Below are 115,343 nucleotides of genomic sequence, written 5' to 3' on the forward strand. Positions count from 1 at the left end.
ACCGAACTTGATCCATTTCATCGCGCCAATGAAGTTAGGGAACGGGTAGGCGTCAGGTTCGAAATCGTTGAAGAAATCTTCTGGGATGACTTTTAGACGAACCGCGATGCGTACTTTTTCAGTTGGCTTCACTTCACGAGCGATGCGCTCAACGATTTCAATTTCTTCATAAGAATCTAAGTGAACCGCGTAGCCGTATTCAATCGCTTTACGAATAGCAAGCTCAGGCTTAACCGTACCGTTAAGCGCGATGGTTTTTGGGTCAGCGCCTGCATAGTGAGTCGCTTCAACTTCACCAGGACCAAAACAGTCACCGCCAACGCCTTCTTCGTTACAAATCGCACGAACCGCAAAGTTAGTGTTTGATTTGATAGCAAACATTACGTTGACCGGCTTAGGCCAGTAGTTGCCGAATGCACTTTTAACACGGCGAAGGTTGTTACGCAGTGTATCTTCGCTCAATACAAATAGTGGGCTACCGTATTGCTCGATAAGGTCCGATGCTTTGCAGCCGCCGATCAACAGATCGTCGCCTTCCGTTGTGAGCTCGTCAGTTGGAGTAAGAATATTCTCAAGGCGCTCAGCGTAATTTTGGTTCGCTTTGTGTTCGGCTAGAAGCTGCTGCTGCGTCTCTAAAATAGTGCTCAGTTGCTTTACAGATTCTTCTAAAAGCGCATGATTTTTCATATTCGTTCCTCACGAGGTCGTTTAAATGTCTAGGTGTACTCAATGAGCGCTACTTTATCTTGAGGCTAAAAATTCAACACGTCACTCAGGGTCAATTAATCTTACACCTAACGTTAACGTTATGAATTATTGAGCTTTAATAGAAATTACCATGAGCCAATCATTGCGACGATTTTGAGAGAGACTGAGATTTGTCGATTATTTATGTCACCAACGGCGCGCTTGAAACAGCCTCTGTATGGATAGGGACGCAGGTAACGTGCTGATATTTAGTAATACTGAGTATGAGATGAAGGGTCGTCAAGTCGCAGACGTTGCAAAATTAGGGTGATGAGTCAAATAAGCTGACGCCCAGTGACAGTGTTTTACTGAATAATCAGGATAGATTGTAGCCGTTTTAAGTGAGGCTCTAACCCAATCACTTGAGCCCTAACAAATTAAGTCGAAGAGAGATGAGACGATGTCAGCCTCTTCACTGTACCCAATTTTACGAGGTAATTATCATGTCTTTTGATATCAACAACGCTAAAGGTGTATTCGCGACAGTGGACGCTGCGATTGAAGCAACTCACAAAGCTCAACTTGAGTTTTATGTGAACTCTACTAAAGAAGATCGCGAAGTCATTATTGCTGCCATTCGTGGGGCAGTATTAGCGCGTGCAGAAGACTTCGCTAAAATGGTTCGTGAAGAGACAAAACTTGGCCGTGTCGAAGACAAAATTGCTAAGCACCACCTAACTGCAATGAAAACGCCAGGTACGGAAATACTGGATACGGAAGTATGGTCAGGTGACAACGGTATCTCTCTAGGCGAACGTGCACCGTATGGTGTGATTGGCGCAGTGACGCCTGTGACCAACCCAACGGAAACGATCGTGAACAATGCGATCTCTATGTTAGCTGGTGGTAACGCGGTGACATTTAACGTTCATCCTTCCTCTAAAGTAGTGTCTGCGGTCATGATTGACATGCTTAACAGTGCGATTGTTGAAGCTGGCGGGCCAGAGAACCTCATTACGATGGTGAAAGAGCCAACGCTTGAAACATTAAATGAAATCGCCAATTCACCCCTGATCAACATGCTAGTCGGCACAGGTGGCCCTGGTCTTGTTAAGGCGATTCTGCAATCTGGCAAGAAAGGTATTGGTGCTGGCGCAGGCAACCCACCTGTCATTGTCGATGCCTCTGCTAACTTAGACCTAGCGGCGGCTGGCGTATATGGTGGCGCTTCGTTTGACAACAACTTACTGTGTATTGGTGAGAAACAAGTTTTCGTTGAAGAAGAAGTGGCAGACGCATTTCTTGATAAGCTAGAAGCGGTTGGTGCTTATGTGCTATCAGCAGAAGAAGCGGAGCAGCTAACGGAGCAAATTCTAACGTTGGATGAATTCGAAGGCGCTAAACCTTGTACTGCACATGAAATTGCACGCGTTTGGCATCCGGTTAAGCAACACGTTGGTCAAGACGCGGGTGACATCCTGAAGTCAATTGGGGTTAAGTCTGATACCCGTCTGGCGGTCATGCTAGTAGAAAATGATCACCCATTAGTTCATGTAGAACAAATGATGCCAGTGCTTCCCGTGGTTATCTGTAAAGATATCGATGAAGCGATTGAGCGCGCGGTGGCGGCTGAACGTGGTAACAAGCATTCTTCTTGTATCTACTCGGGCGATATCGAGAACGTAACCAAATTTGGTCGTGCAATTAACACAACGATTTTTGCTCACAATGGTCCAACATTGTCTGGTGTGGGTTACAACGCAGAAGGAACGTCAACATTCACGATTGCTGGCCCAACCGGAGAAGGCATCACTAACGCGCTTTCTTACACGCGTGCGCGTCGTTTTGCGATAGCTCAAGGCGGTCTGCGTATCGTTTAATTGGGTCATTGACTTTCTTTAAAAAGACGCCCTAGGGCGTCTTTTTTTATATCCTAACCACGTATAGCGACCATAAGAATCGTGAAAAATGGATTGGCTATAATTGTTTTAAGATCTCGTTTGCAACGATAGCATTAGCGGCGGTTGTTGGATGAAGCTCATCGAAATACAAATACTCTGTTGTCATTAGACATTCTTCGGTTGGTTGTGAAACCGGAAAGGTAGACAAGGTATAATTACAAGCATCAGAAATATTGGTGAAGCCATAAGCATTAGGGTTATCAGAAACCGTGTTTACGATGCCAATTATGTCGACATGATGAATAATTGAGGCTGGGTATTTATTTTTCAAATCGGAAATATGACGGGAAACCAGTTCATTATAAGTCGTAGATAAGTTTTTAACGGTAAATGGAAGTGCCCATACTTGCCATTTTTTTAACAAGTCCTCCACGCTAGCCGCCATGTTTGCCGTAATAAGATGGTTCTCTGGTGTATCGGCAATATTGGGTGCACCTACTATTACAATATTCGTCACACCAGCAAGGAGTAATTGCTCTACGCTGTTTTTGGTTGACGTCGCTGAGTCAAAAATATATTGATAAGCTTCAACTCTATCAGTGGGAAGTGTTCCTGAATATATGCCATTGGTTATTATCTCTCGAGCATTTCTTATATCATTACCGCCAGTCGACAAAAAGTACAGCGCCGTGCCATCGGCTACCCCGTTTGTGCTTTGAAGGTAAGCATTGATTTGCGTCGGGAGATTGATGTCAGGGGTGAGTGGGGAGCCATCATCGTCCAATGATTTCGCACCAGCAACAGCGAAGTTATTTCCTAAAATATGGCCAGTTAAGTGCAGCGATGGTTTGAGAGGCTCGATGTCATTATCAAGGATCTCACTGGCTACATACTCGGCAATGACCGGACCATTCGAAAACCGTGAACCGTAAGTTTGTCCTTCGGCAGGCCCATCAGCAAAGTCCATAGCATGAAGGTTACCGACATCGGACAGGCTATCTCCGAAAACATAAACATCAGAATAGGTTTCTACCGCGTAAGCATTGAGACCTATTGTTAATAGGCTTGTGGTTATGATGGATCTTATAGATGCTGCTCTTATAAACGTAGCTCTCATAAATATAGTTCTTATAAACATGGCTTTTTCTCGTGTGTCGTTTATTTCTAGTGTGTAATTAAGCGAAAGCAGGCTTTTATAGCGATCTGCTTTGCAGGTTCTCGTACTTTTCACAAAAATATCGCACAAAAAATCTATAGGGACTACAAACAATACAAATAGGTTTATTGTCGTGGCGTCAACTTCTCATTATTAGTGAGTGATAGAATTGTCATTTGCAGTGCGGTCATTATAAATTACAAGTAAGCATGTGTTCTGATATTTACTACAGTAAGTATAATTATTGGTAGGCGGCTAATAAATGTTATTTTTGTATGGCTGTCTTATTATTTTATTTGTTGAATTTCATATAGCTTAGTGTGTATTTATTTACTGTGTGAATGACTTCTGTTTTTCATGTGCAAATTAGTTGACACGTTTGTTCGAGGTGTCCAATAATTTCTATGCTGATTATTAATGGACGCTTAAGGTCATGGATAAACTAAAATAATAACAAGGATGAAGATGATGTCATTGGAAAGCTTAATTGTTAGAAAGCAAAAGAAACGAAAGTTCTATAGTAAAAAGCAAGAACAAAGCAGTTGCATGAATTTCAAAAAAGGGCGTCCCGAGACCGCACACAAAGTGGACAATGGTGACAGTATCACTGCCAGCGAGATGACGCCTTATGGTGATGACCATCAAGTGCTCTAAGAATGTTAACGTGTTTAAGGTGACGGCTTTTCGGTCAGTTCTTTTTTATTTACAGCATAATACGATAGAATTTAGCTTACCCGATAACGCAATGAGACAAGCCCATGCTTAATTATATTGAACCTGTTTTTCGGCCGCCTTCAGAGTGGAAATCACTGATACTGCAAGTGACCAACGGATGCAGTCATAATCAATGTACTTTTTGTGATATGTATACTCAGCCACAGAAAAAATTCAGGCCGAAAAAACTTGAAGAGATAGAACAAGAGCTGCAAGTCATCGCCAATTCGGGTGCGCGGGTTCACCGAGTCTTTCTAGCCGATGGTGACGCCATGACTTTGCCTTTTCATCGTTTACGGTCGATCTGTGCGCTTATTAACCAGTACTTGCCCCATGTTCAGCGTATCTCCAGTTATTGTTTACCACGTAATTTGACCAACAAAACGGCCGAGCAATTGACCGAACTACGTAACTTAGGCCTAAGCCTGATGTACATTGGTTGCGAAAGTGGTGACGATGAAGTACTTGCGAAGATAAAGAAAGGGGAAACGTTTGAATCTTCGTTAGCGGCACTTAACAAAATCAAAGCGGCTGGAATGAAAAGCTCGGTGATGATCCTTAATGGTTTAGGGGGCCCTTTATTGAGCGAACAACATGCGCTTAACTCAGCCAAACTGATGAACGCCGCTCAGCCTGATTACCTTTCAACCTTAGTCGTGTCTTTTCCACTTGGTGAAGAGCGAGTTGCGGCTGGATTTAATGGTGAGTTTCGACCGTTAACACAGCCAGAATTGTTTACCGAGATTCGGTGTTTATTAGACAATCTAGAGTTAGAGAAGACGATTTTTCGATCTGATCACGCGTCAAATTATCTGGTATTAAAAGGCATATTAGGGCGTGATAAAGCGACGTTATTGCAAAAAGTCGACCTCGCCATTCACCAACCCGATAAGATTCCATTGCGGCAGGAATGGCAACGAGGTTTGTAAATTCGAGGGTAGGTTACTCGTTCACTTTTTGATTTTACACAGCCCGCTTATAGCGGGCTGTGTTGTAGTATCGTGCATGATTTTCAATTAACTGATTGATTAGAATGACTTTATAGTGTTATTTATAGAATCTGCCTAAATAATTAGACAAGATGATTTTGTAAAATTGACACTGTGAAAATTCCGTTGTGAAATTTTTGTTAAAAACGCGCTATTCTGTTTAACAAGCAATGACAAGGACCAAACCGACAAGCGTTTACGGGATTTGCTTACGTTGTTATCCATTAGCTTTGAAGGAATAGACTATGAATATGCAGACATTCGATAAAACTGAACAACACAACGCACTTAATTTTATCGCAGAAGCCGTGTTTGCCGTGGAAATGGTCAAATCCGATGAGCTGACGCAAAAGCAAGAGAAAGCAAAGCAACTGCTGGATACTTTGTTCCCGTTAGACAATGGCTCTCACGAAGACGTTGTAAGCTACGAAATTGACTATCGACATGTACAAGCTTATTTCAAAAATGGACAGCACAGTGGTTTGAAACATGCCAAAGGTTTTGTGGCGTATACGGGTGACAAATGTTCGCCGGACTCCATTCTACTTCGTGATGAAAGTGGTACTCACGTTGAAGTGACACTGGGTCGCCGCAAGGGAACAGGATGTCTTGAGCTGGTCGCTATTGATGATATTCAACTTGAAACTTGCACGACGTTTGGACAAGTGGAAACGCACACTGGGACTGGGCTCCGCCATTGGGTAAGCTTAGTTAAGGGAGATGAAAAATGTCGCCCGAAAGCGAGCAATGAAGACAAAGAATACACGGCAAAAAATGGCGATGACTATACATTAGGGTTTGCGTTTGCCTTTTAATCTAACCGAGTAATATTGTTAAGTCGTCTATCACATCGTTAAAATGAGCCAGAGAATTATTTTCTTTGGCTCATTTTTTATGGGGGCTACACATAGGTAATTATTCGATTGAGTTAGGCTAGCACCGAGTACATTACTTCTCGTTAAATAGATAAATAGATAAATAGATAAATAGACAAAATAAGCCACATGTTAAGTTTTTTCCGTTAAGACATTAAATGTGGCAGTTGGTGAGTGAAAAACAACCTCACTATTGATGCTTTGTTATGTTTCTATTTCACTGTCTCTATTTAACTAATTGATTTTAATGTATTTAAAATAACACTTGGTCATCACTATGCTACTTGCCAAAACGTTTAAATTTCATTCTATTTTAAAAGTGGGGGATCAAAAGTAGCCAGTATGGTTACTGCTAACTTTGATGAAGCCGAAATGTATAGCGGATTCAGTACATCGACACACCCGGTCATCTTCATGTATTCTCGCACTTCATATGAACACCGCACTTGCCCCTCTTATTGATAGGCCATCACACAGGAACTTATGACGTGACCGAATATGTAATCATTGATATACCTTTTGAATCGCGATATCGGTGTTGGTTCTGTGGCGAGCCAAGCAATGGAACCTTGCGGTGCCTTCTAGCCTCGTATGCTCCTCAAAGAGAAGGAATTGAGCTGCCAGTTTGTACCGAGTGTGCTTCTTTTGCTGATAAAAAAACGTCGAAGACTATTTGGCCACTTCGTTTACACATTAAAAACCGTCTTCTTAATCGGTATGCCAAACATCTGGGTATTGGTGTGACTTGGACTAAGGAAGAATTAGAGCAATCGCAGCTGGAAGGGGCGATTTTTGAAGGTTTTAGGGCAAGCGCTTGGAAAATGTATGAAATTGCTCGAGGGCGGGTCGATTTTCAAGGGTGGCCTTTAATGGTTGATGGTGTAGCCGTTGAATCATTTGATGATACTTTCTATTTTGAATTTCTTGGTACGAGATTTCTGAGCGTCACGTCAGCAATGGAATTTTATGTGAAGTCTGAAGGACTAGATGAGTTATTACTGTCAGGGCTGCTCTGTGCTCTTGGCAAAGAGCAATTTGAACACTGCCTAAGAATCGCCCGGGTAAACCCTAACCCAAGCAGAGCCGTTCGAAGTCGATTACTGGATGAGGTTGAACAGCAGATCAAGGAACGCAACGCGATGACCAGCCTATCCAATTCGACGATCAATGCGATTGATGTACAGGCAATCAAACCGGTTCAAGTGAACCAGCTCAATGTTGAACCGGAAGCCATCGCATGGGCGATGAATAAAGGGATCGCGACGCTTGCAGTATTAATGCAATTCGAAGACCGTTTTTTCGAAGAACATGAACATCTCGGTGGGCCTAGAGCATTTCAGCTCTACAATGGGATTCAATGGTATTTGGAAGCTCGTGAAGATCATGAGTGGGGAAGTAAAGATCCCAATGAACCACTTTGGTTGCAATTAAAAAGACGCGTCGCGTTTTAGTCGCGTGACGCTCTAATTCTAGTCGCTTGATGATTTAACGAGCGGTCGGTTTCTATAGGTAACAAAAACGACATTATGTTCGCCTCTGCAATAATATTACGGGTGACGCTGTCACTTAATGCTTTGTTGGATATACCCGTTTAATTATCATCGAACAAAACCGTTCGATTGGAAATGTGGGTTTTTCATGCAGTTTTTAGCAATGTGAATGTTAAGGTTTGATCATTTTTAGGTGGTTCACGAATACCAAGCCTTAGGATATGACAATACAGATTGATTAATTTCAAAAGCGTTTCTAGACCAAAGCTATCCTTAATCAGCAACAAAAACATTCAATAATCCGTCATTCCTTTGCAGAAAGGAATCTACCGACAGCGCGTTGTGAGCTTATTTGGGTGTCCTTTATTTCTATTTAAGTGAGCCACACGCTGATGAAGATCCTCATTTGCATGAGGATGACGGCCTAATTGGGGTGGTTTGAAGAGCGATAAGTTAGGCGTTCATTGTTCAGAAACGAGTCAGCTCAGTCTTCACAGCACAGAATGAAACTTGATACGTGGCTGCTGCAAACACTCAATAATTCGTCATTCCTTTGTAGAAAGGAATCTACCGACAGCGCGTTGTGGGCTTATTTGGGTGTCATTTATTTCTATTTAAGTGAGCCACACGCTGATGAAGATCCTCATTTGCATGAGGATGACGGCCTAATTGGGGTGGTTTGAAAGAGCGATGAGTTAGGCGTTCATTGTTCAGAAACGAGTCCGCGCGGTCTTCGTCGCACAGAATGGAGTTTGGTACGTGGCTGCAGCAAACATCCAATAATTCGTCATTCCTTTGCAGAAAGTAATCTCAACCTGCACAGCAACGCAACGGTTCTTTATGGTGATGACGTCAGCGTTGTTTTATTACTTAAAGTAATACTTGTGAGCCGCAAGGAGCCCGATAAGTGCGGCATTGTAATCAATGGCAAACTCGTTCACTGCGTAAGACTTTTCACTGTCCACATAACTGAGCATTCCCATGTCCTTAGGAGCAACGCCAGCTTGCCCCTTGATGTTAGGCCCTCCGACTAAAAAACCGGGTAAACTGACTCCGGTACCGATCCGATATAAGTGGTGTAAATTGCGAACGGAATGGGTACCAAAATGCGTCACAAAACTCATATTGAACGCGTTGGCTCCGAGGAGGTAATCGATTTGAGTTTGTATTAACCAGCGATATTTTGTTGTGTTAGAGATCATATCGCTCCAAGCCAATACGATGCCAATCTCTGCCACCATCTTATTGGAGCCCCAAATAAATTTTTGATTGCCTACAAAAAATGGCGACTGCTCGGCGAGTCCAGCATAACGAGCCGCGAGGGCGTTGAGATCGTCTTTCATTAGTTGAGTCAATGGTGTATCTGTCTCGAGCATCATGTGCCAGATGCCCATAATGGCCGGGTTCTTCCATTCAAAAAAATCAAACATCGAGATATCACTGCCTATCAGTTCACGATATTGCGTGTCGAAGTAATCAAAGAATACGTCTTCATTAGTGGCTAAATATAGCTCTGCTGCTGCCCACATTCGGTCATCAACATCCGTAGCGAGTGACTCTTCCATGTCATGCTCATTACGAATATAAGGGCCGGAACCACTGTCATCGGCTTTGGTCCAATCTGTATATTGTGTAGGCTGTGTTTCTAGATAATCCCAAGCAGCCTCAGCAGAGGCTAGCCATCGAGCTGCTAAGTCTGCATCAAAGGGTTTATAAATTCTTGCTGCGAAAGCCATGGTAGCGGCATACTTTGCGGTGTCAGGGGTGCTCACGCCAAAGATGTAGCGAGTTTGGGTATCAAGCCAAGGTGGAATTTTTGCAGGCCATGCACTTCCTGATAACTTGCGATAGACCGCACCATCTCGGCGTTGCATTTTTTCCATCCACAGTAAGCCAACTTTGGCTTCGTCGAGGATCGTAGGGAATTGATTGTCGTTATTCGCATCAAACAACGTCGGTGATTGGCGATAGGCTTCGAGTAGTCTTGCGATGGTGATGGTGGCCGTAGAAATGTATTTTCCAAAATCGCCTGCATCGTACCAACCGCCTGAGGCTTCGATGTATGTCCCAGCTTTGTTAATCGTATCGTCTCTAAAAATAATGCCATCTTGGGTGTGACTTGGCGGGCGGGCCATGCCCGTGATTGGGGAATACACTGCTTCGCCAGATCGTTGCAGGTACAGTGCATGAATTAACCCATCGGTCAGGTTTTCATACACGTCAGGACGTATTTCAAAGGGAACGGACTTATGTTCGCCAGAACGAAAATAATACCATCCAGCATTTGATGCGTTTGAAAAGTCAGCGACATGTATTACCCGGCCATCGGGAAGTTGGTTGTTATAGGTGAGCGAAAAGCGAGCGATCTCGGTGTTCTCAGGCATGGCGATTAAGGCGACGTCTTTTTGTTCCGGCGAAATGACATACACTTTTTTGTCGGCCTGCGGCATATACCCAAGCTGGTTTAACACAAGGCTATTAGCGTGGACGCCAGTTCCAAATATTACTAATAACAAGACAATATATTTACTCATAGCGACCCCAAATGAATGTTTCAACCCAGTGTAAGCTGGGTACGACAACCTTTCATTCATACTAGGATCGTAATAGTGAGTTTCCAGTAAATACAGTCAATTAGAATGCAATCTTGTGTCAGTGCGCTATTGGCGGTCATTTCGCTTCACTGCTGACTCGCCATTGTACGTTTGTGATTAATTTTACTCTAATGTCTTTTCTTTTCCATATTGAAAAGGTCAAGTATTTTGCTGTTGTTATTGTTGGATATCGATGCAGTTGACCGCTGATTCAATTAAACGCTTCTTATAGTTTTCGACATCTTCTCCTTGCTGCATTGATTCGATGAACGCAAAGTTCATACGTATGTGCTCACCATGTTCGGTGGTCATTAAGCGAATATGAGCTTGTGTCACGGCCTGCCCAGAGGTGTTTGGGTTTTGGTCTATTTTAATTTGAGCAGGGATACCATTGATCGTCGCATTTTTTATAGATTTAACGCCTGCAACATCAAAGTTAGCGGCAACTGTCTGAGGACCATCATATGCGGCATTGGATGGGGCGGTTACCTTCACTTCCTGTCCGTTTAAATGCTGATATGTGCGTTGGTTTGCTTGATAGCCGTCTGAAAGAGTCGTGTTACAGGTTTGTGATGATGTAAAGTCTCCCAAGAATGGGATGGCAGTGGTGGTTGTGTTGAGCGCTTGGAAATTATTGTTTAGGTCAACTGCTGTCAATACATCACCAGATTTAAAAGTGACGAGTTCCCCAGCATTCGCCAAACTTACACTTAAGATTGATACTGCGATAATTGATTTAATCAGGTTCATAGTAGTTGCCCTTGTTCTATTTTAGTTTCATCTAATACAATTATGGAGAATTTCTTGGTTGGTGTAGTGGGGGGAGTAGTGCCACTACCGCCATCGCCACCACCACCGCAGCCACTAATTATCGAAATCAAAATTAGAAGGCTTATACCTCTATTCATGTTAATCACCTCGCCATTAATAACTTGTTACTTTTTGTTGGCTGAATAATAACCAATGAGATGGTTAGCGCATAAATACAATCTATTCGTTTTTTGTATATATTTAATTTGATTAGGCGAGTGTTTTTATGTAGGGGTGAGCTAGTCAGGTCTATTTTTTCTAGGCGATGAGTCACCTTACATCGTTACAGAACCCAAACTGAAATAGGGTCAATGGCGATGGTAAGACACCATCGTCATTGATTGTTGGGGGTTGTTCTTTGAAATGATTTATTGAGGCGACCGGCTGGTGAATGAGATATCTTTATCATGTCCAGACCCTATCATCACCGCTTCAAAAATTGGGTCAGATGCGTTGTTGGGGTTGGACCAACGAATGAAGAAGTTGGCGCCGGCACCACCTTTAACCTCACGTTTTTCGACCAGATATTCGGCGCTAGACATGGCGTTAAGCTCATATCCTTCCGAGATAAATTGTCTGATAATCTCGCCATTGGTGTTGTAATAATCGATGCTATGTATGTTTATCTTGTGGGTAGGATCGGTATTTCGAATGACGAGCGTAGACTCTAATAAAACGGGTTTGCCCCCATCCGTATAAATATGCGAATAGACAGGAACATAGGCATTGACTGTCTCGTTGCTAGCGGTGGCGATTGAGGCTCTTTCAATTTGTTGTGCTTGATGACTGAGCTTCTCTTCAATGTTGTCCACTGACTTGACGAGGTTGCCGAGGTAGATGGCTAACCCGATCACTAAAATGGTGGAGAGAATGGCGATGAATTGGCTCACACCTTGTCTTAAGTTCATGATAATACCGTTAAAATAAAAGACCGATACCTTATGGTAACGGTCTCCTAATTTTATTGTCATACCTCACGTCAACTCTGTGGTGCTCGAACCATTTAAAATTGTTAGCGAGTATGTAGAGCCGGGTTGCTTCTGTTATGCGCTAAGAGATCTGAGCAACATAAACGACTGATTGACATGTTGCTCTGTGACAACAAAACCGAGTAATTTGTCGTCTTGATCTAGGGCTTTTGCAACGATTCCGTTTGAGTTGCTATCAAGCTGAACATTCATCTCCCAGCGCGCAATGCGTTCGCCTGAAGTGATCCCCCCCAGTTGTATTGGGTAGCTAGGTGTTTTTACCTTCACCATCATATTAGGCAGTGTGACCGGAGTAGGTTGCCCAAGTAACGTTTTTGCCAAGGCATTGGCACTAATGAGTGTGGGTTGCAAATAGGCTCGTATTTGCCCATCAAACTCGGCGCAGTCGCCCAGAGCGTATACATCAACATGAGATGTCGCCATCGTCGCATCTACACAGATCCCCCTGTTGACTGTGATACCCGCTTGTAGTGCTAAGGCCGTATTGGCTTTTAACCCCGCACACACCATGACCTCGTCGAGGTTGAATGTTTCAGTATTACTGAGCGTGACCTGCTTACTTCCATTAGGGTTATGGGTGAGTTGCTTTACTGTGCAACCCGTACGGATGGTAACGCCAGCGGCAGCAAGTTGCTGCGCGAGCTTAAATGACACATAGTCGGGCAGTTGATTGGCCATGAGCGCGGCGGCTGGATCGACAATCATGACTTCTTTTCCTGCATGAGCGAGGTCAAGCGCGACCTCAACACCGACTAAGCCACCACCAATGACTAAGAGGCGTTGTGCCGAGGCGACGCGGTCTTTGCATTGAGTAAACTCAGCGAGGCTATTGAGTGTAAGCAATGAAGATGAGGCATCGCCATGCATAGGAGGAATAAACGGGCTCGCTCCAGTTGCCAGCACTAATTTCGAGTAATAGAGAGTTTGATTACCCGCTTGAATCGAGTGACCCGTGACATCTATTGCACTTACTGATGTGTGGCTAATGACTTGAATATTGAGTTGCTTTGCCAACGTTTCACTAGGAGTGACGATCAGGTCGTCAACAGATTGTTGTTTAGAAAACACATGACTCAGATCCGGCTTATTGTAATCATGGCCATCGTCACGGGTAACCACGTATATGGTGGTGTCGTTATCTTGGCGACGAATTGCTTTCACGAGTTGGTAAGCGGCAAAGCCGCTCCCAACAATGACAATTGGGTGTGTCATTATGCCGCGTCCTCTTTATTGTGAGGAACAAACACATCCTTTCCTAAATGGCATTCAGGGCATAAGAAATAATCCGGTACTTCTGACCATGGCGTTTGGGGTTCAACACCTTGATTAGGCTCACCAATCTCTGGGTCATAAACCCAGTTACACACAGTACATAGCATGCACTGGCAGTCGTTTTCATGCGGTTGAGTGTTATTGCCCTCAAATAAGGCTGAGGTAGGCTGCGGCGCTGGTGACACAGAGGCAGTTGATGTGCATTCGGTAGTAAATGACTCTTCACTGACTACATTGTCTGAGACTACGTTTGCCTTAACCGGTTGATTTGCTTGAATTGGTTCAACATTATGGGTGTGAAGAGCCCACAATTTTGCGATTCTCTGACCATGTTCACGGCAAGCTCGCATCGCTTTACCATCAGGGCGCCACTTGGTTTTTAGGCTTTCCGTTGTTTCAAAGCCAGCATCGGTTAAGCGTGAGTGAATGCGGTCAACGGCGCCGCCATTCCATCCGTAACTGCCAAACGCGCCTGCTTTTTTCTCTTTGAAGCGAAGACCAGTAATCTCTTCCAACATGCCAGCAATCTTCGGCATCATGACATTATTCATGGTTGATGAACCCACGAGTACGCCTTTAGAACGGAAGACATTAGCTAAGATCTCATTCTTATCTTGGCGTGAAACATTAAAGACTTTTACCGCGACACCTGGCTCCACATCATGAACGCCCTGTGCGATGGCATCGGCCATCATGCGGGTATTGTTCGACATCGTATCGTAGAAAATGGTGATACGATCTTCTTGGTAGTTATCGGCCCATTCAAGATACTTCTCAATGATCTGAATCGGATTATCACGCCATACAATGCCATGAGCGGTGGCGATCATATCAACAGGCACATTAAAGCTCAGGACTTCTTTGATCTTTGCAATGACCAAGCTACTGAATGGGGTCAGGATATTGGAATAGTATCGGAGGCACTGGTCCATCAACTCGGTTTGGTCCACTTCATCATTGAACAAGCGTTCGTCACAGTAGTGTTGACCAAAAGCATCATTACTGAAGAGAACGGCGTCTCCTGTGAGGTAGGTCATCATACTGTCTGGCCAGTGCAGCATAGGTGCTTCAATAAAGATCAGCTGTTTGCCATTGCCAACATCGAGAGTATCCCCCGTTTTAACAGTATTGAAGTTCCATTCTGGATGGTGATGGTGCCCGACGATGGAGTCAATGGCGGCTTCAGTACAATAGATCGGTGTGTTGGGAATTTTTTCAAGTAGCGCGGAAAGTGCTCCGGAGTGGTCTTCTTCAGCATGATTGATGACAATATAATCAATGGTATTAAGGTCAATTTCCATTTCTAGGTTTTGAAGAAATTGATGGCTAAAGCGATGATCGACCGTATCGATCAGGACGGTTTTTTCTTCACGAATGAGATAGCTGTTATAGCTGGTTCCCTTGGTCATTTTGTATTCTGTGCCGTGGAAATCTTGTACTTCCCAGTCGCGTTGACCTACCCAGTGAATGTTGTTTTTTACATGAATTGTCATAGTACGGCCTACTCTATAGTGTGCGCTCAATGAGCGTAAATTAATTGGGTGAACTGATACCCCTATAGCAGGTTGCATGCCAATAAATGAAATTGATTTAACTAACTGTTTTTATTGAACTAATCGCAAGTTTAATATGTGATTTTATCTTTTTGACAAAACTGGTTTTATTATCGAATGGATAATTTATTATCATTTTGATTAGGTGAGGGTGAAAAAATGCCCCACAGTAGTGAGGCAATTTGCATTCGACGTCGTGTTATTTTGCGACTATTTCGTGTTAAACATCTTTTCGTCACGCTTGTCTTTATCGGACCAAAAATTAATATTGAACTGTGCGTTGTCACTCATCTCGATACGGTGCCAATATTGAGGTGGACTGGTCGCAAACTGCCCAGCCTCAATGACAACTTTGACCTCAGGTGTGGTCGCATCTGCATCAGCGAAGCCAAAGTAGGTGACGGTACCTTCCATGACACACAATTGGCCGAATACATCCTCTGCCGTATTGTGATGAGTAAGTAGGGCGGCAGGGACAGATTCGGTCGTAAAAAACGGTGTTGAGCGTTGTATCGTCCAGTTTTTAGGGATGCGTAGATGGCTCATGGTATTTCTCCAATAATTATAAGATATTGATTTTAATTGTTTAAATTTCTTTGAATAAGTAATTAACGAAGCTCAATCAGTGCTATTTACCGATTGTTTTTATGAGTGACCTTGTGATTGAATAGACAAGAAAGAGACGTAAGTAACGCTTTCATAGCTAAGTAGCACGCAGAGTGTCGTGAGCAATACGTTGAATTTAGATGGCACTGATATTCTTCCTGATAGCTCTCTGCGGTTCGGTTCTCTAGATACAGTTGATACATATGGGGCCTCTGCGTGTGTAGGGTTATTATGATGTAAGACACTGCTATATTTTCTAGTATTGCGTCTTATTCTCACCTTGGTTTCGTTTAATATTGCAGATTCAATGCCAACTTTATTTGTTGAGAAATATCAGTTAGATAATAAAATCAGTACTATTTTTATATCTATTTGATAATGAACTTGGTTATCATTACTACAATGAAATTATCATTTAGATAAGAATGCTACTTAGGTAGGTAAGTCGATTGACATCAGGAGGGGAGCATCGTGCAATACAGTAGTGAATGGCTGCAAGTCACCTTAGACATTACATCGGGCATCTCGGAACAAGACCGTTTCGAACGTCTACTCGAAACTATTCGCACAATGTTGCAATGTGATGCCTCGGCACTGTTGCTGTATAAAGATCAGAACTTTATTCCATTAGCAACCAGTGGCCTTAGTAGCGATGTACTGGGACGCCGTTTTGCCATAGAACACCATCCTAGGTTTGAAGCGATTGCACGCGCAGGTGATATTGTTCGTTTCCCGCCTGATAGCGAACTTCCAGACCCGTATGATGGCTTAATTCCAAATCATGATGGCAACCTTGAGGTCCACGCTTGTGTGGGGTTGCCCTTGATGCATGATGAGCGATTGATTGGTGCCGTGACGATTGATGCCTTCGAGCCCCGTCAGTTTGACCAGTTTGGTGAGAACCATCTGCGTTTAATCAGTGCGTTGGCGTCCAATAGTTTGCATATGGCGTTATTGGTTGAAAAGCTTGAAGCGCAGTCGGGAATTAAGGCTAATCAATCTCAACCACGACGTTTTAGTTCTGAAAAACAAGACATCATTGGTCAGTCTTCAAGTATGTCGGCATTAAAATCGCACATATCGGCCGTCGCTGAAACCGATTTATCGGTATTGATCATGGGCGAGACGGGTGTAGGTAAAGAGCTGGTGGCACAGTCTATTTTTGCTCAATCAAAGCGAAGTGAAGAGGCGTTTGTGTATCTAAACTGCGCTGCGCTTCCGGAGTCTGTGGCAGAAAGTGAGCTGTTTGGTCACATCAAAGGAGCATTTACAGGCGCCATCAGTAACCGAAAAGGCAAGTTTGAGTTGGCGAACAAAGGCACATTATTCTTAGATGAGATCGGTGAGCTGTCCCTAGGGTTGCAGGCTAAATTACTGCGAGCACTGCAATATGGTGATATTCAGCGAGTAGGGGAAGACCGCAACATAAAAGTTGATGTACGGATTATTGCAGCGACAAATCGAGTCATACACGAGGAAGTAAAAGAAGGCCGTTTTAGAGCGGATTTATACCACCGATTGAGTGTGTTCCCTGTGTTTGTGCCACCACTTCGAGAGCGAGACAGAGACGTTATCTTGTTGGCAGGCTTCTTTGCCGAGCGCAGTCAGCATTTGCTCAACGCCGCCAGCATTCAACTCGACAGCAGCTTATTGCCACTATTGCAGCGTCATCCTTGGCAAGGGAATGTGCGAGAGTTAGAGCATGCAATCAGTCGTGCCGCGGTGATTGCGAAAGCTGAAACGAATGACGCTCATCTAGTACTAAAACCGCATCATTTTCTGCTGTCTGGCGAGCAACATGGCGTTGAAACGGGTAAGACGGACAATATGGATAGCAACGCGAGTGATTCAATTGAGATGACTGAGTTTAGTCATTTGACGCTCAAAGAAGCGTCAGAATCGTTCCAACTTCAGTTTGTTCAACAAGCGTATCAAGACAATGAGCAAAAGTTATCAGCGACGGCGAAACAGCTGGGGATCTACCCTGCGAACCTGCATCGTCTATTGAAAAAATTAAATTTGAAGTAGCGTGTGATCTTCAGCCTTGATGTTTTTGCTTACCCGTTTACCCGTTTACCCGCTTACCTGCTTACTTAGTTGTTTGCTGGAGCGTGGTAGGTAGCGCTTAAACAGCCGTCGCTAGCACGGCTGTTTAAACGGAGTCTTCGTTGTGGAGCGTTATTGGTTTTCGTTCATTATTGGTCATAATTCGTCATTGGCTATGACGACGCGTTATCACTACCTGATGAGTAAGTGCTCGTTCTAGGCTTCTACTTCAGGAATGGCAACCAAAGAAACACAGGCTAAACTAATGTCTTGGTCAAGATAAGCCATCCCCAGCTTATTAAGAAACGCTAGGCGGTCGGCGTTGCGTAGATCAATATCAGGCCCGGCAATGCCGTTTCGTTCATAAATGGCGGCGACATGTGCGAGGAATTGCTCACCTGCATCCATAAGTAATAGGCTCATTGCGCCAACATCGGGTCTGACGCTTGCTTGTTGTTTTTTTGATAGATTAACCTCCAGAACAATCGGATGTTCGTTGCCATCAAAACGTGCGAGTCGCTCTCTTACTGTTTGTTTCGCCCAGTAATACGCGAGCTCTTTACTCTGCGTTAAGAATACAGGTTCTACTGACTCGGTGTAGTCATTTCCGATGGTGGCCATGGTATTTTTTGCGGCTTCATTTAGCGCCTTGTCTCCAGAGCGTTTCAATCCTTGTCCTTGAATCGACACCAGAAGGGCTGAAGATGTTCCATGATACCAAGTATCGTTTGTCGCAAAGCCATCGGTTGATAACAATTGCTTCGCATCTTGTAGGTATAGAGGGGTATCAGTCATAGGCACTCTCAACAAATAATAAGGGTGGTTCCGACGGACGTTAGTCTCATCGCTGCACGTTTATGTAAAAAATACTGTAGCAAAGTTGCGGAGATAAAAAAGCGACCCGAAAGTCGCTTTTCTCTTAATATTTACATTTACTTAAGTGACTTATTTGGGGTCGCCTAAGTAAGCTGAGCCAACGAATTAGCTAAACTGGTTCGACGTATTTAATGCGCCACCCGCTTTTAGTGCGTTTTCACCGGCAAAGTACTCTTTATGGTCATCACCCATGTCAGAGCCTGACATGTTTTGGTGTTTCACACAGGCGATGCCTTGGCGGATTTCTTTACGTTGAACTCCCGCAACATAACCCAGCATTCCTTGGTCACCGAAGTATTCTTTTGCTAAGTTATCTGTCGACAACGCCGCAGTGTGGTAAGTCGGGAGCGTGATTAGGTGATGGAAAATACCCGCTTCACGTGACGAATCGGCTTGGAATGTACGGATACGCTCATCGGCTCGAGTCGACAGTTCAGTGTCATCGTATTCGGCACTCATTAGGCTTGCACGGTCATACGCTGATACATCTTCACCCGCTTCAACCATGGCATCATAAGCTTGTTGACGGAAGTTGAGTGTCCAGTTGAATGACGGTGAGTTGTTGTATACCAGTTTTGCATCAGGGTGAACGGCGCGAACACCATCCATCATTTCTTTGATTTGACCGATATGCGGTTTTTCGGTCTCAATCCAAAGTAAGTCAGCACCGGCATTGATTGCTTCAATACAGTCAAATACACAGCGGTCTTCACCAGTGCCTTGACGGAATTGATACAGGCCAGAAGGTAGACGCTTAGGGCGCACTAGTTTGCCATCGCGGTTGAAGCATACATCGCCTTCAGCCATATCCGCCACGTCGACTTCTTCTACGTCTAAGTATGAATTGTATACATCACCTTGGTCGCCAGGCTCTTTCACAACGGCGATTTCTTTGGTTAGACCTGCACCTTGTGAATCGGTACGTGCCACAATGATGCCGTTGTCGATGCCAAGCTCAAGGAAGGCATAACGCAGTGCGCGCAGCTTGGCATGGAAATCCGCGTGAGGGACGGTAACCTTGCCATCTTGGTGACCACATTGTTTTTCATCTGCTACTTGGTTTTCAATTTGTAGACAACACGCACCAGCTTCAATCATCTGTTTCGCCATCAGATACGTTGCTTCCGCATTACCAAAGCCGGCATCAATATCAGCGATGATTGGCACTACGTGTGTAACATGATTGTCAATTTGGTCTTGGATAGAGTCTTGCGCAGCCACGTCACCAGCTTCACGAGCCGTATCTAGCGCACGAAACAAGCCACCAAGTTCACGAGCATCTGCTTGACGAAGGAAGGTATATAGCTCTTCAACTAAGCCAGCAACTGATGTTTTTTCATGCATTGATTGGTCAGGAAGAGGACCAAAATCAGAGCGAAGTGCTGCGACCATCCAACCCGATAGATAAAGGTAACGACGATCTGTTTTACCTTCAAAGTGCTTCTTAATAGAAATCATTTTTTGTTGGCCGATAAATCCATGCCAGCAACCGAGAGACTGTGTGTATTGAGAGCTGTCTGCGTCGTACGCCGCCATATCAGCTCGCATGATATCGGCCGTGTATTGCGCAACATCCAGACCCGTTTTGAATTTATTTTGAGCACGCATTCGAGCCGCCGACTCTGGATTAATAGCATCCCACGGAGCACCAGCAGTGCGTTTAGCAACTTCGATCATTTCGATATCTTGTGTGATTTGCGACATAACTCTTCCTTAGTTTCAGTTGGATATGTGGCCAAACCGGCCTGGGCTAAATCTTAACCATGGACAAAGCGTACGTGAATATGTGATAATTTTGTTAATTTATAGTTATTATATTCGGTATTTATTTTATGAATATAGCTCGTATAGACCTTAATTTACTTGTGTATTTAGACACCTTATTGAGAGAGCGAAACGTCACGCGTGCGGCGAATCAATTGGGGATCACACAGCCCGCAATGAGTAATGGGCTGCGTCGTCTTAGAGATTTATTTGAAGACCCACTATTGGTTCGAACCAGTGAGGGCATGATTCCAACAGAGCGCGCTCAAAAGCTGCAGCCCATGATTCGAAACGTGTTAGCGAACGTTGAAAAGGCGCTGCAACCGACGATTGAGTTCAACGCGGAAGACAGCGAACGAGTGTTCCGCATTATGGCCAGTGACTATGCCGAATCGACACTCATTCAACCGTTACTTGAGCGGTTGAATCAGATTGCGCCGAAAATAAGGCTCGATATTATGACGCCCAGTGATGTCAGCTACCAAGATGTGGAGCAGGGCACGGTCGACATTATCATCAACCGTTTTGATGATATTCCTCAGTCGTTCCACCAGATGAGCCTTTGGCATGACGGCTTTTCTTGCCTTTTTAGTCGGGATAATCCAATCGCTGATAACTTTGATATTTTTTCTTATTTAAAGGCTCAGCATATCTGGGTAAGCAAAACAGGTATGGGAACGGGTGTCGGTATTAACCCGAGCGAAGCGCAAAAGCTGGGTTGGATTGACGAGGCGTTAATGCGCATTGGCAAGACACGCAACATTACGGTATTCACTCGTCACTATTTGTCGGCGGTGTTATTCGCTCAGCAAAAAAATCTTATCCTGACCATTCCAAGTAAAGCGGCTCAGTCACAACGAAATAATCCGAAACTGCTCATCAAACCGGCGCCATTTGCTATTGAGCCCTTTGAGGTAAAAATGGCGTGGAGTCCGTTATTACAAAGTAATCCCGACCACCAATGGATGCGTCGATTGATTAAGAGTGTGGCGAATGAAATTGAAAGTGGTGTGACCGAATAACAGTGCAATTACAGGTATTCACATTGTGAATGTTCAATATAAACGGCATAAATTAGCTAAATTATCATCCATTACGTAGAGTTTTCTTTATACGTAATCGTTAAAGCTGAGAGAGATCCTATGAGCAATCGTATTCAACAGGGAAGCTTGAGCATTGATAGCTCCCTCCACGCACTAATAAATGAACAAGCTATACCGGGAACGGGTATTAATGCCGCCGATTTTTGGCAATCTTTTGAGACGATTCTTAATGACTTGGCGCCTAAAAATAGAGCGCTGCTTATTAAGCGTGATGATCTTCAACATCAGATAGATGCCTGGCATCAAGAGCGTGCTGGACAGGCGTTAGATGCCGCTGAATACAAAGCCTTCTTGCAACAGATAGGATATTTGGTTTCAGAAGGTAGTGATTTCCAAGTAGAAACAGCGAATGTTGAGCCAGAAATAGCGACACAGGCAGGCCCGCAGTTAGTGGTGCCGATTATGAATGCTCGTTTCGCGCTCAATGCGGCCAATGCTCGTTGGGGGAGCCTCTACGACGCGCTGTATGGTACCGATGTCATTAGTGAAAATGATGGCGCAGAGAAAGGTGGTGCGTTTAACCCTGTCCGTGGGGCTAAGGTGGTTGCTTATGCCCGCGAATTTCTTGATGAAGCGGTGCCGTTAAACGGCGTGTCTCACAAAGAGGTCACGCAATACCGCATTAGTGATGTGAGTATTGGTAATACGCTGACAGCCACGCTGAGTAATGGCGAAGAAGTGACGTTAATGGATGCGAGCCAGTTTATTGGCTACCAAGGTGCGGCAACCGCGCCGTCTTGCATTCTTCTTAAACATAATAATTTGCATATCGAAATCCAAATCGACCCGACTACCCCTATTGGAAGTATTGATGCTGCGGGCATTAAAGATGTCGTGGTGGAAGCGGCCCTAACCACGATCATGGACTGTGAAGACTCGGTTGCGGCGGTTGATGGTGAAGACAAAGCGCTTGCCTACAAAAACTGGTTAGGCTTGATGAAAGGTGATTTACAGGAGTCGCTTGAGAAGAATGGGAAAACAATGGTCAGGCGCCTGAATCCAGACCGTCAATATACCAGCGTGACAGGAGGCGAAATAGCCTTAAAAGGTCGCAGTATGTTGTTTATCCGTAATGTTGGCCATCTCATGACCACGCCTGCCATTATCGACGGACAAGGTAATGAGGTCCCAGAAGGCATTATGGATGGCATGGTCACGTCTTTGATTGCAATGCATGATCTAAAGGGTAATAGCGCCCATCAAAACTCGACAGCCAATAGCATCAATATTGTAAAGCCTAAAATGCATGGTCCAGAAGAGGTCGCGTTTACTAATGAGCTTTTTGGGCGCATTGAAGAAGCGCTTGGATTAGAGCGCAATACGATTAAAGTCGGCATTATGGATGAAGAAAGGCGTACCTCCGTTAACCTGAAAGCGTGTATTCGCGCAGCAAAAGAACGAGTGGTATTTATTAATACGGGCTTTTTAGATCGTACCGGTGACGAGATTCACACGAGTATGGAAGCCGGGCCGTTTGCACCGAAAGTCCAACTCAAATCGATGACTTGGATCGGAGCCTATGAAGATCAAAACGTTGATCTTGGGTTAGCATGCGGATTGCAAGGTAAGGCTCAGATTGGTAAAGGCATGTGGCCTGAGCCAGATAACATGGCCAAGATGATGGAAGTGAAAATTGGTCATCCGCAAGCGGGTGCGAACACCGCTTGGGTACCATCACCAACCGCAGCGACGCTTCATGCCCTTCATTATCACAAGGTTAATGTACCGAGTCGTCAAAGAGAGTTACGTGAGCGCGTACGAGCAAATGTGGATGATATCTTGACGATTCCGCTACTTGGCAACCAAAAACTGACCGCAGCGGATATTCAAAATGAGCTGGACAATAATACTCAAGGTATTCTTGGGTACGTAGTTCGTTGGATTGACCAAGGCGTGGGCTGTTCAAAAGTGCCCGACATTAATGATGTCGGCTTAATGGAAGACCGAGCCACGTTGCGTATTTCTAGCCAACATATTGCGAACTGGTTGCGCCATGGTATTTGCGGTAAAGCGCAAGTTATGGAAACAATGCAGCGCATGGCGGCGGTCGTTGATGAACAAAACGCAAGCGACCCTAGCTACAAGAATATGGCGCCAAATTTTGACCAAAGTATTGCGTTCTCTGCTGCGTGCCAACTCGTGTTTGAAGGTTGCGCACAGCCTAGTGGTTATACTGAACCGGTATTACATGCCATGCGGTTGAAGCTTAAAGCGCAGACCGCAAAGTTGTAAACCGTCTAGCGAGAAGGTATTCGTGCTGGTGTGCTGAATCAAGGTTGCACCTATGGGTAAGAACCAACTGAATTGGGGGGGTCTTATTCTAGTACACATTTCCCCCGTAAACTGCCCAAGTTCCCGCGCCTCGAGCGCGGTTTTTTTATGTCGTGAGTGCGACCAACATAACACTGCCGTTCGAACGCGAGTCATTTTCTCATTGGTTTTGCATTGTGATTACGATTCGCTTTTTTAGAAACGCTGTAATCGTTCAGTCTTTAAGGTATGTCGGAGGGGGTCTATCTATGTCAGGTGATGGATAGGTAGCTGGATCTAAATCACGATGGAAATACGCCCATGATAAGTGACGCTCATCAAATGATGGAAAATGCCACCTTTCGTTAGCGATCGCGCAGGAGTAGGGTAGTGCGGTAAACATTGAGTTAAACACTAATTGTCAGAGGTAATTATGAGTTTGTTTTATGTTGATAAAAATGCACAAGAAAATGGTGATCACGAGATCCATACCGCTACCTGCACTCACAGTCCAAACCTGAAGGATTGCGATCCACTGGGTTATCACACCGCCTGTAGTACGGCACTCAACGCGGCCAAGAAAATCTATCCACAATCCAACGGTTGCTATTACTGCTCTTATTCCGCCTATACCTCTGAAGATAAATAACGCCAGTAACGGCTTTGAATGAGCGACTAATTCTGCCTAGGTTTAGACTGACAGTTTAGATACGTTTTTCTTTGTGAGGTTCTTTTGAGCTCGACAATAGGACAACACGGCGCCATCAATAATGGTCAGTGTTGCCCTATTTTGTCTCACTGTTCACCTAACAGGTGCAATTTGGTTTTGTTGAGAGAGAATTCCAAAACACCAAAGCCTGCAAATAAGCAGCCAAACAACCACGCAGCCATACCAAAGATAACAAACCAACTGTTTTTCCATTCATCTAGCGCAAAAACAATGAGTTGCAATCCAGAAAAGAACATAAGGACACTTAAGATAAGTGTCGAAATTAGGGTGAACGAGACGACAACAGGGAACCATTTTGACATGTTAACACTCCTCTAATAAATACTGAGTAAGAGCGATTGCAATAGTAGTGCCATAAATATTGTGGTTATTTTGTTGTCACAGTACTTCCAAGATACTTTGCACCTAAGAAGTGCTGTTGACAGGAAAGGTTGATATTGCTTGTGACGAGTGAACTCGCAAAGTGAATGTCGCTGGTATAGCGAAGCGCGGCTGTAAACCGAATCACAGCCGCTCAGTTAATCTCGCTTCTAAAGCTCTAAGTGGTTATTTTAACGAGTTGTTGATCATGAACTGTTCATCAATATTCTTGAGCTTCATATCATCCATAATGAAGTTGATGGTATTGAGCAGGCGTTGTTCGCCTTTCGGAACGAGGTATCCAAATTGACCGTTGGTGAATGGCTTATCACAACGTGCCGCTTCTAAACGCTGATCGGTTACTTGGTAAAACAACCCTTCAGGTGTCTCAGTGACCATTACGTCGACTTTACCTGTCGCGACAGCTTTTGGCACATCGAGATTGTTTTCAAAGCGCGTAAAGCGCGCTTCAGTCAAGTGAGTATCGGCGAATGACTCATTTGTGCCACCAATATTGACACCGACACGAACGGAAGGCTTGTTGACTTTTTCTAATGTGTTGAACTTATCCTTTGTGCCTTTTGCCACTAGGAAGCACTTACCAAATGCCATGTAACCTTGGGTTTGCTCAGCGTTAAGTTGGCGTTGCATTTTTCGCGTTATTCCACCCATCGCGATGTCATATTTATCGTCGTTTAGGTCGGTAAGTAATCCCTTCCAAGTGGTTTGAACGAATTTGAGTTCGACGCCCAACTGTTTCGCAACATGCTTAGCGACATCAATATCGTAACCAGAATATTGGTTGCCATCGTAGTAAGAAAATGGCTTGTAGTCTCCGGTGGTTCCAACGCGCAGGGTCCCGGATTTAAGAACATCATCCAGTTGATCGGCATGCGCGACCGCTGAAAGGCTCATTGTGATAGCAGCAAGTAATAGTGTTTTATTCATTATGGTCTTTTGGTGAAATCGATGGTCTCGCTACATTAGCAGGAAAACGTGTTTAAACAGATCAAACCATCAAAATAAGGCGCTAACAAGCGGAAGGCTTTGGTTCTAACGCTAGACAGTCGTGATACCTTTAGATTGATTGGTGGTGAATCGTATAGGTTATTACTATGTAGACTGAGAGCTGAGCGCTATCAACATCAAGTAAACTCCGATATACTTTAATGAGTTAACTTAAAGGTAATACAATATTATGAAAGAATATGAACAAGTCGCGGCTGATCTGCTTAGCCGCCGTGTGGCAGGAACTAAAGCGCCACGTATCGCAGAGCAACAACGCCCATTAAACCTAGAAGATGCATTACAAATTCAATCATCCATGATCGATTTGCACACTGATAAAGTGGGTGGATGGAAATGCTTATTGCCGCTCGCTGAAGATAAATTTGTTGTGGCGCCAATTTTTGCTGACAGCATTCAACGAGGAGAGCATTGTGCATTGTTCGCTGACAATAACGTTGCCCGCATTGAGCCTGAAATTGCCTTCATTCTTAGCCAACGGTTACCTGCTTGTTCTGAAGGTTATAGCGAAGAACAAATAAACGAGGCTATTGGTCCTTGCCATATGGCGCTTGAATTGATGCAATCTCGCTTTGCTGACGACAGTGGAGCGGAGTTCTACGAGAGACTTGCTGATTGTCTCGTTAACCAAGGTATGTACATCGGTCCTGAAATTGATCGAGAGGCTGCGTTCACTGCATCTAAAATTGACATTGCAGTTAAGCAAGGTGAACAAGTACAGACATTTGCGGGCACGCATCCTAATCCGTTACCACAACATCCTATTTACTGGTTGATTAACTACATGACACGTCGTGGTGTGGATTTTGAAGCGGGTGAAGCCATTATTACTGGGTCATATTGTGGCATTGTAGAGGTTGAGTTTAATCAACCTACATCAATCAGTTACGAAGGTATTGGACAGTATCAAGTGATGTTCAGCGAAAAATAATCCCGAGAAACACAGGGCGACGGTTGCCTAATACGCCTGTCGCTCAGTGCTTTAAAAACGGTGCGATTTTAGAACGAACTGCGTGGGTGGGTGTTCAATACTATGGCACCCTCTACTGCTACGCCTATTATTGATTTATGCTACGTGTTCGCGAGCATAATTTTTTAACCCCATGATTATGTTGGAATAAATGCGGTTTTTATGAGGGGGTAAGGGTGAGTCGATAGACTGTTAAAGGCGTTAATTCTAAATAATTGTCGTTAGCGCGAAAAAAAGTCTTTACATAGTGACAAGTTCTAGTAATATCCACCTCGCTCTGTTGTTCAGGGTTATTAATGATACATCAAGTAAAAGCACTTCTCAGTATTCTTCGTTATTGTTGTTATTCTCAGTGGTTCCCTTAGCTTCATCGTCACATTCAATAATTCAAGCTCTCAGCACATCGCAATTTTGCGATATTTTCCAATGAATTTAACTTTATAAGGGACACATTATGTCTACTAAAACAACTGGTCTAGTAAAATGGTTTAACGAAGAGAAAGGTTTCGGATTCCTAACTCAAGACAACGGCGGCGCTGACGTATTCGTACATTTCCGTGCTATCGCTTCAGAAGGTTTCAAAACTCTTGCTGAAGGCCAAAAAGTATCTTTCGAAGTAGAGCAAGGCCAAAAAGGTCTTCAAGCAGCTAACGTTGTAGCTATCTAATTTCGAAAGTCGGCGAAAATGGCTTTATAGCTGTTTTCGCTACTTTTTACATAAACAATACAATAATTTATACCGTAATCTAGAAAATATAAACAATTCCTACATCTGCTTTTCACACACATGTCGTTACGTTTCTACTCTCTTCGTTATCTCAATATAAATACAATCAATTTTTAAATCTCATAGCTTAAGTATGCCTTTAAGTTAATGCTTTGTGCATCTTAAATGCTAAAAAAATAATAAGGATTTTTATGTCTCGTTCAATGGGTCGTAAACGCTTTTGGTTCCAAAATAACAAAAATAAACACACTACAAAAAGAGGTAATGAATGATCGTCAATTTTACATTACTAGAAAACCAATGCTCTTGGAGTGCGACAATACATCAACTTAATGGCGATATCCTTTTACGTCATTTATTGTTGAAAGGACAAGTTAATACAATGGCGATAGATTTTTCTTACTGCGAAGATACACAGCAAGGAACTATCATCAATAATTACAATGAGTTGATTGGCAGTTTTTCAATATCCTCTTAATACTGCTTATTTTTATTTAGTCATACCCTCAATTCTGAATAGTATTTTTATCGTTGCAAAAATACCTTTGTTATATGGTGATTACCCCATTATTTTGACCATATAAATTCAGGATTTGATACTTTTCCTCTGTAACATAATACATCGCTTTACTACCTCATCTTTGTTTTCTGACAAATCCATACAAGCTTGGACATCACTTTATTGATGATTTTTATATCATTTATCGCTATATTTTAACTGTGAATGTGTCGGGTCGATCTTTACAGAAACCTGACGCGATCCCGTTTAGTATCGTTAAAAACTTGCGTAGAGTTCACAGCCAAAAAGTTTACAGACGATATTGATGATGTCGAGGAGTGGTGTTTACTAATGCTAGCAACCCTTTTAAGTTTTGACCAAACCAATACCAATGCCTCTGACGTAGAGCGCTCCCATAGATTCGCGCTTGTTTGGTGTGTGGCGTATGCCATTTTGTGGTCTTTTGTTTCCTATCAGTTGGACCCAACGGTTCCTTATGACGCCATTGAAGCATTAAATTGGGCAAGCAATGGAGAGTGGGGAAGCCCAAATAACCCGTGGTTTGTCGGTTTTTTTGCCCGATTTCTTCTGCTGTCTAATTCAACGGAGTTTGCTTCTGCATTTTGGTATGTTGGCCATTTTACTGTCATTGCATTAGGCATGTTAGGGTGTTACCGACTTGCCTATAAGCTCTCCAACTCAGTGGCATTGGCTTGGCTCGGATTATTGACGCTTAATTTATCCGGTGTCATTAACTTTGAAGCGATTCCTTATAATGATAACTATTTGTTGTTTGGGTCATGGTCATGGTTGTTACTGTTTTTTACTAAAGCCGTTTATGAAAACCCTAAATGGTGGGTGCCTTTTGGTATCTTGGCGGGCTGTGCCTCTATGGCTAAATACACCACCTTTGCCCCGGTCGCGATGGTGTTTGTTGTCAGCGTATTGGTACCAAGTGTTCGCCGTGCGTGGAAGCAGCCTGGATTTTATGCCGGAATATTTGCGTTTATTGCCTTAGTACTCCCCAATTTCTTTTGGTTGTTTGCTAATAACTTCTCTTCGATTAAGTGGGTGAGCGGTCAGGTATCGGCTCAATTGAGCCCAGGAAGTTGGCTAGCTTTGTTATCAGTGTTCTATCCATTTATTTTACTGTCAGGGCTGCTAGGACGGGATGCATTTCGGTTGAACAAGGCGGTACCGGAAAAAGTATGGCTCAACACTTTTGTCTTGCTCGCGCCGCTTGTCATCATTATGGGTTGGTTTACTTTTCATAAAGGGGATCGTTTGGTTGAATGGCTACACCCTTTCTTTATGCCAGCTCCAGCTGTGCTCGTCGCATTTTTATCACCCCAAATACATGGCCAGTTGGGACGAGCATTTAAAGTGCTGTCGGTAATGGGCTTAGTCATTATTATGGGGTATGTCTCAGTCATGGTATTCAATGTGCGAAATGCCGGTGAGAATTTTTCTGGTATCAGAACATTGAGTGATGAAGCGAAGCAGTACTGGTATGACAATACCGATGAGCCGCTAAGTTATATTGGTGGAACGGAGTTATCCCAGTGGTTTACTTTTTATATTGCCCCACATCCTAAAATGACGAATCAATGGGACAATAATACCTTGCCTAATGTCTATAACCGCCACATCACCGCGGAAAAGATTGCAAAACATGGTGTGCTCTTGATGGGGAATGTTGGATCTGGTTGCCAACAAGGCGCCTTCAATCGTTTTACACAAGAATGGCCTCAGTTTGCCTTGGATACTCGAAAAGAGTTCATTTATCAAGACTCACCTCAGGACCCTGAAGAGCGAGTATGCTTAGGTATTGTATTGCCAAATAATGTAAAGGGCTGAGTGACCTATCCGTTCAACGATGTCGGGATAAGTGAGAATGAGGCTAAACCGAAAAGAAGCTAAATAGTCCAGTTCCTCAAACCCTTGATCATCGATTGAATGCCTACCGAGTCGTCTAGTTTTAGGCGACTCGGATGCCTTCTAGGTGCTGTTGACATTGTTGTCTGGCGGTTGTGAAGAAGGCTTGCAAATAATGTTTGTCTTTTTCACTGTGTCTTACCGCGGCATACAAGCGCCTCCATAGCCCGTCGCCAAGTGGTTTGCTTGTCACAAGTCCCTGCCTTGAGAACTCATTGACAGCCCAATTCGGTAAAGCAGCGACTCCAAGACCGGCTGACACCATCTGAATCAGCATCAATGTATTGTCGGCTTGCTTCCACTTTTGTGGCTCAACCCCGGCAGGTATTAGAAAATGTTTGACGACGTCTAAACGCTGCTTTTGCACCGGATAGGTTAGCAAGGTCTGGTCGGCAATATCACTAGGGCTAATCTGGTCTTTTTCTGCAAGCGGGTGGGAGATTGAGGTGACCAAGCGCATTTCAAAATCGAACAAAGGTTCATAGTGGACTTCTGAACGAGGCTGTATGTCCGAGGTAATCACTAGATCAAGCTCTCCCGCAACAAGTGCTGGCTGAGGTTCAAAGCCAAAACCCGAAGAAAAATCGAGCTCAACGTGAGGCCAAGATAGCTGGTATTCCTTCAGTGCAGGCATTAACCATTGAAAGCATGAGTGGCAATCAATCGCCATATGTAAACGACCATTCACGTCCTCTCTTAACCCTGCGAGTTCACCTTCTGCCTGAGCAATTCTTGGGAGTATTTCATTGGCAAGTTTAAGTAAGATGTCGCCTTCAGATGTGAATCGAACAGGGCGAGTCTTACGGATGAATAACGGTGCACCAATTCTTGTCTCAAGCTCTTTTAGCTGATGAGAAAGTGCAGACTGTGTGAGATGAAGTGATGTCGCAGTCGCCGTTAAAGACCCCGTATCTCGTAATGTTGTTAATGTTTTTAAATGCTTAAGCTCTACCATGATCATCTCTAATGTCTGTTCCCTGAGGATTAACTTAACGTGATTCTTGGAATATGTAAACGTCTAGACGGCTAAAGTTTTCTATTCAAAAATAAATACTCATTCCTAGATAGTTGAAATTTATTCATAATCAAGGTGAATCATTTCACCTTGTCTCATGATAATGAGTGCGAGATAGTTTGGCCATCTGGACTTCTCAATAAGGAACATCATCATGACAACGACACATATCCTAGGTTACCCACGAGTTGGCGAGCAACGCGAATTAAAGTTTGCGCTTGAGCAATATTGGAAAGGTGAAACCGATGTCAAAGCACTGCAACAGGTCGCCACTGATATTCGAAAGAAAAACTGGGCACTACAAAAAGACAACCAACTATCCTTTGCTACGGCAGGGGATTTTGCATGGTATGACCATGTGCTGGGGACCAGTTTGCTCCTTGGCCATGTGCCAAAGCGTCATCAAAATGGTTTTCCCGATCTGGATACCCTGTTTCGAGTGGGTAGGGGCCAATCACAAGTAAATTGTGGGTGTTCAGGTGAGGCGGCTTCAGACATGACAAAATGGTTCAATACCAACTATCACTATATCGTGCCAGAATTTACGTCGGAAGATAAATTTGAGTTGAGTTGGACACAGTTGTTTGATGAGATTAGTGAAGCCCAAAAACAAGGTCATACCGTTAAGCCTGTTTTACTTGGACCTTTGAGCTACTTATATCTAGGCAAAGAAGTGGAGGAAGGCTTTGATCGCCTAACACTATTACCGAGATTACTGACAGCTTACCAAACGATCTTTGCAAAATTAGAAAAACTCAACGTGGAATGGGTGCAAATTGATGAGCCGATTTTGGCCTTAGAGCTCGATGCAAAATGGTTGGATAGCTTTAAGTTGGCTTATCAAGTCATACGAAGTGACGTTAAAGTGTTGCTAGCAACGTACTTTGATTCGGTTGTCGATGTACTTCCCACTATTACCGATTTAGCCGTCGATGGTTTGCATATCGATTTAGCTGCGGCGCCAGAACAGCTAGCAGAGGTTGTACAAGCCTTGCCAAACGGTTGGGTCCTCTCTGCTGGTGCAATTAACGGGCGTAATGTATGGCGGGCTAATCTTCATAGTCAGCTGAGTGCTTTGAAAGAAGTGAAGGCACAACTTGGTGAGCGACTCTGGATAGCGACATCATGTTCATTGTTGCACAGCCCTGTTGACCTTGAGCTTGAGACTAAGCTAACGAAGGAAACAAAGAATTGGTTTGCCTTTGCGAAACAAAAAGTCGCTGAAGTGAAATGGTTAGCGCGTGCCTTGGAAGGTGATGTCGACGCCATTGAATATTGTGCCCAGTATAGCCAGCCTATCATCGACCGAGAATTGTCTACTTGGGTCAACAAGGCCAATGTTCAGCAACGTATTGCCGGTCTTACAAATAAAGATTCCGAGAGATCCGCTGCTTATGCAGAGCGTGCTCATCATCAAAAAGAAGTGCTTAAGCTGCCGTTGTTGCCGACGACGACGATCGGTTCGTTTCCGCAAACGGCTGACGTAAGAAAAACAAGGGCAGCGTTTAAACGTGGTGATATTACGCAACAGCAGTACCGTGAGAGGATCCAGGGCTTTATTAAAGATACCGTTGAACGCCAAGAAAAAATTGGTCTTGATGTGCTGGTTCATGGTGAAGCGGAACGTAATGACATGGTTGAGTATTTTGCAGAGAATCTTTCAGGGTTCCAAACGACGCAATTTGGTTGGGTGCAAAGCTATGGCTCACGCTGTGTTAAACCCGCTATTGTTGTTGCTGATATTGAGAGAGAACAAGCAATGACTGTCGATTGGACATGCTATGCGCAATCACTGACTGACAAACCGATGAAGGGCATGTTAACCGGGCCTGTGACGATTTTATGCTGGACGTTCCCTCGTGAAGATGTCTCCCGTGAAACGATCACCAACCAACTGGCGCTTGCATTGCAAGACGAGGTGAGCGACCTTCAGAGTGCTGGTATTAATATTATCCAAATCGATGAACCTGCGATCCGTGAAGGTCTGCCGCTTAAGGCAAAAGACCACAGTACGTATCTGGATTGGGCCGTGAACGCATTTAAAATCTCCGCGGCGAGTGCTAAACCAGAAACCCAGATTCATACACATATGTGTTATAGCGAGTTCAACGAAATAATTGATTCGGTCGCTGCGCTAGACGCTGATGTCATTACTATCGAAACATCACGCTCAAATATGGAGTTACTTAACGCGTTTGAAGCATTCAATTATCCCAATGAAATTGGACCTGGGGTGTATGATATTCACTCGCCAAACGTACCAGAAGTCGAATGGATTGAGCAATTGATTGAGAAAGCGGCGACCCGTATTCCAGTTGAGCGTTTATGGGTTAACCCGGATTGTGGATTAAAAACTCGAAATTGGGCTGAGACCGAAACGGCGTTAACGCATCTTGTGGAAGCGGCGAAGCGTTTAAGAACAACGCTAGCTTAAGGTCGTTGATGGGCGCAAAATAAAGAAAGGCTTGCAGATGCAAGCCTTTTTAATGAGCGAATCTTTAAGGCGTATCAGGTTGGTCACAATATTGCTTGGTGACAATTTGGTCGACCATCATTTGTCCACGCGTATTACGCATCATAATTCGATACGCCAGGCCCAGATCAAGGTTAGCTTTCACTTCTCGGTCGGTGCAGTAAAAATTCATACTATTACGTAGAACTTGGTCAATGGGCTTAGCGCCTTGCGCATCGGTGTTGTAGAGCATCATGATCTCTACTACACCTTTGTTAGCGGAGGCTTTCATTATAGAGAGTGGGCCCTGTTCGATCGGCAAGCCGGAGGACAGGACACTGGCACGGCTTTGTGCCAGCATTTCAAGTTGACGTTGTTCGTCATCACCTTTACTCGAACAACCCGCTAATGCCGCAACCGCTGCAAGCGATATCCAAAGAAAGCGTTTTTTTAATTGAGTCTTCATAATGGTTAAAATACTTTTTTGAAAGGCTTTACGATGACGCTGTGATAGACACCAGCATCAATGTAAGGGTCGCTATCGGCCCATGCTTGCGCGTCAGCAAGTGAGTTGAATTCCGCAATAACCGTCGAACCGGTGAAGCCTGCGTCACCAGGGTTCTCGCTATCAATTGCTGGCATAGGCCCAGCGGTCAACAACCGTCCTTCATCTTGAAGCTCTTGAAGTCGGGCTAGATGTTGTGAGCGAACACTCATACGTTTCTCTAAGGAGTTATCAACGTCTTGAGAAAAAATGACATACCACATATTTGGATCCTTCAAATCGTTAAGCAGTGTTATAACAATCGATAGTTATAAAATTCTCTACCTACGATGTCATTTTTTTATGTAAATGTCATGTCCACTGTCACTTAATTTGGATTAATTGGCCGTGGTCGGCCATTTCCGTCAATGGCAACGTAATGGAAGGTGCCTTCACAGACTTGATAGCGCTCACCAACGCCGTCTAGTGTCACCGGTTTAACCCAAACCTCTAGATTGATCGACATTGATGTATTGCCAATCTTGGTGCACTCACCATAGCAACACACCACATCCCCAACTTTAACAGGGTGCTTGAATGTGATACCGGAAACCGACACGGTAGCAATTCGACCGTGTGAAATCTCTTTCGCTAGAATACCACCAGCGAGATCGAGCTGTGACATAATCCAGCCCCCAAAAATATCGCCGTTAGCATTGGTGTTTTCAGGCATCGCCAGTGTGCGGATGATTAGCTGACCTTTTGGGGTCGTTGTGATTGTATTTGTCATGATTATAAATGTCCAAAAAGCAAAACAGCGACCCTAAGGTCGCTGCAATTCAGATAGTGAGCGGAGTATACAAAATCCACTCAATGAATCAAGACGTATGGTCTTCATTCTCTTTTTTAACGGCTTTGCTTTCGGCGTCTTTCGGCATGTATTTATAGATATAAACGCCAGTAAGAACAGTAAAGCCAAGTGTGGCTGCCAGTAAGCCAAATACTTTGAAGTTAACCCACACGTCTAGAGGGAACTCGTAAGCTACGTAAATATTGAGGCCCGCACAGAAAGAGAAGAAAGCAACCCATGCCCAGTTTACTTTTGCCCATACGTGGTCAGGTAACGTTATTTCCTTACCCAGCATGCCTTTAATGGCGCTGCGACCAATCATGTGTGTCACAGCAAGGCCGATGGCGAAAATAGTGTAGACGATAGTGACTTTCCATTTAATGAAATTATCGTCGTGCAAGAAAATGGTCATTCCGCCAAATACCGCCACCATTAGAAAGGTGATGATCTGCATTTTCTCTACTTTTTTGTAGAGGAAGTAGGTCAAAATAATTTGAACAGCCGTTGCCGCGATGAGTGCACCTGTTGCGACATAAATATCCTGCATTTTGTACAGAACAAAAAAGATAATCAGAGGAATAAAATCAATAACTTGCTTCATGTTTCATGCAAACCTTACTTTAAGAATTGCCGACAGTGTAACGAAAATGAGCTCAATACAAAACCATTAGAGACAATTAGAAACAATAACAAGGACAGAGGGGGTATCACCTAGGTTTTAATCATTCCTGAAACGCATGAACAAGAATGGTTAAAATGAGTAGAGTCCAATCCCCAACAAAACGCACTTCAGAGGTTTGCTTGGGGACGAGGGGAATGGCACAAAAAAAGGAGCGATGGATAACCATAACTCCTTATTTATATTTTGGTTTATTGCAAGTCTATGACTTAAAACGAGACGATTAAGCCTCTTGCTTTTGTAGCTGAGATTCTTGCGCTTCTTCTTCAACCAGTGCGTCAACAATAACCGCACACGCTGCATCACCGGTGATGTTCAATGCGGTACGAATCATGTCGAAGATTCGGTCAAGAGCAAAGAGCAGTGGTAGACCTTCAATAGGAATACCCGCTGCAAGTAGTACGGCAACAACGAGGAATGAAGGACCAGGGACGCCAGCTTGACCAACAGCACCCAGTGTCGACGTTACGATGATCGCCACGTACGCACCCATCGATAGGTCGATGTTGAACAGTTGTGCAAAGAAGATAGCAACGAGGCCATAGTAAATCGCGTTACCTGACATGTTGATTGTTGCGCCTAGCGGCAGAACAAAAGAAGCCGTAGAGTTTTTAACGCCAAGCTCTTTCTCAACCGTATCCATAGTCACAGGCAGTGTTGCCATTGAAGAGGCCGTAGAGAGTGCAACGGCTTGCGGTTTCTTCATTGCGCTAAGGAATTTTTTCGCTGATGTTTTTGTGAAGAGTTGAATGAGTAGCGGGTACACCACAAAACCAAACACTAAAATCGCAGCAATATAGACAACAAATAGTTTGAATACGACCATCAATGCGCCGAAACCAAAGGTGCCAACAGCTTCAGCCATTAGACCAAATACACCAATTGGTGCAATGATCATGACTTTGTTGATCATCCATACCATGACATCAACTATCGCGTTGACACCGTTAAGCAATGGGTCACGGCGATTTGCTGTTAGCTTTGATAGGCCAATGCCAAAGAATAAGCAGAAAACAAGAATCTGCAGGATGTTCGCTTCATTTAGTGACTGAAAAACGTTAGTTGGGATCATACCGGTTAGGGTTGCCCAGAAAGAGGGTAGGTCACCTTTAGCGGCATACTCGGTCGAGAACATACCTTCGATACCAGCTGTATCGATGTTAACACCTGGTTCAAACACTTCGCCCATGAAAAGGGCAAGAGCAACGGCTAATGCAGACGTCAAACCAAAGAATGCCAGTGTCGTGATGCCCACTTTACCGGCATTACTACTATTACCAAGCCCTGCAGCGCCAGATATAAGCGCAACGGCAACGAGTGGAATCACGAGCATTTTAATTAGATTGATAAAAATGGTACCAAGCGGTGCAAACATTGCTGCAGTTTCACCCATCATGGCACCAACGAGAGTACCTAAGATCATCGCGATGACAACTTGGACTCCGATGTTTTTTAGTAATGACTTGTCTTTTAACACTTCCATAACCTCTGTGCTGTAAAAATTTAATATCCCAGTATAGTCTTCCACTTGAACGGAAGATGGCAGACTAATATTTCGATTGATTTTTTACACTTTATTAGCACTCATAGCAACCGTTAGAAATCGATTAGTGCAGAAAACTGCACAAAATAGAGTTCGATTGCTGATAAACCCGCCAATAGCAAACGTTTGCGCTTGAGGTTTGGTATGTTTCGACTGTTATGTATAGAGAGTGTCAATATTTCAACAGGATGCGGATGTAAAAAAAAAGTTGCACAGAGTGCAACTTTTTAAAGGATGTTATTAGGCAGGTTAGCGCTGAGTTGCTGCTTTCATTGATGCAACAAATTCGCTTAATTCTAATAGCAATTGTGGCGGGTTTTCTAGGTTGCGCTCAATGATTTTTACGACGGCAGAACCAGAAATCGCACCCGCAGCGCCGGCATTCAGTGCCTCTTTCACTTGTTGTGGTTCTGAGATACCAAACCCAAGCAACGACGGAGGGGCATCGTGTTTAGTGAGTTTGTCCAATTGGGTCGTCATTGGCATGTTTGCTTTGGTTTCAGTGCCGGTAACGCCTGAACGAGATAGTAGGTAAGTATAACCGCCACCAAGTTGTGCAACTTGTTTGATTGTTTCTTCGGTTGCCGTTGGTGGGGCAATGAAGATTGGGTGCACGCCATGCTTGTGCGCCGCTGCAACAAACTCTTTGCTTTCCCCTGTAGGAACATCGGCAATAAGTACGGAATCAACCCCGACAGCGGCACATTCTTGATAAAACGCATCAATGCCTTTTGAGTACACTAAGTTCGCATACATCAGCAAGCCTATAGGCAGTTCAGGGTATTTCGCTCGAATTTTTGCGATTAACTCGAAGCAAATAGTGGGGGTGGTCTTTGCTTCTAATGCGCGAATGTTCGCACCTTGAATCGTTGGACCATCGGCTTGAGGATCGGAAAACGGCATACCTAACTCAAGTGCGTCAGCCCCTGAGTCAACCAAGGTTTCCATGATTTTCAGAGATAGCTCAGGGCTAGGATCACCGATGGTAACAAAAGGAACAAACGCGCCTTGTTGTTTTGCTGAAAGGCGACGGAACAGTTCTTGATAACGATCCATTATAGCACTCCTTTTTCTTTCAAAATATCATGTACCGTAAAGATGTCTTTGTCGCCACGGCCTGATAGGTTGACGACAAGTAGTTGTTCTTTTTCCGGTTCGTTATGTGCCATCTGAAGTGCATAAGCAAGCGCATGGGATGATTCGAGAGCAGGTATAATGCCTTCTTTACGAGCCAGAAGTTGGAATGCCTCAAGTGCTTCGTCATCGGTGATAGCACCATATTCAGCGCGACCGATTGCGTTTAAATGCGCATGCTGTGGACCTACTGATGGGAAGTCTAAGCCAGCCGACACAGAATAAGATTCTTCGATTTGGCCGTGAGGGTCTTGCATAAGCGGTGCCTTCATTCCAAAGAATATGCCGGTTGTACCATGCTTCAACGGTGCGCCATGTTGGTCGGTATCAATACCCAAACCTGCAGGCTCAACACCGATAAGACGAACATTTTCTTCTTCGATGAAGTCTGCAAACATACCGATGGCATTTGACCCCCCACCCACACAGGCGATGACGGCGTCGGGTAGGCGGCCTTCACGTGCCAAGATTTGGTGTTTTGTCTCTTCACCAATCATGCGTTGAAATTCTCGCACGATGGTTGGGAACGGGTGTGGACCTGCGGCAGTGCCGAGGAGGTAATGCGCCTCTTCATAGCTTGCTGACCAGTCGCGTAGCGCCTCATTACAGGCGTCTTTTAGCGTGGAAGAACCAGAGTGAACCGGAATCACTTCAGCGCCCATCAACCGCATGCGAAATACATTGGGGCTTTGACGTTCAACATCTTTAGCACCCATGTAAACGCGGCATTTGAGGCCGAGCAGCGCACATGCCAGTGCGGTTGCGACGCCGTGCTGGCCGGCGCCAGTTTCTGCAATGATTTCTTTTTTGCCCATACGCTTAGCTAGCAAGGCTTGGCCAAGTACTTGGTTGGTTTTGTGCGCGCCACCGTGCAATAAATCTTCTCGTTTTAGGTACAGTTTGGTTTTTGTGCCTTTCGTGAGGTTTCTTGTCAATGTCAGAGCGGTTGGACGACCTGCATACTCTTGCAATAAGCCCATGAATTCAGCTTGAAACTCGGGATCATCCTGTGCATCGATAAAGGCTTGTTCAAGTTGATCAAGCGCTGGTACAAGAATTTGTGGAACAAATTGCCCACCATATTCGCCAAAATAGGCATCCAGTTTCGCCATGGTAGTGTCCTCTTAATTAATTTTGGTTATACCCGCAGGTGAGCAAGTATTAGTAATCTCTAATTAGTGTAAATGCTTGGCTTAGCTTGTTGGCGTCTTTTTTCCCTGGCGCTGATTCCACGCCGGAGTTTAGGTCGAGCCCAATGCAGCCTAACTGGCTCGCTTCTTTGATGTTATCCGGAGACAACCCACCAGCGAGCATGATGTTGTTTGTGTTGTGAAGTAACTGCCAGTCGAAGCGTTGACCCGTACCGCCGGTTTGGTTGCCGACTTGAGCATCCAATAGATGGCGGTCGACATCGATGGCAGAAAAGTCAGGTAGGGCATCTTTCACGCCGTGAGCTTTCCAGATTGCGATGTCGGATTGGAGCTGCGCTCGCAATGCCTCGACATAGGCTTGGTCTTCGTCGCCATGCAATTGCACCGCTGATAAGCCTAATTCGTTAGCCGTATTTGCCACCACTTCTGTAGTGTGGTTTTGAAACACGCCAACAAATTCAAGTGGCGCACCACTCATCACCATTCTTGCCGATTCAAAGTCGACGTAGCGTGGCGATTTTTCAACGAAGATAAGGCCTCCTTTTACTGCACCCGCTTGATAGGCTTTTGCGGCGTCATCGGCGTGCGTCAAGCCGCACACCTTGTTTTCACCGAGTAGCACTTTTCGCACGGCCAGTTCTAGGTTGTCTTCTGCCATCAGTGAGCTACCGATTAGGAAGCCATTTGCATAGTGAGATAAATCGCGTACTTGTTGATGATTATAGATACCAGACTCAGAAATAATGATCGTGCCTTCCGGAAGGCTTGGCGCAAGCTCTTTCGTTCGATCAAGGTTTACAGACAAATCACGTAGGTTACGATTATTAATACCGACGACACGAGCTTGTAGGTTGATGGCACGCTCTAGCTCTGCTTCATTACTTACTTCAGTAAGAATACCGAGATTAAGTGACTCCGCGACAGCGGCGAGTTCACGGTACTCTTCATCGCTAAGGACCGATAGCATCAACAAAATAGCATCGGCTTTGTAGTGACGCGCGAGGTAGACTTGGTAGCTATCGACCATGAAATCTTTACAGATGACTGGTTGCGTTACTTGGCTGCGTACCTGTGGCAAAAAGTCAAAGTTACCTTGGAAGTACTTTTCATCAGTCAGGACAGAGATGGCACTTGCATGGTTATTGTATACCGATGCAATGTAATCAAGATCGAAGTCTTCTCGAATCAACCCCTTAGAAGGTGAGGCTTTCTTGCACTCAAGAATGAACACGGTCTTTCCTGTTGACAGTGCATCATAGAAGTGGCGATCTGATGGTTCCAATTGCGCTTGAAAGCTTGCAAGTGGTTGTGACTGTTTGCGGGCTTCAACCCAGACTCGTTTATCTTCGACGATTTTTGCTAGTACCGTTTCCATTCCTAGTTCCTATTTCTTAACCGCGCGCAGCGAGTTGTTTAACGAGTTCGTAAGCCTTGCCTGAATTCATCGCATCAATGGCTTGTTGAGCGTTGGCTTTTAAATCATCAAAGCCAAAAAGCTTCATTAGAAGTGCCACGTTAACCGCGACCGCGCCGAGTTGAGCTTCTGTACCTTTTCCGGTCAGCATGTCGGTGATGATGGCTCTATTTTCTTCTGGCTCGCCACCCTTGATAGCCTCAAGAGGATGTGGATTCACACCAAAATCTTCAGGTGTTAATGTGTACTCCGTGATAACGCCATCTTTAATTTCAGCGACTAACGTTTCGCCATGTATGGCGACCTCATCTAAGCCGCTACCATGAACAACGGCAGCACGCTTCATACCCATTTGTAACATGGTCTCCGCTATTGGGCGAACCAGTTTTGCGTCATATACGCCCATCAGCTCTATATTTGGACGAGCTGGATTGATCAGTGGTCCTAAGATATTAAAGATCGTGCGTGTTTTCATGGTTTGACGTACTGGCATCGCATGCTTAACGCCGCCGTGATACTGAGGTGCAAATAGAAAAGCGACACCAATATCATCCACAGCCTTGCGTGTATCTTCTGGGCTCATTGCCAGATTGATACCAAAGGAATCAAGTAAGTCGGATGAACCTGACTTGCTTGATACCCCTCGATTGCCGTGTTTTGCAACCTTAAGCCCACATGCCGCCGCCACAAATGCCGCTGTCGTGGAAATATTAATCGTGTTTGCGCCATCGCCACCCGTGCCTACGATGTCGGCAAAGTCATAGTCGGGGCGAGGGAAAGCGTTAGCATTGGCGAGCAGAGCTTTCGCTGCGCCAGCTATCTCGTCGGGAGTTTCGCCCTTAATTTTTAACGCGGTTAACGCTGCCGCCATCAAAATAGGGTCAAGTTCGCCTTTGATAATGGTATCAAACAACTGTTGGCTTTCTTCTTGACTCAGTGATTGCTGGTCATAAAGCTTATTAATGATATTTTCCATAATTACGATGCCTTAAATTCGTTGAGTTGTTTGATTAACGCAATGGGTGCGCGCGAGCCCATTCGATGGCGTTACCAAGTAACGTCGCACCATGGGTGGTCATAATGGACTCTGGGTGAAATTGAAAGCCACACACGCGGTCTTGTTCGTTAGCAATCGACATGACCAAACCATCGACTTGCGCCGTCACCTCAAGACTATCGGGAACATGGGTCGCGACCAATGAGTGGTAGCGAGCAATCGCCAGTGGAGAAGGCAGTCCTTGATAAATCGCATGATTGTCATGCGCCATCATGGAAATTTTGCCATGCAGAATCTCACCCGCACCAGCGACCGTACCACCATAAGCTTCTACAAGAGCTTGGTGACCAAGGCAGATACCGATCATCGGCACTTGCCCCTTGAGTTGTTGAATGAGTGCTGGCATGCAACCTGCGTCAGAGGGCGCACCGGGGCCTGGCGATAAAACAACCACGGCGTTATCAAGTTGAAGCACCGCTTGTGCGATGGTTTCTGCCGAGATGTGGTTTCGATAGATGGTGACATTATGACCAAGGCTTCGAAACTGATCGACAAGGTTGTAGGTGAATGAGTCGAAATTATCGACAAACACGATATTGGCGCAATGTGCGGGTGTCGCATTGGAAGTCATGTTCATACGTTACTACTCCTGATGCGCAGTTTTGATGGCAGAGATAACCGCTTGGGCCTTGCCGCGTGTTTCGTCAGCCTCAGCTTGCGGGTCGGAATCGAATACTACTCCGGCGCCAGCTTGGACTTGTGCAATACCGTTTTCAACATACGCTGAGCGGATGACGATACAGGTATCCATGTCGCCAATACCATTCATGTAACCAACCGCGCCGCCGTAGCTGCCGCGTGTTTGCTGTTCTACTTGACGAATAAGCTGCATTGCTCGGATTTTCGGTGCGCCTGTTAAGGTGCCCATATTCATACAAGCTTGGTAGGCGTGAAGGGCATCGAGGTCAAGTCGCAACTGACCGACAACCCTTGAGACTAAGTGCATGACATGGCTGTAACGGTCGGTTTGCAGCAGGCTGGCGACATGACGTGTGCCTGGTTCGGAGATTCTAGCCACATCATTGCGAGCTAAATCAACCAGCATCATGTGCTCAGCGTTCTCTTTCATGTCACAGCGCAACTCTAGTTCCATACGGCTATCGAGATCTTTGTTAATTGAACCGTCAGGGTTTTTCCCACGGCGTCGCGTACCGGCGATTGGGTAGATTTCGATTTGGTTGCTTTGTGAACAGTATTTTAGGGCGCTCTCAGGAGAGGCACCAAATAACGTAAACAGCTCATCTTGCATATAAAACATGTAAGGGCTTGGGTTGCTTCTCTTCAGCTCTTTATACGCCACTAATGGCGATGGGCATGGGAGTGTAAATCGGCGTGACGGAACGACTTGAAAGATGTCACCACACACGACGTATTCTTTTAGGTCTCTAACCGTTTGGCAAAAGTCTTCATCGGAGACGCTGGCGACTTCTTGACTATCAGTGACCTTGATGGCAATCGGCAAGGCTTTGAGGTTGTCACATTGTGTGCTGATGTCACTCATTCTCTCACGAATGCGCGCGAGTTCATCGTCATCATGGTTAAACAAGGTAGTTTGTAGTTCGCATGACTTCTTCTGATGATCAACAACCAATAAGCTTTCCGCCACGTAAAACACGTAGTCGGGGCATTGGTTCGATTGGGTCGCATCGCCAAGAGGTTCAAATTGTGCCACGAGGTCATAGGCAAAAAGGCCACCCATGAAAATCGCATTTTTGTTCAGTCCAGTGATATCAAAGCTGTGTTGTACTAACCGAAGTGCGTCAAATGAAGATGCTTCTCGAAGCCTTGAGTCTTCGTCAAGTTGATCGTTCGGCATTTCAAAATGAACGATTAGCTCTTTTGGTTTTAAAATGTGTCGGATATCAGAAGAAAGATTGCCTGCGAGTATCTCTAGCAAGTTTTCGCCATTCGTGGTGAGTGCTTCATAGCGAACGATATGACCCTCACAGACGATACGAACCGCAGAGTCCACAATAAGCAAACTTTGCAGGTCTTGCTTCGATTCGATCTCGGCTGACTCAAGGAGTAGGCTGTCGGTCTTGTTTTCACAAAGTGTATGAAACAGCTTTGTCGGGTCTTTCGCGTACGGTACTTGTAATGAAAGCACCTCTAGACGACCTTGTTTTTGAATTGTAATGGCTTTGTTCACAAAAACTCCTCTTAATCTTCAATCTGTCCATGCAACAATTGTGTTCCATACTCGCACAATTAAAACGTTTGCCCAACGTTGAATCTGTCCAAATTGCCGCATAGTTAATCAGTTAAACCAAAAAATAAAAAAGCCCACTCGTTTGAGTGGGCTAGTATTAAATCTACTTGTTTTTTACGCACGTAAAAAAGCCCACTTGGAATGACTCCATGTGCGCCACCAATCACCAACAGAGCGTTGAACGCTGATTTGGGGTTTTTGGATTGGTTGAATTTCTTGTACCATACGTGCATTACTCTTAATTTTTACCTGCGTACTAGTTAACTAGTTCATGGCATTAAAGTCAACCAATATTATAAATAAAATGAAGATAGATCTGCACAGTCACACTACCGCATCGGATGGGCGATTATCCGTCGAAGCACTTCTAGAGCGAGCGATCGAGTTTAACGTAAAAATCATCGCGATTACTGATCACGATACATTAGATGCGTTGCCTGAAGCTCACCGTCTGATTGAGGAGCGTCAACTACCCATTGAGCTTGTCAATGGCATTGAAATTTCAACGGTATGGCAAAATAAAGATATTCATGTGGTGGGCCTTGGTGTCGATATGAATAACCCTCATTTGTTGTCTTTAATTGAAGCGCAAAAGGCACGACGCGCCGAGCGCGCTGAACTGATGGCGGAACGATTGGAAAAGGCAACTCGACCAGGTGTGCTTGAAGAAGTAAAAGCCATCGCCGATGGTGCACCAATAACACGTTCTCATTTTGCTAAATGGATTGTTGAGCACGGTTATGCCAAGAATATGCAGCAGGTGTTCAAGAAATATTTAACGAGAAATAACACCGGTTATGTACCGCCCAACTGGTGTTTGATCAGTGATGCCGTCGAGGCCATTCATCAGGCTGGTGGGGTCGCTGTCCTGGCTCATCCGGGTCGTTATCAACTTACGGCCAAGTGGCTCAAGCGTTTGCTCGCCGCTTTCTCTGAAGCGAATGGTGATGCTATGGAAGTCGCTTTGCCACAACAAAGTATGCAAGAAAGGCGCAACCTTGCAGATTATGCGATACAATACAATCTATTAGCTTCGCAAGGTTCGGACTTTCATTATCCATCACCTTGGACTGAGCTTGGCCGTAATTTATGGCTGCCATCTGGTGTCGAACCGGTATGGGATAGACTGTCTTTACAAACGGCAACGACGCTTGAAAGTCAGAGTGCCGAAAAATAGAATTATTTAAGCTCTTGATGTTGAACAACAAGGAAGGTTGCGACGAGAGTATTTAGCTGAAGGAATAACAATGAGCCAATTTTTTTATGTACATCCAGACAACCCACAAGCACGCTTGATCAGTCAAGCGGTTGCCATTATTCGAAACGGTGGTGTTGTCATTTACCCGACCGATTCAGGGTATGCACTTGGTTGTCAGCTTGAAAATAAACAAGCCTTAGAACGTATTTGCCAGATTCGTCGTCTTGACGATAAGCATAATTTTACTTTGTTGTGCCGTGATCTTTCGGAAATCTCGTTGTATGCACGAGTGGACAATACGGCATTCCGATTACTTAAAAGTAATACCCCAGGGCCTTATACTTTTATCTTTAAAGGGACTAAGGAAGTACCGCGTCGCTTGATGAATCCAAAGCGAAAAACCATTGGTATTCGAGTACCAGATAACCGAATCGCGTTGGACTTGCTGGAAGCTTTAGGTGAGCCACTCATGTCAACGTCATTGATTTTGCCAGGCAGTGATGTCACCGAATCTGATCCTGAAGATATCCGAGATAAGCTTGAACACGCAGTTGATGTGATCTTAAACGGTGGTTATCTTGGTGAGCAACCTACGACGGTGATTGACTTTAGTGACGATGAAGCGAAAGTGCTCCGCTTAGGTGCAGGCGATTCTGCACCCTTTGAATAAGCATCGAGTTGGATATTGGCGTGACTTATCGCAAGAAATAGGGTGCTTCTGCACAATTTCTCTGCGATAATACGCGACCGCGATTTCAACGATCGCAATATCTGGTTTCGACGTCTGTGAAGACGACATTATAGGTAGGTAGATGAGCGAAAAATTACAAAAAGTGCTTGCCCGCGCAGGCCATGGCTCCCGTCGTGAACTTGAAACATTAATCAAGTCTGGGCGAGTGAGTGTCAACGGTCAGGTGGCAAAACTGGGTGAGCGCCTTGAAGACGACAGTGCGATTATTCGTATTGACGGTCATACTGTATCGGCAAAAGCACAAGAAGAAGTGGTTTGTCGAGTTTTGGCTTATTACAAGCCAGAAGGTGAGCTTTGTACACGTCACGATCCTGAAGGTCGTCGTACGGTATTTGATCGCTTACCTAAAATCCGCGGTTCGCGTTGGATTTCAGTCGGTCGTTTGGATGCAAACACATCGGGTTTGTTACTGTTCACCACTGATGGTGAATTGGCAAATCGACTGATGCACCCAAGTCGTCAAGTCGAACGTGAGTACCTAGTACGTGTATTCGGCGATGTGACAGAAAGTAAGATCCGTAACTTGGTACACGGCGTGAAACTTGAAGACGGCATGGCTCGTTTTGAAGACGTTGTTTACGCAGGTGGCGAAGGTATGAACCACACGTTCTACGTTGCGATCAACGAAGGCCGAAACCGTGAAGTTCGTCGTCTATGGGAATCACAAGAAACAACCGTGAGTCGTTTGAAGCGTGTTCGTTACGGTGATATCTACTTAGATAAAAAACTGCCTCGTGGCGGTTGGGCTGAGTTAACGTTAAAAGATGTTAACTACTTGCGTGAATTAGTTGAGCTAAAGCCAGAGAAAGAAACGCTTCTTGATCTGAATAGTGCGAATACGTCTCGCCAACGTGAACGTTCACGTAGCCAAAAAATTCGTCGTGCAGTACGTCGTCATGAAGAGCGTGTGAATACACCTTCAAAAGGCCGTAGTAATCAGCAGAGACGCAATAAGAAAAGTGCAGGCGAACAAAGCGCACGATCTAAAACTCGCTAATCTAGCGTCGTTTTATTAAATAGATTTGAAAAAGCCAGTTAGCATCGCTAACTGGCTTTTTGTTTGTCAGTCACTCAATGTATCTAGGTGGAAAAGGCACTTGCCAGTGGCGTCTATCACCGGCAATCGTACCAAAACGAGATTTGCTAATATTTTACGCTTGGTTAGCTATCTCTTGCACAAGATACGCACCTGACCTAGCGGTATACCGGTTTCTTATTGAAATGGCTCTCTACCATTCTTTGCGTCACAATGTGCTGCGGGCTGGTCAATACGTCTTGAGTGCTGCCACTTTCGACCACTTCCCCTTCATGCATGACGATCACCTTGTCTGTGATGTGTTTTATAATGCCTAAATGCTGTGACACATACACAAAAGCCACACCCATTTCTTCTTGGAGTTCCAAAAATAGGTTAATGATCTGCGATCGCATCGCCATATCGAGACCATTTAATGCCTCGTCTGCAACGATAATCGATGGCTGCAAAATGAGCGCTCTCGCTAGGCAGATTCTCTGTTTTTGGCCTGTCGCCAGCATCTGAGGATAGAAATAAGCATGCTCTGGAAGTAACCCCACACGAACCAGCGTGTCTTTTACGCGGCGCATGCGGGCTTCTGGAGGCATATTCGTATTTCGTTTAAGCGGGCCTTCTAAAATCCGACCAATCTGTATCCTAGGGTTTAACGAGGTGTTAGGGTCCTGGAAAATCATGCGGATTAATTTGCAACGTGTTGAGTAATCCTTATGTTCCAGTAGGTCGCCATTGACCCTGATTTCACCCGCACTCGGTTCTACAACGCCAGCTAACATTCTTGCCAACGTCGATTTCCCAGAGCCATTCTTACCAATAAAGCCAATCGTTTGTCCGGCTTCTAGTTCAAAGCTTACGGGTTTGACGGCATGCTGTATTTTCTTCTGAAACAGCTTTGAGCGAGTGACAAAGTCTTTTTTTAATCCAGTGACTTCTAGCAAGGCACTCATGCTTTTTTCTCCGTATTCAGAGGGAAGTGGCAGCTGTATTTGTGATTTTTAACGCGTTTTACTGGCGGAATTTCAACGCATTGTCGCTGCGCATAAGGGCAGCGTGGTCCAAGGCGGCACCCAATAGGTAAATGCTGGAGCGGCGGAATGGAACCTGGTAGCGATTGCAGCTTTTCTTTGTGTGGGATCCAATCGCCAAAGTCAGGTATCGCTTTCAACAATGCAACCGTATATGGGTGTTTAGGGGTATCTAATATTTTTTTTGTATCAGCCGATTCAACGGATTGTCCGCAGTACATCACGGTGATTCGTGTTGCCCACTGAGTGATGGTCGTTAAATCGTGACCAATCAAGATCAATGTCGTGTTATTGAGTTGATTCATACGGCTCAATAAACGCAGTATTTGCGACTGTGTAATCGGATCTAAATCATTGGTTGGTTCGTCGGCAATGAGCAGTTTTGGTTTGGCGGCGATGGCCATTGCAATCATGATTTTTTGGCACTCACCATCCGTTAACTCATACGGATAACTGTGCATGACGCGCGTATGTTCTTTGATTCCGACTTTATGAAGAAGCGCTATGGCTTGTTTTTTACGCCATTTAAATCGCTCCCACCATTTACCGTCAAAAGAGCGTGACGGAATGGATTCAATAAGTTGTCGACCGACTTCCTCTGATGGATCTAGGCAGGTGGAGGGCTCTTGAAATATCATCGCGACGTCTCGAGCAATGACTCGTCGACGCTCTCGAGGGGTGAGCTGCAGAAGGTCAATATTGCCAAGACGCATTCGGTCAGCGGACACGCGCCACGTCTCTTTACAGACGCCTAGAATGGCTTTTGCCACCAAACTTTTTCCTGAGCCCGACTCTCCAACGAGGCCTCGAATTTCGCCCTCATTGATGGTAAAGCTCATTCGGTCAACGGCTTTTACTAAGCCTTGCGGTGTCTCGATCTCAATCGTTAAGTGACGAATATCTAATACAGGCATTATTCTACCCCCGCGTTCAGCGCGCTGCGCACGCCTTCGCCAACAATATTAACGACGACAACAACACATAAGATAGCTAAGCCTGGCAAAATCACGGTCCATGGTGCGAGATACAGTAATTCAGCCGCATCGCCGAGCAGAGAACCCCATTCACTGCTCGGTGGTTGGGCCCCTAAGCCTAAGAAACCTAGTGCCGTGATATCGAGAATGGCAATGGATAAGGCGAAGGTAAATTCTGCTGCAATAATAGAGAGAATGTTTGGCAAGATAGAGTTCCACAATAAATAAAAGTCGTTCGCGCCATCCAAGCGAGCAGCCATGATGTAGTCTTTTTCAACTTCCGTATGAACAGCGACATAGACGGAACGAACAAAGCGAGGGATTAACGCCAAGCATATTGCCAATAAAATATTATATTCACCAGGCCCCAAAAACGCGACGAATATGATGGCCAATAACAATGAAGGTATCGACATAACCGTATCGAGTAAATGATTTAAAATACTGGATAACAAGCCTTTGGTCATACCGGCAAGGATACCAATGAAGCAGCCAATTACCGCAGAAAGCACGGTAATTAATACAGCAGCACCAAAAGACAACCGGGAGCCATCGACAATCCGTGACAGGATATCTCGACCTAAATCATCAGTACCAAAAAAGTAGTCTACGGTACCCGCAGGATCCCAGGACGGTGGGATGAGCAGGTAAGAGCTTTGTTCCATTGGGTCGTAGGGAACGATCCAAGGCGACAATAGGGTGATGATAATGATAAGAGCAAAACACCATAGCCCAAACATAGACAAGCTGTTGCTTCGATAGCTGCGCCAAAAACGCTCAAGCTGAGTGGGGATGCGTTCTTCTTGGTAAATATTATCTGACAGCATACCATTCCTTCCTCACCAGCGGGTTGATCATGGCTCCGAGAATATCGGATAAGATACTTGCCGTCAGTACGATACTAGCCACTACCATTACGCCAGCTTGAATGGATGCATAATCTTGACTTGATAGGGCGTCGAGAAGCCAACGCCCTATGCCGGGCCAGTTAAAGATGGACTCCGTCATAATGGCGAGCGTAATCATACTGGATAGCTGTACACCCAGTTTCGGTATGATAGGCGGGATGGCGTTTCTGAGTACGTGTTCTTTTACTATCTCATAGTTAGATAGACCCTTGATACGCGCTGCACGAATATAGTTCTGCGCCATGACCTCGGTAACAGAGGTTCGCATCATGCGTATTACCTGCATGGTTGGGGATAACGCGAGGACAAAACAAGGCAAAATCATATGTTCAATGACGCTTTGCAGTGCTTCACGTCGATAAGGCCCATCGGACAGTAGAGCATCAATCAAAGCAAACCCCGTGACATGGTCAATTTCGTACAACAAGTCGTAGCGTCCTGCTACCGGAAACCACTGAAAATTAAGAGAGAAATACATAATCATCAACAGTGCAATCCAAAACAGTGGTGCGGCATACCCGACCATCGATGAGAATGAGATAATGTTATCGAGCCATTTGCCTTTTTTCATGCCTGCAATGGTACCGGCAGGGATGCCAATAAAAACCGAAATCATAAAGGCGGCAAAGCACAACTCTAATGTGGCTGGCAATACAGCAGACAGCTCATCAATAATAGGAACGCCTGCTTTGGTAAGGCCAAAATCAAGCTTAGTAAGCTGTGTTACGTAGCTTATCCAGCCAGGTAGGAACTCTTTGGTCGTCCAAATTGAGTTTGGATCTAGGCGGATAAGGTTATAGCCGACCAATGTCAAGATCAGTAGCGTAATAACAAATAGATTAAGTCGGCGAACGGCATACCAGAACATTATTTTAACCTCACGACTTGATCAAAAGGCTGAGTATTAAACGGGCTAGTACGGAAGCCAGTTAGATCGTCATTGTGAGCTTGATATTTTTGGCCATGAGCTAATGGAATAACTGGGATCTGGTCATATAAAATATTTTGCGCTTGTCGATAAAGATTGGCTCGGTAACGGGGCTCGCTGACCTCCAGTGCTAGGTCTAACAAAAAATCAAAATCGTCGTTACACCACATAGATAGGTTAAGTCCTTCACGCTTTGACGAACAAGACAATAGGGGTCTTAGGTAGTTATCAGGGTCGCCAGTATTGCCCACCCAACCAGTCAGCAGAAGATCGACCGCTTTGATATTTGACAACTCTTTGCGGTCAACGCGTTCGTCGGTGAGCAGATTAAGGGTGATACCGACATCGGCAAGGTTGGCTTGAATCAGCTCAGCGGTCTTTCGCGGGCTCGGGTTATAGACTCTCGGTTCAAGTGGCACCGCTAGCGTCAGTTCTAAGCCATTGGCATATCCAGCATCACGCAGCAAAGCCATCGCATAGTTTCGGTCATAGCGAATTTGAGTGGGGTCTTTTTGGTATGCCCAAGAGCTTGGTGGAAGTAGGGTATAGGCTTTCTCCCCCGTTCCGTAATAAACCGCTTCTAATATGTTATCTCGGTTAATCGCGAGGTTAATCGCCTTCCGCACTCTCACGTCGCTTAGCGCGCCGTGTTGGGTATTAATGGCGATAAACGAGACGTTCATTGCGGGCTTGGCTTGTAAAACCACAGAGTCTTCGTTGAGTATCACTGGTATTTGGCTTGATACGGGTGAATTTAGGACATCACATTCCCCACGCAGCAATTTGGCTAGCGCGCCGGCACCTCGGTGGGAGATGTCGAAAACAACCTGCTTCATCTGGACAGGACCACGCCAATACTGTTCATTGCGTTTTAAGCGTACTAAGTCTGATACTTGATATTCATCGAGGTAGAATGGGCCGGTGCCCACAGGGTAGGTATCAATCCTTTGCTTACTATTACTGTCTAGCAATATCTTGGCATATTCAGCGGAAAAAATAGGGGCATGAGCAGTGGAAATATTCGACAAAAATGAATTGTCGGGTTTAGACAATGTGAATTGTACGGTATTGGCGTCGAGTGCAGTGACGCTGGTAACGAGTGCCGAAAAGTTAATGCCAGCAAACCACGGGTAAACACTCCCTCCAACCTGATGATAGGGATTGTTTTCGTCTAAAATACGATTGAAGCTAAATACGACATCGTCAGCATTTAACGGACGCGTCGGAGTGAACCACTCGGTTGTTTGAAACTGGACATCATCACGCAAGTTAAAGTGATAAACCGTGCCGGTTTCGTCAACCGTCCAGCTTTTTGCAAGGTTTGGTACCGGTTGGTGAGTGCCAGGGTTGAGCGTTAATAGCGTGTCATATAATTGAGGCGCGATCGCTTCGACAATGATGCCACCGTCCACCAATTGAGGATTAAATGTACTTGGGCGACCTTGGTCACAGTACACAAAACCGTCTTGACGAATTTTTGTGTGATCGACTTTATCTTCACAGCCGGTGACTAGTGCAACGCTGCAAATTGCTATGGATAGTTTTAGTAATGCCTTCATAAACACGCTACATTCATTTTAGTGAACGCAATATCTGTACTGAGAACAGAGTAATTTACCACTAATTGGATGGTTTAACCAATAACGACAAGTAGTTATCGACGATTTAGTTTGCTTTGATGCTGACTCTTTGAGCGCCTTCATATTAGTTTGTGCTTTCTCACGAGGCCTCTTAGCTGATCATAGCTTAAGCTCAGCATTTTAGCGGCGGTTCTTTGATTGTATTGTGCTTCATCTAACGCTGTGCGAACCATGGTTAAGGATTGTTCCTCTTGCCACAATTTAAAGTCAATTGGGAACGTCACGGTTGGTGGGCTCGATGCGGCGGTACGCATACTCTCAGCTGTTTTGAGCGCCTGAGTAGCATCGCGGTGCTGCCCATCATGAGATGGCACCTCTTTAGGAGGGGCATCACGATTGTCTGAATCAGAGGGAGAAAGAGAAGAGAACGTATTGAGAAACGGGTTAAAAACTAACGAATCAATGGGGTGTTCGTTTGTGCCATGTTGGTACACCGCACGCTCGATGACATTCTTTAATTCTCTGACATTACCTGGCCAAGGATAGGCATGGATACTTTGCCACGCTTTGCTCGTAAATCCGACAAACAGAGGTAAGCCTAACTCGCGGCACATCTTAATCGCGAAATATTCAGCAAGTAATGCGATATCTTCTTGTCTAACACGTAAGGGAGGTAACTGGATAACGTCGAAAGCGAGCCTGTCGAGCAGATCGGCGCGAAACTTTCCTCTTTCTGCCAAGGCTGGAAGGTCTTCGTTCGTGGCACACACTAGTCTGACATTAGCCTCGAGCGCTTTCATGCCACCGACGCGTTCATATTGGCCGTATTCGATAACACGCAATAGTTTTTCTTGCACAGATAAAGGCGTAGTCGCGAGTTCATCAAGAAACAACGTACCATTCTCTGCGCGCTCAAAGCGGCCTAAATGTCGGCCTTTAGCACCCGTAAACGCCCCGGATTCATGGCCAAATAATTCCGAATCAATAAGGCCATCGCTGAGCGTGGAGCAATTGAGCGAGATGAGTGGTTTATCCCAGCGAGTGGAAAGATAATGGAGACGCTGGGCGATCAGTTCTTTACCAGTGCCGCGTTCTCCGATAATTAATACCGGTCGCTCAATGGGAGCCAGCTTTGATACTTTATCAAGTACCGAAAGAAAAGAAGGGGATTCACCAATAAGGTTCTGAGCCATGGTAGGGTCCTTAAAGATTGGTTTTTTTTACCAATAGTTGGTAAAACCATATTAGCAGTTTGATGTGAAAACGCGAGCTTTCTCATAGGTGCTTGTTATGTATGAAGTTATTAAATTGGCACGATAATTGGATTGTTTATACTGAGTACAACATTGAATGGCTATGATGACATCGCGACAAGAAAGAGCCACGCAGTAGTCAAAGTAAGTAGCCACGTTCATTCATTTAGGAGCTGTATTATGGGTATTTTTTCTCGTTTCGCTGATATCGTAAATTCTAACGTTAGTGCACTTTTAGACAAGGCCGAAGATCCGGAAAAAATGATTCGCCTTATCATCCAAGAGATGGAAGACACGCTAGTCGAAGTCCGTACTAATTCCGCCAAGGCGATTGCGGATAAAAAAGAACTGGCGCGTAAAGTGAAAACGCTAGAAGAACAAATTGTCGAGTGGCAGCACAAAGCCACCCTTGCGTTGACCAAGCAAAGAGAAGAATTAGCGCGTGCTGCATTGATTGAAAAGCAGAAAGTAGAAAAAATAGTGAAAGGGTTGCATGATGAGCAAACTCTGGTTGAAGAGACGATTGATAAGCTGACGAGTGAAATTGCCAAACTAGAAGCGAAAATCACGGAAACTCGCGCTAAACAGCAGGCTTTAATCATTCGTTCGCAAACGGCCAATAATCGCCGTGATGTGCAAAAGCACCTGCACACCAGCCGTACGCATGAAGCAATGGCAAAATTTGAACAATATTCACGTAAAGTGGATGAGCTCGAAGCGGAAGCGGATTTGTATGCGAATACCGGCAATGCAAAATCTCTCGACCAAGAGTTCGCTGAGCTTCAAGCACAAGATGAGATAGATATCGAACTGGCTAAGCTTAAAGAACAGATGAACAAAAAATAAACATCGAATAGGAGTTAGACATGTCGACATTTCTTATTGCCGGACCCGTCATTGTATTCTTGATATTTGTTGCTCCGCTTTGGCTATTTCTTCATTACCGTAGCAAGCGAAAGTCGGAGGCTGGTTTGTCTTCTCAAGATTTTGAAAAGCTACAAGCCTTGTCGCAAAGAGCGGAAAAAATGCAACGACGCGTGGAGAGTTTAGAAAAGATCCTTGATGCGGAGTCGCCTAAATGGAGGCAACATTATGACGCATAGAGAGCTCTATAAAGATCCGATTAACGGCAAATTGACAGGGGTTTGCGCTGGGCTTGCCAACTACTTCGGCGTCGAGGTTTGGTTGATCAGAATCTTAGTTATCTCAGCGGCATTGTTGGGCGGGAGTTTTTTAGTCTTACTTGCCTATATTGCAATGAGTTTGATGCTTGAGAAGCAGCCAGACAATTTTGTGGAAGCCTTAAAGACAAAGCAAGAGCACTCCCTTAAAAACAAGCCTTGGAAACAAGGTCAAAGTGCCAAAGACTTACTCGGTACGATTGAAAAAGACATGGATCAAATTGAAGATTCATTGCGAACGATGGAAGCTTATGTGACCTCTGATACCTATGCGGTAAACCGAGAATTCAGTAAACTCTGAGTATGAGACTATTCACCTTCAATCGCGTAGCGATATAGCAAATAAAATCACTTAATGATTAACCCAGTGAACATTCGGACACTGGGTTTTTTATCATCTATGCCCTTAGCATGTTCATAACATGAGGGGTGAATCGTTGACAACTAAAACCGTGGATAATCGATAACAACGATTCGGTTAGCAAGCTATCTATGATTTACTGCTAAAAACTATTAATAATTAGTGACTTGCTGGTAATACTTGTTGCTCTAGACTATTTTTTAATGACAAGCAGAACATGGTAGTTGAAGAATGAACATGAAGTTATCGGCATTATTTCTAGTGGTAACAGTGCTTAGTGCCTGTGGAAAAGCCCCTCCCCCCATCCCTGAACCCGAGTCGCGCCCTGCAAAATTGTTTTCTGTTTCAGTTGGAAACAGCCAGTTCGAGCGTACGTTTCCTGCAACGTCTGAAGCGGGCGATAAAGCAGTGTTGGCGTTTCGAGTGCCAGGACAGTTGGATAATCTTTTTGTACGCTCAGGGCAACAAGTGAAGAAAGGTGATCGACTCGCGAGCCTTGACCCTGATGAGTATCAGTTGTTAGAGAAGCAAGCGAAAGCCAACTTCCGTTTGGCAGATGTACAATACCAGCGTGCATTAAAACTTCGCAAAAGTCAGGTGGTATCGGAGCAGGATTACGATCAAGCCAATGCCAATATGAAATCAGCAAAAGCAGGTTGGTCTCAAGCTCAGGCAAATCTTGACTACACCACTTTAGTTGCTCCGTACAATGGAACCATTTCGATTATTCCTGCCGATAATTATGAATACATCCAAGCCAAAGAAGGCGTGATGAACATTCAATCGAACCAGTTGCTCAAGGTTATATTTCAATTACCGGACTATTTATTAAACCGGTTTCAAGGGGATCATCAAATCGACGCGTCGATGGCATTTGATGCCTTTCCTAGTAATGAATACAAACTGACATTTCAAGAAATCGATACCGAGGCTGACCCTAAGACTGGGACTTATAAAGTGACCATGATAATGGCACGCCCCTCTGACATTGGTGTATTGCCTGGAATGGTTGGGCAGGTCCGAATATTGGCTCGTAGTACGGCAGCAACCGTCATTCCAGTGTCTGCCCTTTTCATGGAGAACGATAAGCAGTGTGTTTGGAGAGTGAGGAGTGGCGGCATTGTTGAGAAGGTTGCAGTGGAATTGAATGACAAACGACAAGTTATTTCTGGGCTTGAAGATGGAGATAAAATTGTCATCTCGGGCGTTCAAAGCATTAAGCCTGGCATTCAGGTCCGAGAGTGGATTAAGGAGAGAGGATTATGAGAATTTATCGATTCGCGACTCTTCTTTGTGCCGCTCTATTCGTCGTTGGTTGTGATAAAGCATCGATAGAAGAGAGGCATGATATCCCTAAGGTGAAGGTAACGGAGATTGGAAAGTCTGAGCTCAAAAGTCAGTTATATTTCCCGGCACTGGCGTCAGCTGCTGATCGTTCTCATCTTAGCTTTCGTGTCGCTGGTGAAATTAATAATATCACTTTAAAAGAAGGCGACTTTGTAAAAAAAGGAGACATATTAGCCACCTTGGAACCGACTGACTTTCAATTAGATGTGGATAATGCACAAGCAAGGTATGCCGTTATTGACAGCCAGTATCGCCGCTCTAGCCCGTTGGTTAAAAAAGGGTTATTGGCGAAGTCTCAGTTTGATGAAATTGCCGCGCAGCGCGCCTATGCTCGTGCCGAGTTTGACCTTGCAAAATTGCGCCTGTCATTCACCCAGCTCGTTGCGCCTGTCGATGGTGTCATTTCTCGTGTATCTGCTGAGCAATTTGAAAATATTCAAATAGGGCAACAAGTGGTGAATATTCACAGTGTTGAAGAAGTGGAAATTATCGTTCAACTGCCTGATAGCTTTTCGCTGAATCAGCCTAAAGATAATGATATTGATCATATAGAAGCCATCATACGGGTTCCATCTGGGAATGAATATACGGCACGACTCAAAGAGTTTACTACCCAGCCAGATCCAGCGTTAGGGACGTTCACGGCAACGCTCATTCTGCCTATGCCTAAAGATGAATACATACTCGATGGCATGGCTGTGGATGTGACTTCTAAAGCTAAAGATATCGGACTTAAGTTGGATATGGGCGTTAGTGTGCCGATTGAAGCGGTGTTTAACCAAGATGGCGATATGCTTGATGACTTGGACAAATTTGTTTGGGTACTGAATAGCGATAACACCGTGACGAAACAAAAAGTACTGACCGGTAAAGTATCGCGTTCGACGATTCAAATCCTTGAGGGACTTGATAACGCTCAAGTGATTGTGATTGCAGGTGTTGCCAGGTTACGAGATGGCATGGAAGTAGAAGTATTACCGCAGGAGGCGATGTAATGAGCCAAGAAGAAAAGAAGTCTTTGCCTCAAAGCGACGATGAGATTACCGGTGTAGCGGCCTATTTTATTCGTAACAAGGTGATCAGTTGGATGTTGTCATTGATCTTTTTGATCGGCGGCGTGTCTGCTTTTTTTGACTTAGGGCGATTGGAAGATCCAGCCTTTACGATTAAAGACGCAATGGTTGTGACCTCATACCCAGGCGCAACGCCTCAGCAAGTTGAAGAGGAAGTGACTTACCCCATTGAAAAGGCCATCCAACAGTTAACCTATGTGGATGAGATCAACTCTATTTCTAGTCGCGGACTTTCTCAAATCACAGTGACAATGAAAAACAATTATGGCCCTGATGATTTACCGCAAATATGGGATGAATTGCGACGTAAAGTTAACGATTTAAAAGGCTCTCTTCCGCCAGGGGTGAATGATCCAACGGTTATTGATGATTTTGGTGATGTTTACGGGGTGCTGCTTGCGCTCACTGGTGAAGGATACAGCTATAAGGAAATTTCCGATTACGTGGATTATTTACGCCGAGAGCTAGAGCTGATTGATGGCGTAAGTAAGGTCTCTGTGACGGGGCAGCAACAAGAACAAGTCTTCATAGAAATTTCAATTAAGCGTATTAGCGCCTTGGGTATTGCGCCAAGTACGATTTTTAACTTATTGCAAACACAAAACATTGTCTCGGATGCTGGTGCGACGAGGATAGGAAACGAATACATCCGAATTCAACCAACGGGTGAATTTACCGACGTTGGCGAGCTAGGCGACTTAATCTTGACCGAAGGCGGGGCAGAAGGGCTCATTTACCTAAAAGATGTGGCCAATATTAAACGTGGCTTCATTGAAGTGCCTACCAATATTGTCAATTTCAATGGCGAGGTTGCCCTTAATGTCGGCGTGTCTTTTGCTACGGGAGTCAACGTAGTTGAAGTCGGCGAACGCTTTGACCGTCGCTTAGCTGAACTGAAGTTTCAACAGCCGGTCGGTATCGATATTTCGGAAGTGTACAGCCAGCCTAAGGAAGTGGATAAATCGGTACGCGGCTTTGTCGTGAGCTTGGGGCAAGCGGTGGCCATTGTCATCATCGTCTTACTATTTTTCATGGGACTTCGTTCCGGGTTATTAATTGGCTTGATACTGTTGCTTACTGTATTGGGCACCTTTATTTTTATGCAATATATGGCGATAGATCTACAACGGATATCGCTAGGGGCGTTAGTCATAGCCTTGGGGATGCTGGTGGACAATGCCATTGTGGTGGTGGAAGGGATCTTAATTGGAACCCAGCGCGGGAGGACAAGGCTTCAAGCCGCGACCGACATTGTGACCCAAACAAAGTGGCCGTTATTGGGTGCAACGGTTATTGCCGTGACGGCTTTCGCGCCAATTGGACTGTCTGAAGACTCTACGGGTGAATATTGTGGAACGTTATTTTCCGTACTGTTGATTTCATTGATGTTGAGTTGGTTTACCGCAATATCATTGACGCCATTTTTTGCTGATATGTTCTTTCGGGGACAAAAAATCAAAGGTGGGGAAGAGGGAGGCGAGGGCAATGATCCTTATAATGGCTTCGTCTTTACGATGTACCGAAAATTCTTAGAGTTTTGTATGCATCGTGCTTGGTTAACCGTGGTTTTCCTGATTGTTTGTCTGGCTGGAAGCTTGTATGGGTTCACGAAAGTGAAGCAATCATTCTTCCCTGCATCAACGACACCCATGTTTCAGGTGGATGTTTGGTTACCTGAGGGGACCGATATTCGAGCGACCAATACTAAGCTTGAGGTGTTAGAGCGTTGGATTGCAGAGCAACCAGAGACCGCTCATATCACGACGACGGCAGGTAAAGGCTTACAGCGTTTTATGCTCACGTACTCGCCGGAAAAAAGCTACGCGGCGTATGGAGAGATCACAACGAGGGCGAAAAGCTACGAACAGTTAGAGCCGCTAATGACGCGTTTTCGGTCTTATGTCGATAGTACATTTCCTGAAATCAATTATAAGCTGAAACAGATCGAGTTGGGTCCAGGCGGCGGCGCCAAAATTGAGGCGCGTATCATTGGCTCTGACCCTACCGTACTGCGAGGCATTGCAACACAGGTGATGGACATTATGTACGCCGACCCTGGAGCCTTTAACATTCGCCATGACTGGAGAGAACGAACGAAGGTTCTGGAACCTATTTTTAACGAGAGCCAAGCGCGACGTTATGGGATTACCAAGTCTGATGTCGATGATGTACTGATGATGTCTTTTTCGGGTAAATCCGTTGGGTTGTATCGTGATGGAACAACACTCATGCCGATTGTCGCGCGCCTTCCGGATGAAGAGCGTGTCGACATTCGTAATATCGAAGGCATGATGATCTGGAGCCCAGCCTTGTCGGAATTTATTCCATTTCAACAAGTGACGCAAGGGTATGACATTCGCTGGGAAGACCCGATTATCGTTCGTAAAAACCGCAAAAGAATGCTTACCGTGATGGCTGACCCTGATCTTTTAGGAGAAGAAACGGCCGCAACATTACAAAAACGTATTCAGTCACAGATTGAATCTATCGAGCTACCTCCTGGTTACTTCTTGGAATGGGGTGGGGAATATGAATCGTCTGGTGACGCCCAGGCTTCATTGTTCCAAACCATGCCGATGGGTTACTTGTTTATGTTTTTGATCACCATTTTCTTGTTTAACGCGGTAAAAGAAGCGCTGATTGTCTGGTTGACCGTGCCACTTGCCATAATTGGAGTGACAACGGGTTTACTTGCCTTAAACACGCCATTTGGTTTCATGGCTTTGCTCGGGTTTTTGAGCTTATCTGGAATGGTGTTGAAAAATGGTATTGTACTCCTTGATCAAATAGAGATAGAGATTAAATCAGGAAAAGAGCCGTATTTAGCGGTTGTCGACGCGGCATTAAGTCGGGTGCGTCCGGTTTGTATGGCGGCAATTACGACGATATTGGGGATGATCCCTTTGCTGCCTGACATCTTTTTTAAACCCATGGCGGTAACGATAATGTTTGGTCTGGGCTTTGCGACGGTGTTGACGTTAATCGTCGTGCCGGTACTTTATCGATTATTCCATCGTGTGAAAGTGATTTAACACACACGGAATCCTTTGAGTGACTATCGAAACACTGCCACCTAATAAGGTGGCAGTGTTATTTTTTATGTAACGGTAAATGGGTCGATGTAATAATTAGGCCGATGTATTAAAGTAGAAATATCGTAGCGTCATGAATATTCACTGTATTAACATAAGTGAACTCGTTTAAGGAATAATTATGTGCAAACGTTGTCCTTGGCTCGACCAAACAAAAGCGGACTATGTCGATTATCACGACAAGGAATGGGGCGTCCCAGTGTTGGACGATAGGACCTTGTTTGAATTTCTGGTACTGGAATCTGCACAGGCGGGGCTGAGCTGGTATACGATATTGAAGCGACGTGAAGGGTACCGCAAAGCCTTCGCTAACTTTGATGTAGAAAAGGTGGCAAAGTTTACCGAACAAGATGAAGCAAGGCTAATCGAAGATACAGGGATTATTCGTAATAAACTCAAAATAAAATCGACGGTGACAAATGCTCAGCTTTTTATTGAAATCCAGCACGAGTTTGGGTCGTTTTACCGATATGTGTGGTCGTTTGTCGACAACAAAGTGCTGGTTAGCAACTGGGATAAACTGGAAGACTACCCTGTAACCACGCCAGTATCGGATGCACTAAGCAAAGACCTGAAGAAGCGAGGATTCAAGTTTGTTGGCTCGACCATTATTTATGCATACCTCCAAGCCGCGGGCCTCATTAATGACCACAGCAAAGATTGTTATCGACGACAAGAAGTTATCGATAGCTACAAGTCTTTGGGCGTAGAGTACGCCGAAAGTAAGGCCTGATGACGCGAACGTCCAATCATGTGGTCGACATATGAATGGACGGCTCAGGCACTTGTATTGGCGGTTTATCATTTGATAACAATCGACTAAGTTGTCTTTGTCTGTTTGCTCCAATTAACGACGAATGGTATTGGTGACTTCACCTATACCGTCAATACTAACGCTTACCGTATCATTGGCTTGAAGGGCTCGTGTTCTGCCGGGAGTACCAGCAAAGATTAAATCCCCTGGTCGTAAAGGAATATACTGGCTGATGTAAGAGACAATCGCCTCGACATCGTGGATCATGTTTTCTAAGCTCTCTTGTTGCACAACTTTACCATTGAGAGTCGTGGTGATGGCTTGATTCGAGATGTCTAGATTCGTTTGAATGAGGGCAGAAACGGGTCCAAAGTCTTTGGCCCCTTTTGCTCGCCACCATTGCAGGTCACTGGACTGCCAACTGCGTTCCGTTAAATCATTCCCTACGGTGTATCCAAATACACAGTGTTTTGCCTGTTGTGCCTCGACCGCGTCGCAAAGTTTACCTATCACAATAACTAACTCGCCCTCAAAATGAACATTGCGAGCGTCAGTTGGCAATACGATATCGCCATCTACCCGTATTGATGGCGCTGATTTGAAAAATATCTCAGGTTTTTTTTCTCCAGCATTACCTGCGTGACTACGAAAGTTCAGGCCAACAGCGAAGACGTTGCCGTTGTCGATGGGAGGGCGTAACTGGCTTTTTTGGTATGGAACGGTTGCCTTTACGTCAAACGACGAGAAAGGCGTGGAGGTCAACACGTCCATTGTTTCACCGGAGGCGATGCGTACCCATTCGACTTCACCGTTTATTTCCGCGCGTCCATATTGTTCGGCAAAAACTGGCGAAGTAAAAAGTGCAATCAGCAGAAAAAATTTCATGAACCATCCTTGTTATCTTTGGAATCGGAAGTCAGCACCATCCCGGATAGGGTCTGGTGATGACTCGATTATTACTGCGCTTTACTAGCGTAGCAGCGGTTGTGTAGCCGTGCTGGAATAGTCATACGGATTTAAAACACAATCAGATTAAAGTGGGGCTCAAAATTGCGTTACCAATGCGTGTTATAGTACGAGCAAATAAATCAACGAATTGAATGGTGATATGGAAAAGTTTTCTTCGATTTATGCCCGCGCAGCTGAGCGTAAAGGTGGTGAAATAGCACTAGAGTCATTAGTGAATAAGCCTTTAAGCACCTCAGAATTGTTAGCTATACCTGATGATAGATGGCTTGCGGCGTTTACTATGAAAGTATTTCAATGTGGTATTTCTTGGCAGGTTGTTCGTAATAAATGGGCTAATTTTGAAGACGTGTTTTTCCAATTTCGAGTTGATCCGTTGCTAATGCTTTCTGATGAACACTGGGAGCAAAAAGCTCAAGACCCTCGAATTATTCGTCATCTTATGAAAGTAATGTCAATACCAGTTAACGCACAGATGATTCAATCAGCGCGTTTTGAGCATGATTCTTTTGCCGATATGGTTGCCAATTGGCCGTCGGAGTCGATGGTGGAGTTATGGCTGTACTTAAAAAAACATGGCGCGAGGCTAGGGGGGAATACCGGCCCGTACGCACTGCGTCAACTCGGTGTCGATACGTTTATTTTGTCCTCTGACGTTGAAAACTATTTGAGAAATACGCAAGTGATCGATTCAGGGAAAGGCACTAAAAGAGCCTTGAAAGCGGCCAACTCTGCGTTTGCAGATTGGCAACAGGAATCTGGGCGGTCACTATCCGAAATCAGCCAGATTATTGCCTTCGGCTTTGGTGAAAACCGATTGTAATGTGATATTGGTTAAACAATCAGTGACCCTAGGTGATAACCCGCGACATTAAATTAAAAACGCAGCCATTATTGTGGCTGCGTTTTGCTTTCTAACATGCTGGGGTATTAAGATTCCATTATGACTCGAGTGTCTTCACTCAGCGCTTCAAGCTCATTAGCAATATCACTTATTTTCATGGCCTGCGGGATCTTGAGAGCAATGTTTGCCGTGAACAGACTTGAGCTGATACCGCCCCCTCCCGCTAAAAAGACACGATGGCAGTCCATGTCTAATATACGAATGTCTTGGGCGTCGAGATATTGGGTGATCTCGTTGACAATCCCAGAACGATCATTGGCATCTAAGCGTAAGTGATAAATGGTTTCTTGATCATGAATATGTGGGTCAGTGTCTGTAATCTGAACAGTAAGGTTTGGATAGTCTTGAAAGGCACGTTTAACCACCTCCTGATTTTCACTCGGTAGTTCTACTTTGATAACCGCAGAGACATGATTTTCTAAGAAATTGACCTTGCTCACTAGCCATTTACCATCATTTTCATGGGTAATAGCCGCTAAATTTTGAATCGTGGTTGGGGTCGCTTGGCCGATAAAGCTGACGATGAAAGTAGTACTGATCATACAATGACCTCCACAAGTAAACATAGATAACTAACTGATTAGTTAAGTGTAGTTTAGAACTATTCTAATGACATAGCACGATGAACCTCTAGGAATTTAATCAAACCCTTGGCATTTATCTGATTCTTTGTCTCCGCCCACATTTTCGGTAATCAGCAATGTTTGGTGAGTCATCCAGTAATAGTGATTCTATGTCTTGAAATATAAAACTAGACCGACCGGTTTGTTGTGTGTATAGTGACATCAACTCAACAATGAAGGTGACACAATGACTCATAACACGACAATCGAGAATATGGAATGTTCACTGGAAGCCATGCAGAGCGCATTTATGGGCAGCCCTATGCCTTCGTTTGAAGAACGTATTGAGAAGCTTACCGCGTTGAAAAATAGTCTGATTCAGCACAGTGAAGACATATGTGAATCAATGAATCTTGATTATGGTCAACGCAGTAAACAAGACACTCTCGTTGCCGATGTCTTACCTTGTATTGGAAATATCGATCATACGGTTACTCACCTTCAAGATTGGATGGCACCTTCGGTTCGAAGTGCTGGGCCGCTGCTGTCTACCTCTACGGTTGAGGTGATCTATCAACCGATGGGGGTGGTCGGGATTGTGACACCTTGGAATTTTCCCATCATGCTTTCCGTTGGCCCCTTGATTTCTGCCGTGGCGGCGGGTAATCGTGCCATGATTAAAATGAGCGAATTTACTCCCCATACCAACCAGGTACTTCGATGCATACTCGCACAAGTATTTACCCACCAAGAAGTCGTCGTAGTGGAAGGTGAAACGGAGGTGGCAAGTGCGTTTACTGCAATGCCATTTGACCACTTGTTGTTTACTGGTTCTACCTCGGTTGGACGATTGGTGATGAAAGCCGCTTCACCAAATTTGACGCCTGTAACGCTTGAATTAGGGGGGAAATCACCGGTGCTCATTGCTGATGATGTGTCGATGGAATTGGCGGTCGAACGGATTATATATGGAAAAAGTTTAAACAATGGGCAAGTGTGTGTTGCGCCAGACTATGTATTGCTGCCAGAAGTCAAAGAAGACGCTTTTATTGCAGAGTATCAACGACAGTATACGAATTTATTTCCCGATGGCGTAGATTCAGATAATTTAACATCGCTTGCTAACCGTCGCCAATATGCACGAATTGATCGATTATTGAATGAAGAGCGTAAAGCTGGAACCCGTATAGAGCCTTGTCACCCCAATGATGTTCAGAGCTCTCAGAATCGTTTGGTGACGCAACTCATCATCAATCCTGATTTGCAATCGAATGTGATGACGGAAGAAATTTTCGGACCTTTACTACCCGTGATCAGTTATCAACATATTGACCAAGCGTTGGCGCTCATTACCGATAAACCGCGACCTTTAGCGTTGTACCTCATGTCATTTGATACAGACCTACAATATAGAGTTAAAACGACGATACATTCAGGAGGAATGTGCATCAATGACTGCGTTTTTCACCTTGCGGTTGATGACGCCCCCTTCGGTGGGATCGGTGAATCTGGAAAAGGGCATTACCATGGGCATGAAGGTTTTCTCACATTTTCTCATGCTAAAACGGTATTACAAAGTGGGTCTGAACATCAAGTGAAATACTTGTTTACTCAAGGCGATAATGCCTTTAAATCCGCAGTATTGAGCCTTGTCGGTCAATAACACATCCCATCTGTTTAGTAATAAGGTCAATGACATGTTAGAGCAGTTTTTTGAAAAAACGATGAAAGCGTATTTAATCATCACCGGAGCATTAACCGCAACAGCATTTGTAACATTTTTGGCACCAGAGTGGAGTATGCAAAATCTATTTTTTTACTCTGAAGGAATGATGCAAAATAAAGAATACTTGCAGGCGACCTATCAACACTGGGGAGTGATGGTTGGCTGTATTGGTGTACTACTCATGTTCTCTGCTAAATACAAACAACTACGCACATCGACGATGATCTATAGTGGTTTTGAAAAAGCAATGTTTGTTGGTTTGTTTTTATACAATGTTTGTATTAATGATTACGAATGGTTTTATGGTTGGAGTGGGGTATTTGCACTTGACGCGTTTGTCACTATTTATTCATTAGCATACTTATTCTATTATCTTAATAGAGATAAAAATAAAGTGCCGGCACATCTTAGATAATACTATGCCGAGATAAATCCCGGTGTAACTATCATATAGATTAATAAGGTCTAGAGAATGTTTGTTCTCTAGACCTTATTTTTTTCTGATTTTTATATTGTCATCGAATGTCATCCTTGACGTATAATTGACATTAAACAAGTAGACCGACCGGTTTGTTGTGGTATTGTGTTGTTATCAATTTAATGAGGGCAATATCATGAGTACGACTAATTATACGTTTGACCTTAAAACCATTATTCATGCAAAAGAAAACGGCATTACGGATATTCCAGCGTTGTTCCACCGTTTAGAGGCTAAGCGAGTGGTGTTATTTACCGATAAAGGTTTAGAGTCGCTCGGGTTTGTTGAGCGTTTTAATTCTATATTTGAATCACAATCAGACGTTGAAATTGTTGGTATTTATACGGATATCCAGCCAGATGCGACTTGCGACAATATTAACGCCGCGATTAGGTTTACTCAGTCAATCGAAGCGGATGCCATCCTAGCCATTGGTGGCGGTAGTGTGATTGATGCCTCGAAAGGTGTGAAATACGCTTTGCATAAAGGCGTGAACGATATTCGTGAGGTCATTGCTGGTGGGGGGCATATGGAAATTTGGCCCAACAACGAAGATATAACGGTCCCTCATATCGCAGTACCAACGACGGCAGGTACAGGTGCAGAGGCTTCTCCTATTGCTGTATTCTTTAATGAACACGAAAATATTAAGGCGAGTCTTGTTGTATCAGGTATTGAGGCAGACATTGCGGTACTTGACCCATTATTGACGGTAAAGCTTCCAGCCGCATTGACTCGTTCAACGGGAATGGATGCGTTAACACATGCCCTAGAAGCTATCGTGTCACCGGTGAGTAACCCAATAACCGATGCATTTAGTCTTCATGCTGCGTCACTGATTATAGAGAACTTGCCGAAGGTATTAGTGGATGCCGACAACATTCCAGCCAGAGCAAACCTATTACAGGCCAGTACCATGGCTATTTCAGCTTTCTATTCTTCGTTGGGCGGCATTCCAATTCATAACGTCGCTCATGCGTTTGGCGCGATCAGTCATATCCCTCATGGCGATGCGAATACTGTGTTGTTGCCACTTGTCATGGAGGCATTACCTGAGTTTTATTTGAACAAGGCGAAGAAATTAGCCCGCGCATTGAATGTTGATACAACGGGCACCGATGAAATGGTGCTGCAGCGCGTAACGGGGTTCATAAAACAATTTCAAGCGGAGATCGGAGCGATGACGAGCTTTGCTCTTTGGTCTATCAGTGAGCAAGATAAAGTTGCTATTGTCGAAGCAGTAAAAAAAGACATCAGTTTTCAATTTTACCCAATGCCTGAAGAAAAAATAGAACATATTATTGAGTCTGCAGTTTAAGTATTCATTAAATTAAGTCAATGGATTGGCTGTTATGAAGTGTTGGCCTGTTTTTAAATGTTTGGTACTGACACTTTCATATTTTCAACACCCATCGTTAACAGCTATTTATTATTTTAATAGTGGTCTTAAAGGTAGTTCAATTGTTCAATAAATTGATTTATATGTTATTGGCTTTCTGTGTGATATTGAGTGTCGCTTACTGCGTTATTAGTGATGAGGATCATTTAAATGCAGTAAACCTGGATTGTAATACAACAGTTATAGGTAGCGGTGCGCCTAATTGTGCAAGTCATAAAAAAAAGATAACAGACGCTACGTTAGTGCTCACTAATGCCTATAACGGGCATCAAAAGGCACAAATTAAGTTGGCAAATATGTATTTGCAGGGCAATAACGTTGAACAAAATTCAACGAAAGCCGCCCATTGGTTTCAAGTGGCTGCAGATGCTGGAAACCCAGAAGCTCAGACTCAGTTAGCGCTTCTTTTTGCCTCGGGAAATGGGGTTGCTCAGAACTATAAAAAAGCGGTCTCTTGGCTAGGTAAGGCGGCGAATCAAAACTATCTGCCAGCTCTGGATTTATTGCACTGGATGTCTCAGGCCGCTCATTGATATTAACTTAGTTATTCACAATTACGTTTCAATTATTTATTAAGGTAAACATAATGGTACCATTAAATAAGTCTATTGTCTGTTCCGCTATATTGGCCGCCTCTAGTAGCGTTTCTGCATCTCAAGATCCAGATAAGCCAAATATCGTCATTATTGTCGGTGATGATGTCGGGTTTGCTGACACGCAGCCTTATGGCTCTGAAGTCAATACGCCCAATTTGATGGCGTTGGCAGAAGAGGGGATTAAATTTACTAATTTTCACGCCTCTCCCACGTCGTCAGTTACTCGCTCTATGATGTTAACTGGAGCGAATAATCATGAGGTGGGACTAGGGACGTTTGACTATGCCGTCTATCCTGACTCGATTGGTAAACCTGGCTATGAAGGATATTTAACTAAAAAAGGACTCACGGTATCAACGCTGCTGAACGATAATGGTTACCACACATATCTAGCCGGTAAATGGCACCTAGGACACGAGGATGGTTTCCTACCCGACGACCGGGGGTTTGGGGAGAGCTACGGTATATTAGCCGGTGGATCCAATCACTTTAACCGCAATATGATGTTCCCAGCGAAAAGTGCCGCAACCGCTGAAGCGTTACAAAAAGGCCAGATGCCCGGTATTGAGCAAGAGCAATTATATCGAAATGGTGAAGCAGTAAAGGATCAATACAAAGGTGAGTATTCCGATCAAGTGTATACCAATGAAATCATCAAAATGATTGATAAAAATAAAGAAGATGGTAAACCATTTTTAGCCTACGTACCGTTCACCGCAATACACTTGCCGTTGCAAGCCCCAGAGCATACCTACCAAGATAAGATTGATTATTACGTAGAACACGGTTGGGACACAATACGAGAAGATCGCTTTAATAAAATGAAGGCGCTAGGTGTCATACCTAATGACGCATCAATGGCAAGCCGAAACAGCATGAGTCGACCTTGGGATTCATTAACGGACAAAGAACAGGCTTGGTATGGTAAAAAGATGGCGGTGGCCATGGGTATGATGGAGCTTCAAGACCAGCAAATAGGCCAGATCACCGACTACCTTAAAGACATTGGTGAATATGATAATACCTACATTATTTATCTTGCGGATAATGGACCAGAAGCCGCAGACGTGACCGGTGAAAACATGAGCGATTTAATTCGTACATGGACTGAGCACCATTTCGATAACTCGACAGATAATATCGGCAACGAAAATTCAAGTGTGTCACTTGGGCCTGAATGGGCCAATGCATCTACTGGTGGGTTATCTTGGTTTAAAGTTTATACGGCAGAAGGTGGCATTCGTGTGCCGTTTATAGTTAAGCCACCAAAAGGTGTGCTTGGCGCAGAAGGCGCGTTGGCAGCAGGGACGCAAACTAACAGTATGTCGCAAGTAAAAGATGTCGCAGCGACGATTCTAGACATTGCAAATATTAAGCACCCTGGAACCGAATATAAAGGCCGAGAGGTAGCGCCTATGAGTGGTGTTAGTTTGTTGCCATTTATGGCGGGTAAGCAGAAAGAGGTTCACTCATCACAAAATCCAATCGGTTTCGAACTCTTTGGAAGTGGCATGCTGTTGAAAGGTGACCATAAAATTATAAGAATTTCATCTGGAATGGGCGGTGATAATGAATGGCATCTTTACAATACTAAGTTAGACCCAGCAGAGCAAAACGATTTACGTCGCCAATATCCAGAATTATTTAATGAAATGATGAAGGACTACCAACGCCATGAAGAGACGTACAATATTATCCCTGTCGATGACAAATGGAACCCGTTTGAAGTCGTTAAATAGTCATCCTCTTTGTAACGAAAAATAGACCTACCAAAGTCAATAATTATAAAAGAAACGGGGTGGTCACGATGTCGTTGTTCGTGATCACCCATTGCTTGTTGTCACCTAGTATGTGCGCCTTTTTGTACCTATGACGACCTTTTAACCAATGAGAGGGGGGAACATCGTAATTGATAACTCTTTGGTAATACGAATATAGACTGGACGGTCGGTATGTGGCGTTTTATACTGTGCGAAAGACCAAGATTTAGGAGCCCAATAATGGTTGATTTAAAACAGGCTTTACTTGATGCCGGTTTTCGCTTAATCAGTGAACATGGTTACGCTGGCATTGGAATAATGAAAATTATTCAAGAAGCGAATGGGACGAAAGGTTCGTTTTATCATCACTTTAAGTCTAAAGAAGATTTTGGACGGGTACTGCTAGATAATTACTTTGAAGAACATCTCGAGATTTTAAATCAATATCTTGATGACGCCGCATTTTCATTCCCTGAGCGTGTGATTAACTATTTTGAGTTTTGGTCACAATCTAAAGTGACCGAAGACTTTCAAATTCAATGCTTGGTCGTTAAGTTAGCGGGAGAAATGTCAGGCACCTCATCGAGCATGCAAAACGAGTTGGCAATCGGATCTGAAAAAATCATTGCGCGTATGAGCGATTTTTTTGATATGGGTAATCAAACGGGCGATTTTACTATCGACGAGCCCTATATCACATCAAGAATGCTTTACGGAAATTGGCTAGGCGCAACGTTGATCTGTGCACTACAAAAAGATCGAGTTTTACTAAGCGATGCGATGACAAATACAAAGCAAATTATTGGTGTGAAAGCGACCAATTAAACCTGTAACCAAATCTGGTAAGTACAAAAAAAGGCTACCAGGTAGCCTTTTTTATTAGACATACGTGTCGATTAAATCAGAGGTTAGCGTCCAAGCCCTGATGCATCAACCCCTTCTTGTTGGGAGGTAACCGGTGGCCACTCCTCAAATGTAGCTAAGAGCTGCGCGACAGCGGCTTGGGCTGGTCCAAAGGCCCACATTTTTTCGCCCATCCACTTAATGTACATTCCAGACTCTTCGGCCGCTCTTTCGTAAGGGTCGCGACGTAAATTGAACAACAACGGTGCGTTAAGCTCTTCTTTTGCGCCACTCCAACCTTCATTCTGCACGACAAAGTGCGCCTTCCAGTCACCAACACGAACGGCTTGTAACTTATCTCTTTCGTAGTAATAGATTTCTTTTCGGTTTGAAGGTTTCCCTTCCGTGAGCAACGGCATTTGATTGTAGCCATCTAAGTGCGCTTTATAGCCTTTGAAGCCCTTAAGCATTTGTTGTTTGAGATCAGAGGGACCACCGGCTGCGGCAACAAGAGTTGGCAACAGGTCCATACCATCAACAATGCCATTATTTACGGTATTGGCGGGGATTTTAGCGGGCCATTGGACAAGAAATGGCGCTCGAACGCCGCCTTCCCACGTTGTGCCTTTCTCTCCGTGAAAGGGTGTCATGCCGCCGTCCGGCCATGTCATTATTTCGGGTCCGTTGTCGGCGGTGAAAATGATAATAGTGTTATCTGCGATGCCGAGTTCTTCGATTTTGGCGAGCATTTCACCGACGTGGTCATCGAGATCCTTCATCACCACTTCTTGAAGTCCCCAACCGTTTTGGCCCAGCATGGCTTCGTATTTTGGTGATAGGTGTGTCCAAACATGGCCTCTTGAAGGGCAGTACCATGTAAAGAACGGCTTTTCATCTTTAACGGCTTGCTCAATAAATCTTATTGTGTGCTTGTTGACCTCGTCGTCCAGCGTTCGCATTCGTTCTTTGGTCAATCTGCCATCGTCTTCAATTGTCTGGCCACCTTTACCGTCTGACGTTGCGTGAATGACGTTTCTGGGTGCAAATTTTTGAAACGCTTCATCTTTAGGCCAATCTGGATCTTCGGTATATTCCATTGCATTGAGATGGTACAGCCAGCCCCAGTACTCATCAAAACCATGCATCGTAGGAAGGAATTCGTCTCGGTCACCCAAGTGGTTTTTCCCGAATTGACCCGTGGTATAACCAAGCTCGCGCAATATTTCCGGCAGGGTAGGTGTATCTGGGTTTAGACCGACAGGTCCGCCAGGCAGCCCAACGGAATGTAAGCCCGTTCTCACGGGTAATTGTCCGGTTAGAAAAGCAGAACGTCCCGCCGTACACGATGGCTGAGCGTAATAATCGGTTAGCAACATGCCTTTTTCGGCGATGCTGTCGATATTTGGTGTATCGCTACTCATGACGCCGTTGTGGTAAGCGCTTAAGTTCGAGATGCCGACATCATCGGTAAAAATGACAAAGATGTTAGGCTGATCTTGCGCGGCGGATACCCCAAATGTAGCGAGATAACCACACACAAAAGCCAGTAAATGAATAATCCTTTTCATACGCGTTCCTTGTGTAATTTACTGATGTGATCGTTTGATCATAACGAGTCCTACTAACCCAAAGCCGAACTCAAGAATAAGGTAAAATATCAGTAGGGCATTAGGTGGTCCGTCAATAGAGATACTGACAATGCGCCCAAATGCTAAACCAACCATAAAAACAACCAGGTTATAAAGAGCGGGTAGTCTCAATTTATCAACGAAAGCCCCGGCCACCCAAAATAACCCTGTGGCTAGATATAGGCCCATAATTGCGCGGAAAATATGTGTTGTGTTAACTGTGTTGATATCTATATCAAAAAGAAAAGGTAAAGAAAGGGCGGGTGACAGCCCGTAACACAGCGCAATCGGTGCTAACCCCGAGCTAGCAATGAGTAGAAATATACTTTCAGGTTTCATCCTTAGTCTTTCCTCTTATCCGCATAATAATCAATGTAGTACAAAAACCGAGCGCCTCAAGGCGGTGAGGTTAATTAGTGCGCACATGTGTTATCAAATAGACGGACTTAATTAATGTAGCCAAGTATGAAGGGTTGCGGGAATTAAGGTCTCCAATTCGATAAAAGCAGCAAAATTAAAATACAAGAAACCGAAATAACTCATTCCGCTCCAAAATAATATAGAAAGAGTTAAAAAAGAAAAAGTACGCACAGCACTTTGCTTTAGGCGTTTAGACAATAGCGTATAAATGGGAATGCCGATTAAAAGTGGCGCTAATAGCGCCATGCAAAGTTGGCCATATCGGTGCCACATCCTCAGAAAACGTCGTAGTCTAGGTCGGAAAACGACGCGTTGTTTAATCGTTACTCGATTGAAAAGTCTCGGTCCTAGCCACCACCCAAAATAGCCAGCCATCAATGCAGGGAGAACATTAAATAGCACCATTTCTGGGTAGCTATATGACAGCATTGCTGCAAGCGCCGGCCCTGAATACGTTTTCCATATACTGAGTAATGCCATTGCGAAAGCAATGGCGGCATACGAGTCGATGTCAAAGCCCATTCTAGTCTCTTTTTAGCAATGGATAACCGTTGTTGACTAGTAGCAAGGATAGGACAGGATCGATGTGTTTGAAAAATGCTATCCAGCCATCGCATAGATAATTGAGCCCTGGCTGGCCTTGTTCTGTGTAAGCGATCCGGTTTTTAGGGCATTCACCATGACAGGCAAATAAATAGGGACACTGTTTGCACTGATTGGGGAGCGATTTCTGTTTGGCAAAACCAAACTGTTGCTGCTTTGATGAAAAGGCAAGATTTTTGAGCTCTGTCTGGTGAATGTTGCCGATTGAAAACTCAGGGTAAACGTAATGATCGCATGAGTAGACTTCGCCATTCGGTTCTACTGCCAATCCTTTGCCGCAGATCTCACTGAGGGTGCACATGGTACTGGGCTTCCCCATCCAGACTCCCACAAAATTTTCAAAGTACGGGATCATCACCTTACCAAAATCGTTATGGAACCATTCATCAAAAATCGTGATCAGAAAGGCTCCCCATTGGTCGGCAGAGATGCTCCAGGGTTCAACTGCTGTTTTGACAGGAATAATGTTCATCGAATCCCATTTAAGCCATTGGTTGTTGGTGGGAGCCGAGACTTTATCGACCACAGGAATAAACTGCATTTGTGGTGAACGAACCTCGTCACGTAGAAAGCGATACACCTCAAGTGGCTGTGACCCGGTGAGGTTGTTAATACAGGTCAAGGTGGCAAAGTTGACTTGGTGTTCTTGAAGTAAACGAATCCCTCTCATGGTCTTATCAAATGTCCCGCGCCCTGCTTTGTTGGTTCTATAGTGGTTGTGTAGAGATTCAGGGCCATCAATACTGACGCCAATGATGAAGTTATGGCGTTTAAAAAAGGCGCACCATCGAGAAGTTAATAAGGTCGCATTGGTTTGTAAGTCGTTGCTAATGGAAGAGTGAGGAGGACAGAAGCGCTTTTGCAGCTCAACCACTTTTTCAAAGTATTCAACACCAAGTAGTGTTGGTTCTCCGCCGTGCCATGAAAAAACAATCTCGGCGGTATTTTGGCCTTCGATATATTGGCGAATATAAGTCTCCAATCGTTCATGGCTCATGACCGACTCTGGTTGGCTTGCATAATCGAGGAGTTGTTGTTTGTCGAGGTAATAGCAGTATGTACAATCGATATTGCACAAGGCACCGATCGGTTTTGCGAGTGCTTGAAATTTATTGTGGGCTTTACCGTTGAACTGTGGAACTAAAAACTCGGTCATTAAAAGCGGCCTCTTTGATGGTAATTGAGTATCCGTTCTCAAGCAGATGTGGGTATAGAATATACAAAACAAACCGGTTGGTCTAGTTGTTTGTTTGATTCAAGGTCTCGATAGCGCACTTAATACAAGTTCAACGCGTAGTTTAAATAATTGAGTGACCAGAACCATCGTCATAATGTTGCTATTTTTTGATGGGCTGTCATTCTTAAAGAAAAATTTAGGAAATCAAAACCATGACCAAAATTGCAATGCTAAGTACCGGTGAAGAAGTCTTATATGGCGATATTGTGGATACGAATGCCGCGTGGCTTAGCCGAGTGTTTTATGAGAACGGTTTTTCTATGTATAAAAGGTCTACGGTTGGTGATCAGCGTACGTCATTGCTTCAGGAAATGGTGATGCTGAGCTTTAACCTTGACGTGGTGATCGTCAATGGCGGCTTGGGACCGACATCAGATGACCTCACGGCAGAAGTGGCGGCGGAAGCGGCAGAGGAACCGTTAGTGCTCAGTGAGGAATGGTTGACCACATTAGAGGCGTTTTATGCTTCGCGTGGCAAGACAATGCCGGAAAGCAATATCAAGCAAGCGATGCTACCTCAAAGCGCAACGATTGTAGATAATCCCATTGGTACCGCGTGCGGATTTAAAATGCTGATCAATGATTGCTTGTTTTATTTTACCCCTGGCGTGCCAAGTGAATTTAAAAAAATGGCGTTAGAGCAAATTCTCCCTGATCTAAAAGCACAATTTGGACAACAAGAAGGAAGAGAATGTCGTCGTTTGTATACTTTTGGGTTATCGGAATCTGGTATTGCCGATACGCTCTCGGTGATCGCGTTACCGGATAATTATGAGCTTGGTTATCGTTCTTATTTGCCATTTATTGAAGTGAAATTATTTGGCCCTTCTCAAGATGTAGAAAAAGGCATTCGTCTGCTTGCTATGATTGAAAAGCTGTTGCATCAAAATGTTGTCAGTGTCGATGAGCCAATGCTTGCACGTCTTAGCCACCTAGTTGATACACATAAGCCGACCATCGCGATCTCGGAACATGCTACTAAGGGCTACTTGTCAGCGTGGTTACAAGACGATGATATTTTGGCGCAGTATTGCGGCGCGACTTGGGTATTAGGGGATAAAACGACGTCGCCATTAACGCACGATACTGATCCGTTGGGCGCGGTGTTAGCGTTAGCGGGCGCGACAAAAAGTAATTGTGGTGCCGATATTGCTATTGCGACAGGAAAGTTTGAAGAAGGTGTTTTTTCTGTGGCGCTTGCCACACCAAAAGGCGAATGGGGGCAAATATTACAGTTACAACGTAAGTACTCTTCGAAAGATGTGAAGACGATTATTAGCACACTTGCAGGTGACATGCTTCGTCGCTATTTAGATGCTAAACCAATGTTTCCTGATTATGGATACGTGACTCGTAAAGAAGAAATCTACGTTCCGTCTAGCGTACTCCAATAAACGCCTTTGATAACAAAGTGCGGTGATCATCAGAAGACAATATAGCGTGATCATTTGCAGTAAAGTTTGTCACTTTTCCTCTGCTAAGTTTCTTGGTAGAGGTAACGTGAACCACTGATAGCAAACGCGCTTTTAGCCGTTTCGGTGGTACTTACCGCAAGCACCTAAGTCCAAAAATGGTCATTCCTCTTTACTCATCGTGTTCGCGGAATCACGGCCACTGCCCCGAACACTGACCTCGTTTTTGGATAAAAGCTATCCTTGCACAGCAGCCAAAACATCCAATAACTCGTCATCCCCTTGAAAAAGGGGATCGCCATCAGCGCGTTGTGAGCCTATTCTGGCCTCATTCATTTCTATTTAAGTGAGTCATACGCTTTGGGCGACTATCGTCTGCAAGGAGATGAGGGCCTAATTTGGTTGGGTTAGAGGTGACGAACTATGAGGTCGCTGTGCAAAGAGGGGACAGATTGGGCCTCGTCAGCGCAAAATAGCCTCTGGTACGTTACTGCTCCCACTAAACAAAATTAACCGTCATCCCCTTGAAAAAGGGGATCGCCATCAGCGCGTTGTGAGCCTATTCTGGCCTCATTCATTTCCATTTAAGTGAGTCGCACGCTTTGGGCGATCCTCGTTTGTCTGAGGATGACGGCCTAATTGGGTTGGAGAGTGTTGAGCTAAGAGGTCTCTGTCGAGAAACGAATCCGCTTAGTCTCTATTGCTCTCCGACAGTGACTCATCAACTAAAGTGCAATAAATATTCACCCAATTGATTATATGTCTAATAGTTATTGCTATATGAAAATTTGATCTATATCACAATGCATTGATCTTTAGGCATAATTAGAAATTCTCATTTTTGAGAGTATCTCTTCTCAACAAATTGATTAGAATCAATGTTCACTCTGGAAACAGCAGTGTCTAGGGAGGATGACAATGATACAACAATCAAAAATTCGCGTGGTATACCAAGTCGCAAACGAAAAAATCATGCTGGGTGAAGCTTTCGGGAAAACGTGTGGCGATATTGCAGCAATGTGGTTAAAAGCACCAATGGAAGAGCTGTTGACTGACGAAGGTTTCAAGATCTCGCTGTATGATGATGGCGGACGTCACGTGGCTGATAAAGCCGTATCCATGGGCACCGCAGACACGATTCTCGCTGTTGTCGATTAAATTCTGATTGGCTCACATACTTTTTGATGTTTTATTTTTAGACCGGTTTATCAAACCGGTTTTTCTTTGGCCGTCGTTCTCGATTTACTTCTCTGATCTATCCTCGCAAGATTTCATTTGTCGTTAATGTGATCCATTTTGTGCTTTTGCTCTAATTCTAGTCGTTCCTCTTAATCATGACTCATACTTGGTGATTCACATCATTTTGATCGATTAGGGATAGGAAGGATCCATGAGTGCATCTTCGATAAAAGAGATTGAAAGTCTGTTTAACGAAAGGGGAGCGCCAGAGTATGGGCACCTTACTGCTATCCCAAAATATATTGAATTAGGACGCTTTCGCTATCTCACCACGATGGACCGCAAAGCAAGTAAAGTTGCAAAGCACTTTCATTACAAACAATTCCAATTTGTCAGTATCAGTACGCCACGTTACATCATCGGGATTGCAATGGCGGATATTCGTTATGTTGGTAATAGCTTTTTCTATGTCTACGATGTCGAAACAAACAATTTTCGCGAAAAAAAAGTGCTTAGCCCATTAGGCTTACGTTACAAATTGACGCCATCTCCTTGGAAAGGTGTTAGTTACTTCGACTCCAATGGCACGAGAATTGAGATTAATGACGGCTTATGGCGAGTTATTGTTGATTCAGATTGGTTGATAATGGATGTAACATTGTTGCCGCCAGAGACGGGCACTGGGCCGTTAATGCTGTGTACCCCGACAGGCTACTCTGGATGGACGTATACGCAAAAGCATAATGCACTTGATATAAGTGGTCATATTACCGTGAACGGCGAGACCGTGAACCTCACAACGTGCCTCGCAGGTTACGATTTTTCTGCAGGCTACATGCGAAGAGAAACGAGTTGGCGGTGGGCGAGTATTAATGCCTTGATTAACGGGGTTCGCATCGGATTGAATCTAGCGGTCGGCGTGAATGAGAGTGGTGCGACTGAGAATACCTTGTGGATAAACGGTCATCGTCAGCTTTTGAATGGTGTTCATTTTGATTTTGACCGTTCTGACCCTAAGGCAACCTGGCGCATTTATGGCGAGGAAGGGAAAGTCAATTTACGATTTGAACCCGTTGAAGCTCGAAAAGAAAAGCTCAATTTAGTGTATTTAAAGAGTAATTTTCGACAGTTTATTGGTCATTTCTCTGGCACGTTGCGTGATGCGAACGGCCATGTACATCAGCTGGATAATGTTTTTGGGTTGGTTGAAGATCACTATGCTAAATGGTAAGGAAGTGAACCTATGAACGATATCGTGGATCACCCAGAGCTCTTACTATTAGTGCTAGCACCAGTGTTTGTCATTATGATGGTTTTGGAGTATACGCTTGGTCAACGATCAGGACGTTTGCCGAATTCAGGGTATTACTCATTAAAGGAGCTGGTATGTAACTTTAGTTTGGCGGGAATGCATCAACTATCAGACTTGCTAGCGGGTCTGTTGATCGCAAATCTGTATCTGACGGTATTTGGGTGGCGCTGGTTTGATATAGAGATGTCAGTATCTTTGTTTATTGTATTGATGGTTTTACAGGACTTTTTTTATTATTGGTTTCATCGCTCTAGCCACCGTGTTCGTTGGATGTGGGCGGCGCACGTTGTCCATCATAGCTCTGAGAATATGAATTTTAGTACGGCTTTTCGGCAGAGTTTAATGTACCCGCTTGCTGGAATGTGGTTGTTTTGGGTGCCGCTGGTGGTCATTGGTTTTGAGCCCAAATGGGTCGTATTGGTAGTGCTGTTAAACTTGGGAGTGCAGTTTTTTGTGCATACCCAATGGATAAAGACATTAGGAATAATAGAGTGGGTATTGAATACACCCTCACACCATCGTGTACACCATGGACGAAACCCGCAGTATATTGATAAGAACTATGCGGGAGTGTTGATTATTTGGGACCGATTGTTCGGGACGTTTGAGCCTGAAGTAGAGACAGTACGTTATGGCATCTCTAAGCCAGTCAACAGTTTCAACCCATTTGTCGTGACATTCTCTGAATGGAAAATGCTATGGCGGGATGTGTTCGCACCCAATCAGACATTGAAACAACGTATAATGATTATCTTGTCGCCACCGAGTGATTGAATCTTTTGGCAAACAGAAGGCATAAAAAAACGGCTCTTAGAGCCGTTTTTTCGATACTGCGGTTACACACCTAAGAGAGCTCATCAAGCACGCTTTTGGGCTTTGGACTGATAGGCGATATTCTCTATCGTGATATCTGTCTTCGCACGGCAAATGCAAGGTAGAATCTCATCACTTTGTGTATAGGCCATCGCAAACCCTACATATTCCACTTCACCAGAGGTTAGAGTACAGCGACATGCGCCACAATGGCCGTCACGGCAGTTGTACTCTGGTTCTAACCCAGCTTGTTCCATGGTTTCTAGAACGGTGTTTGAAGGGTTAGACTCTATTTTAGTGATAGAGTTTATTTTGATGGTTGGCATTACAGTTCGAAATCCTCAAAGTCATTGGCGCTGACTTCGTTGTCAATTTGTCCAACAAGATAAGAACTGATTTCGGCTTCTTGCGGGGCAACTTGTACATTGTCTGAAGATAACCAAGCGTTAATCCATGGAATTGGATTAGAAGTCGCGTCAGGGTAGGCGACACCTAAACCGACAGCTTGCATACGGACGTTAGTAATATATTCAACATATTGACAAAGGATATCTTTGTTTAAGCCGATCATCGAACCATCTTTGAACAGGTACTCTGCCCATTCTTTCTCTTGTTCTGCAGCTTCTTTAAACAGATCAAAACAGTCTTGCTTACATTCTTCGGCAATTTGCATGAATGTGAAGTCATCCTGCCCATTACGTAGGATGTTAACCATGTGCTGTGTGCCAGTTAGATGTAATGCTTCGTCACGAGCAATCAGCTTTATGATCTTAGCATTACCTTCCATCAGTTCACGTTCTGCAAAGGCAAACGAACAAGCAAAGCTCACGTAGAAACGGATAGCTTCAAGTGCATTGACAGACATAAGGCAAAGATAGAGTTTCTTCTTAAGGTCATACAAGCTGACCTTCACTTCGTCACCGTTAAGAACGTGAGTACCTTCGCCGTAGCGATGATAATCGTTAGTCGCTTGGATCAGATCATCGTAATAATGCGCAATGTCTTTTGCACGTTTTAAGATGTGCTCGTTTTCCACGATATCGTCAAACACGACGCTTGGGTCATTAACAATGTTGCGAATGATATGAGTGTACGAACGAGAGTGGATCGTTTCGGAGAACGACCACGTTTCAATCCAAGTCTCTAGCTCAGGAAGCGAGACAAGTGGCAGCAACGCAACGTTTGGGCTACGACCTTGAATAGAATCCAGTAGCGTTTGATATTTTAAGTTACTGATGAAAATGTGCTTTTCATGCTCTGGTAACTTGTTGTAATCGATACGGTCACTGGAAACATCAACTTCTTCTGGACGCCAGAAAAAGGACAGTTGTTTCTCGATCAGTTTCTCGAAAATTTCAAATTTTTGCTGGTCATAACGCGCAACGTTTACAGGTTGACCTAGGAACATTGGTTCCTTCAGCGCGTTATTTTTTGTTTGAGTAAAAGTACTGTAAGCCATGGTGCTGCAATCCTTCTTCGCCTCTTCACATAGGAAGAGGCTGTATTACTAATATATGATTATTAAATAATATATTGTTTAAACGGTTAAATCTTACAACCGCCGCCTTCGCAATCGTCATCTTGCTCGACGGTAATTGTCTTATCGCCCTGATCGTCTTTCGCACCGTCACGGGTGTTATGATAGTAAAGTGTTTTTACACCATACTTATACGCAGTCAGTAGGTCTTGAAGCAATTTCTTCATTGGGACCTTACCACTGTCGTAGACACTAGGGTCATAGTTAGTGTTGGCTGAGATCGCTTGGTCAACAAACTTCTGCATGATACCAACTAGGTGCAAGTAGCCATCATTGTTGCCGATATCCCAAAGTAATTCATAGTTCTCTTTGAGGTTAACGAAGTCAGGTACAACTTGTTTCAGAATACCATCTTTAGAGGCTTTCACCGAAACATAACCACGCGGCGGTTCAATACCGTTTGTTGCATTAGAAATCTGCGATGATGTTTCTGATGGCATCAATGCTGTCAGTGTCGAGTTTCTTAGGCCGAACTCCATGATCTCTTCGCGAAGCGCGTCCCAGTCATAATGCAGCGGTTCGTCACAAACTGAATTGATATCAGCCTTATAAGTGTCGATCGGTAGCAACCCTTTTGCGTAGTTGGTTTCATTAAACAGTGGGCATCGGCCCTGTTCTTTTGATAGTTCTACGGATGCTTTCAACAAATGATATTGAATGGCTTCGAATGTACGGTGGGTGAGGTTGTTTGCTGACCCATCTGAGTACTTCACACCATTTTTTGCAAGGTAGTATGCGTAGTTGATGACACCCACACCAAGCGTACGACGGTTCATTGTCGATTTATACGCCGCTGGCAATGGATAATCTTGGTAATCAAGTAGCGCATCAAGCGCACGTACGACTAAGTCCGATAAATCAGCGAGGTCATCGAGCTCGTTGATTGCGCCCAAGTTAAATGCCGAAAGGGTACACAGTGCAATTTCGCCTTCGTCATCTTCAACATTGCTTAATGGCTTAGTTGGCAGTGCTATCTCTAAACAAAGGTTAGATTGGCGAACTGGCGCTACTTTAGAATCGAACGGGCTATGCGTGTTGCAGTGGTCTACGTTTTGAATGTAGATGCGGCCAGTAGAAGCACGTTCTTGCATCAACAACGAGAATAGTTCGACGGCTTTGACGGATTCTTTCTTAATTGATGGGTCGTTTTCGTATTGAAGATACAAGCGTTCAAATTCATCTTGGTCTTCAAAGAACGCATCGTACAATCCAGGCACGTCAGAAGGGGAGAACAGTGTAATGTTGCCGCCCTTAACTAAGCGCGAGTACATCAGCTTGTTAAGTTGTACACCGTAGTCCATATGGCGAACTCGGTTTTCTTCAACGCCACGGTTATTTTTCAATACCAATAGCGATTGAACTTCGCCATGCCACATTGGATAGAATACGGTTGCTGCGCCACCGCGAACGCCACCTTGTGAGCAGCATTTTACCGCAGTTTGAAAGTATTTATAAAATGGGATACAACCGGTGTGGAAAGCCTCGCCGCTACGAATCTCAGAACCTAAAGCACGAATTCGTCCAGCGTTGATGCCAATACCAGCACGTTGTGATACGTAACGCACAATAGAACTTGCCGTTGCGTTAATCGAATCAAGGCTGTCACCACATTCAATCAAAACGCATGAGCTGAATTGACGAGTAGGGGTACGAACACCAGACATAATTGGCGTTGGCAGAGAAATCTTAAAGGTTGACGTCGCATCATAGAATCGCTTGATGTAGTCAAGACGAGTCTCTTTTGGATATTTTGCGAATAAACAGGCGGCAACTAATATGTAGAGGAACTGCGCACTCTCAAAGATTTGACCCGTCACGCGGTTTTGCACGAAGTACTTGCCTTCCAGCTGTTTAACAGCGGCGTAGGAAAAGTCGTGGTCGCGAGTATGGTCAATGTAGCTATCGAGTTCGTCAAGCTCTGCTTTTGTATAGTCTACAAGCAAGTGCTTATCATATTTTCCGGCTTCAACCATTGTTGAAACTTGGTCAAACAGCGTAGGTGGCTCGTATTGGCCATACGCCTTTTTACGAAGGTGAAAAATAGCTAAACGTGCTGACAAGTATTGGTAATCTGGCGTCTCTTCCGAGATGAGATCGGCGGCTGATTTTATGATCGTTTCATGGATATCAGACGTCGTGATCCCGTCATAAAACTGGATGTGAGCTTTTAGCTCAACTTGTGAGACTGATACATTTTCAAGACCTTCGGCAGCCCATGCGATTACACGGTGAATTTTCTCGAGATCGATAGTTTCTTTGCGGCCATTACGTTTGGTAACGGTAAGTTGCTGGTTCATTCTGAGGTGTTCCCTAACAAAACAATGTGAAGTCTTGCTTTTATGAAATTTTGTTGAGTCTTAGCGATGACTTCGTGATCCAAGTCGCCCTAAATCATTTTGTGTCTAACACAAGATATAGGGGTTATCTGCATTCCGGCTTACAAGATAGTGCTATAAGCCAAAGTTTTCAAGTTCACAAATTTGTTTGAACTGTGGATAAACAGGGGACAGAAAAAAATCAGTTAGTAAACACTAACCATTGAAGATAGGGCAGACTTAGCGGTGAAAATTACGTGCTAGCGAATCGGTTTTCTTTTAACCATTTCAAAAATAAATTCCTTGATCTTTGATAATTTTTGGACGTTATTGATGGGATAATTAAAAGTGAGATATCCGGCTGCAAAACACACAGGTTTGTCTTGTTTTTGTAGCGTAATTGTGTCGAAAAATTAACGGAGCATAACGAGCCAAATTGGATAAGAAAGTGTATGCATTGCGCTTTGCTTTGATGTGATGGGCTCACATACATAAGGCTATGAACGATGCCGCTGAGTAAAATAGCAAAAAATTGAGATGACAGAGTAGGGTTAACGCAAGGTAGAGTCGAAGTGGGGTCGCTGTTTGAGTACAAGCGTCGAAACAAGCAGCATCACCTTAATGGCAGGTGATGCTGGACAAAAATCGAGTTAGCGATCTGTCTATTATGGCTTTTCAGTAAAGACAATATAGTTAACGTCTACACGTCGACCCAGTTTATAACTGTCAGTGAGAGGATTGTATTGTAAGCCAGTCATGCCTTTTTCAATAAGCTCGGTGCGGTCGACCATTTTTATCAACTCTGATGGTTTGATGAATTTTTCATGGTCATGTGTGCCGTCCGGCACGATTTTGAGCAACTTCTCTGCACCAACAATAGCAAAAAGATACGACTGCAGGTTGCGGTTTAATGTCGAGAAGAAAACTTGACCACCCGGTTTGACGAGTCTTGAACAAGCCGCGACCACTGACGCGGGATCAGGAACGTGTTCAAGCATTTCCATGCAAGTGACCACATCATATTGGCCCGCGTATTGGCTTGCGTGCTGCTCGACTGTGCTCTGAACGTAGGTTAATGTCGCGCCGGTTTCTAATGCGTGTAATCTTGCCACTTCAAGCGGCTCTTTTCCCATATCAAGTCCAGTGACGGTCGCACCTTGGTGAGCCATACTTTCGGCGAGGATGCCACCACCACAGCCGACATCAAGAACGTTCTTGCCAAAAAGACCATTGGCATTTTCCAACACGTAGTTTAAACGCAATGGATTGATTTGATGTAGGGGTTTAAATTCGCCTTGGAGATCCCACCAGCGACTTGCCATATCTTCGAATTTTTTTATTTCGTCTAAATCGACGTTTTGGTTCTTATCCATACTGGTGCTTATCCATACAGGTACATATACGTACTGGTGTTTATCTATACAAACGCTGATCAATAGGCGTTTATGAACGCGCAGAGTGGTATGCGTCTATTTTTGAGGAGTATACCGTAATTTTTTTTTACGACGAACTTTAAGGCGAGCGGTTTGTGAGATTTTCCTGACACAATGTGGTTTAGAGAATGATTTGATTGTTTTTTCACCGCTTTTCGTGGTGGCGATTTTGAAATGTGCAAATTGTGGACAGTTGAATCGCCACGAAGGTCACAACATGATAAAACCCGCATGAAAGTGATGCCGCCGCTACGATTATTATGTTATATTTTCTGACCTTATACGTATTAAATATACGAACGAAATATAGAGGGATATCGGCTCTATGAGCGATCTAGCTAAAGAGATCACGCCCGTAAACATTGAAGATGAACTGAAAAGTTCATATCTCGACTACGCGATGTCAGTCATCGTGGGTCGTGCACTTCCGGATGTACGTGATGGCCTAAAACCAGTGCATCGTCGCGTTTTGTTTGCGATGAACGTGCTAGGCAATGATTGGAACAAATCATACAAAAAATCTGCTCGTGTAGTAGGTGACGTTATTGGTAAGTATCACCCACATGGTGATAGCGCAGTTTACGATACGATTGTTCGTATGGCGCAGCCATTCTCGCTGCGCTATATGCTGGTCGATGGTCAAGGTAACTTTGGCTCGGTCGATGGTGATTCAGCGGCGGCGATGCGTTATACCGAAGTTCGTATGTCGAAAATTGCAGGCGAACTATTGGCAGATCTTGATAAAGAAACTGTCGACTACGTTCCTAACTATGATGGAACCGAGCAAATACCAGCAGTATTACCAACGAAAATCCCGAACCTTTTGGTGAACGGCGCTTCAGGTATTGCGGTCGGTATGGCAACGAATATTCCACCACATAACTTGACCGAAGTTGTGGATGGTTGTTTGGCATATATTGCAAACGAAGACATTACCATTGATGAGCTTATGGATTACATCCCTGGGCCAGACTTTCCGACTGCTGCATTAATTAGTGGACGTAAAGGCATCATTGAGGCCTATAAAACGGGTCGTGGTAAGGTTTATATGCGCTCGAAAGCGGATATAGAAGTAGAGAAAAATGGTAAAGAAACCATTGTCGTTACTGAAATACCTTACCAAGTAAACAAAGCGCGTGTGATTGAGAAAATCGCTGAACTTGTTAAAGACAAGAAAGTGGAAGGTATCAGTGCACTGCGTGATGAATCAGACAAAGACGGTATGCGTATCGTTATCGAATGTAAGCGTGATGCTGTGGGTGAAGTGGTTCTCAACAACCTGTACTCGCAAACTCAGTTACAGTCGACGTTTGGCATCAACATGGTTGCCCTAAATAATGGTCAGCCACAGTTGTTTAACTTGAAAGACATGATCAAGTGTTTCGTTGATCACCGTCGCGAAGTAGTGACACGCCGTACTATCTTCGAACTTAAGAAGGCACGTGATCGCGCACACATCCTAGAAGCACTCTCGCTTGCTTTGGCTAATATCGACGACATTATCGAGTTGATTCGTAATGCACCGACACCAGCTGAAGCGAAAGCTGGCTTAGTGGCTCGTGGTTGGGACTTGGGTAACGTTGCTTCTATGCTTGAAAGAGCGGGCACCGATGCTGCTCGACCTGATTGGCTGGAAGACGAGTACGGTATCCGTGATGGTCTGTATTATCTTACTGAACAGCAAGCACAAGCGATTCTTGAACTTCGTCTACACCGTTTGACTGGTTTAGAGCACGAGAAAATTCTTGATGAGTACAAAGCGCTTCTTGAAGAAATTGCAGAGTTACTGCATATCCTTGCTGACACAGAGCGTTTGATGGAAGTGATTCGTGAAGAACTTGAATTGGTTCAAGCGACTTATGGTGATGCTCGTCGCAGTGAGATTACAGCAGCTGTGCACGATATTGATATGGAAGAGCTGATTGCTCGCGAAGATGTTGTCGTGACATTGTCGCATGAAGGCTACGTGAAATATCAAATCCTAAGCGATTACGAAGCTCAGCGTCGTGGTGGCAAAGGTAAGAGCGCGACTAAGATGAAGGAAGAAGATTACATCGAGCGTTTGCTCGTTGCGAATACTCATGACAACATCTTGTGCTTCTCTACCCGCGGTAAAACCTATCGCCTGAAAGTCTATCAACTGCCGCTTGCAAGCCGAGCTGCACGTGGAAAACCAATCGTCAACCTTCTTCCATTAGAAGAAAATGAGCGTATTACGGCTATTTTGCCGGTGAGCGAATTTAGTTCAGATAAATACATCTTTATGGCGACGGGTGATGGTACGGTTAAGAAGACGTCACTAGACCAATTCTCTAACGTCCGTTCTAATGGCTTGATTGCGGTTAACCTGCGTGATGATGATTCATTGATTGGTGTGGATATCACCAATGGTGAAAGCGACATTATGCTCTTCTCGAAAGCGGGTAAAGTGGTTCGCTTTAGCGAAGATAAAGTTCGTGCGATGGGTCGTACTGCGGCGGGTGTTCGCGGTATGAAACTTGCCGATGATGACCAAGTCGTGTCGTTGATTGTTCCTTCAAATGAAGGTGACATTCTAACGGTCACGAAGAATGGTTACGGTAAACGAACTGAGCTTGCTGAGTACCCTACGAAAGGGCGTGCTACGCAAGGTGTTGTCTCTATTAAAGTCTCTGAGCGAAATGGCCCTGTTGTTGGTGCTGTTCAAGTTGAGATTGGCGATGAGATGATGATGATCACCGATGCGGCGACATTGGTTCGTACTCGCGTTGCTGAAGTCAGCCAGGTTGGCCGAAATACGCAAGGCGTGACGCTTATCAGAACGGCTGAGGATGAATCGGTTGTTGGCCTTCAACGCATTGATGAAATCGACGAAGCAGATTTACCTGATGGTGAGCTACCTGACGGTGAGTTAGCAGAAGGCGAAGTTTCTCAACAAGGTGACGTTCAAGACGGTGAGCAAACTGGTGCTCCTGACGAAAACGCACCTGAGGCATCTGAACCAAAAGATGACGCTGCTGACGAAGAGTAATTTTCCAAAGCAATAGAAAAAGCCGAGCGTATGCTCGGCTTTTTATGTCTTCAGGACGGTGAATTATAGAAACAGGTACCAATCTATGAGCTTTTACTCATGAGATGCTAGCGACTTGTACCTGAATCTAATAAGGTGCTTAAAGAATACGAGCTCGGAAACTGCGCCCTTTCATTTTACCGTCTTCAATTTTACTGTGTGCTTTTCTGGCAATGTTCTTGTCAACAGCAACGAATGAGGCCATAGGGAACATATTAATTTTACCAATTTGTGCGCCTTGAATGGTTTTATCACTTGTCAATGCGCCAAGAATGTCTCCAGGGCGTAGCTTCTGTTTTTTACCACCCGACACTTGTATCGTAGCCATCTTCGCTTGATACGGTTGGTTGCTTGATGGCGCTGGAAGCTGGCTTGGTTCGATTGGCATATCGAGATATTCATCAATCAAAGCGACACGGTGCATTTCATTGGCGCTGAAAAAGCTAAAAGCAAGGCCCTTGTTACCAGCACGACCTGTACGACCAATACGGTGAACATGAACCTCTGGATCGCGAGACAATTCATAGTTGAACACGGCGTCTAGATTTTCAACATCCAAACCACGGGCTGCAACGTCAGTTGCGACAAGGATCGTCACGCTTTTATTCGAGAATTGAACCAATGCGCGATCGCGCTCTTTTTGTTCAAGATCACCATGAAGATCAATCACACTAAAGCCGCGATGATGTAACTCATCAGCGACGCTTTGCACTTCTCTTTTCGTGTTGCAGAAAACAACCGCCGACTCAGGTTGATGTGTTAAAAGCAGGTTTTCCAATGCATCATCTCTATCGGCTTGTGAGTCGACCTTATAGAAAAACTGTTGAATGCTGCTGTGATCATGTTTGCTTTCTACTTTGACAATCTCAGGGCTACGCATAATGCGCGAAGCAATGGCTTCAATCTGCTTAGGGAAAGTCGCGCTGAACAGTAACGTTTGGCGTTCTTTTGGCACTTCATTGATGATCGCGTCAAGCGCGTCTTGGAAGCCCATATCTAGCATACGGTCTGCTTCGTCAAGGACGAGTGTATTGAGTTCACTAAGGTCGATACGGCCGCGCTCAAGGTGGTCAAGAATACGACCAGGAGTACCAACAAGAATGTGAGCGCCGTGTTCGAGTGATCCAATCTGAGGACCCATTGGTGTACCACCGCACAATGTTAGTACTTTTATATTATGGATGGTACGAGCAAGGTTACGTATTTCCTTCGCAACTTGATCGGCAAGTTCACGGGTAGGACAAAGTACCAGTGATTGAACACGAAAGCGTTTAACTCGTAAGTTAGAAAGAAGCCCAAGCCCAAATGCTGCGGTCTTACCTGAACCGGTTTTTCCCTGACCGATAACGTCTTTACCATCAAGAATGAGTGGTAAAGATTGTGCTTGAATCTCCGTCATTTCAGTAAAGCCAAGTCCTTCTAGGTTACTTAGTAAAGAAGGTGAAAGATTTAAGGTGGAAAAATTGGAACTGTTCAAGTGCGATCCTTAATGGTCGTAGGGCAAGGGGGGTATTATCAACATATCTGACTACGTTACCAGAAGAAAGTGACATAGTTCTAACTAGAATAGTCTTTATACATTGGTTTGCGGAACTGTTTTATACCGTAGAAGGCAACAATACATACAGTCCCGGCAATAAGCGTTATGCAGGGCTGCCTCTAAATAGCGGCCCTGCTGTTTTCCAATAGGGTGTTATTTTTGTTCAGTGATAGGCTGTGCTGTTCTCATCCAGTCACGGTAGACGTCAGCGCCGTCTTGACCTTCAACTGGCGACCAAGATGCAAAGTCTTCCGGTTGAGTAGGTAAGTAGGCGCCTTCTTTAATTTCTAAACCGACGGTACCCTCACTCATACATGCATAGCCATGCCAAGTTCCCGGTGGGATCTCAATCGCTCGGTTGGTCTCTGGAGAAAGGCTATGACGCTCAGTTACATTCCCGTCGTTATCAAAAATTAAAAGGTCAAGTTGCCCTTTTAACACTAAAAATAACTCCCACTTGTGGGACTCACTATGACGGTGGGGACGCATGTAAGTATCTGGCTCTGTAGAGATAAATAATCGTTGTACGTTAGCGTCAAGTTGTTCGTGAAGGTTGTGATGACTGCGCTGACGTGGTGCGGCTTTGGCGTTACTTGAGAATGTATCAAAATCTTGATTACTGATTATTTTTAGCATTGCTTGGCTCATGAGGTAGTGTAAACAGGATTAGTGTATCGATTTAAGTAAATAGTGCAGCAAGAAATTTCATATTTCATACCGTCTAATTTTTTTATGATGTCACCCCAATGTCATTTTACTGGCTTAAATCGTGATTACCCTTCCATTTTAACTGGTTTAATCTGTACGAAAACCGCAATTTGTTATTATTATTTTATGATTATGGATTAACCAGTTACGACGGTGGATAACGCAGTGGAAGCAGCAATCAATCAGTTAAAAAAAGACTTTTACGCACACCTGAAATCGTTTCATGAACCTAAGTTGGGTATGGTCTCAAAAACATTGTCGACACTGACTCAAGACGAATTAGCTGAGCTTGAGAACGTTTGGGTTCAATTGGCGGTGTGGAAACAAAAACAAGTCTAATCCTATCTCGTTGCTTTGTTTGCGGCGAGCATACAGCCTACCTTTGAATGTTTAACCCTAAGTGGTAACGCTTAGGGTTTTTTAGTGTCTTCTTCATATCAATTGTTATAATATAACAATTGATATGAAGAAGTAATCGTTGAAAATTGATGGGTTAGCCCCCATAGTCATGGGTAGAGTGTGGTGTGAAATGGCTGAAAGAACGTTGATTTTGGCCTCAAAAATCAAGTGAGAGAAGTTATGGCGGAAGTACGAGCCAGAATAGAATTAAAAGTTGGACTTAACAGTGATATCGAAGCTGAAATGCTTTCCTTTCGTGGGCTGAATTCTGATAAAGAACACGTAGCTGTAATATTTCAGCAAGCTGATAAGCGAAAAGAAACCCCGTTGGTGCGGATGCACTCTGAGTGTTTAACTGGTGATGTATTCCATTCATCTCGCTGTGACTGTGGTGAGCAGTTGGAAGAAACGGTGCAAAAAATGGGTTCGGAAGGTGGGATTATTTTATACCTTCGCCAAGAAGGTCGCGGTATTGGGCTATATAACAAAATTGATGCGTATAAGCTCCAATCTGAAGGGATGAATACCTACGAAGCGAATAACCATTTAGGGTTTGGCGATGATCTTAGGGATTTCTCTGAAGCGGCTCAAATGCTTAAAGCCCTTGATGTTAATACCATTCGGTTAGTGACGAATAACCCTAAAAAAGTACGAGAGCTTCAAGAGCACGGTGTAGAAGTGCAAGAAGTGGTGAATACAAACGCACACGTAAAAGAAGGTAATGAAAGTTATTTAAAAGCGAAAGTATCGCATGGTAAACACAACTTGAAGTTCTAGTACTCAGCTCTGAGCTTGAGTTGGCGGATGAGCTGCTGGTACGTGCTCTAACATCAGTCATCTCTGTTAAGCCATAATATAAAAGCAGAACACCAAGACGGCCACTGACTGTTGTACGCTTGTTAAGAAAACCTCACGGAAGTGGGGTTTTTTTGTATTAATCGTTGAAAATAAATTGTAACTGAGTATTATTGCGCATTGATAGTGTTAATGATAATAATTCGCACTACACAATAATAATTAAGCTCAACAAGGATGCTTCAATGAATGTAACTATTTTTATGAAGAGTGCAGTGGCCGCCTCTCTTTTACTTAGCTCAACCGCTGCGTTTTCAGCAGTATCAGAAGAACAGGTTGTCGAACATTACGCCGATTTAGCTCACGCTGTATTTTCAGACGCGCTTATTACTGCAAAATCGCTAGACACTTCTATTAACACTTTTCTAGCTAATCCATCTGAAAAAGGCTTGTCAGACGTCAAACAAGCATGGATTGCCTCTCGTGTCCCATATCAACAGACGGAAGTATTTCGTTTCGGTAACGCGGTTGTGGATGATTGGGAAGGCCAATTAAATGCATGGCCACTGGACGAAGGTCTGATTGACTATGTCAGCTCGGATTATCAGTACGAGTTAGGTAATGATGGAGCACAGGCAAATATTGTCGCTAATGAAAGTCTGAAAATCGGACCTACCACCCTTGACGTTAAAGAAATCACACCGGCTCTTATTGCTGATCTTAACGAAGTTGGCGGATCCGAGGCTAATGTGGCATCAGGGTATCACGCGATTGAATTTTTGCTGTGGGGGCAAGATTTAAACGGTACAAACTCAGGTGCGGGCGATCGCCCTTACACTGATTATGTTGTTGGAGAGGCTTGTACAAACGGCAATTGTGATCGACGCGCACAATACTTACAGGCAGTCTCAACACTATTAATCCAAGACCTGGCTTGGATGGAAAAGCAGTGGGCAAAATCTGAGAGCAATAATTATCGTGCAACACTATTGGCTGACAAGCCGGTCAATGGTGTGAGAAAAATGCTGTTTGGTATGGGGTCGTTGTCATTAGGCGAACTTGCCGGTGAGCGTATGAAAGTGGCGTTAGAAGCCAATTCTACCGAGGATGAGCACGACTGTTTCTCAGATAATACGCACAACTCGCATTACTATAACGAGCAAGGTATTTATAACGTATATACCGGTACTTATGTGCGTACTGATGGTTCACTCATCGTCGGCGCAAGTATCGCGGATTTAGTGACTCAGAAAGATAAAGTGGCTGCCAAAGAAATCCAAAAACAGTTCGACCTTGCACGCGCTCAGGTCGGTCAATTGGTCACATCGGCAGAAAAACACAACCAACATTTCGATCAGTTGATTGCATCCAATAACCCTCAAGGTAATAAATTGGTCAATGACACTATTGTAGCCTTGGTTGCACAGACCGGTTCCATTGAACGCGCTGCGGGCATTATTGGTATTAGTAGTCTAAATCCAGATACCGCTGATCATGAGTTCTAATCACTAAATAATGAAGGATTGGTCGTGGTTAAATCATCGTATATTCAGCATTACAAGCGACCAATAATCAATTGATAGTAATGAACAGATAATAAAAATAATAAAGGGGGAGCACCCCCTTTTCTGATCGGAAATGAGTGAGCCGCGTATGTCACACCTAAAACTTCTAATTGCGATAGCAAGTGTATTGCTATCGCTGCAAAGCTATGCCGAATCGTCAATCAATAAACATTCGGGTGGGAAAACCTCTGTAAATAAACAAGGGCCTAATGCCTTTTCTTTACCCGCAGCCAATTTACCAATGAGTAAGCGATTGGATTTCAGCGTCGGTAACAGTTTTTTTCGAAACCCATGGGTTCAAGCCCCAGCATCGACTGATGCAAGAGATGGGTTAGGGCCATTATTCAACACCAATGGTTGCCAAAACTGCCATATCAAAGATGGGCGAGGTCATCCACCAGAAGCCGGCGACCAACACGTTGTTTCTATGTTAGTTCGACTTAGTATTCCTGCTGAAACGGATGCCCAAAAAAAGCAAGTCAAGCGATCTGGTGTTATCCCTGAGCCTAATTATGGTGGGCAATTACAAGATTTTGCGCTGCCAGATATGACGCCAGAAGGCCAAATCAGTATTACCTACAGTGAATATCCGGTTCAGTTTAAAGACGGAACCCAGGTAATGCTCAGAAAACCGAATCTAAAAATTGTTGAGTTGGCTTACGGCGACTTACACCCCGATGTAATGATGTCTGCCAGAGTCGCTCCTCCAATGATTGGGTTAGGATTGTTGGAATCTATTCCAGAAGAGACTATTTTGGCATTCGCTCGTGAGCAAGCGACGGATGGAACGCCGATATCAGGAAAGCCTAACTATGTCTTGGATGTTAGGACTGAAAATATGGTCTTAGGTCGATTTGGCTGGAAGGCTGGTCAGCCTAACTTAATGCAGCAAAATGCGGCGGCATTTCAAGGTGACTTAGGGCTGACGAGCACATTATTTACCAGCGAAAATTGTTCAGCAGCGCAAAAAGAGGTTTGCCATGATGGCGTGAGCGGTGGTTCACCTGAAGTGAGTGATAAAATCTTAAACTTTGTTGAATTTTATAGTCAACATTTAGCCGTGCCTAGTCGTCGTAACAGCCAAGACCCTCAAGTTATTCAAGGGCAGCAAGTCTTTGCGCAAGCTGGGTGCGAAAGTTGTCACCGTACTAATATTCAAACCTCGATGCGTGAGGGTTTACCCGCACTATCTAATCAAACCATTCATCCTTATACCGATATGCTGTTGCATGATATGGGAGAAGCTCTCGCTGATCATCGTCCTGAATATGACGCGACAGGGCAAGAGTGGAGAACGCCACCATTATGGGGAATTGGCTATACCAAAGAGGTCAATGGGCATACTTACTTCCTACATGATGGCCGGGCAAGAAACCTAACGGAAGCTATCTTGTGGCACGGCGGAGAAGCTGAGGCGGCCAAGCAAAACGTACTTGCTTTAAGTAAGAAAGAGCGAAGCGCTCTACTTGCCTTTTTGAACTCGTTGTAGGAGACCATTGTGGATAAACGTAAAACGACTAAGTGCTTACCAAATGTGTCCATAACTTCGATAGGGTTATCGGCAGCTTTGCTTGCAGGGTGTTCTACCTCGATAGAGTCTTCTCAACCTCAGTCAACACAACATATTAGTCAAGGGGTGTATGAAGTTGAATATGCCTCTGCAGCTCAATTTAATGTGGCAATGGACGCGTTACACCAGCAGGCCCTGCAATATTGTGACAATGACACATCGTTGGGGTCTGTTGAACAAGCGTGGCAACAAGGCATGCAGCAGTGGATGTGGTTACAAGGCCAGGAAAGAGGCCCCATGTTAGCGCTGGAACAAAACTGGAATATTCAGTTTTGGCCCGATAAGAAAAACACCACAGGCCGGAAAATGGCAGCCGCGAGCAAACAAAGCTCGTGGTCTGTTAGTGAGGTTAAAAATGAAAGTGTGACGGTACAGGGCTTAGGGGCCGTAGAGTGGATGTTGTTTGATGTTAAAGGGCGCCCAAGCATCGAATCTAAGAGCAATTGCTCCCTTTTATCGGCGATTACTGGCTCACTCGCTGAGCGCTCAGCGACAATGTTGACAGCGTGGTCCGAGAATCCATGGCAAGCGTTAGACGAAAAAGCATGGCACGCCGAGTATTTGGCACTACAAACGAATCAGCTCGACTATACGATGAAAAAATTGTCGCGTCCGTTAGCAAAAATAGGCGCAGCCAAGCCTTATTTTTCTGAGTCATGGCGTGCAAAAACCTCAATGACGAACATCAAAAGTAATGTCGAAGCGCTACAAGCACTTTATTTAGCCAATGGGCAAGGATTAGATAGTATTTTGCGACACTCCGGAGACAGTCGTTTGGCCGACAGTATCAAACAACAATTTGTCACTCTATTAGACACGTGGCCTGAAAACCCAAGTTTATTTGAGTTGTTGCAAGATAAAGACGGCTACCGAGCGGCGTTAAGTCAATACAATAAGCTCGAGCAACTTAAGTATTTAATAAGTGAAGAAGCGGCCGTAAAGCTGGGGATTGTGATTGGGTTTAATGCAACTGATGGCGATTGATAACGGAAAACGTAACCTTTTAAAACTGGGGGCTTTGAGCCTGGTTTCTCCAGGGTTGTTAGGCGGTTGTGCGATGACGCAACAGCGTCTGACGTTTGAGGGGTCTCAAGACCGTGCCCCCAAGCTTATTGGCGGAGCGATACGAACTGCTGGTGGCTATGAGGTTGTGGTTGCCTCGCAAAATGGACAGCCTATGCATCATATGCCTTTACCACAACGAGGGCATGGAGTCGCGATTCGTCCGGGCTCTCAAACTGCGGTGGTATTTGGGCGTCGTCCAGGTACGTATGCCATGGTATTGAACTATCAATCTGGTCAAATGGAAACGTTAATACCCGCATCTACAAGTCGGCACTTTTATGGGCACGGGGTGTATTCACTAGATGGACATTGGCTATATGCGACTGAGGGGGAAGCGGCCTCTAGTCGGGGCGTGATAGGGGTTTATGACGCGCAACGAGGTTATCAAAAAGTTGAAGAATTTACAGACTTTGGTATTGGACCTCATGAAATTATAGTGATGTCAGACGGCACGCTAGTGGTCGGTGTGGGAGGAGTGCATACCGATGGCCGCACGCCATTGAACTTGACTTCTATGGTGCCGAGTCTTAGTTATCTCAGTCCAAGTGGCGCTGTACTTGAACAAGTAGGCTTAAGTGATACGCATAAAAGTATCCGTCACTTGGCTCATGATGGCGCTGATACGGTGTTAACAGGTCAGCAATATAGGGGAGAAAGTGACAGGTACGTACCATTAGTGGCACTGCATAAACGCGGTGAATCGATGCAAGAACTGGGTGGTGAACCCGAGGATTGGGCTCGATTTAAACACTACATTGCGAGTATTGCCGCCAATGATAGTCACATTGTGGCAACGTCACCGCGAGGCAATTGCTATGGCGTGTGGGACAAAAACACAAAACGACTGCTGGAAGTGAACGTACTTCCAGATGCATCTGGTGTTGTGGTGAAAAATGATCACTTCTTTATCAGTTCTGGTGCGGGGAGAGTGGTTGAAATCACACCGAGACTAACAAAACATATAAAATCCTCGCCGACACAATGGGATAACCACTGGCACATGATCACATAAGTGAGACGGTGGTAATTTCAGATTAAAATAGCCATGTTGTCGCTGTGATCTCTGCCATACTTAAACTCTGGACACAAAGGAGTGGGTAGATGTCAAAGCAGTTATTAACGGTGATGACCGCCGTAAGCGCGTGCTCAATTGCAGCGGCTGTGCATGCGGCGCCAGACCAACTTGTGACTGAAAGGGACACGATTACGTCGGTTTCGCCTTTCTCGCAAGCGTTGACACGTGATGAGTACAGGGCGACGGAAGCGGGCTCTCCCCTTCGTAAACAGACAACATCGGCGGTGAGTCCTTTGCTGTACCACTCACTCGTCGACTATATCTACGCGGAAACCGATAGCGATGAAATCTGGTCGGACAGCGAACTTAATGCACAATTAAATTTGCAACTTGATATGGTCAATCTCGCGGGTTTTAGTCCCTTGTTTGAAGACAGGGTGACTCGCATGCAATCCTTGTATCAGGCTCAACGATTTGACGAATACGATCGTTTGGCGACCGACACTTTGTTGCTGTACATCAGCTACATCGCTGATGTACCGGAATTGGGCAAGCAATGGTATTTTTCTGAAAGCTTAGTTGATGCACTTCCAAGGCCTTCAGCGACAGAAGTCGAATTGTTTGTTTTGGCGATTGAAAACAATACGCTACAAAGCTATTTACGGACTTTGTCATCGCCGATGATTTTGCAACCTGGATTCGACAATGCCTATATCGACTTACTTGCTAAATCTCAGTTAGAGGTGACGGCCTATGAACAATCAGGGTTACTTAGGAAAGGAGACCTTGTTGATCTCGAGCAGTATGGCCACTTACTCGCACGTTTGGCTGATTCTGAATTTTATGTTGAAGAGAAAGAAAACGGACTATTTGATGACTCTTTAGAAACCGCGATAAAACAGTTTCAAGCACTGTATGGGCTAGAAGATGATGGCATTATCGGCCCGAACACTCTGCAATGGCTCAATAAATCGGCAAAGGAAAAGCTAAGAATATTAGCCCTGAATGCCGAGCGTTCGAGACTTTGGCCGCAGCAGCGTGACAATATTATCTTGGTCAATGTACCAAGCTTTGAGCTTGAGTACTGGGGGGAAGGGCAGGCGCGCTTTGAGTCAAAAGTGATTGTTGGTCGATTGACTCGTCAAACACCAATCTTTGAAACCAAAATGGACTCTCTGATTGTTAACCCTACTTGGAATGTGCCTTGGAAGATCATGGTTAAGGATATTATTCCCAAAGTAAAAAACGACCCTACGTACTTATTTGCTCAACGCTTTGAAATATTAGAAGGGTGGCATAACCGCGTCGTTGTCGATCCGACCATGATTAACTGGCAAGAAGTTCAAGCCAAGCGCTTCCCTTATAGAATGAGGCAGCAAGCGGGCTCCTCGAATGCGTTGGGGCAATATAAATTCAATACACCAAATGACAGAGCCATTTTTCTCCACGACACTCCCGGTAAACATTTGTTTAACGAAAGCAGCCGTGCATACAGCTCTGGGTGTGTTCGGGTAGAACATGCTGACAAATTTGCCCAAGTCCTCCTGGAACATCAAGGGAAGTTGCTGAATGATTTGTCTACGTATCGCTCGAATAAGGCTATCTCTTTTAAGCAGCGAATTCCGGTGCATATTATCTATCAGACGGCGTGGCTTGAAGATGGCAAAGCTCACTTTCGTGCGGATGTATACCAATATGACATGCGCCGCGATGATGTAACAGAAACAGCAATGACAAAGAATTGATTGACGCGTCATGACTTCCTAGTGATGACGCGTTGAGTCAATATGTTCGTAGAAAGCGGGCTTAGCTCGTGACGCCTGAATACTTGTCATCACTAGTAGACAATGTCATAGTCTCGCTACTTTATTTGAATAGTAGGATTTACGATGAGTCTTAAGTATCAAGTCGTTCCAGTGACGTCTTTTTCGCAAAATTGTTCCATTGTTTGGTGTGATGAAACCATGAAGGGAGTGTTAATCGACCCAGGTGGTGATATTGAACAGTTGCAAGTGCTTATCGAAGAGCTGGGTGTTCAAGTAGAAAAATTAGTTCTCACTCATGGTCACCTTGATCATGTTGGTGGCACTGAGCCCCTTTCTAAAAAACTGAACGTACCCATTGTGGGCCCACACAAAGCGGATAACTTTTGGTTACAAGGGTTAGAGAATCAAAGCCAAATGTTCGGCTTTCCGCTAACCAAAGCTTTTGAACCAAACGAATGGTTTGAAGACGGTGACGTTGTGACATTTGGTAATCAAAGCTTGCAGGCTATCCATACACCAGGACACACACCAGGACACGTGGTACTTTTTAATGCCGCTGCAAAACAAGCTTTTGTTGGTGATGTCTTGTTTAAGGGGGGGATTGGACGTACTGATTTTCCACAAGGGGATTACGACACATTGATCCAGTCGATCAAAGGTAAGTTATGGCCGCTAGGGAATGATGTTTCTTTTGTACCTGGTCATGGGCCTGAATCAACATTTGGCCATGAACGGGTATCGAACCCATTTGTCGCCGATGAAATGCCGCTTTACTAACGCTTACTTTCTTCAATCAAGGTTTTATTCTTTAAATAGCTGTTGGTCTGCTGCTGCTAAATAGCGGCGGACCAAGCCGACGAACTTATCTGCACTTCTGTCTAAATCGGCTTCGGCAATAAAAATATCATACCCAAAAAACTCTCGCTGATATTTCATTCGGTTGGCAAGCATTGCCATAAGACCATGGTACTGAGTGCCATCAGTATCAATGTAAACACTTGAATCTAAGACAATATCTTCAAAAATTGTCTGTGGTGAAGTTTGCTGCATTCCGACATAAAGTAGAGCTCGTTGGCTTAACAAGAGATCGGTTGCGATTCGCGGACAGATGGCATTCAGGTAAGCGCCATAACTGTTGATTCGCAAGCCTACCCAAGGAAGAGGGGTATGCCAGCCATCTTTATGATGACTGCAGATCCCTACTCGTTCGATATCAGTCCAACGCAATGCCCATCCACCTTTAAAAAGATGCTGCTGAAAATGCGAAGAAGTAAGGGTAAATGTGACGCGACTTTTGATTACCGTGAAAAATGTGAATCCGAGGGCTACCGCCAGTAAACCGGCGATAATGAGTCCGAGTTTCCAGTTAGGCACCAAAAGAACGAGTGCGATACTGATTATCAAGCCTAGAAACGCAAAATTACGAAGACTCGGAGAATGCCATGAATAATCGTGGTTACTGATATGAATCGTTTCCATATTTGTGATAGTGCAACCTTCAGTGATGATTGAAAATGATGATCGACGGTGCATTTTATGACTTGATGATAATACGTAATGGACGGTGTTATTGATTAAATAATAGTCATAAACATGGAAAGTCGGCATTTTTCGCGACGCTTTGTGTCATGCCTCTACAAAAGTGGTCAAAATTTTGGTATAAAACGCGCTTCAAATTTTGACCACTGCTTACAGCGCAGTGAAATGGAGAGAAAACTCAATGAAACTTGCTCATAAGCGCAAAGTGCAATCAAAATTGCAAAAGCGCATTAAAGCGGTAGTTGCCAATACAGCAGCTGCAACAAAAACAATGAAACCTGTTGTAGCAAAAGCATCTGTAACGGAAAAAGCTCCTGTAGCTGATAAAGCAACTGCGACAAAAAAAGTGGAAGTAGCTCTAACTCCTAAGCAACAACAAGTATTAGATATTGTTGTTAAGCACACAGGTGGCATTAATTCTAAAGGAATTGGTCAGGAAGCCGGCCAAGAGGATGCAAAAGCAGCGTCTTGGGCAACGGGTGCTCTTAAGAAGTTATTAGATGAAGGTTTAGTTGCTAAAGAACAACTTGCTGGCAATAAAGTGATTTATAAAGCACAGTAATACTTCATTTTATTTAAAAACAAAAAAAGCCCCTTTCGAGGGGCTTTTTTTGTTCGTGCCATCTTTATTTATGTGAATTGTTAGCGATAGATGTGATTAAGGTGACATTTTTGTATTCTTTTAATAATGAAAATACGTACGTGTATATTATAAACTAATGGATCAATGATTTTGTAATCTATTGATTGTAAGGATTTTAATTGTTCATCTCGTCAATATCCTACGTATAAATACGTAATACCAAGGTCTGGTATGTCATCGTTACCTTTGGTTGTGTGCGTGCTCGCACGAATACCCGATATTGATAATTCAATTCATAGTTACCTTGAACGTGAAACTTGGAGTGTTTGGAAGTCACTCTATATAAGAAACTACTCAAGGAACTGAAAATGAGTTTAATCAAGAAATCAGTCACTCGTGCATTAAAAAGTACCGCCATTATTGCTGCGACATGCTTTGCTTTTGTAGCAAGCTCTGCCAGTGCAGATGACAAAGTTTACCGCCTAAAGCTTGCTGAGACATGGGGACCCAACTTCCCAATTTTTGGTGATGCAACGAAAAATATGGCCAAGATGGCTGAAGAAATGTCTAACGGCCGGCTGCAAATTCGTATTGACTCATCAAATAAACACAAAGCCCCGTTTGGCGTGTTTGATATGGTGAAATCAGGTCAGTATGACATGGGCCACTCCGCCTCTTATTACTGGAAAGGTAAAGTACCCAATACGTTGTATTTCACGACGATGCCATTTGGTATGACAGCGCCAGAGCAATACGCATGGTTCTATCACGGCGGAGGTATGGAGCTGATGGAAAAAGTCTATGCTCCCCATAATATGATGTCATTCCCTGGTGGTAACACCGATGTACAAATGGGCGGTTGGTTTCAAAAAGAGATTAACAGCGTTGATGATTTACAAGGTCTAAAAATGCGAATCCCTGGATTTGCAGGCGAGATTTTGGCGGAAGTGGGTGCGAAACCAACGAATATCGCATCAGGTGAACTCTATACATCATTAGAACGTCGCACAATCGACGCTCTGGAGTGGGTGGGGCCTTCCCTAGACTTGCGTATGGGTTTCCATAAAATCGCGCCATATTACTACACAGGGTGGCATGAGCCTGCTACTGAGCTTCAATTCTTAGTCAATCAGCGTACATGGAATAAATTACCAGATGATTTGAAAGCCATCCTACAGATTGCTATGAAAACAGCAGCGTATGATATGTATATCCAATCGACTCACGAAAGTGGGAAAAACTGGGCAACGATCCAGTCGGATTATCCAGATGTGAAAGTAAAAGACTTTCCACGCGAAGTCATCGATGCACTACGTGATGCAAACGACAAGCTTCTTAAAGAGCATGCCGAAAAAGATGAAACTGCGAAGGAAATCCAAATGTCTCAAGCTGCGTACCTAGAGCAGGTTCGTTCTTGGACCGACATTGCGACGAAAGCTTATCTTAACAAGTTTGATGATTGATCCAATATAGTGGCGCTTAGCGCCACTTTCTTACCCTTTTTAGTTTGATAAGCCTCAGATGACTAATATCTCAATATTATAACTATCTCACTTAATCACTATCTACTTTATAAGCACCGGAACGTTCAACACCAAACATACAATAATATGAGCGACGGGATGGAGTCTGGAATGCGAAGCCTAATATATATAGAAAGACTATTTAACAAAGTCGGGGACATGCTAGGCGTGTTATCGAGTCTTTTGTTTTTACTACTACTTCTCAACGTCGTGTATGACGTTGTGATGCGATACGTATTTAATGACGTATCCATTGCCTTCCAAGAAATGGAATGGCATTTATTTTCCGCGGTCTTTTTGCTTGGTGTGCCTTATGCCATTAAGGCGGGCGGTCATGTAAGAGTCGACGTATTTTATGAAAGATTGTCGGTTAAGGCTCGAGCGATCATTGATCTCATTGGCGCATTCGTATTCCTTTTCCCTTTTTGTCTCATCGTCGCGTGGTTCGGAATTGATTTTGCTAAAGAAAGCTATGCACTGGGAGAGACATCAGGTGATCCAGGTGGTTTACCTTATCGATGGGTGATTAAAGCTATGATCCCTATTTCGTTTTTCTTTATGGCCATCAGTGGGGTGGGATTGGTGTTGCATTCGCTCAACAAACTGCTTAACCCTCATTTGATTTACGCTAATTCAACCGACTCAAAAGAATAAGGATTGTTTCCATGATCGGTATTGTCATGTTTTTTGTAGCCTTATTCGCGCTACTGTTAGGGTTTCCTGTCGCATTTACCTTCGGAGGAATCGCGTTAATTTTTGGTGTCTGGGCTGAAGGGATCGAAATGTTTGCCTTCATGCCATATCGTATTCAATCCATTATGGAAAATACGGTACTGATGGCAGTCCCACTCTTTGTCTTCATGGGCTTGGTGTTACAAAAAACCAAATTGGCCGAGCAATTATTGGAGTCGATGGGGCGTTTGTTTGGTGGAGTACGTGGTGGTATTGCCATTTCTACGGTATTGGTTGGTGCACTGCTGGCCGCGTCAACAGGTGTCGTCGGTGCGTCGGTTGTGGCGATGGGCTTAATCTCCTTACCTGTTATGCTTAAATATAATTATGACAAAGGGTTAGCGTGCGGCACCATCTGTGCGTCTGGGACTCTGGGGCAGATTATTCCGCCGTCTATTGTGCTCATTTTATTAGGTGATGTGCTGGGCGTCCCGGTTGGTGACTTGTTCCAAGCGGCGATCTGGCCTGGACTCGTGCTTGTTGGAGCGTATGTCCTTTATATCCTGATTTACGCAAAAATGAACCCTGAGGCCGCTCAACCCATCCCCAGAGATGATTCCATATCACGCTCTCAAGAGGTAAGAACCGCCTTGAAAGCGATAGTGCCTCCTTTGGCGTTGATCGTGATTGTACTCGGCTCTATATTTGCAGGGGTCGCTACTCCGACTGAATCCGCTGCGTTGGGTGGTGCAGGCGCGATTTTATTAGCGATAGCGTACGGTCAGTTTAATTTCCGAATGCTCTACGACGCGTCGAAAGAAACCGTTAAAGTCACGGCAATGGTGTTTGCTATTCTTTTGGGTGCGACAGCATTCTCGATGGCCTTTACCTATACCGGTGGAGATATGCTCGTTGAAGAGTGGATGCTTGAGTTACCTGGTGAAAAATGGGGCTTCTTAATCATTACGATGTTAGTGATTTTGATTCTGGGCTTCTTCATTGATTTCGTGGAAATCTGTTTCATTATTGTCCCTATGATCGCTCCAGTTGCCGAGATTATGGGGATCAACATGACCTGGTTTGCCATATTGGTCGCAATGAACTTACAAACCTCGTTCTTGACACCACCCTTTGGATTTAGTTTGTTCTATCTAAAAGGTGTTGCACCTGATGGTGTGACCACGAGAGATATTTATCGTGGAGTGATGCCGTTTATCGCAATTCAAGTCTTGGTCCTAGCGTCGTTATTGGCATTCCCTGGTTTTTATGGAATGTGATCTAATTATCGTTGTCGTGTATATCAGTTCATTTATTTAACTGCCATGGTAATGTATCCCACGGGATGCATTGCCTATTATGGCGGTTGTAGTTAGAAAGGACTTCTATGCCACTCAAAGCGAAACTCATCTTGCTGACGCTATTGCCATTGATCATTTTAACGGCAAGCGTCAGCTGGATAGCCCTTCACCAAGCCAAATCTTTTGGCGAAAATGAAATAGAAATTTTCCGCGAAAGCTTGATTCGTTCAAAAGAATCGACACTCAAAGACACCGTTGAGTTAGCGTTTGATGCCATTGAATATGCCTACAACGACCCCGACCTTTCCGAAGCAGAAGCGCAATCACAGGTTCGAGATATTCTTGACCGACTTCGTTATGGGACGGATGGGTATTTTTTTGCTTATGACGAAACAGGGACCAATCTTGTTCATCCTATATTGCCTGAGCTTGTAGGCAAAAATCTTTTAGACTTGCAAGACCAAGATGGCAATCATCTTATTGAGACGTTGCTATTCCAAGCCCAATCTGGGGGTGGTTTTCACCAATATCTTTGGCAAAAACCGTCCACTGGAGAAATTGTTACTAAGCTGAGTTATGCCGCTTGGCTGGACAAATGGGATTGGATGATTGGTACGGGGTTGTACATAGAAGATGTGGCTCGCGAAGTTGCCGTGTTAAGAGCGGCGATTGATAAAAATATAGAAACGACCATGTTCTCTATTGTCACTATTTTTGCTGTGACAGTCGCAGTGATCATTGTACTCACACTGGCCGTTAATTGGCACGAGCACAAGCTCGCAGATAAAAACCTAAAAGAACTAGCACATAAAACTGTGATGTTTCAAGAGGATGAAAGGAAACATCTTGCAAGGGAATTACATGACGGAGTAAACCAGCTGTTGGTGTCCAGTAAGTGCCACCTCGAGTTGATGGACACAAAAGCCGTCGATAACCGCTCCATTGGCCATCTAAGCAAATCACTATCATCTTTATCGGAAGCGATTATCGAAGTCCGCAGAATATCTCATCACCTTCGACCTAGTGCATTAGATGACATTGGTTTAGACGCAGCAATATCGAGCTTATTGCAAGACTTTAAAACGTACTCTCATGCTAATACTGAGTTGGTACTCGACACACAAGCATCTAAACTTAAATCTGAGGTCGCCACGACATTGTATCGCGTGGTTCAAGAGTCGTTGAATAATATTGAAAAGCACGCGGGTGCTACACAGGTAACGGTTTTCTTAAAGCAATTCGGTAATGTATTGCAGTTAATGATTCGAGACGATGGCATTGGATTTGATGTCAGTAATGCATTAGCGACCCGAGGGATTGGGTTACGGAATATGCGAGAGCGTGTTGAGTTTATAGGCGGAGAGTTTGAATTAGTCAGTGATTATGGAGCGGGTACTGAGATTACCGTGCTACTGAAGCTAGAAGGAACAGAATAATGGATGAGCCGATCAAAGTGGTGATTGTTGATGATCACCAAGTCGTATTGGAAGGCTTTATTGCTCGGCTAGAGCGCGAACCCGACATTAATGTGATTGCAACAGCAAGTAATGGCTTGGAAGCGGTAGAAGTGGTGAAAGTTCATCAGCCAGATGTGGTACTCATGGATGTTAGTATGCCAATTATGAATGGTATTGAAGCCACGCAATTACTGAAAGAAGAGATGCCAGAAGCGAAGGTGCTGATGCTGACGATGCATGATAATCGTGAATACATTATGAAAGTCATGCAAGCGGGTGCGGTGGGTTATATGCTGAAAGAAATCTCAGCAGAAAAAATGGTACAAGCAATTAAGACGGTCAAACAAGGATCAACGTATTTTTGTGAGTCCGTGACACAGACACTTTTCTCACAGGAAGTAGCACCATCGCACAGTAAAACGAACCCGTTAAGTCGCCGTGAAGAGTCTGTTCTCAAGTTGGTCGCACAAGGAAGTAGCAGCAAAAAAATTGCGCAGATGTTGAATATCTCTTATAGAACCGTGGAAACGCACAGGCAGAATATTAAGCACAAATTGGACTTACACTCGACAGCAGAGCTTGCTAAGTATGCGTTAGAGAATGGCTTAGGGTAGGGCAGAATTCTGTGTTGTGGCGATACAATATTATTTACCTTATTCCTTATATAAAAAGACCCGCATAAGCGGGTCTTTTTAGTGATGCCGTTTGGGTACCCAAACATTAGAGGCCAGTTAAGCGTAACTATGCTTATGGATCTGCAGTTCAGTACGCATACCTTTCAGTAAGCTCACACACATTATCAACAGAATAATGGTAAAAGGTAATGCAGTAGAGATAGCCCCCGCTTGAAGTGCTTGAATAGCTTCTGTACCACCAACGTATAGTAAAACGGCTGCAATCGCACCTTCTATCGTGGCCCAGAAGACACGTTGAGGTACTGGCGCATCAATCTTACCGCCAGCAGTTATGCTGTCGATAACGAGAGAGGCTGAGTCTGAAGATGTGACAAAGAACACCATAATCAGAACGATAGAGATAACGGATAAGAGCGTGCTCATTGGTAAGGCTTCATACGCATAAAATAGTGAAAGCGTAAGGTCAGTTAGACCATTTTGACCAAGTTCACCGACTTGATTGATGACTTGATCGATTGCCATACCACCAAACGCTGCCATCCAGAACAACGTAATCGTTGTAGGAATAACAATAACAGCGGTTAAGAACTCACGTACCGTACGTCCTTTAGAAACACGAGCAATAAACATACCGACACATGGGGACCACGAAATCCACCATGCCCAATAGAATACCGTCCAACCGTGCATCCATGCTTCGTCTTCACGACCATGTGGATTACTAAGTGGAATGATGTTTTCGACATAACCGACAATGGTGGTACCTAACGAACCAAAGAAGGTTGCGATAGAAACCACAATAACAACAACCAATAATACAAATGCGATTAGGATATTAGTATTACTGAGAAGTTTTACACCACCATCTATACCACGAACGACTGAAAAGACCGCAAGTGCCGTAACAAAGGCGATCACGCCCAATTGCAAGGTCGTACCTGCTTGAAAGCCAAAGACATGACCGATGCCGCTAGCGGCTTGTTGAGCACCAAGGCCCAATGAAGTGGCTAAACCAAATAGCGTTGCAAGAACGGCCAAAATATCAATGATATGCCCAAACCAGCCCCACGTTTTGTCACCCAGTAACGGGTAGAACACGGAACGCATAGAGAGCGGAAGCCCTTTGTTAAAGGCAAAGAATGCCATTGAAAGTGCAACAACAGCGTACATTGACCACGGGTGAATGCCCCAGTGGAACATCGTTGCCCCTAAGGCTACTTTTCGTGCTTCTTCGGTATAGGCTTCAACACCAAGTGGCGTTTCATACCAGCCTGTAAAGTAAGCAACAGGTTCTGCTACCCCCCAAAACATAAGGCCGATACCCATGCCGCCAGCAAAAAGCATGGCAATCCAGGATAAGGTTGAGTGATCAGGTTTTGCGCTTGCGCCACCAATTCTAATTTTACCGTATGGAGATAGCACAAGGCCAAGGCAGAAAATAACAAAGATATTACCTGCCCACATGAATAAGCTATCGAAAGCGCCAATGATTTGCCATTTAGCGCCATCTAATGCCGCTTTAGCTGTGGCTGGGTCTACTACGAGAAGGGCGATAAGAAACAGTAAAATGAGACCTGCACTTGTGCCGAATACAGGGTTATGAACGTCAAACCCCCACTTTTGGACATTGTCTTGTCCTACCGTATAGTCAGTGTTATCTATACTATACTTGTCCTTATTATTATTCATCATTCCTCTGATACTACTTAGAGCTCTAACTAAAATTCGGGCGAATACTAACAAAATCAACGATAAATTAAAAGAGATTCATCGTCTGGCTCACGTTTTAACATGTATCAAGAGCGTTTATTGCATAGAGCTCTAACTGTTTTAGGTCTAAGGAAATTACCGATATTCTGAGTGACTTTTTAACCGGTGGGGAGCACGCTAAACTTAAGCAGCACCTTGGTTGAGGGGAAATTAAGGAGAATAAGAAATTGCATGAATTTAAGCCATGAAAATAGCCCATTCGTGATCAATATATTTTTATCGAAGCGATAAGGATGCAACATCGCGATGAATGTGTTAAAACGCAGGGAATAACCCGTTACTCGTTAATTTTGGAACAAAGATTTGGAAAAACACGAAGAAGTGCTCGTGGCAATTCGCCAAGTAATAAGAGCAATAGACTTACATTCAAAAAAATTGAAAAAAGAGTGTGGATTAACCGGTCCGCAGCTGGTACTGATGAAGGCGATCAGAGAGAAAGGGAATGTAACTATTCGTGAGTTGTCGAATCACACCAATATTAGCCAAGCGACGGCGACGACGATCATCGATCGCTTAGAGCTTAATGATTACGTGAGGCGTGAACGCAGCCATCAAGACAAACGAAAAGTTCACGCCGTACTGACGGAGAAAGGTACAGAGGTATTGGATAGCGCTCCTTTGCCACTACAAGATAGTTTTGTACAAAAATTTCAAAGTCTTGATGCTTGGGAGCAAACTCTTTTGTTGTCTTCAATTCAGCGCATCTCATCGATGATGAATGCCGAAGGTATTGATGCCGCGCCCGTGCTGCAAATAGACAGTATCGTTAAAAACTAACGTAAGTCGTATTCGTTTTACTTGCTAGTTAAGCCATCAATTTTCAGAGCCCACATTGTTTATTAACGACGTGGGCTTTTTTGAGCGCTTAAAACAGTCATTAGATTAAAGGCAATAGCGTTGGAAATATATCAGCGCGAGGTAAATCACATGGTTTACCGAATACGATCCAAAGATGAGTTCTAATGAAAAACAGCATAGGATAATTCAACATTTTCTTGCTAGAATATAACTTTAGTAACCACACCATGTTGAGATATTACCCATGCAGGCTCGCCTTCATATCGGGATAATACTTGATACACGATATATTTTGATGGATTAGAGTTCGTCATAGTGAGGAACGATGACAAAAGGCATTGATAAGTACAGTATTGACAGTACTGACTATACAATTGGGCAAGATAATGTCCAAAAATGGGGATTTGATGTACACAATCCTGTCTTTGGGTGGAGTGCAGGCTTTATTGCATTACTGCTCATTCTAGCGGTGGTTGTGGATGCGGAGACCGCTAAAGCAGCACTAGATGGAATAAAATGGAGCATTATTAACAAATTTGATTGGCTGTTCATGTGGGCAGGCAACATTTTCGTGATTTTTTGCTTAGTTTTGATTGTTTCTCCATTTGGTAAAATACGATTAGGCGGTAAAGACGCGACGGCGGATTATTCTTTCATGTCTTGGCTAGCAATGTTGTTTGCTGCCGGCATGGGTATTGGTCTCATGTTCTGGAGTGTTGCAGAACCTGTCGCTTATTTTACGGGATGGTATGAAACACCGCTTGGGGTGACCGCGAATACTGAGCAAGCTCGAGAGCTTGCGCTCGGAGCGACCATGTTCCACTGGGGTCTACACCCTTGGGCCATTTACGGTGTTGTAGCGTTGTCGTTGGCATTCTTTACGTATAATAAAGGCCTGCCACTTTCGATGCGTTCGGTCTTTTATCCAATACTGGGCGATCGTGCTTGGGGCTGGGCGGGGCACATCATTGATATTTTGGCCGTTTTGGCAACGCTATTTGGTTTAGCGACGTCTTTAGGTCTAGGTGCACAGCAAGCCGCGAGCGGCATTCACCATGTATTTGGTGTCGAATCAGGCATGACCCTGCAGGTTATCGTTATTGCCGTTGTGACGCTGCTAGCGGTGGTATCGGTACTGCGTGGTATTGATGGTGGCGTTAAGGTCATCAGTAACATCAACATGATCATCGCTTTCTTATTGCTGGCTCTAGTCGCTCTAATAGGATATGCCGTTACATTTGCGTCAATCCCTGACACATTATTTGCCTACTTGAAAAACATCGTACCGCTGAGTAACCCTCATGGTCGTGACGATGAAGCATGGATGCACGGTTGGACAGTATTCTACTGGGCTTGGTGGATTTCATGGTCCCCATTTGTCGGGATGTTTATTGCTCGTGTCTCTAAAGGACGCACCGTTAGACAATTTATCACCGCCGTTCTAATTGTACCTACATCCGTGACTATTGTGTGGATGTCAGTGTTTGGTGGCCTTGCGATTGATCAAGTTGTCAATGAGGTAGGTACGTTAGGTGCTAATGGATTACGCGAAGTACCACTCGCGATGTTCGAGATGTTTGATGCGTTGCCAATGGGTACATTCCTGTCTGTGATTGCGGTGATACTCGTATTGGTGTTCTTTATCACATCATCAGATTCAGGCTCGTTAGTCATCGATAGCATTACTGCTGGTGGTAAAGTGGATGCACCAGTAATTCAACGCGTTTTCTGGGCATTTATGGAAGGTGCAATCGCGGTGGCTTTACTTTGGATTGGTGGCAGTCAGGCTATCGAAGCGCTGCAAGCAGGCGCGATTTCATCGGCGCTGCCGTTTACCTTCATCTTGTTAGCGATGTGCGTTAGCTTGTTGATGGGTATGAGAACAGAACGCACATAACGAACGGTTAATGTGGGTGTGAATTAAAAAGAGTGGCAGATGCCGCTCTTTTTTTTTGAATCAAGTGTTCGATAGGCCGTCGAATACAATAACTCGATAGGTATGCTCAATATATTTTCGGGTTATACATAATAAACCCGGTTGTAATATACAGGCATTAATCATCATTGTTCTGAGACTAATATGTCATTTTCGCCAGCATGTCATTCATTCCTATCTACCCAACGCAGTACGATTAATGATGAAACTTTAAGGGGGGTTACTTTTCGTAAATCCGACGTGGTTACTTTAGGAAACTTGAATAACGTCAATAAATTAACAGACAAAATATTGACGGTCGATTTTACAACGAAAGTTGGATATTATCTGCCCGCGACACCTTAAGGACTAACATGATTAGTTGAATATTAAGTTACAAAAAGAATAATAACCTATGAAATTATCACTAAAGCAAAAGCTTATTACGGCAATGTTGTCTGCCGTGCTATTAATGGCGGTAGTATTAACAATGCTATCGGCAAAGCAACTTTCTAACCAAACCCACAATGCCATTTCAAGTCGAGCGAATACAGTATCGTTAGCGGCGGTTGAAGGCATAGGGAACTGGATTGATATTAGAAAAAACATTGCATCAGCATTTAATTCCTTTTCAGCAACAGAAGACAAAGTCCCATACCTACAACAGGCTCGAATTTCCGGTGGCTTCGATGACATCTTCTTAGGGACGCCAAACGGTGAGATGTATCGCTCACATCCAGAGCGCAACAGAGCGGATTATGATCCGAGAACTCGCCCTTGGTACCAAGACGCTCAAGCCGCGAACAAGCAGATCATCACCGAAGCGTATCAAGATGCCATTACTAACGCGTTGCTTGTGACCATTGCAGAGCCAATAAAAAGCAATGGTCAATTAGTCGGTATTGTCGGTGCGGATGTGCTGATTGATCAGTTAGTCGACGATGTCATCAGCCTTAATGTTGGTCATAACGCAAGTGCTATGCTGATTGATTTGTCTAACGGCACTTTTCTCGCTCATGAAAATACCGCTCTATTATTAAAATCCACCACTGAACTCAACCCTACACTAACGGCTAGAACCATCAGCGATTTAGCGTCCAGTGGTGAGGTTGCAGACGTAGAAGTCCAAGGCCTGGATAAGATGTTGTATTTCACTAAGGTGCCTGACACAAACTGGGTGCTGGCCGTTGAACTTGATAAAAATACCGAGCTAGCCGATCTCAACAGTGCCTTAACCCAATTGATTATGACCTCTGTACTTATCGTTATCTTTGTCGCGGCGATCGCTTCTTGGATGGTGAGTCTACTGGTGACCGAATTAGGCCGAGTATCAAAAGCGTTGGCTGAAATTGCGTCTGGCGAAGGTGATTTAACTCGTCGTTTGGAGCCCAAAAGTAACGATGAAGTTGGACAGCTTGCTCGAAACTTTAATACCTTTGTGAGTTACATGCATGAAACTATTACACAACTGACACGTGTATCAGAGTCATTATCCGACCAAGCCAAGGATACGGCATCACACGCGCGCGTTAGAAGTCAGAGAATTCAAACTCAGCAAGATGAAATCAATATGGTGGCTACGGCAATCAATGAAATGGCTGCCGCGACGCAAGAAATCGCCAACAATGCTGAGATGACCGCGAATAATTCATCGGAGGCTGTTGAAGCGAGTAATCATGGGGCTGAGCAGGTTTCTGCCACTCAAGGTTCGATTCAAAACTTGGCCTCTGAGGTCGAGGTTGCCACGGGTGTTATCCGTGAGTTAGAAGTGCACGGCAGTAGTATTAATACCATACTATCTACCATTCAAGGCATTGCAGAGCAAACCAATTTATTGGCGTTAAATGCAGCAATTGAAGCGGCGAGAGCAGGAGAGCAAGGAAGAGGGTTCGCGGTGGTGGCCGATGAGGTTCGAGTCTTGAGCCAACGTACACACGCGTCTACACAAGAAATTCAACATATGATCGAGACGCTTCAAGCCACAACAGCTAAAGCCGTTGGTATTATGGGTGACAGTCGAGGCCTCGCTGAGACGAGTGTCGATGATGCGAATAGTGCTGCCGCAAGTTTGACGCAGATCTTATCGGCGGTGAGCCAAATTAGTGACATGGCAACGCAAATAGCCACTGCAGCAGAAGAGCAAGCGTCGGTGACGTCGGAAGTGACCCGCAATACGCAAGGGATTCGCGATGTTTCAGATGAGCTTGCAGAAGAAGCGCACGAGGCGGCACAGCAAGCTGTAGAGCTCTCCGAGCTGTCTCAGAAGCTACAAAGTGAAATAGGTCGCTTTAAAGTGTAATGTTCTTAAGTGCTGCATTTTTAAGTGCAGCACCATTACGTAGTGTGTTTTAGAAAGAGTGCTTAATAGCGATAGTGATTTTCAACTGCTTTATCGCTATTAAGCTTCTTAGATATTACAGCCAAACATCGTTGAGTACCGTACTGTCATCATAATGATAGGCGATTTGAGCTTGTAACAACTCTGCTGTCGCGACGGCGTCGGTAAGGGCATGATGCGGCGGGTAATCTGGGAGTCCATAACGACGGCGAGTCTGCCCCAGTCGCACTGAATCAGCCTGTTTGCCTTTAAGCATATTGATGACGCCACCGGTCATTTTAGTCTGGTAACTTGATTCAATTTGCATGGTATCGACAACAGGAAACTCTATCCCTTCACCAATCATCCCCTTTAAGGCACTATCAAGAAAGCCACGTTCTATCGGATTATAATGAACGACAATAATTTTGCCGGCCAGAGCCTCCAATACATCCCCTAAAATATCTTTAAGTTTTGGTGCATCTAAGATGTCGTTGTGGGTGATACCATGAATCACAACAGACTCTTCCTCTAGCGTCGCTTTAGGTCTGACGGTCCAATGCTGTGCTTGATTTAGTCGAATCCTGGATGTACTAAATGGCACAAGCCCTATCGATAAAATGCCATCTTTATCTGGGTCTAAGCCCGTTGTCTCAAAGTCCAAAGCGACAAAAGACACATCTTTCAATAATGTATTGCCGCTAGGAAGGCCTTCGCCATAAAAGCTTTTTAGGCGGGAGTCCTCCATACGTTCAGCCAATGTTTTAAACTTGGCTTGCCATTGTATATTGGGGCCGCTGAATAGTTTTTTTATCATAATCCATACCTAACCATAGGCGGTCCCTACTTGAAATTGTTGTTGGCTTGATAACGAAATTTTAGGAAATTTTGACCATTACTCAAGACTTGGAAAGCATCTTTGAGATTGCGGCGTTCAAAATCCGATAAATTTTCTGGCTCGATGTTATTGTCTGGAGCAATGCCCATTTGTACATCCATCGCTTGATGGCTAATACGTACCATGGAGATAAATTCCATCGCGTCTTTTAGGTCACGAGCTCTTCCCTTGGGTAGTATGCCAGCATCATGTATATCATCTAATCGCTCAAAGGAATTGGTCGAGCGAGAACCTACCGCTAAAGCATGGACGCGGATCAGGTCGGCTAATGGCGCGGTTCCTCTACGTTTTAGGTTAATAGAGTTATTGTGCTGACCATCTTTTTCCATTACAAAGTCTTTGAAAAAGCCCAGTGGAGGTTTGCGGTTTAACGCATTACGAGCGAGGCAGGCGAGGAAGCGGTTATTTCGACGTGCGCGTCGTACAATAAAGCTGTTCAGTTGTTCTGCCCATTTTAATTTGCCGTAGACCCCATCTAAGTCAAAAAATATCGAGGCGTTGAGCAAGGCTTTTGGATTGGGATCATCTATCCAATCAGAAAAGCAGGCTTCCCATTCTTTTCGGGTCATACGCCATTCAGGGTTGGTCGCCATAATGTCACCCGTGCAATAGGTATAACCGCAATCGGCGAGCGCATCGCAAATAAATGTCGTGAATGCTTTGAAGTATTCCCCATGCTTTTCTTCGCTGTAGCTGTCATCGAGAATGATGGCGTTGTCCTGGTCCGTGACCATGAGTTGCTCATCGCGTCCCATAGAACCAAGTGCAAGAAAGCAGTAAGGAATCGGCGCATGTCCCAGCTTTTCTTCGGCCAGCTCGATGATTCGTTGTTTGAAACTACGTCCAATCACAGACATGGCAGTACCAACCATATGCGCATTGGCATCTTCGTTAACCAAGCGCACGAAACTGTCGCGAACCTGATCCGACAACTGAGCCAATTCCTCAACAGTTTGTTGCTGAAAAATACTGCTAACCAAAAGTAATGAGTTTTGCGACTCATAGCGAACGATATCGGTGGTTTCAATGACACCGAGCGGTATCTTATTTTTGACGACCGGAAGGTGATGAACGTTGTAACGCAACATAATGAGCATTGCTTCATAGACGTACGCGTTGTGGTCGAGTGAAATGAGGTCGGTTGACATCACACTGGCTACTTCATCGAGTGGGCTTAGGTTTTGCGCCAGTACGCGAGTGCATAAATCACGATCGGTGATAATTCCTACTATGGGTGATGAATCATCTTCATCATTTTCAGTAATATCTGGATTGAGAATAAGCAGCGACGAGACTTGTTCGTCGGCCATCTGCTTCGCGGCTTCTTGAATCGTTCTGTGACGATCGATGGTCGCGGCTTCGCCAGTGAGCAGTGTGCGAACTTTTGAAGTGGTCAAATCATTGGTGTTGCTGTTATTGGAGACAGTTTGTCTAAGCCTAACTCTATCCTCGACTTCGACAAAGTCCGCAAACGAATCAAAGTTGTCGTAAAGCTCTTGGAACACTTCTGCCGATAAACAGTACACAAGGGTATCTTCAACCGCTTTTGCTGGGAAACGTACTTTATTGTTGGTCAACAGCCCCATTTGCCCAAAAAGATCGCCTTCATCGAGCCTATTGTACAGTTCGCCCTTACGTCGATAGACCTCAACGACGCCACTTCGAACCATATACAAATCGTTGATTTCGTCGCCAAAATGAACGATAGGTGTATCTTGTCGGTAGTAGGCGATCTCAATGTGTTGCGAAACATGCAACACGGTTTCTTCTGGCAGTTCATCGAAGGGAGGGTAGCTGGTGAGGAAGTGTTGGATCTCTATGAGTTCTGCGTCCATGTGAGGCCTTAATGACTATTTGGTGATCTCGTGATCTAATCATTTAATAGTACACGCAGAAATGAAAAAGGTCAGCCGAAGCTGACCTTTATTTTATCGAACGTTCTAGATAACATCTTGATTACTTAGAAACTGATGA

At 44.4% G+C, this 115,343-nt stretch carries 98 protein-coding genes and 1 pseudogene; 53 read left to right on the forward strand and 46 right to left on the reverse strand.

Annotated elements, in window-relative coordinates; translation table 11 throughout:
• Positions 1-687: pseudogene (locus tag ACE1OE_RS09890) on the reverse strand (diaminopimelate decarboxylase family protein); the annotation flags it as partial.
• A 503-nt stretch (positions 688-1,190) separates the two neighbouring features.
• On the opposite strand from ACE1OE_RS09890, the gene ACE1OE_RS09895 reads away from it, so the two are divergent.
• Entirely contained in the window at positions 1,191-2,567 is a 1,377-nt protein-coding gene (locus ACE1OE_RS09895; protein ID WP_372060910.1) for an aldehyde dehydrogenase EutE, read from the forward strand.
• A 97-nt stretch (positions 2,568-2,664) separates the two neighbouring features.
• Here ACE1OE_RS09895 and ACE1OE_RS09900 read toward each other — a convergent pair whose 3' ends face one another.
• Positions 2,665-3,705 (reverse strand): SGNH/GDSL hydrolase family protein, encoded by a 1,041-nt coding sequence (locus ACE1OE_RS09900; RefSeq protein WP_449210921.1) that lies wholly within the window; start codon positions 3,703-3,705, stop codon positions 2,665-2,667.
• Between the two features lie 504 nt (positions 3,706-4,209).
• Between ACE1OE_RS09900 and ACE1OE_RS09905 the strand changes: the two genes are divergently transcribed.
• The 4 genes from ACE1OE_RS09905 to ACE1OE_RS09920 all read left to right on the forward strand — a co-directional run bounded on the left by ACE1OE_RS09905 (position 4,210) and on the right by ACE1OE_RS09920 (position 7,773).
• On the forward strand, positions 4,210-4,398 hold the full coding sequence (locus ACE1OE_RS09905) for a hypothetical protein (protein ID WP_449210922.1): 189 nt from the start codon (positions 4,210-4,212) through the stop codon (positions 4,396-4,398).
• A gap of 104 nt (positions 4,399-4,502) precedes the next feature.
• On the forward strand, positions 4,503-5,387 hold the full coding sequence (locus ACE1OE_RS09910; RefSeq protein ID WP_449210923.1) for a radical SAM protein: 885 nt from the start codon (positions 4,503-4,505) through the stop codon (positions 5,385-5,387).
• A gap of 305 nt (positions 5,388-5,692) precedes the next feature.
• A complete protein-coding gene (locus ACE1OE_RS09915) occupies positions 5,693-6,262 on the forward strand; it encodes a hypothetical protein (RefSeq protein WP_449210924.1) in 570 nt (189 codons plus the stop codon).
• A gap of 548 nt (positions 6,263-6,810) precedes the next feature.
• Positions 6,811-7,773, forward strand: coding sequence for a hypothetical protein (locus tag ACE1OE_RS09920; RefSeq protein ID WP_449210925.1), 963 nt, complete (start codon positions 6,811-6,813; stop codon positions 7,771-7,773).
• Positions 7,774-8,678: 905 nt separating this feature from the next.
• Here the strand turns inward: ACE1OE_RS09920 and ACE1OE_RS09925 are convergent.
• The 6 genes from ACE1OE_RS09925 to ACE1OE_RS09950 form a co-directional block, all read right to left on the reverse strand.
• Complete coding sequence (locus tag ACE1OE_RS09925; RefSeq protein WP_449210926.1) at positions 8,679-10,346, reverse strand: glycoside hydrolase family 9 protein; 1,668 nt, start codon at positions 10,344-10,346, stop codon at positions 8,679-8,681.
• Between the two features lie 237 nt (positions 10,347-10,583).
• The gene (locus ACE1OE_RS09930; protein WP_372060920.1) at positions 10,584-11,156 is read right to left on the reverse strand and encodes a hypothetical protein; all 573 of its coding nucleotides are present in this window, start codon (positions 11,154-11,156) and stop codon (positions 10,584-10,586) included.
• A 428-nt stretch (positions 11,157-11,584) separates the two neighbouring features.
• Positions 11,585-12,124, reverse strand: coding sequence for a DUF3124 domain-containing protein (locus ACE1OE_RS09935; RefSeq protein WP_102471457.1), 540 nt, complete (start codon positions 12,122-12,124; stop codon positions 11,585-11,587).
• 135 nt (positions 12,125-12,259) lie between these two features.
• On the reverse strand, positions 12,260-13,417 hold the full coding sequence (gene norW / locus ACE1OE_RS09940) for an NADH:flavorubredoxin reductase NorW (RefSeq protein WP_449210927.1): 1,158 nt from the start codon (positions 13,415-13,417) through the stop codon (positions 12,260-12,262).
• Positions 13,417-14,970 carry an anaerobic nitric oxide reductase flavorubredoxin gene (norV, locus tag ACE1OE_RS09945; RefSeq protein ID WP_449210928.1) on the reverse strand — a complete coding sequence of 518 codons (1,554 nt, stop codon included), beginning with the start codon at positions 14,968-14,970 and terminating at the stop codon, positions 13,417-13,419. The genes norW and norV overlap by 1 nt, the downstream gene beginning before the upstream one ends.
• 270 nt (positions 14,971-15,240) lie before the next feature.
• On the reverse strand, positions 15,241-15,576 hold the full coding sequence (locus ACE1OE_RS09950) for a DUF1971 domain-containing protein (RefSeq protein WP_102471460.1): 336 nt from the start codon (positions 15,574-15,576) through the stop codon (positions 15,241-15,243).
• A 528-nt stretch (positions 15,577-16,104) separates the two neighbouring features.
• Between ACE1OE_RS09950 and norR the strand changes: the two genes are divergently transcribed.
• Entirely contained in the window at positions 16,105-17,664 is a 1,560-nt protein-coding gene (gene norR, locus ACE1OE_RS09955) for a nitric oxide reductase transcriptional regulator NorR (protein WP_449211094.1), read from the forward strand.
• A gap of 234 nt (positions 17,665-17,898) precedes the next feature.
• Here the strand turns inward: norR and ACE1OE_RS09960 are convergent, their stop codons facing one another.
• Positions 17,899-18,477, reverse strand: coding sequence for a hypothetical protein (locus ACE1OE_RS09960; protein WP_198593031.1), 579 nt, complete (start codon positions 18,475-18,477; stop codon positions 17,899-17,901).
• Positions 18,478-18,663: 186 nt separating this feature from the next.
• Complete coding sequence (locus ACE1OE_RS09965; protein ID WP_449210929.1) at positions 18,664-20,262, reverse strand: isocitrate lyase; 1,599 nt, start codon at positions 20,260-20,262, stop codon at positions 18,664-18,666.
• A 128-nt stretch (positions 20,263-20,390) separates the two neighbouring features.
• Between ACE1OE_RS09965 and ACE1OE_RS09970 the strand changes: the two genes are divergently transcribed.
• The 3 genes from ACE1OE_RS09970 (at position 20,391) to ACE1OE_RS09980 (ending at position 24,324) form a co-directional block, all read left to right on the forward strand.
• Positions 20,391-21,344 carry a LysR family transcriptional regulator gene (locus ACE1OE_RS09970; protein WP_102471463.1) on the forward strand — a complete coding sequence of 318 codons (954 nt, stop codon included), beginning with the start codon at positions 20,391-20,393 and terminating at the stop codon, positions 21,342-21,344.
• 120 nt (positions 21,345-21,464) lie between these two features.
• Positions 21,465-23,657, forward strand: a complete 2,193-nt coding sequence (locus ACE1OE_RS09975) for a malate synthase G (protein WP_372060925.1) — start codon at positions 21,465-21,467, stop codon at positions 23,655-23,657.
• Positions 23,658-24,108: 451 nt separating this feature from the next.
• Entirely contained in the window at positions 24,109-24,324 is a 216-nt protein-coding gene (locus ACE1OE_RS09980) for a hypothetical protein (RefSeq protein WP_449210930.1), read from the forward strand.
• 146 nt (positions 24,325-24,470) lie between these two features.
• Here the strand turns inward: ACE1OE_RS09980 and ACE1OE_RS09985 are convergent, their stop codons facing one another.
• Complete coding sequence (locus tag ACE1OE_RS09985) at positions 24,471-24,707, reverse strand: hypothetical protein (RefSeq protein WP_102471466.1); 237 nt, start codon at positions 24,705-24,707, stop codon at positions 24,471-24,473.
• A 244-nt stretch (positions 24,708-24,951) separates the two neighbouring features.
• Entirely contained in the window at positions 24,952-25,713 is a 762-nt protein-coding gene (locus ACE1OE_RS09990) for a transporter substrate-binding domain-containing protein (protein WP_449210931.1), read from the reverse strand.
• 250 nt (positions 25,714-25,963) lie between these two features.
• Here ACE1OE_RS09990 and ACE1OE_RS09995 point away from each other — a divergent pair, with 250 nt between their 5' ends.
• The 4 genes from ACE1OE_RS09995 (at position 25,964) to ACE1OE_RS10010 (ending at position 29,844) form a co-directional block, all read left to right on the forward strand.
• Positions 25,964-26,722, forward strand: a complete 759-nt coding sequence (locus tag ACE1OE_RS09995) for a hydratase (protein ID WP_372077631.1) — start codon at positions 25,964-25,966, stop codon at positions 26,720-26,722.
• A gap of 493 nt (positions 26,723-27,215) precedes the next feature.
• Positions 27,216-27,428, forward strand: coding sequence for a transcription antiterminator/RNA stability regulator CspE (gene cspE / locus ACE1OE_RS10000; protein ID WP_102471469.1), 213 nt, complete (start codon positions 27,216-27,218; stop codon positions 27,426-27,428).
• A 328-nt stretch (positions 27,429-27,756) separates the two neighbouring features.
• The gene (locus ACE1OE_RS10005; protein WP_102471470.1) at positions 27,757-27,966 is read left to right on the forward strand and encodes a hypothetical protein; all 210 of its coding nucleotides are present in this window, start codon (positions 27,757-27,759) and stop codon (positions 27,964-27,966) included.
• A 372-nt stretch (positions 27,967-28,338) separates the two neighbouring features.
• Positions 28,339-29,844, forward strand: coding sequence for an ArnT family glycosyltransferase (locus tag ACE1OE_RS10010; RefSeq protein WP_449210932.1), 1,506 nt, complete (start codon positions 28,339-28,341; stop codon positions 29,842-29,844).
• A 121-nt stretch (positions 29,845-29,965) separates the two neighbouring features.
• Here the strand turns inward: ACE1OE_RS10010 and metR are convergent, their stop codons facing one another.
• Positions 29,966-30,877, reverse strand: coding sequence for an HTH-type transcriptional regulator MetR (metR, locus tag ACE1OE_RS10015; RefSeq protein ID WP_102471598.1), 912 nt, complete (start codon positions 30,875-30,877; stop codon positions 29,966-29,968).
• Positions 30,878-31,088: 211 nt separating this feature from the next.
• Between metR and metE the strand changes: the two genes are divergently transcribed.
• Positions 31,089-33,371 (forward strand): 5-methyltetrahydropteroyltriglutamate--homocysteine S-methyltransferase, encoded by a 2,283-nt coding sequence (metE, locus tag ACE1OE_RS10020; protein WP_449211095.1) that lies wholly within the window; start codon positions 31,089-31,091, stop codon positions 33,369-33,371.
• A 64-nt stretch (positions 33,372-33,435) separates the two neighbouring features.
• Here the strand turns inward: metE and ACE1OE_RS10025 are convergent, their stop codons facing one another.
• The 11 genes from ACE1OE_RS10025 to ACE1OE_RS10075 all read right to left on the reverse strand — a co-directional run bounded on the left by ACE1OE_RS10025 (position 33,436) and on the right by ACE1OE_RS10075 (position 43,850).
• Positions 33,436-33,855: a GspS/AspS pilotin family protein gene (locus tag ACE1OE_RS10025; RefSeq protein WP_449210933.1), complete on the reverse strand. Its 420-nt coding sequence runs from the start codon at positions 33,853-33,855 to the stop codon at positions 33,436-33,438.
• A 5-nt stretch (positions 33,856-33,860) separates the two neighbouring features.
• On the reverse strand, positions 33,861-34,157 hold the full coding sequence (locus ACE1OE_RS10030; RefSeq protein WP_449210934.1) for a YciI family protein: 297 nt from the start codon (positions 34,155-34,157) through the stop codon (positions 33,861-33,863).
• Between the two features lie 104 nt (positions 34,158-34,261).
• Positions 34,262-34,663: an acyl-CoA thioester hydrolase YciA gene (yciA, locus tag ACE1OE_RS10035; RefSeq protein WP_102471475.1), complete on the reverse strand. Its 402-nt coding sequence runs from the start codon at positions 34,661-34,663 to the stop codon at positions 34,262-34,264.
• An 88-nt stretch (positions 34,664-34,751) separates the two neighbouring features.
• Positions 34,752-35,324, reverse strand: coding sequence for a septation protein A (locus ACE1OE_RS10040; RefSeq protein WP_102471476.1), 573 nt, complete (start codon positions 35,322-35,324; stop codon positions 34,752-34,754).
• A gap of 301 nt (positions 35,325-35,625) precedes the next feature.
• A complete protein-coding gene (locus ACE1OE_RS10045; RefSeq protein ID WP_102471478.1) occupies positions 35,626-36,885 on the reverse strand; it encodes a dicarboxylate/amino acid:cation symporter in 1,260 nt (419 codons plus the stop codon).
• Positions 36,886-37,194: 309 nt separating this feature from the next.
• The gene (gene trpA, locus ACE1OE_RS10050) at positions 37,195-38,001 is read right to left on the reverse strand and encodes a tryptophan synthase subunit alpha (protein ID WP_102471479.1); all 807 of its coding nucleotides are present in this window, start codon (positions 37,999-38,001) and stop codon (positions 37,195-37,197) included.
• A complete protein-coding gene (gene trpB, locus ACE1OE_RS10055) occupies positions 38,001-39,191 on the reverse strand; it encodes a tryptophan synthase subunit beta (RefSeq protein ID WP_449210935.1) in 1,191 nt (396 codons plus the stop codon). Before trpB ends, trpA begins: the two co-directional genes overlap by 1 nt.
• A 49-nt stretch (positions 39,192-39,240) precedes the next feature.
• Positions 39,241-40,605 (reverse strand): bifunctional indole-3-glycerol-phosphate synthase TrpC/phosphoribosylanthranilate isomerase TrpF, encoded by a 1,365-nt coding sequence (gene trpCF / locus ACE1OE_RS10060; RefSeq protein WP_372060943.1) that lies wholly within the window; start codon positions 40,603-40,605, stop codon positions 39,241-39,243.
• Positions 40,606-40,621: 16 nt separating this feature from the next.
• Complete coding sequence (trpD, locus tag ACE1OE_RS10065; RefSeq protein WP_102471482.1) at positions 40,622-41,620, reverse strand: anthranilate phosphoribosyltransferase; 999 nt, start codon at positions 41,618-41,620, stop codon at positions 40,622-40,624.
• A gap of 34 nt (positions 41,621-41,654) precedes the next feature.
• Positions 41,655-42,272, reverse strand: coding sequence for an aminodeoxychorismate/anthranilate synthase component II (locus ACE1OE_RS10070; RefSeq protein ID WP_372060984.1), 618 nt, complete (start codon positions 42,270-42,272; stop codon positions 41,655-41,657).
• Positions 42,273-42,284: 12 nt separating this feature from the next.
• Entirely contained in the window at positions 42,285-43,850 is a 1,566-nt protein-coding gene (locus ACE1OE_RS10075; protein WP_449210936.1) for an anthranilate synthase component 1, read from the reverse strand.
• Positions 43,851-44,214: 364 nt separating this feature from the next.
• Between ACE1OE_RS10075 and rnm the strand changes: the two genes are divergently transcribed.
• From rnm to rluB, 3 genes are all read left to right on the forward strand, one after another.
• The gene (gene rnm / locus ACE1OE_RS10080; protein WP_449210937.1) at positions 44,215-45,087 is read left to right on the forward strand and encodes an RNase RNM; all 873 of its coding nucleotides are present in this window, start codon (positions 44,215-44,217) and stop codon (positions 45,085-45,087) included.
• 70 nt (positions 45,088-45,157) lie between these two features.
• Entirely contained in the window at positions 45,158-45,778 is a 621-nt protein-coding gene (locus ACE1OE_RS10085) for an L-threonylcarbamoyladenylate synthase (protein ID WP_372060947.1), read from the forward strand.
• Between the two features lie 142 nt (positions 45,779-45,920).
• Positions 45,921-46,856: a 23S rRNA pseudouridine(2605) synthase RluB gene (rluB, locus tag ACE1OE_RS10090; protein ID WP_102471487.1), complete on the forward strand. Its 936-nt coding sequence runs from the start codon at positions 45,921-45,923 to the stop codon at positions 46,854-46,856.
• 197 nt (positions 46,857-47,053) lie between these two features.
• Here the strand turns inward: rluB and ACE1OE_RS10095 are convergent, their stop codons facing one another.
• From ACE1OE_RS10095 to pspF, 6 genes are all read right to left on the reverse strand, one after another.
• Positions 47,054-47,839, reverse strand: coding sequence for a peptide ABC transporter ATP-binding protein (locus tag ACE1OE_RS10095; RefSeq protein WP_102471488.1), 786 nt, complete (start codon positions 47,837-47,839; stop codon positions 47,054-47,056).
• On the reverse strand, positions 47,836-48,831 hold the full coding sequence (locus tag ACE1OE_RS10100) for a peptide ABC transporter ATP-binding protein (RefSeq protein WP_102471489.1): 996 nt from the start codon (positions 48,829-48,831) through the stop codon (positions 47,836-47,838). Before ACE1OE_RS10100 ends, ACE1OE_RS10095 begins: the two co-directional genes overlap by 4 nt.
• A complete protein-coding gene (gene sapC / locus ACE1OE_RS10105; RefSeq protein WP_372060948.1) occupies positions 48,831-49,718 on the reverse strand; it encodes a putrescine export ABC transporter permease SapC in 888 nt (295 codons plus the stop codon). Before sapC ends, ACE1OE_RS10100 begins: the two co-directional genes overlap by 1 nt.
• Entirely contained in the window at positions 49,705-50,667 is a 963-nt protein-coding gene (locus ACE1OE_RS10110) for an ABC transporter permease (RefSeq protein ID WP_102471491.1), read from the reverse strand. Before ACE1OE_RS10110 ends, sapC begins: the two co-directional genes overlap by 14 nt.
• Complete coding sequence (gene sapA, locus ACE1OE_RS10115; protein WP_449210938.1) at positions 50,667-52,286, reverse strand: ABC transporter substrate-binding protein SapA; 1,620 nt, start codon at positions 52,284-52,286, stop codon at positions 50,667-50,669. The genes ACE1OE_RS10110 and sapA overlap by 1 nt, the downstream gene beginning before the upstream one ends.
• A 140-nt stretch (positions 52,287-52,426) precedes the next feature.
• Positions 52,427-53,500 carry a phage shock protein operon transcriptional activator gene (gene pspF, locus ACE1OE_RS10120; RefSeq protein ID WP_449210939.1) on the reverse strand — a complete coding sequence of 358 codons (1,074 nt, stop codon included), beginning with the start codon at positions 53,498-53,500 and terminating at the stop codon, positions 52,427-52,429.
• Between the two features lie 240 nt (positions 53,501-53,740).
• On the opposite strand from pspF, the gene pspA reads away from it, so the two are divergent.
• The 7 genes from pspA to ACE1OE_RS10155 all read left to right on the forward strand — a co-directional run bounded on the left by pspA (position 53,741) and on the right by ACE1OE_RS10155 (position 61,347).
• Positions 53,741-54,406 (forward strand): phage shock protein PspA, encoded by a 666-nt coding sequence (gene pspA, locus ACE1OE_RS10125; RefSeq protein WP_102471494.1) that lies wholly within the window; start codon positions 53,741-53,743, stop codon positions 54,404-54,406.
• Between the two features lie 20 nt (positions 54,407-54,426).
• Positions 54,427-54,663, forward strand: coding sequence for an envelope stress response membrane protein PspB (gene pspB, locus ACE1OE_RS10130; protein ID WP_102471495.1), 237 nt, complete (start codon positions 54,427-54,429; stop codon positions 54,661-54,663).
• Positions 54,623-55,042 carry an envelope stress response membrane protein PspC gene (gene pspC, locus ACE1OE_RS10135; protein ID WP_449210940.1) on the forward strand — a complete coding sequence of 140 codons (420 nt, stop codon included), beginning with the start codon at positions 54,623-54,625 and terminating at the stop codon, positions 55,040-55,042. Before pspB ends, pspC begins: the two co-directional genes overlap by 41 nt.
• Before the next feature lie 297 nt (positions 55,043-55,339).
• The gene (locus tag ACE1OE_RS10140; RefSeq protein ID WP_449211096.1) at positions 55,340-56,368 is read left to right on the forward strand and encodes an efflux RND transporter periplasmic adaptor subunit; all 1,029 of its coding nucleotides are present in this window, start codon (positions 55,340-55,342) and stop codon (positions 56,366-56,368) included.
• Entirely contained in the window at positions 56,365-57,444 is a 1,080-nt protein-coding gene (locus tag ACE1OE_RS10145) for an efflux RND transporter periplasmic adaptor subunit (RefSeq protein ID WP_372060954.1), read from the forward strand. The genes ACE1OE_RS10140 and ACE1OE_RS10145 overlap by 4 nt, the downstream gene beginning before the upstream one ends.
• Positions 57,444-60,554 carry an efflux RND transporter permease subunit gene (locus tag ACE1OE_RS10150; protein ID WP_449210941.1) on the forward strand — a complete coding sequence of 1,037 codons (3,111 nt, stop codon included), beginning with the start codon at positions 57,444-57,446 and terminating at the stop codon, positions 60,552-60,554. The genes ACE1OE_RS10145 and ACE1OE_RS10150 overlap by 1 nt, the downstream gene beginning before the upstream one ends.
• 181 nt (positions 60,555-60,735) lie before the next feature.
• Complete coding sequence (locus ACE1OE_RS10155) at positions 60,736-61,347, forward strand: DNA-3-methyladenine glycosylase I (protein WP_449210942.1); 612 nt, start codon at positions 60,736-60,738, stop codon at positions 61,345-61,347.
• A gap of 114 nt (positions 61,348-61,461) precedes the next feature.
• On the opposite strand, the gene ACE1OE_RS10160 is transcribed toward ACE1OE_RS10155, so the two are convergent.
• Positions 61,462-62,253, reverse strand: a complete 792-nt coding sequence (locus tag ACE1OE_RS10160) for a fumarylacetoacetate hydrolase family protein (RefSeq protein ID WP_449210943.1) — start codon at positions 62,251-62,253, stop codon at positions 61,462-61,464.
• Between the two features lie 223 nt (positions 62,254-62,476).
• Between ACE1OE_RS10160 and ACE1OE_RS10165 the strand changes: the two genes are divergently transcribed.
• A complete protein-coding gene (locus ACE1OE_RS10165; protein WP_449210944.1) occupies positions 62,477-63,157 on the forward strand; it encodes a DNA-3-methyladenine glycosylase I in 681 nt (226 codons plus the stop codon).
• A 107-nt stretch (positions 63,158-63,264) separates the two neighbouring features.
• On the opposite strand, the gene ACE1OE_RS10170 is transcribed toward ACE1OE_RS10165, so the two are convergent.
• A complete protein-coding gene (locus tag ACE1OE_RS10170) occupies positions 63,265-63,777 on the reverse strand; it encodes a glycine cleavage system protein R (RefSeq protein WP_102471601.1) in 513 nt (170 codons plus the stop codon).
• A 271-nt stretch (positions 63,778-64,048) separates the two neighbouring features.
• Here ACE1OE_RS10170 and ACE1OE_RS10175 point away from each other — a divergent pair, with 271 nt between their 5' ends.
• The 6 genes from ACE1OE_RS10175 (at position 64,049) to ACE1OE_RS10200 (ending at position 70,585) form a co-directional block, all read left to right on the forward strand.
• Positions 64,049-65,464, forward strand: coding sequence for a coniferyl aldehyde dehydrogenase (locus ACE1OE_RS10175; protein WP_449210945.1), 1,416 nt, complete (start codon positions 64,049-64,051; stop codon positions 65,462-65,464).
• Positions 65,465-65,498: 34 nt separating this feature from the next.
• The gene (locus tag ACE1OE_RS10180; RefSeq protein WP_372060960.1) at positions 65,499-65,942 is read left to right on the forward strand and encodes a hypothetical protein; all 444 of its coding nucleotides are present in this window, start codon (positions 65,499-65,501) and stop codon (positions 65,940-65,942) included.
• Between the two features lie 199 nt (positions 65,943-66,141).
• On the forward strand, positions 66,142-67,323 hold the full coding sequence (locus ACE1OE_RS10185; protein WP_449210946.1) for an iron-containing alcohol dehydrogenase: 1,182 nt from the start codon (positions 66,142-66,144) through the stop codon (positions 67,321-67,323).
• A gap of 143 nt (positions 67,324-67,466) precedes the next feature.
• A complete protein-coding gene (locus ACE1OE_RS10190; protein WP_449210947.1) occupies positions 67,467-67,937 on the forward strand; it encodes a tetratricopeptide repeat protein in 471 nt (156 codons plus the stop codon).
• A 53-nt stretch (positions 67,938-67,990) separates the two neighbouring features.
• Entirely contained in the window at positions 67,991-69,739 is a 1,749-nt protein-coding gene (locus ACE1OE_RS10195) for an arylsulfatase (RefSeq protein WP_449210948.1), read from the forward strand.
• A 261-nt stretch (positions 69,740-70,000) separates the two neighbouring features.
• Positions 70,001-70,585 (forward strand): TetR/AcrR family transcriptional regulator, encoded by a 585-nt coding sequence (locus tag ACE1OE_RS10200; RefSeq protein ID WP_449210949.1) that lies wholly within the window; start codon positions 70,001-70,003, stop codon positions 70,583-70,585.
• A gap of 83 nt (positions 70,586-70,668) precedes the next feature.
• Here ACE1OE_RS10200 and ACE1OE_RS10205 read toward each other — a convergent pair whose 3' ends face one another.
• The 4 genes from ACE1OE_RS10205 to ACE1OE_RS10220 all read right to left on the reverse strand — a co-directional run bounded on the left by ACE1OE_RS10205 (position 70,669) and on the right by ACE1OE_RS10220 (position 74,410).
• The gene (locus ACE1OE_RS10205; protein WP_449210950.1) at positions 70,669-72,171 is read right to left on the reverse strand and encodes an arylsulfatase; all 1,503 of its coding nucleotides are present in this window, start codon (positions 72,169-72,171) and stop codon (positions 70,669-70,671) included.
• 18 nt (positions 72,172-72,189) lie between these two features.
• A complete protein-coding gene (locus ACE1OE_RS10210; RefSeq protein WP_449210951.1) occupies positions 72,190-72,570 on the reverse strand; it encodes a DUF4345 domain-containing protein in 381 nt (126 codons plus the stop codon).
• Between the two features lie 111 nt (positions 72,571-72,681).
• A complete protein-coding gene (locus ACE1OE_RS10215) occupies positions 72,682-73,173 on the reverse strand; it encodes a hypothetical protein (protein WP_449210952.1) in 492 nt (163 codons plus the stop codon).
• A gap of 1 nt (position 73,174) precedes the next feature.
• The gene (locus ACE1OE_RS10220; RefSeq protein WP_449210953.1) at positions 73,175-74,410 is read right to left on the reverse strand and encodes an anaerobic sulfatase maturase; all 1,236 of its coding nucleotides are present in this window, start codon (positions 74,408-74,410) and stop codon (positions 73,175-73,177) included.
• 233 nt (positions 74,411-74,643) lie between these two features.
• On the opposite strand from ACE1OE_RS10220, the gene ACE1OE_RS10225 reads away from it, so the two are divergent.
• From ACE1OE_RS10225 to ACE1OE_RS10240, 4 genes are all read left to right on the forward strand, one after another.
• The gene (locus tag ACE1OE_RS10225) at positions 74,644-75,885 is read left to right on the forward strand and encodes a CinA family nicotinamide mononucleotide deamidase-related protein (RefSeq protein WP_449210954.1); all 1,242 of its coding nucleotides are present in this window, start codon (positions 74,644-74,646) and stop codon (positions 75,883-75,885) included.
• A 936-nt stretch (positions 75,886-76,821) separates the two neighbouring features.
• Positions 76,822-77,061, forward strand: coding sequence for a 30S ribosomal protein S6 modification protein (locus ACE1OE_RS10230; protein WP_102471513.1), 240 nt, complete (start codon positions 76,822-76,824; stop codon positions 77,059-77,061).
• Positions 77,062-77,293: 232 nt separating this feature from the next.
• The gene (locus ACE1OE_RS10235) at positions 77,294-78,313 is read left to right on the forward strand and encodes a DUF2804 domain-containing protein (protein WP_449210955.1); all 1,020 of its coding nucleotides are present in this window, start codon (positions 77,294-77,296) and stop codon (positions 78,311-78,313) included.
• 12 nt (positions 78,314-78,325) lie between these two features.
• Complete coding sequence (locus ACE1OE_RS10240) at positions 78,326-79,168, forward strand: sterol desaturase family protein (RefSeq protein WP_449210956.1); 843 nt, start codon at positions 78,326-78,328, stop codon at positions 79,166-79,168.
• Positions 79,169-79,251: 83 nt separating this feature from the next.
• Here ACE1OE_RS10240 and yfaE read toward each other — a convergent pair whose 3' ends face one another.
• From yfaE to ubiG, 4 genes are all read right to left on the reverse strand, one after another.
• Positions 79,252-79,533 (reverse strand): class I ribonucleotide reductase maintenance protein YfaE, encoded by a 282-nt coding sequence (yfaE, locus tag ACE1OE_RS10245; protein WP_102471516.1) that lies wholly within the window; start codon positions 79,531-79,533, stop codon positions 79,252-79,254.
• Complete coding sequence (gene nrdB, locus ACE1OE_RS10250) at positions 79,533-80,666, reverse strand: class Ia ribonucleoside-diphosphate reductase subunit beta (RefSeq protein ID WP_102471517.1); 1,134 nt, start codon at positions 80,664-80,666, stop codon at positions 79,533-79,535. Before nrdB ends, yfaE begins: the two co-directional genes overlap by 1 nt.
• An 86-nt stretch (positions 80,667-80,752) precedes the next feature.
• Positions 80,753-83,041 carry a class 1a ribonucleoside-diphosphate reductase subunit alpha gene (nrdA, locus tag ACE1OE_RS10255; protein ID WP_449210957.1) on the reverse strand — a complete coding sequence of 763 codons (2,289 nt, stop codon included), beginning with the start codon at positions 83,039-83,041 and terminating at the stop codon, positions 80,753-80,755.
• A gap of 683 nt (positions 83,042-83,724) precedes the next feature.
• Entirely contained in the window at positions 83,725-84,432 is a 708-nt protein-coding gene (gene ubiG / locus ACE1OE_RS10260) for a bifunctional 2-polyprenyl-6-hydroxyphenol methylase/3-demethylubiquinol 3-O-methyltransferase UbiG (protein ID WP_449210958.1), read from the reverse strand.
• A 385-nt stretch (positions 84,433-84,817) separates the two neighbouring features.
• Here ubiG and gyrA point away from each other — a divergent pair, with 385 nt between their 5' ends.
• Complete coding sequence (gene gyrA / locus ACE1OE_RS10265; RefSeq protein WP_449210959.1) at positions 84,818-87,502, forward strand: DNA topoisomerase (ATP-hydrolyzing) subunit A; 2,685 nt, start codon at positions 84,818-84,820, stop codon at positions 87,500-87,502.
• 139 nt (positions 87,503-87,641) lie between these two features.
• Here the strand turns inward: gyrA and dbpA are convergent, their stop codons facing one another.
• Positions 87,642-89,018: an ATP-dependent RNA helicase DbpA gene (gene dbpA / locus ACE1OE_RS10270; protein WP_372063057.1), complete on the reverse strand. Its 1,377-nt coding sequence runs from the start codon at positions 89,016-89,018 to the stop codon at positions 87,642-87,644.
• Between the two features lie 216 nt (positions 89,019-89,234).
• Positions 89,235-89,717, reverse strand: a complete 483-nt coding sequence (locus ACE1OE_RS10275) for a WbuC family cupin fold metalloprotein (protein ID WP_102471522.1) — start codon at positions 89,715-89,717, stop codon at positions 89,235-89,237.
• A 237-nt stretch (positions 89,718-89,954) separates the two neighbouring features.
• Here ACE1OE_RS10275 and ACE1OE_RS10280 point away from each other — a divergent pair, with 237 nt between their 5' ends.
• From ACE1OE_RS10280 to ACE1OE_RS10315, 8 genes are all read left to right on the forward strand, one after another.
• Positions 89,955-90,128, forward strand: coding sequence for a hypothetical protein (locus tag ACE1OE_RS10280; RefSeq protein ID WP_198593032.1), 174 nt, complete (start codon positions 89,955-89,957; stop codon positions 90,126-90,128).
• Positions 90,129-90,368: 240 nt separating this feature from the next.
• Positions 90,369-90,965: a GTP cyclohydrolase II gene (locus tag ACE1OE_RS10285; RefSeq protein ID WP_449210960.1), complete on the forward strand. Its 597-nt coding sequence runs from the start codon at positions 90,369-90,371 to the stop codon at positions 90,963-90,965.
• A gap of 281 nt (positions 90,966-91,246) precedes the next feature.
• Positions 91,247-92,488: an imelysin family protein gene (locus tag ACE1OE_RS10290; protein ID WP_449211097.1), complete on the forward strand. Its 1,242-nt coding sequence runs from the start codon at positions 91,247-91,249 to the stop codon at positions 92,486-92,488.
• Between the two features lie 148 nt (positions 92,489-92,636).
• Complete coding sequence (locus tag ACE1OE_RS10295) at positions 92,637-94,037, forward strand: di-heme oxidoreductase family protein (protein WP_449210961.1); 1,401 nt, start codon at positions 92,637-92,639, stop codon at positions 94,035-94,037.
• A gap of 45 nt (positions 94,038-94,082) precedes the next feature.
• Positions 94,083-95,102: an imelysin family protein gene (locus tag ACE1OE_RS10300; protein ID WP_449211098.1), complete on the forward strand. Its 1,020-nt coding sequence runs from the start codon at positions 94,083-94,085 to the stop codon at positions 95,100-95,102.
• Positions 95,083-96,195, forward strand: a complete 1,113-nt coding sequence (locus ACE1OE_RS10305) for a DUF1513 domain-containing protein (RefSeq protein ID WP_449211099.1) — start codon at positions 95,083-95,085, stop codon at positions 96,193-96,195. Before ACE1OE_RS10300 ends, ACE1OE_RS10305 begins: the two co-directional genes overlap by 20 nt.
• A gap of 89 nt (positions 96,196-96,284) precedes the next feature.
• Positions 96,285-97,943 (forward strand): L,D-transpeptidase family protein, encoded by a 1,659-nt coding sequence (locus ACE1OE_RS10310; protein WP_449210962.1) that lies wholly within the window; start codon positions 96,285-96,287, stop codon positions 97,941-97,943.
• A 144-nt stretch (positions 97,944-98,087) separates the two neighbouring features.
• Positions 98,088-98,741, forward strand: coding sequence for an MBL fold metallo-hydrolase (locus ACE1OE_RS10315; protein WP_372062790.1), 654 nt, complete (start codon positions 98,088-98,090; stop codon positions 98,739-98,741).
• Between the two features lie 24 nt (positions 98,742-98,765).
• On the opposite strand, the gene ACE1OE_RS10320 is transcribed toward ACE1OE_RS10315, so the two are convergent.
• The gene (locus tag ACE1OE_RS10320; RefSeq protein ID WP_449210963.1) at positions 98,766-99,443 is read right to left on the reverse strand and encodes a DUF2982 domain-containing protein; all 678 of its coding nucleotides are present in this window, start codon (positions 99,441-99,443) and stop codon (positions 98,766-98,768) included.
• 241 nt (positions 99,444-99,684) lie between these two features.
• Between ACE1OE_RS10320 and ACE1OE_RS10325 the strand changes: the two genes are divergently transcribed.
• From ACE1OE_RS10325 to ACE1OE_RS10350, 6 genes are all read left to right on the forward strand, one after another.
• Positions 99,685-100,065, forward strand: coding sequence for a MarR family transcriptional regulator (locus ACE1OE_RS10325; RefSeq protein WP_102471530.1), 381 nt, complete (start codon positions 99,685-99,687; stop codon positions 100,063-100,065).
• A gap of 389 nt (positions 100,066-100,454) precedes the next feature.
• Positions 100,455-101,549: a TRAP transporter substrate-binding protein gene (locus tag ACE1OE_RS10330; protein ID WP_102471531.1), complete on the forward strand. Its 1,095-nt coding sequence runs from the start codon at positions 100,455-100,457 to the stop codon at positions 101,547-101,549.
• 159 nt (positions 101,550-101,708) lie between these two features.
• Positions 101,709-102,263, forward strand: coding sequence for a TRAP transporter small permease subunit (locus ACE1OE_RS10335; protein WP_449210964.1), 555 nt, complete (start codon positions 101,709-101,711; stop codon positions 102,261-102,263).
• An 11-nt stretch (positions 102,264-102,274) separates the two neighbouring features.
• A complete protein-coding gene (locus ACE1OE_RS10340) occupies positions 102,275-103,558 on the forward strand; it encodes a TRAP transporter large permease (protein ID WP_102471533.1) in 1,284 nt (427 codons plus the stop codon).
• Positions 103,559-103,665: 107 nt separating this feature from the next.
• Positions 103,666-105,015 (forward strand): cache domain-containing protein, encoded by a 1,350-nt coding sequence (locus ACE1OE_RS10345; protein WP_449210965.1) that lies wholly within the window; start codon positions 103,666-103,668, stop codon positions 105,013-105,015.
• A complete protein-coding gene (locus ACE1OE_RS10350) occupies positions 105,015-105,650 on the forward strand; it encodes a response regulator transcription factor (protein WP_102471535.1) in 636 nt (211 codons plus the stop codon). The genes ACE1OE_RS10345 and ACE1OE_RS10350 overlap by 1 nt, the downstream gene beginning before the upstream one ends.
• Positions 105,651-105,767: 117 nt before the next feature.
• Here the strand turns inward: ACE1OE_RS10350 and ACE1OE_RS10355 are convergent, their stop codons facing one another.
• Positions 105,768-107,360, reverse strand: coding sequence for a BCCT family transporter (locus ACE1OE_RS10355; RefSeq protein WP_102471536.1), 1,593 nt, complete (start codon positions 107,358-107,360; stop codon positions 105,768-105,770).
• A gap of 384 nt (positions 107,361-107,744) precedes the next feature.
• Here ACE1OE_RS10355 and ACE1OE_RS10360 point away from each other — a divergent pair, with 384 nt between their 5' ends.
• The 3 genes from ACE1OE_RS10360 (at position 107,745) to ACE1OE_RS10370 (ending at position 112,453) form a co-directional block, all read left to right on the forward strand.
• Positions 107,745-108,218, forward strand: a complete 474-nt coding sequence (locus ACE1OE_RS10360) for a MarR family winged helix-turn-helix transcriptional regulator (RefSeq protein ID WP_449210966.1) — start codon at positions 107,745-107,747, stop codon at positions 108,216-108,218.
• 346 nt (positions 108,219-108,564) lie between these two features.
• Positions 108,565-110,136, forward strand: coding sequence for a BCCT family transporter (locus tag ACE1OE_RS10365; RefSeq protein ID WP_102471538.1), 1,572 nt, complete (start codon positions 108,565-108,567; stop codon positions 110,134-110,136).
• 433 nt (positions 110,137-110,569) lie between these two features.
• Entirely contained in the window at positions 110,570-112,453 is a 1,884-nt protein-coding gene (locus ACE1OE_RS10370; RefSeq protein ID WP_372059969.1) for a methyl-accepting chemotaxis protein, read from the forward strand.
• 115 nt (positions 112,454-112,568) lie between these two features.
• Here the strand turns inward: ACE1OE_RS10370 and ACE1OE_RS10375 are convergent, their stop codons facing one another.
• Together ACE1OE_RS10375 and ACE1OE_RS10380 are read right to left on the reverse strand one after the other, a co-directional pair.
• A complete protein-coding gene (locus tag ACE1OE_RS10375; protein WP_372060000.1) occupies positions 112,569-113,285 on the reverse strand; it encodes a 3'-5' exonuclease in 717 nt (238 codons plus the stop codon).
• 29 nt (positions 113,286-113,314) lie between these two features.
• Positions 113,315-115,204, reverse strand: coding sequence for a DUF294 nucleotidyltransferase-like domain-containing protein (locus ACE1OE_RS10380; protein ID WP_102471541.1), 1,890 nt, complete (start codon positions 115,202-115,204; stop codon positions 113,315-113,317).
• Positions 115,205-115,343: the final 139 nt, after the last annotated feature.

The organism is Vibrio sp. E150_011 (genome assembly GCF_053544015.1).

Bases quoted from the DNA above. Each gene is read 5' to 3' on its own strand.
- ACE1OE_RS10220 (WP_449210953.1), bottom strand. From the start codon at position 74,410: ATGACCGAGTTTTTAGTTCCACAGTTCAACGGTAAAGCCCACAATAAA.
- ACE1OE_RS10180 (WP_372060960.1), top strand. From the start codon at position 65,499: ATGTTAGAGCAGTTTTTTGAAAAAACGATGAAAGCGTATTTAATCATC.
- ACE1OE_RS10290 (WP_449211097.1), top strand. From the start codon at position 91,247: ATGAAGAGTGCAGTGGCCGCCTCTCTTTTACTTAGCTCAACCGCTGCG.
- ACE1OE_RS10045 (WP_102471478.1), bottom strand. From the start codon at position 36,885: ATGGAAGTGTTAAAAGACAAGTCATTACTAAAAAACATCGGAGTCCAA.
- ACE1OE_RS10100 (WP_102471489.1), bottom strand. From the start codon at position 48,831: ATGCCTGTATTAGATATTCGTCACTTAACGATTGAGATCGAGACACCG.
- ACE1OE_RS10200 (WP_449210949.1), top strand. From the start codon at position 70,001: ATGGTTGATTTAAAACAGGCTTTACTTGATGCCGGTTTTCGCTTAATC.
- ACE1OE_RS10175 (WP_449210945.1), top strand. From the start codon at position 64,049: ATGACTCATAACACGACAATCGAGAATATGGAATGTTCACTGGAAGCC.
- ACE1OE_RS10340 (WP_102471533.1), top strand. From the start codon at position 102,275: ATGATCGGTATTGTCATGTTTTTTGTAGCCTTATTCGCGCTACTGTTA.
- rluB (WP_102471487.1), top strand. From the start codon at position 45,921: ATGAGCGAAAAATTACAAAAAGTGCTTGCCCGCGCAGGCCATGGCTCC.
- ACE1OE_RS09965 (WP_449210929.1), bottom strand. From the start codon at position 20,262: ATGTCGCAAATCACACAAGATATCGAAATGATCGAAGTTGCTAAACGC.
- ACE1OE_RS10095 (WP_102471488.1), bottom strand. From the start codon at position 47,839: ATGAGTGCCTTGCTAGAAGTCACTGGATTAAAAAAAGACTTTGTCACT.
- pspA (WP_102471494.1), top strand. From the start codon at position 53,741: ATGGGTATTTTTTCTCGTTTCGCTGATATCGTAAATTCTAACGTTAGT.
- ACE1OE_RS10165 (WP_449210944.1), top strand. From the start codon at position 62,477: ATGGAAAAGTTTTCTTCGATTTATGCCCGCGCAGCTGAGCGTAAAGGT.
- ACE1OE_RS09990 (WP_449210931.1), bottom strand. From the start codon at position 25,713: ATGAATAAAACACTATTACTTGCTGCTATCACAATGAGCCTTTCAGCG.
- ACE1OE_RS10025 (WP_449210933.1), bottom strand. From the start codon at position 33,855: ATGAAGACTCAATTAAAAAAACGCTTTCTTTGGATATCGCTTGCAGCG.
- ACE1OE_RS09970 (WP_102471463.1), top strand. From the start codon at position 20,391: ATGAATATAGCTCGTATAGACCTTAATTTACTTGTGTATTTAGACACC.
- ACE1OE_RS10325 (WP_102471530.1), top strand. From the start codon at position 99,685: ATGAAACTTGCTCATAAGCGCAAAGTGCAATCAAAATTGCAAAAGCGC.
- ACE1OE_RS10225 (WP_449210954.1), top strand. From the start codon at position 74,644: ATGACCAAAATTGCAATGCTAAGTACCGGTGAAGAAGTCTTATATGGC.
- ACE1OE_RS09895 (WP_372060910.1), top strand. From the start codon at position 1,191: ATGTCTTTTGATATCAACAACGCTAAAGGTGTATTCGCGACAGTGGAC.
- ACE1OE_RS10315 (WP_372062790.1), top strand. From the start codon at position 98,088: ATGAGTCTTAAGTATCAAGTCGTTCCAGTGACGTCTTTTTCGCAAAAT.
- trpD (WP_102471482.1), bottom strand. From the start codon at position 41,620: ATGGAAAATATCATTAATAAGCTTTATGACCAGCAATCACTGAGTCAA.
- ACE1OE_RS09950 (WP_102471460.1), bottom strand. From the start codon at position 15,576: ATGAGCCATCTACGCATCCCTAAAAACTGGACGATACAACGCTCAACA.
- norV (WP_449210928.1), bottom strand. From the start codon at position 14,970: ATGACAATTCATGTAAAAAACAACATTCACTGGGTAGGTCAACGCGAC.
- ACE1OE_RS09980 (WP_449210930.1), top strand. From the start codon at position 24,109: ATGAGTTTGTTTTATGTTGATAAAAATGCACAAGAAAATGGTGATCAC.
- ACE1OE_RS10235 (WP_449210955.1), top strand. From the start codon at position 77,294: ATGAGTGCATCTTCGATAAAAGAGATTGAAAGTCTGTTTAACGAAAGG.
- ACE1OE_RS10140 (WP_449211096.1), top strand. From the start codon at position 55,340: ATGAAGTTATCGGCATTATTTCTAGTGGTAACAGTGCTTAGTGCCTGT.
- norW (WP_449210927.1), bottom strand. From the start codon at position 13,417: ATGACACACCCAATTGTCATTGTTGGGAGCGGCTTTGCCGCTTACCAA.
- cspE (WP_102471469.1), top strand. From the start codon at position 27,216: ATGTCTACTAAAACAACTGGTCTAGTAAAATGGTTTAACGAAGAGAAA.
- sapC (WP_372060948.1), bottom strand. From the start codon at position 49,718: ATGCTGTCAGATAATATTTACCAAGAAGAACGCATCCCCACTCAGCTT.
- ACE1OE_RS10320 (WP_449210963.1), bottom strand. From the start codon at position 99,443: ATGGAAACGATTCATATCAGTAACCACGATTATTCATGGCATTCTCCG.
- ACE1OE_RS10275 (WP_102471522.1), bottom strand. From the start codon at position 89,717: ATGCTAAAAATAATCAGTAATCAAGATTTTGATACATTCTCAAGTAAC.
- ACE1OE_RS10040 (WP_102471476.1), bottom strand. From the start codon at position 35,324: ATGAAGCAAGTTATTGATTTTATTCCTCTGATTATCTTTTTTGTTCTG.
- ACE1OE_RS10085 (WP_372060947.1), top strand. From the start codon at position 45,158: ATGAGCCAATTTTTTTATGTACATCCAGACAACCCACAAGCACGCTTG.
- metR (WP_102471598.1), bottom strand. From the start codon at position 30,877: ATGGTAGAGCTTAAGCATTTAAAAACATTAACAACATTACGAGATACG.
- ACE1OE_RS09925 (WP_449210926.1), bottom strand. From the start codon at position 10,346: ATGAGTAAATATATTGTCTTGTTATTAGTAATATTTGGAACTGGCGTC.
- ACE1OE_RS10370 (WP_372059969.1), top strand. From the start codon at position 110,570: ATGAAATTATCACTAAAGCAAAAGCTTATTACGGCAATGTTGTCTGCC.
- ACE1OE_RS10295 (WP_449210961.1), top strand. From the start codon at position 92,637: ATGTCACACCTAAAACTTCTAATTGCGATAGCAAGTGTATTGCTATCG.
- ACE1OE_RS10240 (WP_449210956.1), top strand. From the start codon at position 78,326: ATGAACGATATCGTGGATCACCCAGAGCTCTTACTATTAGTGCTAGCA.
- ACE1OE_RS10305 (WP_449211099.1), top strand. From the start codon at position 95,083: ATGCAACTGATGGCGATTGATAACGGAAAACGTAACCTTTTAAAACTG.
- ACE1OE_RS09960 (WP_198593031.1), bottom strand. From the start codon at position 18,477: ATGACTGATACCCCTCTATACCTACAAGATGCGAAGCAATTGTTATCA.
- pspF (WP_449210939.1), bottom strand. From the start codon at position 53,500: ATGGCTCAGAACCTTATTGGTGAATCCCCTTCTTTTCTTTCGGTACTT.
- ubiG (WP_449210958.1), bottom strand. From the start codon at position 84,432: ATGGATAAGAACCAAAACGTCGATTTAGACGAAATAAAAAAATTCGAA.
- pspC (WP_449210940.1), top strand. From the start codon at position 54,623: ATGCGGAGTCGCCTAAATGGAGGCAACATTATGACGCATAGAGAGCTC.
- trpCF (WP_372060943.1), bottom strand. From the start codon at position 40,605: ATGGAAACGGTACTAGCAAAAATCGTCGAAGATAAACGAGTCTGGGTT.
- pspB (WP_102471495.1), top strand. From the start codon at position 54,427: ATGTCGACATTTCTTATTGCCGGACCCGTCATTGTATTCTTGATATTT.
- ACE1OE_RS09910 (WP_449210923.1), top strand. From the start codon at position 4,503: ATGCTTAATTATATTGAACCTGTTTTTCGGCCGCCTTCAGAGTGGAAA.
- rnm (WP_449210937.1), top strand. From the start codon at position 44,215: ATGAAGATAGATCTGCACAGTCACACTACCGCATCGGATGGGCGATTA.
- ACE1OE_RS10285 (WP_449210960.1), top strand. From the start codon at position 90,369: ATGGCGGAAGTACGAGCCAGAATAGAATTAAAAGTTGGACTTAACAGT.
- yciA (WP_102471475.1), bottom strand. From the start codon at position 34,663: ATGACAAATACAATCACAACGACCCCAAAAGGTCAGCTAATCATCCGC.
- ACE1OE_RS10070 (WP_372060984.1), bottom strand. From the start codon at position 42,272: ATGACTTCCAATGCGACACCCGCACATTGCGCCAATATCGTGTTTGTC.
- ACE1OE_RS10210 (WP_449210951.1), bottom strand. From the start codon at position 72,570: ATGAAACCTGAAAGTATATTTCTACTCATTGCTAGCTCGGGGTTAGCA.
- ACE1OE_RS10030 (WP_449210934.1), bottom strand. From the start codon at position 34,157: ATGTGGTATGTCATTTTTTCTCAAGACGTTGATAACTCCTTAGAGAAA.
- ACE1OE_RS09905 (WP_449210922.1), top strand. From the start codon at position 4,210: ATGATGTCATTGGAAAGCTTAATTGTTAGAAAGCAAAAGAAACGAAAG.
- ACE1OE_RS10155 (WP_449210942.1), top strand. From the start codon at position 60,736: ATGTGCAAACGTTGTCCTTGGCTCGACCAAACAAAAGCGGACTATGTC.
- ACE1OE_RS10350 (WP_102471535.1), top strand. From the start codon at position 105,015: ATGGATGAGCCGATCAAAGTGGTGATTGTTGATGATCACCAAGTCGTA.
- ACE1OE_RS10160 (WP_449210943.1), bottom strand. From the start codon at position 62,253: ATGAAATTTTTTCTGCTGATTGCACTTTTTACTTCGCCAGTTTTTGCC.
- ACE1OE_RS10230 (WP_102471513.1), top strand. From the start codon at position 76,822: ATGATACAACAATCAAAAATTCGCGTGGTATACCAAGTCGCAAACGAA.
- trpB (WP_449210935.1), bottom strand. From the start codon at position 39,191: ATGGCGAAACTGGATGCCTATTTTGGCGAATATGGTGGGCAATTTGTT.
- ACE1OE_RS10380 (WP_102471541.1), bottom strand. From the start codon at position 115,204: ATGGACGCAGAACTCATAGAGATCCAACACTTCCTCACCAGCTACCCT.
- nrdB (WP_102471517.1), bottom strand. From the start codon at position 80,666: ATGGCTTACAGTACTTTTACTCAAACAAAAAATAACGCGCTGAAGGAA.
- ACE1OE_RS09995 (WP_372077631.1), top strand. From the start codon at position 25,964: ATGAAAGAATATGAACAAGTCGCGGCTGATCTGCTTAGCCGCCGTGTG.
- ACE1OE_RS10195 (WP_449210948.1), top strand. From the start codon at position 67,991: ATGGTACCATTAAATAAGTCTATTGTCTGTTCCGCTATATTGGCCGCC.
- ACE1OE_RS09915 (WP_449210924.1), top strand. From the start codon at position 5,693: ATGAATATGCAGACATTCGATAAAACTGAACAACACAACGCACTTAAT.
- ACE1OE_RS10310 (WP_449210962.1), top strand. From the start codon at position 96,285: ATGTCAAAGCAGTTATTAACGGTGATGACCGCCGTAAGCGCGTGCTCA.
- ACE1OE_RS10335 (WP_449210964.1), top strand. From the start codon at position 101,709: ATGGAGTCTGGAATGCGAAGCCTAATATATATAGAAAGACTATTTAAC.
- ACE1OE_RS10185 (WP_449210946.1), top strand. From the start codon at position 66,142: ATGAGTACGACTAATTATACGTTTGACCTTAAAACCATTATTCATGCA.
- ACE1OE_RS09900 (WP_449210921.1), bottom strand. From the start codon at position 3,705: ATGAGAGCTACGTTTATAAGAGCAGCATCTATAAGATCCATCATAACC.
- ACE1OE_RS10355 (WP_102471536.1), bottom strand. From the start codon at position 107,360: ATGAATAATAATAAGGACAAGTATAGTATAGATAACACTGACTATACG.
- ACE1OE_RS10110 (WP_102471491.1), bottom strand. From the start codon at position 50,667: ATGTTCTGGTATGCCGTTCGCCGACTTAATCTATTTGTTATTACGCTA.
- ACE1OE_RS10145 (WP_372060954.1), top strand. From the start codon at position 56,365: ATGAGAATTTATCGATTCGCGACTCTTCTTTGTGCCGCTCTATTCGTC.
- yfaE (WP_102471516.1), bottom strand. From the start codon at position 79,533: ATGCCAACCATCAAAATAAACTCTATCACTAAAATAGAGTCTAACCCT.
- ACE1OE_RS10150 (WP_449210941.1), top strand. From the start codon at position 57,444: ATGAGCCAAGAAGAAAAGAAGTCTTTGCCTCAAAGCGACGATGAGATT.
- ACE1OE_RS10205 (WP_449210950.1), bottom strand. From the start codon at position 72,171: ATGAAAAGGATTATTCATTTACTGGCTTTTGTGTGTGGTTATCTCGCT.
- sapA (WP_449210938.1), bottom strand. From the start codon at position 52,286: ATGAAGGCATTACTAAAACTATCCATAGCAATTTGCAGCGTTGCACTA.
- ACE1OE_RS10010 (WP_449210932.1), top strand. From the start codon at position 28,339: ATGCTAGCAACCCTTTTAAGTTTTGACCAAACCAATACCAATGCCTCT.
- nrdA (WP_449210957.1), bottom strand. From the start codon at position 83,041: ATGAACCAGCAACTTACCGTTACCAAACGTAATGGCCGCAAAGAAACT.
- ACE1OE_RS10365 (WP_102471538.1), top strand. From the start codon at position 108,565: ATGACAAAAGGCATTGATAAGTACAGTATTGACAGTACTGACTATACA.
- trpA (WP_102471479.1), bottom strand. From the start codon at position 38,001: ATGGATCGTTATCAAGAACTGTTCCGTCGCCTTTCAGCAAAACAACAA.
- ACE1OE_RS09985 (WP_102471466.1), bottom strand. From the start codon at position 24,707: ATGTCAAAATGGTTCCCTGTTGTCGTCTCGTTCACCCTAATTTCGACA.
- ACE1OE_RS10215 (WP_449210952.1), bottom strand. From the start codon at position 73,173: ATGGGCTTTGACATCGACTCGTATGCCGCCATTGCTTTCGCAATGGCA.
- ACE1OE_RS10345 (WP_449210965.1), top strand. From the start codon at position 103,666: ATGCCACTCAAAGCGAAACTCATCTTGCTGACGCTATTGCCATTGATC.
- ACE1OE_RS10330 (WP_102471531.1), top strand. From the start codon at position 100,455: ATGAGTTTAATCAAGAAATCAGTCACTCGTGCATTAAAAAGTACCGCC.
- ACE1OE_RS09975 (WP_372060925.1), top strand. From the start codon at position 21,465: ATGAGCAATCGTATTCAACAGGGAAGCTTGAGCATTGATAGCTCCCTC.
- gyrA (WP_449210959.1), top strand. From the start codon at position 84,818: ATGAGCGATCTAGCTAAAGAGATCACGCCCGTAAACATTGAAGATGAA.
- ACE1OE_RS10005 (WP_102471470.1), top strand. From the start codon at position 27,757: ATGATCGTCAATTTTACATTACTAGAAAACCAATGCTCTTGGAGTGCG.
- ACE1OE_RS09935 (WP_102471457.1), bottom strand. From the start codon at position 12,124: ATGAACTTAAGACAAGGTGTGAGCCAATTCATCGCCATTCTCTCCACC.
- ACE1OE_RS09930 (WP_372060920.1), bottom strand. From the start codon at position 11,156: ATGAACCTGATTAAATCAATTATCGCAGTATCAATCTTAAGTGTAAGT.